We start from the raw sequence: 112,157 nt of genomic DNA, 5'->3' as shown, positions 1-112,157 counted from the left end.
CGAGCGCAGCCCCGCCTGAAAGACCGGCGGCACCGCGGCATTGGTGGTCTTGATCGCGACCTGTTGAAGTCCCCAGATTGCGCATAGGCCGATCATCAACAGGATCGCGAAGCTATCCGGCGCGCGGCGCGCGGGTAGGGCGGTGGTCGTGCTCATGTCGTGAATAGTCGGCTTTTTTTTGATAGTGCCGGCGCGAGACAGGATTGCCGGGCGAATACGCCCGGCAGCACATCCGCGGGTACAACGTGAAGCCGGTCTTTATGGTCGTTCTGGCGCCTCGCCCGAATCTGGATAGCGGGCGCATGCGTTTCCGAAAGTGTCCAGCGTGAACGGTTGAACTCGAGTCAGTCGACTCGTCCCTTCTTCTGGATCAGTTCGATCTTGTACCCGTCCGGATCGGCGACGAAGGCGATGACCGTCGTGCCGTGTTTCATGGGTCCCGCTTCGCGCGTCACGACGCCGCCACGTTTCTTCACCTGTTCGCACGCCGCATAGGCGTCGTCGACTTCGAGGGCGATGTGACCGTACCCGGTTCCGAGCTCGTACTTGCTCGTGTCCCAGTTGTAGGTCAGTTCGATTGCCGCGCCTTCGGATTCGTCCTCGTAACCGACGAATGCAAGAGTGAACTTCCCGTCCGGGTAGTCGTTCTTTCGAAGCAGGCGCATGCCGAGAACTTCGGTGTAAAAACGGATCGAGGCGTCCGGATCACCGACTCGAAGCATGGTATGCAGGATACGCATGAGTACTCCTTTGACAGTTTGTCGATAAATGCATTGACCTGCGTGAATTGTAAATGATTGCCTGATAGGTCGAGACGGCGCGGGCCAGCCCGGACAGGATGCGCCTCATGGAATCCGCTCGGACTTATTTCAACAAAAAGGTGTGGGCAATAAGGGTTTGTGTCCGGTTGCGGGTTCGATATTAGTGTCCAACACTCAGTATCAATCCGGTTCGTCAGATATCAGTCTGATATATCGGACAAACGATGCGTGACCCGGCGAATTTTCAGGCATGCCGAAAGGCGCTGAAGCCGATATGTCCGCCCCGGAACTCTCTTCTCCGCTTAGGACCCCCGCCCATGAAGCGAGGCGCCAAAACCGCCCTTCTGTTCGCTGTTGCTGGATTGCTCGCAATCACTGGCTGCACCAAGGTCGCCACGCCGGAGCAGAGCGCGGCGGCATCTCCGTCGACGCTTCAGGGCGTGTTGCAGCGAGGCACGCTGCGCGTCGGGGACTGCCTGACGTTCGCGCCGTTCGGGTTCTATAACAAGGACGGCCAGCCGGACGGCTATGACGTGGACCTCGCGAAGGAACTCGCGAAGCAGATGGGCGTGAAGCTCGAGGTCGTGAATACGACGAGCGCGAACCGGATTCCGAATCTGCAGACCAGCAAAGTGGACGTCGTGTTCTGCAACTTCACGCGTAATCTGGAGCGCGCGAAAGTGATCGAATTCACGACGCCCTACGTGGTTGCCAGCGAAGCACTGCTGGTCAAGAAAAGCAGCGGCATTCAGTCGATCAAGGACATGGGCGGTCGCACGATCGCGACGGTCAAGGGGTCGACCAATGGCGATGAAGTTCGCTCGCTGAATATCCCCGTCAAGATCCAGGAATACGACAGCTCGCAGGCCGCGATACTTGCCGTCAAGCAGGGGCAGGCCGACGCGATGATCGAGGACAACAACTTCCTCGCGTATCAGGCCAAGCTCGATCCTGAGCTTGCCGTCACGAACGAAGCGCTGGTCCCGCTCGAATACAACGCGTTCGGCGTCAAGGCTGGCGATCAGGAATGGCTCAACTATCTGAATCTGTTCCTCTTCAACGTCAATGCGTCGAAGCTCAACGCGCAGCTCTACAACAAGTGGTTCGGCACCGATCCGCGCTATCCGCTCAATCCGCAGTTTTGAAGCGCGGCAGTGAAACCCGCACGATGGGGAGCATGAGATGAGTTACGAGTGGCTGACTTTGTGGGGCTACGTGCCCGAGTTTTTGAGCGCGAGCTGGCTGACGTTGCAGGTGACCGTGCTGGCCTTCGTACTGGCGCTAGTCCTCGGGTTGTTGACCGCGCTCGCCGGCGCTTCTCCGCTCGCACTGCTTCGGTGGATCGCCCGTGGCTACGTTGAAATCATCCGCAATACGCCTGTCCTCCTGCAGATTTTCATCGTGTTCTTCGGTCTGCCGTCCGCGGGTATTTCGCTCGACGCATACTGGGCCGGCGTCATTGCGCTCGGCCTCAATGTCGGTGCTTACCTGTCGGAAGTGTTCCGCGCTGGCATACAGTCGGTGCCGCGCGGCCAGCTCGAGGCTGCCGGCATTCTCGGCCTCGAACGCGCGCAGATCTTCGTCGAGGTCGTGCTGCCGCAGGCGACGCGCGCGGTCTATCCGGCCATCGTCAACTACCTGATCCAGTTGCTGCTCGGCACGTCGCTTCTGTCCGCCATTGCATTGCCGGAGTTGACCGGCACCGCGACCGTGATCAACTCGCGAACGCTTCTCTACCTGCAGACGTTCAGCGTGACGCTCGTCGCGTATCTCGTGCTCAGTAACGTGCTGTCCTGGCTTGCGGGCCAGCTCGGCGCGCGGATCTTTCATCCTCCCCTCGCCCTGCCGGCGCGCACCGGCTTCGGGACAGGCTTTCTGCGCCGGACGAAGCGGGCCTGATTCCCGGATTGGAGTTGGATCATGTCAGTCGAATTGCTGAAAACCAGTCTATCGATCCTGCTGCAGGGTCTGGTGACGACGCTGTTGCTCTCCATCGCGTCCATCGTGGGCAGCACGCTCATTGGCCTGTTCGCCGCGGTGTTGCGATCGTTCGGACCGTGGGGCACGGACCGCATCGCCAGACTCTATACGGAGCTGTTTCGCGGCACGCCGGTGCTGATCACGCTGATGTTGATCTATTTCGGCGTGTCGTACTTCGGTTATGCGATCGATGTGTTCGCTGCCGGCGCGATTGGCTTGAGCGTCTATCAGGGTGCCTATATCGCCGAAATTTTCCGCTCGGGGATCGAGGCGGTACCCAAAGGTCAATGGGAGGTGTCGCAGATCCTCGGCCTCACGCGGGCTCAGGCGTTCTCGTTCGTCGTGCTGCCTCAGACCGGAAAGATCGTGTTGCCGCCTCTCATCGGTCAGTATCTGTCGCTCATCAAGGACACCTCGATCGTCAGCATGATCGGAATGTCCGAGCTGATGCACGGTGGCCAGGCGATCGTCGACCGGATCGGCAAGCCGGTGGAAATCTATGGACTCGTCGCACTGATTTACTTCGCCGTGTGCTTCCCGCTTTCGCAATGGGTGCGCCACCATGACCGCAGGAGATTGTCGTGAGTAACCAAAGCCAAACCAGGCCGATCATTTCACTGACGGGCGTCAGCAAAGCATTCGGTTCGACCAGGGTGTTGAACGAAATCAATCTCGAGGTCCGCTCGGGTGAAGTGCTGGTGCTGATCGGCGCGTCCGGCTCGGGCAAGAGCACGGTCCTGCGAATCATGGCGGGATTGGAGACCACCGATTCCGGCGAGGTCTGGGTCAACGAAGTGCCCTTGCATGATCCGCGTCGGGCACGGGAGATTCGTGGCCACGTCGGCATGGTCTTTCAGCAGTTCAATCTGTTTCCTCACAAGACCGCGCTCGGCAATGTCACGCTCGCGCTGATCAAGGCGCGCCGCATGAGTCCGGCCGACGCGCGCAAGCGCGCGATGGAGACACTCGATCGCGTCGGGCTCGCGGACCGCGCGGAACACTATCCCAGCCAGCTCTCGGGCGGTCAGCAGCAACGCGTGGCGATCGCGCGAGCGCTCGCGGTCGAGCCCGGCATCATGTTCTTCGACGAGGCGACGTCCGCGCTCGACCCGGAACTGGTCGGCGAGGTTACCGAGGTGATGCGCGGGCTCGCGCGCGACGGCATGACGATGGTCGTCGTCACGCATGAAATGGGCTTTGCCCGCAAGACCGCTGACCGCGTCGTCTTCATGGACAAGGGCGTCATCGCCGAGCAGGGGGATCCGGAGCAGATCTTCGTCAATCCGTCGAACGAACGCACCCGGCAGTTTCTGCATCGAGTTCTCGACCATTGACGGTCGGATCAACGCGGATCAACGCATTACGGAGTGAACGCATGGCTGTTACTGAATCGTCTCGGGCGAGAGGCGTGGACCGCGTAATCGCGATGTTCCGGCAATTGCATATCGCCCAACGCCCGCTGACGATGCGCGAACTGATCGAGGCAACCGGTGCGCCGCGATCGAGTATTTACGAGCTGGTCGCGATTCTCACGGAAGTGGGCTGGCTCGAGACCGCCACGGATGGCAGCGTGTTCTTTGGGCGCGAGATGCACTACTACGGGTCCGACTACGCAACGCACAACGATTTGATCAGCCGCGCGCATCAATCCATTCTGGGACTGGTGAGAAAGTACGACGAGACCACGCAGCTGTGCATGCTGGAAGGCAACAAGTACACGGTCGTGTTGTCCGAGCACAGTGCACGGCCATTCAACATCAGTTCGGACATCGGCGTGAGAGTGCCGATACCCTGGACCGCGACGGGACGTCTGCTGCTAGGTCACCTGAGCGCCGACGAGATCCGCGCGCTGATTCCGCCGGAAGACTTCGTCCTCGACAACGGGGCGAGCATCGAATTCGACGAATTCCTGAAGGACGTGCAGGCCGCGAAAGAACGAGGCTACTGCTGCACCGAAGGACTTTCGAACGCGTTCAGGCTTTGTATGGCAGCGCCGATTCGCGACCGTGCGGGACTGCCGATCGCAGCGCTATGTTTCATGACTGGCCGCGACACGAGCCCGGACAGGCGCGGCGTGATGCTCGACGATCTGTTGCAGTCCGCGAAAGCGCTCTCGCAGAGATAGCGCCCGGCCTTAAAGCGTCGGCAACAACTCCGGCGGATGCGACTTCAGTGTCTGCCGCGCCTCGCGGAATTCCGGAAAAATCGATTCGACCGTCTGCCAGAAGCGCGGACTGTGATTCATCTCGCGCAGGTGCGCCAACTCGTGCGCGACGACGTAATCGATGATCGATAGCGGAAAGTGAATGAGCCGCCAGTTCAGGCGGATCTTGCCGTCGCTCGAACAACTGCCCCAACGTGTCGCCGCCGAAGACAGCGCATACGAGCGATAGTTGACGCCGAGCTTCTGCGCGTAGATCGCGAGACGTTCGCCGAACAGCCGCTTCGCTTCGCCTTGCAGCCAGCCCTGCACGCGATCCTTGATCTGCTGCGGATCGGCTTGCAACGGCAGCGGCAATTGCAGCGCGCCGTGCTCGGCGCTGAACGCGAGCATGCCTTGCGGCGCGCCGAGCGTCACGCGCACCGGCTGACCGAGGTAAGGCACTTCCGCGCCATCTTTCCAATCGATCTTCGGCAACGCTCGCTGTTCGACGCGCGTTTGCCATTCGATCAGCTTCGTAAAAATCCAGCGCTGTTTTTCGGTGATCGCGGTTTCGATATCGGCGAGCGTGACCCAACGCGGCGCGGTGATGGTGAGGCCGGTGCTATCGATCGCAAAGCCGATCGAGCGGCGCGCGGAACGCTTGAGCGCGTAATGCAGCGTGCGTGAACCGATGGTGAGGCTGCGCAGCTTGCTGCCGTCCGGCGCGAGCGGCGCGACGGGCGGCCGGGCCGGCGCGGTGCCGGACGAGCCCGGCGTGGAAGGTGAAGGAGTCGACGACGTCGACCCCGGCTCGGCGAAGAGCGGGAGATCGAGCTGCCGGTTTTCGAGCGCCGCGGCGGGCTGCGGCGTGGGAGACTTCTGCATCGGCTTCGCTTCGCGCAAGACGCCCTCGGGCTTCGAGAGCGTGGCGCGTCAGATGGGAGCGGCGGCGGAGTCGTTAGCCGCCGCGCTGTAGGCAGTTGGATCGATGCGGCGCATTTCGGCTTCGATCCACTGTTCGACGCGCGTGTTCACTTCGTCGGGCGTGAGCCCCGTCGTTTCGATCGGCTTGCCAATCGACACCGTGACTATACCCGGATATTTCGTAAACGAGTTGCGCGGCCACACGCGACCCGCATTGTGCGCGATCGGTACGACCGGCGCGCCGGTTGCGATCGCAAAGCGCGCGCCGCCGGTCTTGTACTTGCCCTGCTTGCCGGTCGGCGTGCGCGTGCCTTCCGGAAACATGATGACCCATGCGCCTTCGGCCATGCGCGCCTTGCCCTGGTTCGTGACCGATTCGAACGCGTACTTGCCTTCCTTGCGGTTGATGTGGACCATCTTCAGCATGCCGAGCGCCCAGCCGAAGAACGGCACATACAACAGCTCGCGCTTGAACACGTAGCACAGCGGGCGCGGCATGATCGCCGGAAACGCGATCGTTTCCCACGCCGACTGATGCTTCGACAGCAGCACGGCCGGGCCGTTGGGCAGGTTCTCGAAACCTTCGATGCGGTAGCGGATGCCGTTCAGGAAGCGCACCGCCCACAGCGTCAGGCGACACCAGCCGGCCGCCATCCAGTAGCGGTTTTCCGCGCGCAGGAACGGAAACGCGATGATGCACGCGGTCGCGTACGGCACCGTGACCACAACGAAATAAATCAGCAGCAGCAGGGAACGGATAAAGCGCATCGGCGTGGTCGGTGAGGGTTGGGAGCGCGTGGTGCGCGTTTATTCCTGCGCGTCGGCGAGAAAGTCGAGCGCGAACGCGCGCAGGTCGTCGTGCACGATCGTGCCTTCGGGCAGGCCGCCCGCGGCGAGGGTCTTGCGGCCCTTGCCGGTCAGCACGAGGTGCGTCGGATGACCGAGCGCCGCGCCCGCTTGCAGATCGCGCAGCGAATCGCCGACGGTCGGCGTATGCGCCGGATCGACCTCGAAACGCTCGGCGATCATCTTCAGCATGCCGGGCTTCGGCTTGCGGCATTCGCAGTGATCTTCCGCCGTATGCGGGCAGAAGAACACCGCTTCGATGCGCGCGCCGACCGCTGCCGCCATCCGGTGCATCTTCAGATGCATCGCGTTCAACGCGTCCATGTCGAACAGGCCGCGGCCGATGCCCGACTGATTCGTCGCGATCGCGACGCGATAGCCCGCCTGGTTCAGGCGTGCGATCGCTTCCAGCGAGCCGGGCAGCGCAACCCATTCGTCCGGCGACTTGATGAACGCTTCGGAGTCGACGTTGATCACGCCGTCGCGGTCGAGGATCACCACTTTCTTGATCGGCATGGCGCGGTGCTCAGGCGGCGAGTCGGGAAATATCGGCGACGCAGTTCATCTGCTGATGCAGCGCGCCAAGCAGAGCCAGACGGTTCGCGCGCAACGCCGGGTCTTCCGCGTTGACCATCACGTCGTTGAAGAACGTGTCGACCGGCTCGCGCAGCGCGGCCAGTGCCGTCAGCGCGCCGGTGTAGTCGCGCACGGCCAGTTGCGATTGCACGCGCGGCGTCACCTGTTCGAGCTGCTCGTTGAGCGCCTTCTCCGCTGCTTCGGTGAGCAAGCCGGGCTGCACGCCGCCGTTCGTCACGCCTTCCGACTTCTTCAGGATGTTCGAGATCCGCTTGTTGGCCGCCGCCAGCGATGCCGCTTCGGCGAGCGACGCGAATTCGCGCACCGCGTCGAGGCGCGCGACGATGTCGTCGAGCCGCGTCGGGTTCAGCGCGAGCACCGCGTCGATTTCGCCGGTCGCGTAGCCGCGTTCGCGCAGCAGGCCGCGCAGGCGGTCCATGCTGAACTCGTAGATCGCTTCGGTGGAATCGGCGACGTTCGGCATGCCGGCGAATTGCGCATAAGCGATGCGCAGCAGATCGACGAAGTCGACGTTCAACTGCTTCTCGATCAGGATGCGCAGCACGCCGAGCGCATGACGGCGCAGCGCGAACGGGTCTTTTTCGCCGGTGGGCTGCAGACCGATGCCCCAGATGCCGACCAGCGTTTCGAGCTTGTCGGCGAGCGCGACGACGGTGCCGGTCTCGGTGGTGGGCAACGCGTCGCCCGAGAAGCGCGGCTGATAGTGTTCCGAGCACGCGAGCGCAACTTCTTCCGGCTCGCCGTCGTGGCGCGCGTAGTACGTGCCCATCGTGCCTTGCAGCTCGGGGAATTCGCCGACCATGTCGGTGATCAGGTCGGCCTTCGCGAGACGCGCGGCGCGCGTCGCGCGCGCGACGTCGGCGCCGGTCATTGCGGCAATCGCGCCGGCCAGCCCTTCGAGCCGCTCCACGCGTTGCAGCGCCGAGCCGAGCTTGTTGTGATAAACGACGTTCGCGAGCAGCGGCACGCGATCCGCGAGCGGCTTCTTCATGTCCTGCGTGAAGAAGAACTTCGCGTCGGCGAGACGCGGACGCACCACGCGCTCATTGCCTTCGACGATTTCGACCGGCGTCGCCGTCTCGATGTTCGACACGATCAGAAAGCGCGAGCGCAGCTTGCCATTCGCATCGGTCAGCGCGAAGTACTTCTGGTTGGTCTGCATCGTCAGGATCAGGCATTCCTGCGGCACCTGCAGGAATTCGTCCTCGAAGCGGCACTCATAGACGACCGGCCATTCGACCAGCGACGTCACTTCGTCGAGCAGCGCTTCGGGCATCACGACCTTGTCCTCGCCGGCATGCGCGAGCAGCTGCGAGCGGATCGCTTCCTTGCGCCTGGCGAAGCTCGCGATCACGCGGCCGCGGTGTTCGAGCGTTTCGGCATACGACTGCGCGTGCTGGATCTGCACGAAGCCTTCGGACAGGAAACGGTGGCCGAGCGTGGTGTCGTCGGCGTCGATGCCGAGCGCGCTCACCGGCACGATCTGTTCGCCGTGCAACGCAGTTAGACGATGCACCGGGCGCACGAACTGCACGCTCGAGCCGTCCGGGCGCTGATACGTCATCACCTTCGGAATCGGCAGTTTCCCGAGCGTTTCGTCGAGCGCGGCTTGCAGGCCGTCGGCGAGCGTCGCGCCCGGCGCCGCGTAGCGCAGGAAGAACGCTTCGGCTTTACCGTCCTGCGCGCGTTCGAGGTCGCTCACCGTGAAGTCGGGGAAGCCGAGCGCGGCGAGTTTCTTCGCGAGTGGCGCGGTGGGCTGGCCGTCTTTATCGAGCGCGACGGAAACCGGCAGCACTTTTTCGCGCACGTGTTTTTCGGGCGCGACCGCGCGCACGTTGTGAATCGTCACCGCGAGACGGCGCGGCGTGGCAAAGCGTTCGAACGACGGTTCGCCTTCGATCAGGTCGCGCGCCGCGAGGCGCTGCGCAATGCCTTCGGCGAAGGCGTCGCCGAGACGCGCGAGCGCCTTCGGCGGCAGTTCTTCGGTCAGCAGCTCGACGAGCAGGGTAGCGTGTTGAGATTGAGTCATTGGTTGAAGTTCTCGTCAGTCCTGGTCGATCTTGCGTTCGACTTTCAGCGGCGGCGCCCACGCGGGCATCGCGGCGTCCTGCTCGTCGGTGGTGAGGCCGGGCACGCCATGCACCGGATTGCCGAGCATCGGGAAGCCCAGCTTTTCGCGCGAGTCGTAGTAGGCCTGCGCGACCAGACGCGACAGCGCGCGAATCCGGCCGATGTACGCCGCGCGTTCCGTGACCGAAATCGCGCCGCGCGCGTCGAGCAGGTTGAACGTGTGGCCGGCCTTCAGCACGAGTTCATAGGCGGGCAGCGCGATCTGCGCATCGATCATGCGCTTCGCTTCCGCTTCGTAGCTGTTGAAGAACGTGAACAGCAGATCGACGTTCGCGTGCTCGAAGTTGTAGGTGGACTGCTCGACCTCGTTCTGGTGATACACGTCGCCATAGGTCAGGCGGCGCAGTTCGGGGCCGTTCGGGCCTTGCTCTTCCCACTCGGTCCAGACGAGGTCGTAGACGTTCTCGACCTTCTGCAGATACATCGCGAGGCGTTCGAGACCGTAGGTGATTTCGCCGAGCACCGGCTTGCAGTCGAGACCGCCGACCTGCTGGAAGTACGTGAACTGTGTCACTTCCATGCCGTTCAGCCACACTTCCCAGCCGAGACCCCACGCGCCGAGCGTCGGGTTTTCCCAGTCGTCCTCGACGAAACGCACGTCGTTCTGCTTCAGGTCGAAGCCGAGCGCTTCGAGCGAGCCGAGGTACAGGTCGAGAATGTTTTCCGGCGCGGGCTTGAGCACCACCTGGTACTGGTAGTAGTGCTGCAGACGGTTCGGGTTCTCGCCATAGCGGCCGTCTTTCGGGCGGCGCGACGGCTGCACGTAGGCGGCGCGCCACGGCTCGGGGCCGATTGCCCGCAGAAACGTATGGACGTGGGACGTGCCCGCGCCGACTTCCATGTCGATCGGCTGGAGCAACGCGCAGCCCTGCTTGTCCCAGTAGGACTGCAAGGTCAGGATGATTTGCTGAAACGTGAGCATGAAGTGCCTTTCGGGCATGGGGGGCCGTGCGGCGCGCGCCTAAGCGCGCGAGCGGGCCGTGGAGCGAAGTGCTAAACCCGAGATTTTAACGGAAAGGAAGGGGGGCGGCCCGTTTTGCGGGGGCGGACGGACCGCGATGCGGCTTTTGGGCGACAGGCGGCGCGGCGAGGCTCCGCGCGCACTCAGCTCGCCGCCAGCTCCGCCTTCGGCGAGAACGAATCGCTTTGCGCGATCGGCCAGTACTTCTCGAACAGCGTATAGCGAAAGTTGCCGTTCAGCAGGTCGTTCGGTTCGAGATACTTGAGCAGCTCCGACATCAGCCGCACCTCATGCGACGACACGCGCCGCACGATGTGATGCGCGCGCAGTTCCGCCGGATGCCGAAGCCCGGCGGCCTGGATGATCTCCTGCAACGCGTGCAGCGTGTTGTGGTGGAAGTTGAACACGCGATCGGCCTTGTCCGGCACTACCAGCGCGCGCTGGCGCACCGGGTCCTGAGTCGCGACGCCGGTTGGGCAACGGCCGGTATGGCAGGTCTGCGCCTGGATGCAGCCGACCGCGAACATGAAGCCGCGCGCCGCGTTGACCCAGTCGGCGCCGATTGCGAGCGTCTTGGCGATATCGAACGCGGTGATCATCTTGCCGCTCGCGCCGATGCGGATGTGCTGCCGCAAACCGATGCCGACCAGCGTGTTGTGCACGAGCAGCAGACCTTCCTGCAACGGCACGCCGACGTGATCGGTGAATTCGAGCGGCGCCGCGCCGGTGCCGCCTTCCGCGCCGTCCACGACGATGAAGTCCGGCAGGATGCCGGTTTCCAGCATCGCCTTCGCGATCCCGAAGAATTCCCACGGATGTCCGATGCACAGCTTGAAGCCGGTCGGCTTGCCGCCCGACAGCGTGCGCAGCCGTTCGACGAATTCGAGCAGCTCGCGCGGCGTCGAGAACTCGGAGTGCGTCGCGGGCGAGATGCAGTCGCGGCCCATCGGCACGCCGCGCGTCTCGGCGATTTCGGGCGTGATCTTCGCGGCCGGCAGCACGCCGCCATGACCCGGCTTCGCGCCTTGCGACAGCTTCACCTCGATCATCTTCACCTGCGGCTCGGCGGCCTGCTTCGCGAACTTTTCGGCGTTGAAGGTGCCGTCGTCGTTACGACATCCAAAATAACCGGACGCGATTTCCCAGATGATGTCGCCATCATGTTCGCGATGATATTTGGACATCGAGCCTTCGCCGGTGTCGTGCGCGAAGTTGCCTTTCTTCGCGCCGAGGTTCAGCGCCATGATCGCGTTGGCTGACAACGAGCCGAAGCTCATCGCCGATACGTTGAAGATCGACATCGAATACGGCTGCGCGCGATCGGGACCGACGACGATGCGAAAGTCGTGACCGTCGAGCCTGGTCGGCGCGAGCGAGTGGCTGATCCATTCGTGCGCGACCGCCTTCACGTCGAGCTCGGTGCCGTACGGGCGGCTATCCACATCGTTCTTCGCGCGCTGGTAGACGATGCTGCGTTGCGCGCGCGAGAACGGCTTTTCGTCGGTGTCGTCTTCGACGAAATACTGGCGGATCTCCGGCCGGATGAATTCGAAAATGAAACGCAGGTGGCCCCACAGCGGGTAGTTGCGCAGGATCGCGTGGCGCTGTTGCGTCAGGTCGAACACGCCGAGCGCGACGAGCGCGGCCGGCACGATGATCCAGAACCACGACAGGCGATGCGTCGTGGCGAGCGCGGCACATACCGCGGCGAGCGCGATTGCGCACCACATGGCCAGATAGCGTCGAGAAAACATGGGGACTCCAGTGCGGTGAAGATCATTGCGGCGGGATCGTCCGCGCGAGGGGCGCGGGCGGTATCCGCCGCGAAGGAAAACTGGCGGCTGCGGGTCACGGCGCGGCGTGGACCGGCGAAGCTCGAAGATGAGTCCTGCGAATGGAAGCCGAGCGTCGCACGCGAAGGTGAAGCGGGTGTGACCGCGCCAGGTGGGGAAAACAGGATGAACGGCGAGGATGAACGGCGCGCGCGTGTCGGAGTGGCGTGACCCGCCGCGCGCGCCGCTACGCATCGCTCAACGCGCGCCGAGCAGCGCCGCTTTTTGCCGCGGGGCTTGCGGCTCGTCCTGCGATGCGCGGTGCGGCTGCTTCGGCTTATGCGTCTGCTTGCGACGCTGCGCGCGAGTTTGCTTCGGCGCCTGATCCAGCGGCAGCTCGGCCGGTTGCCCAGTCATCGCGTGTTCGATGATGCCGCCGCCGAGGCATACGTCGCCGTCGTACAGCACCGCCGATTGTCCCGGCGTGACGGCCCATTGCGCGGCGTCGAAGGTCAGCTCGAACAGGCCATCGCCCGAACCGCCTGCCGCCGCGGCGTTGAACGTGCACGCCGCATCGGCCTGCCGGTAGCGCGTCTTCGCGCCGCACGCGAAGCCGTCGGCCGGCGGCTCGCCCGCGACCCAGCTCGTGTTGCCCGCCGACAGCGTATGGCACAGCAGCCACGGATGATCGTGCCCCTGCGCGACGTACAGCGTATTGGTCGGAATATCCTTGCCCGCGGCGAACCACGGCTCGCCGCTGCCGTCCTTGCTGCCGCCAAGACCGATGCCCTTGCGCTGGCCGAACGTGTAGAACGCGAGGCCGATGTGCTCGCCGACGGTCTTGCCGTCGGTAGTCTTCATCGGACCCGGCTTGGTCGGCAGGTAGCGGTTCAGGAAGTCGCGGAACGGCCGCTCGCCGATAAAGCAGATGCCGGTCGAATCCTTCTTCTTCGCGTTCGGCAAGCCGATCTGCGCAGCGATCTCGCGCACTTTGGTCTTGGGAATTTCGCCGAGCGGGAACAGCGTCTTCGACAACTGCGCCTGGTTCAGCCGATGCAGGAAGTACGACTGGTCTTTCGTATGATCGAGCGCCTTCAGCAACTCGAAGCGGCCGTCGCGCTCGTGGTTCTGGCGCACGCGCGCATAGTGGCCGGTCGCGATGGTTTCCGCGCCGAGCGACATCGCGTAATCGAGAAAGGCCTTGAACTTGATTTCGGCGTTGCACAGCACGTCCGGGTTCGGCGTGCGGCCGGCCGAATATTCGCGCAGGAACTCGGCGAACACGCGGTCTTTATATTCGGCCGCGAAGTTGACCGCCTCGACGTCGATGCCGATCAGGTCCGCGACCGACACCACGTCGATCCAGTCCTGGCGCGTCGAACAGTATTCGCTGTCGTCGTCGTCTTCCCAGTTCTTCATGAACAGGCCGACCACGTCGTAGCCCTGTTCCTTCAGCAGCCACGCGGTAACCGACGAATCGACGCCGCCCGACATGCCTACTACGACTTTACGCTTGCTCATAAGGTACTCACTGGGTGCTGCATGACTGCATGGATCTTGTGGGGGCCGCTCGTGACGGCCTTATCGCTTCGGCCCGACCGAATGGGTATGGACGAAGTCGAGCGGGAAACGCCGGCCGGCCAGGTAATCGTCGATGCACTGCATCACGAGCGGCGTGCGATGCCGCTCGGGGCACTCGCGCAATTCATCGGCGCTCATCCACAGCGTGCGGACGATGTCGGGATCGAGCGAACTCGCCGGGTCCGGCTCGCCACCCGCGCCGCAATAGGTGAAGCGCAGGTACGTGGTGCCCGGGCGGTCCGGCCGCTCGAAGTGGGTCATGTACATGCCGACGAGCGCTTCGGGCGCGAACGGATGGGCGGTTTCCTCGAACGTTTCGCGGACCACCGCTTCCAGCAGCGATTCGCCCGCCTCGAGATGGCCGGCGGGCTGGTTCAGGCGCAGGCCGGCGGCCGTGTGTTCCTCGACCAGCAGGAAGCGCCCGTCACGCTCGACGATCGCCGCGACGGTCACGTGCGGCAGCCAAGTTTCCGGTTTCATGGGTGCGCATTTTACCGGTTATGCGCGCCGGCTGCCGGGCGCCGCACCGACCCCTGCCGGGCAATGGCCGGCGTAAGCTCCCGGCCGGTTCGCGGCGGGTTCGCAGCACGTTCGCGACCGAATCGCAACAGTTTGGCGGTCTGCCGCGCATTCGCATCGACCCCGATATTGGCGGCGTGACGGTTTCGGTTAAAGTGGGGCCTGCGTTAGCCGTTGCATGTGCAAGCCGGCGAGCCTCGTCGGCAGATCTGTCGTCAAACAGGAAGTCGAGGAGGAACAACGATGCACATCGGAGTGCCAGCCGAAACGCGCGCGCATGAAACCCGCGTTGCCGCGACGCCCGAAACGGTCAAGAAATACGTGGCGCAAGGCCACCGGGTCACGCTTCAAAGCGGCGCCGGCGCCGGCGCGAGCTTTCCCGATGACGCCTATACGGCCGTGGGCGCGGAGATCGTCGACGCCGCCACCGCGTTCGGCGCCGATCTCGTCCTCAAAGTCCAATCCCCCACCGACTCCGAACTGCCGCTGCTCAAACGCGGCGCGACGCTCGTCGGCATGCTCGACCCGTTCAACGCCGAGAATGCGGGCAAACTCGCCGCGGCGGGCGTCACCGCATTCGCGCTCGAAGCCGCGCCGCGCACCACGCGCGCGCAGAGTCTCGACGTGCTGTCATCGCAAGCGAATATCGCCGGCTACAAGGCGGTGCTGCTCGCGGCGACGCTGTATCCGCGCTTCATGCCGATGCTGATGACCGCGGCCGGCACCGTGAAGGCCGCGCGCGTGCTGATTCTCGGCGCGGGCGTGGCCGGTCTGCAGGCGATCGCCACCGCGAAGCGCCTCGGCGCGGTGCTGGAGGCGTCCGACGTGCGCCCGGCCGTCAAGGAGCAGATCGAATCGCTCGGCGCAAAATTTCTCGACGTGCCCTACGAAACCGACGAGGAGCGCGACGCTGCGCAAGGCGTCGGCGGCTATGCGCGGCCGATGCCGCCGTCATGGCTCGCGCGCCAGTCGGCGCTCGTGCACGAGCGCGCGAAGCAGGCGGACGTGATCATCTCCACCGCGCTGATTCCGGGCCGCCCCGCGCCGACGCTGCTGTCGGTCGAAACCGTGCAGGCGATGAAACCGGGCTCGGTGCTCGTCGACCTCGCGGCCGGCCGCGGCCCCGAAGTCGACGGCCGGCGCGGCGGCAATTGTCCGCTGACCGAAGCGGACCAGGTGGTGGTGCGCTATGGCGTGCAGATCGTCGGCTATACGAATCTCGCCGCGATGGTGCCCGCCGACGCATCGTCGCTATACGCGCGCAACCTGCTTGACTTCCTGAAGCTGATCGTCACGAAGGAAGGCGTGCTGAATATCGATCTCGCGGACGACATCGTCGCGGCCACGCTGCTGGCCCGCGACGGCCAGGTCACGCGCAACGCATAAGGGGGCGAAGATGGACGTCATCAATCACACGGTAATCAACCTGATCATCTTCGTGCTGGCGATCTACGTCGGCTATCACGTGGTCTGGAACGTCACGCCCGCGCTGCATACGCCGCTGATGGCGGTGACCAATGCAATTTCGGCGATCGTGATCGTCGGCGCGATGCTCGCGGCCGGTCTCACGGTGGGCAGTGCGGGCAAGTTCTTCGGCACGATCGCCGTGGCGCTCGCGGCCGTCAACGTGTTCGGCGGCTTTCTCGTCACGCGGCGAATGCTGGAGATGTTCAAGAAAAAAGAGCCGAAGAAGCTTCCGGCTGGCGGCAAGGAGGGTGCGTAAATGAGCCTGAACGTCGTCACATTGCTGTATCTGGTCGCGTCGGTCTGCTTCATCCAGGCGCTCAAGGGGCTGTCGAATCCGAAGAGCGCGCGGGCTGGCAATACCTTCGGCATGGTCGGCATGGGGATCGCGATTCTGACCACCATCGCGCTGATCTCGCGGCAGGCCGAGGTACTCGGCTCCAATCTCGGTCTCGGGCTCGGCCTGCTGCTGTTCGGGCTCGTGATCGGCGGCGCGATCGGCGCGTTCGTCGCCGCGCGCGTCGAGATGACCAAGATGCCCGAGCTGGTCGCGGCGATGCACTCGCTGATCGGTCTCGCGGCCGTGTGCATTGCGTACGGGGTCGTGTCGGAGCCGGCCGCGTTCGGGCTCGTCGATCCCGAGGTGCCGATCGAGGGCTTCCTGCCGTACGGCAACCGCATCGAGCTGTTCATCGGCACCTTCGTCGGCGCGATCACTTTTAGCGGCTCGGTGATCGCGTTCGGCAAGCTGTCGGGCAAGTACAAGTTCCGGCTGTTTCAGGGCGCGCCGGTCGTCTACGGCGGCCAGCATCTGATCAACCTGATGCTGGCGCTCGCGATGCTCGGCTTCGGCGTGCTGTTCTTCCTCACGCAGTCGTGGCTGCCGTTCATCATCATGACGATCATCGCGTTCGTGCTCGGCGTGTTGATCATCATTCCGATCGGCGGCGCGGACATGCCGGTGGTCGTGTCGATGCTGAACTCGTACTCGGGCTGGGCGGCGGCGGGCATCGGCTTCTCGCTGAACAATCCGATGCTGATCATCGCCGGCTCGCTGGTCGGGTCGTCGGGTGCGATCCTGTCGTACATCATGTGCCGCGCGATGAACCGCTCGTTCTTCAACGTGATCCTCGGCGGCTTCGGCAACGAGCCGGGCGCGGCCGCGGGCGGCGCGGCGGAGCAGCGTCCGGTGAAATCGGGTTCAGCCGATGACGCGTCGTTCATGATGGGCAACGCCGAAACCGTCGTGATCGTGCCGGGCTATGGACTGGCCGTGGCGCGCGCGCAGCATGCGTTAAAGGAGTTGACCGACAAGCTGGTCGAGAAGGGCATCGAGGTGAAGTACGCGATCCACCCGGTGGCCGGCCGCATGCCGGGGCACATGAACGTGCTGCTCGCCGAGGCCGAAGTGCCGTACGACATGGTCTACGAGATGGAGGACATCAACGGCGAGTTCGGCCAGGTCGACGTGGTGCTGGTGCTCGGCGCGAACGACGTGGTGAATCCGGCCGCGAAGAACGATCCGAAGTCGCCGATCGCGGGCATGCCGATCATCGAGGCGTACAAGGCGCGCACCGTGATCGTCAACAAGCGCTCGATGGCCGCCGGTTATGCGGGCCTCGACAACGAGCTCTTCTACATGGACAAGACGATGATGGTGTTCGGCGACGCGAAGAAGGTGATCGAGGACATGGTGAAGGCGGTCGACTGATGCGGTCGCTGTGAACCGGTGTTGGGATCGCGGTGCATCACCGCGATCCCTTTTATCTTTTCGGCCTCGCGTTCAGATACCGCAGTAAATCCGCGAGCCGCCTGCCTTCCTGATCCGGATACGTCTCGAGCACCGTGAGATCGCGCATCTTCTCGAGCCCGAAGTTGCGGAAATCGCTGCGCAGCTCGCACCATGCGCCGAGCGTCCAGCGCGCGCCCCAGTACGCGAGCGCGAGCGGCCAGACGCGGCGCTCGGTGTCGGCGCCGTTCGCGTCCGTGTACGCGAAGCGCACCACCTGGCGCGTATCGATCGCGCGATGCAGCGTGTCGAGCTGTGTAGAAAAATCACTCTTGATGTGAAACGACGGCGCGAAGATCGCGAGCCGTTCGAGCGCCGCACGTTTGTCGGCGGGCATCGCCGATGCGATTTTGGCTAGCGCGCCGCGCGCGCCGCTCGCGAAGCCCGCGCCGCCCCACGATTCGAGCATGCGCGCGCCGGCGGCGAGCGCGGCGAGTTCGTCGGCGGTGAAGGTCAGCGGCGGCAGACTCGCCGAGCGCGACAGCCGATAGCCGATGCCCGCTTCGCCTTCGATCGGCACCCCCGACAACTGCAGATCGTGCACGTCGCGATAGACCGTGCGCAGCGAGATGTTCAGCCAGTCGGCCAGTTGCTTCGCGGTGGTCAAGCGGCGGCCGCGCAGCAGCTCGGCGATCTGGAACAGGCGGTCGGCGCGGCGCGTCATCGTGGGCGTCGGGTAGAGGAGGAGGGGGACGGTCCCGCGATGATAGCGCCGCATGGCGGCCTTCGGTTGGGGCGCGGTGGCTGCGGATGCGCCTAGCCGTTGGTGCGCGAATGCAGCCCGACGCGGTTGCCTTCTGTGTCGGTGAAGAACGCGATATAGCCGATGTCCTGCGGCAGCTTGATCACCGGGCCGTCGGTCTTGCCGCCTGCCCGTTCGATGCGCTCGAGCGCGGCGTCGACGGTGGGCTGCGCGTTCAGGTAGACGGTGACGCCGTCGGCGGCGGGCGTCATCGACGGACTATGGACGATCGCGCCGCCGGTCGCGGGCTCCTCGTAGCTGAACACGGCGATCGGCTGGCCGCCGATCTCCTGGCGATTCAGCGGGGCGTCGAGAGCGGCTTCGTAGAAGCGCACCGCGCGATCGAAATCGACGGACGGGATTTCGAACCAGGCAACCACTTTGGGCAATGCGGACATGACACTCTCCTTCGGTTGGCAGTAGGCCGTTCAAGCGCCGGGTGGCGTGAGGAGGAGTGTGCCGGGGTGCTGCTGACAGCGTGGTGGCAGTAGGGTGGGGAACGGGTAGCCGGCTCTTCGAGCGCGCTTTCGAAGGAAGGGAAACAGCGCGACGTGGCGCAATAAAAAACCGCGGCACGAGATCCGCGGTTTTGATGTCGACTTGCCCGACCGGCGTAGCGTCAATCGGCCTGCGTATCGCCCTGCGGACGCTGCCGCACGCTGCCCGCGATCAGATCGAAGCGGAACAGCCGGCATTCGAGCGCGCCGTTGAAAAGCGGCGTCTTCGTCGATTCGCGCAGCCGCAGCTGCCCAGGCAGCTTGCGATCCGACGTCAGGATGAACGCGTGCCATCCGGCAAAGCGCTGCTTCAACGCATTGCCGAGCAACTGGAAAAACTCGCTGTCCGGCGCTTCTTCCTGAATGCGGCGGAAGCCGTCGTCGTCGCGATTGCCGCGGCCTTCGCGAAGCTCGCCGCGCGCATTGCGGCCGCGCACTTCGATCCGCTCGCCATACGGCGGATTCGCGACGAGGATGCCCGGCGCCGAGGTGGGCGGCGTCATGTCGCGCGCGTCGAGCTGCTTGAGCGCAATGGCCGGCAGCCCCGCGCGCTCGAAGTTCGCGCGTGCTTTTTCGAGCATGTCGCCGGAGATGTCGCTGCCGAAGATCTGCAGATCGGCGCCGCGCGAGCCGCGCGCCGCGTTCTTCGCTTCGAGCGCGGCGCCCCGCAGCGTTTGCCAGGTCCGCGTATCGAACTGGATGAACTTTTCGAAGCCGAAGCGCCGCTGCACGCCCGGCGCGATGTCCAGCGCGACCTGCGCCGCTTCCGCGAGAAACGTGCCGCTGCCGCACATCGGATCGTAGAGCGGCGTGCCCGCCTGCCAACCGGTCAGACGCAGAATGCCCGCCGCAAGGTTCTCGCGCAGCGGCGCAGCGCCCTTGTCGAGACGCCAGCCGCGCTTGAACAGCGGATCGCCGGACGTGTCGAGGTACAGCGTGCAGTCGGTCGCGGTCAGGAACGCGAACACGCGCACGTCGGGCATCGCGGTATCGATGCTCGGCCGCGCGCCGCTTTTTTCGCGCAGACGATCGCAGATCGCGTCCTTCACGCGCAGCGTCGTGAACTCGAGACTGCGCAGCGGCGACTTGATCGCGGTGACGTCGACGCGCAGCGTCTCGTGCGCGGAGAACCACTGCTCCCAGCGCTGCTCGAGCGCGAGCGCGTAGATGTCCTGCTCGCTGCGATAGGGCCGCTGGGCGATTTTCAGCAGCACGCGGCTCGCCAGACGCGAGTGCAGATTGGCCGCCATGCCGGCGGCCCTGCCGCCGCGGAAATGCACGCCGCCCGGCACCTGCGCACCGGCCGTGAACGGGGCGCCGTTCAGATGTTTGGCGGCAATTTCGGCGAGTTCGGCCGCGAGCGGAGCTTCGAGCCCGCGCGGGCAAGGAAGGAAGAAATCGAAGGACATTGAGGTTGCCGCAAGGCGTTGGATAAGGCGCTATTGTACGCGGTCGGGGTTGGCGGGCCGGCGCGATTGGCGTGCCGGGACGTCGTTTTGCGTCGTTTGTCGTTGCGTGATCGCGCCTCGCACACCGCCTGGGCCGGCGGCGCCAGCAGGCATGCTGACGCCGTTGAGTCCGCCGCGTCGTCAGACCTGTCAGGCGCCGGCCCCCGCAGCCGGTCCCGCCGAAGGGCAGGGCGGCACGGCCGGCGCCGCAGCGGGCCTGGACGAAGCCGAACTCCGGCCGGTCGTGTTCGTGGTAGCGACGGCTGCTGCCGCCATCGCGCGCACGCCCGTCGCGATCTGCGTCGACACTTCCGCGAGCGCACGCCGATGTCCGTCGACGAGCGAGTCGTAGCCGCCTCCGACCGTCTCGCTGACCACGCTGCGACACGTCATCACCGCATTGCTGCGCACGGCCCGCACGCTCCACACCGCATCGATCAACGCATGCGAGCCGGGCCACGACTCGAAGCGCTGCACGTTCATCGCGATCCGGTAGACGGCCGCGTCGTCGGGGTGCGCGGTGCCGTACGTATCGATGGTGCCGAGCTGCTGCGTCAGGTTGGTCGACAGCGCGCGGCGGATTTCATCACCGGGCAGCGACGCCCAGCGCTCCTGTTCGAGCAGTTGCACCTGAGTCGGCCCGGTCTGCACGACCAGCTGGTTTCTCGCCACCTGCGGCGGCACGTTGACCGGCGCGACTTCGATCAGCCACGCGGGCGCGGCGGCCGTGCGCGCGGCGGCGGCTGCGCCGTCCGCGCCACCCAGCGTATAGAAACGGCTCGACGGCGACGAGCACGCCGCGATCGCGAGCGCCGCGGCCAGTGCGGCGCCATACACGACGCCGCGCACGGCACCGCGCACGAGCGCGCGCCGCGGACGAGGGAGCCGGGCAAACATCATGGTTTATCTCCTGATTTACCGCGCAACAACGATTCGGGATGACGCTCGAGGTAATCCGACAGCGCATTCAGCGACTGCAACGTGCGCGTCAGTTCCTGCAACGCCTGATGAACGTCGGACTGCATCGGCGAGTCCTGCTGCAAGGTTGCCTGGGCCGAATTGAAGGTCTGCTTCGCGGCGCTCAGCGTGTCGCGCGCCTGCGGCACGACTTCCTTGTCCAGACGCGAGAACAGCTGATCGGCGTTCTTCAGCGCGGTGTTCAGGTTCGCGCCGATCTGGTCGAACGGCACCTTGTCGAGCTTCTTCGCGATGTCGGCGACCTGCAGCTGCAATTCGTCGAGCGTGTTCGGAATGGTCGGCAGCTCGAGCGGATCCTTCGTGACGTCGACCTTCGCCGGCGCCGCTTTCGGGAAGATATCGAGCGCCACGTACAACTGGCTCGTGATCAGGTTGCCGGTGCGCAACTGGCCGCGCAGACCATGCTTGACGAGCTCCTGCAGCAGGTTCTCGCCGGCGAGCGAGCCCGGCTGCGGCGCGCTCTCGCGGAAGCGCTTGCCGAGGCGATCGGGGTACACGTTCAGCGTGACCGGCATCGTGAAGCTCCGCGTCGTCGGATCGTAGTCGATACCGATATTGGTCACCTGGCCGAGCACGATGCCGCGGAAGTCGACCGGCGCGCCGATCGACAGCCCGCGCAGCGACTGGTTGAAGTTCATCACTACACGCAACGGGACGCCGTCCGGTTCCCGCATCGCGTCCGCTTCGTCCGAAGCGAGGCGGAATGTCTGGTTGTTCGGCGCCTGCGGGCCCATGTTCTGGCCGGGCGGCGACTGGAACGACAGACCGCCGACGATCACCGTCGCGAGCGACTGCGTGTTCAGCTTGAAGCCGCTCGAATCGAGCCGCAGATCGACGCCGCTGGCATGCCACCAGCGCGTGTTGGTGCCGACGTACTGGTCGAACGGCGCCGACACGAACACCTGCATCGTCACGCCGGTGCCGCTCTTGTCGAGCGAGAAGCCGACCACCTGGCCGACCTGCACGCGCCGGTAGAAGATCGGCGAGCCGATGTCGATCGAGCCGAGCGACTCGCCGTGCAGCGTGTACTGGCGGCCTTTCTGGTCGCCGGTGACGGGCGGCGGCGTTTCGAGGCCGACGAAGTTGCTCTCGCTGTCGCTCGAGCGGCCCGCGTCGGCGCCGATGTACGCGCCCGACAGCAGCGTGGTCAGGCCCGATACGCCGCTCGCGCCGACACGCGGACGCACCACCCAGAAACGCGAGTCCTTGACCGCGAACTTGCCGCCTTCCTTGGTGAGCTGCACCTGCACGAGCACGTGCGACAGGTCCGGTGACAGCGTGATGGTCTTCACTGAACCGATGGCGACGTCCTTGTACTTGACCTGGGTCTTGCCCGGCTCGAGCCCTTCCGCGCTGATGAAGCTGATCGTGATCACGGGCCCGCGCTCGGTCACCGACCTGACCACGAGTGCGATGCCGATCAGCGCGGCGATCAGCGGAATCACCCAGACGAGCGACGGCAGCCAGCGGCTGCGTGGTTCGATGTCGGGGTCGGGCAGTTGGGGCGGCAGTTTTGGTCCGTTCGAATCGTTGCGCGGCGCGTCACCTGAAGCGGGCGTCGGTCCTTGCGGGCTAGTCATGGTCGAGATCCTGAGGTGTTGGGGTACTGCTTTCCACGGGGTCCCAGATGAGGCGTGGATCGAATTGCATGGAGGCCAGCATCGTCAGGATCACAACCGAGCCGAACGCGATCGCGCCGGGCCCGGCCGTGATCACGGCCAGCGATTTGAAACGCACGAGCGCCACGGTGAGCGTGACGACGAACACGTCGAGCATCGACCAGCGGCCGATGCGCTCGACCATCCGGTACAGCGTCGTGCGCTGTTGCGGACGCCAGCGCGAGCGGCGCTGCGCGGTGATGGTCAGCAGCACGAGCACCGAGAGCTTCAGCATCGGCACCATGATGCTGGCGATGAACACGATCACCGCGAGCGGCCAGTCGCCCGAGGTCCAGAAATAGACGACGCCGCTCATGATGGTGTCGTCCTCGGAGCCGAGCAGCGATGACGTATGCATCACCGGCAGCAGATTCGCCGGAATATACAGCAGCGCCGCGGCGATCAGCAGCGCCCACGTGCGCATCAGGCTGTCGGGGTTGCGCGAGTGCAGATGCGCGCCGCAGCGGCTGCAGTGCTGCGGCGCGATCGAGCGGATGCGCGGTTCGACGCGCCCGCACGCGTGACAGGACACGAGGCCCGCGCGTTTCGCGGTGACGTATTTCATCGCGGGCTCATCCTTCGCGCGGCGCGGGCGGCAAGCCGGGCGGAGGAGCGCTGCCGGCGGCACCGTCAGCGCTGCCACCCGTCGAGCCCGCGACGTGCGCGGACGGCGCCGGCGGACCGGCGAGCGAGCCGAGCGCGAGCGCCGCGCTGTCGGCCGACGTGCGCGGCAACGGCCGATCGCCGCTCGCGTCGATCTCGTCGGCGACATCCCACAGCACCCGCGGATCGAACGTCACGACGACCGCGAACATCAGCGTCAGCGCGCCGAACGCGAACAGCGCCGCCTCGGGGATCACGCGCGCGAGACTCACCATCTTCACGATCGTGATCAGCACGCCGAGCATGAACACTTCGATCATGCCCCACGGCCGCACGAACTGGATCGCGCGCAGCACGCGATGGAAATGCGGAGGCACATAGCCGGAGCGCAGCGGCACCAGCACGTACAGCAGGGCGACGAGTTCGGTGAGCGGAAAGAGGATCGTCGAGCAGAACACCATCACGGCGACGATCTCCATGTCCTCGCCCCACAGCGCGACGAGCGCGCCGAACAGCGTGGTCTGTGAGGTGATGCCGTTGGTTTCCAGTTCGACGATCGGAAAGCCCTGCGCGATCACGAACGTGATCAGCGCGGCGAGCGTCAGTGCGCAGATCGCGTCGAGCTTGCGCGATACGCCGCGAAAGAGCGTCGCGCGGCAGCGCGGACAACGCGCGGCGACGCGCCCGACAAGCCGTGGCTTGCGGAACAGCGTATCGCATTCATGGCATGCGATCAGGTTGTCATGTTCCATGCGGCAGATGGGCTAACGGCGTAGTGGCGGCGTGCAAGGCCTGCTCTTTACGAGGGAAGGGGCGGCAGCGAGCAGAATAGTACCAAACGCGGCCTTGCGACCGACGCGAAGCGCGCGCGGCGCGCTCCGGCGTGCTGCGCTGCAAAATTCGGGCCCGTTTCGCCGACGCGCTGCAGCCAGCTTTGCGCGCTTGGGGTAGCATGGCGCCCGTGGTACCCCCCGGCCGCCTTTTCTGGTGATGATGCCGGCCGCATCGGCCGAATCGGCCGCCGCGGGCGCGCGCGCCGTGCTGGTCCGCAGCAGTGATCGCGGAATAGCCGGCCGCGGCGCGCCGTTAACTTCTAACAGCCTGCGTTGATCTGTCATGACACTCAATCCATCGTTCGGTACCCGGGAGTCGTACACGCGGACCGCCATCGCGTTTCACTGGCTGATCGCATTGCTGATCGTCTGCGGCTTTGCACTCGGCTGGGTGATGACCGACATTCCCGGTTTCACGCCCACCAAGCTGCGCTATTTCTCGTGGCACAAATGGATCGGCGTGACCGTGTTCGCGCTCGCGATCGTGCGCATCCTGTGGCGCGCGACCCATGCCGGACCGCCGATGCCGCGCCGCATGCCGACCTGGCAGCGCGCCGCCGCGCATCTGACGCATCTGTTGCTGTACGCGCTGATGATTGTGATTCCCGTGTCCGGCTATCTGTATAGCTCGGCCGCGAACGTGCCGGTCGTCTATCTCGGGCTGATTCCGCTGCCGCGCATCATCGCGCCCGACCCGCACCTGAAAGAACTGCTGAAGACCCTGCATATCGCGTTGAATTACACGCTGCTCGTGCTGGTCGCGCTGCACGTCGCGGCGGCGCTCAAGCATCAATGGCTCGATCGCGACGGCCTGCTGTCGCGCATGATCCCCTTCCTCAAATAAGGACAACCATGAAGGTTTCGTTTTATCGCTACATGCTCGCCGCATTCGCGGCGGCGTCGCTGAGCGCCGCGGGCGCGGCGCTCGCGCAGGTCGACGTCGCGAAGAGCTCGGTAACGGCCACCTCGAAGCAGATGAACGTGCCGGTCGAAGGCAAGTTCAACAAGTTCACCGCGCAGGTCAGCTTCGATCCGGCCAAGCCGACGGCCGGCAGCGCGCAGATCGATATCGACGTCGCCAGTTACGATCTCGGCGACGAGAGCTACAACGAGCAGGTGCGCGGCAAGGAATGGTTCGACGCGAAGACTTTTCCGCGCGCGACGTTCGTGTCGAGCGCGATCGCGCCGGCCGGCGGCAATCAGTTCAAGGTGACCGGCAAGCTGACCATCAAGGGCAAGTCTGAGACGGTCGTCGTGCCGGTCACGGTGAGCCAGCAGGGCGCGACGCAGACCTTCGACGGCGCGCTGCCGATCAAGCGTTCGCAGTTCGACGTCGGCACCGGCGAATGGAAGGACACGTCGGTCGTCGCCGACGAGGTCGTGATCAAGTTTCATATCGTCGCCGCGCACAAGTAACGCGCGCGGCGTTCGCGATGTGCGCCGCGCCACGTGGGGCGCGGCCGTTTTCCCACCGCAGGTTGCACCGCGATTTTCAACGCAAAACAGGAGCACGAATTGAAAACGTCCATGTTGATCGCTGTTGGCGCGCTGGCTTCGTCGCTGTCGCTCGGCGCCTTCGCCGCCGATACCTATATGCTTGATCCGATGCATACGTTTCCGAGCTTCGAGGCCGACCACTTCGGCGGTCTGTCGATCTGGCGCGGCAAATTCACGAAGACTACGGGCACGGTCACGCTCGATCGCGCGGCGAAGACCGGCACTCTCGAGGTCAGCGTCGATCCCGCTTCGGTGCAGACCGGCAATCCCAAGCTCGACGATCATCTGAAATCTGGCGAGTTCTTCGACGTCGCGAAGTATCCGACCGTGACCTACAAGGGCACCGAGATCAAGTTCGACGGCGACAAGCCGGTCGAGGTGATCGGCAATCTGACGATTCGCGGCATCACGAAGCCGGTGAATCTGAAGGTCGATTCATTCAAGTGCATGCAGCATCCGGTGCTCAAACGCGAGGTGTGCGGCGTCGAGGCGAGCACCGAATTCAATCGCGCCGATTACGGCATGGACTTCGGCGCGAAGTACGGCTTCAGCATGCAGACGCGCTTGCATATCCAGTCGGAAGGCATCAAGCAGCAGTAAGCGCGAGCCGCTGTCGCGATTCGATTCGCGCTGCATCGCAACACGAAAACCGCTTCGGTCGTTCTCCGACGAAGCGGTTTTTTATCGCCGGTAGCGAACCACACGGCCATGCATGGCGCGCATTGACCCGCATCGGGCATTTGTCGCTCGCTTCACTTTTATTTTTTCAGTTAAATAGAGCGCACGAGTCATGCCGGGGGTGCGCGTTGCCGGGATGGCCAACGCGGACGTCACGCGTTGTTTCGAATAAATATTTCGCGCAGCACAGGAGATCTGGATGAATGCAACGACAGCAGCAAGCGTCGCGGGAAGCCGGCAGAATTCGTGGCGCGCGGTGGCGGCCGCCTCGATCGGCAACGCGCTCGAATGGTTCGACCTCGTGGTCTACGGCTTTTTCGCCGTGACCATCTCCCAACTGTTTTTTCCGGCCGGCAACGACACCGTGTCGCTGCTGCTGACGCTCGGCACCTTCGGCGTGTCGTTTTTCATGCGGCCGCTCGGCGCAATCGTGATCGGCGCGTACTCGGACCGCGCCGGGCGCAAGGCGGCGCTCACGCTTTCGATTCTGCTGATGATGAGCGGCACGCTGATCATCGCGATTCTGCCGACCTATCAGAGCATCGGTCTCGCCGCGCCGCTGATCCTCGTGCTCGCGCGGCTGATGCAAGGTTTCTCGGCGGGCGGCGAGTTCGGCAGCGCAACCGCGTTTCTCGCCGAGCACGTGCCGGGGCGGCGCGGCTTCTATGCGAGTTGGCAGATGGCGAGCCAAGGCCTGACGACGCTGCTCGCGGCCGGTTTCGGCGCGTTGCTGACCGGCGGGTTGTCGCCCGAGCAGATGACGTCGTGGGGCTGGCGCGTGCCGTTCTTTTTCGGTCTGCTGATCGGGCCGGTCGCGTTCTACATCCGCGCGAGGCTCGACGAGACGCCCGAATTCCTCGCCGCCGAAACGACGCAGACGCCGCTGCGCGACACGTTCGCAACGCAGAAACTGCGACTCGTGATCGCGATGGGCGTGGTGATCCTCGGAACGGTGTCCTCCTATCTGATGCTGTTCATGCCGACTTATGGCGTGCGGCAACTGGGGCTCGCGCCGTCGGTCGCGTTCGCGGCGATCGCGGTGACGGGTCTGATCCAGATGGTGTTCTCGCCGGTGGCCGGGCATTGGTCGGATCTGCGTGGACGCACGCGCATCATGCTGGGCGCGGCCGTGCTGCTGTTCGTGCTCGTCTATCCGGCGTTCGCGTTCCTGATCGCGCATCCGAGCTTCGGCACGCTGATCGTGTGGCAGATCGTGTTCGGCCTTCTCGTCAGCTGCTACTTCGGCGCGACGCCGGGCCTGCTGTCGGAGATCTTCCCGGTGCAGACGCGCACGACCGGCATGTCGCTCGCGTATAACATCGCGGTGACGATTTTCGGCGGCTTCGGGCCGTTCATCATCGCGTGGCTGATCAGCGTGACCGGATCGAAGGCAGCGCCGAGCTACTACATGATGTTCGCCGCGCTGCTGAGCATCGCGGCGCTGATTGGCGCGCGACGCAAGCTGGGGTTCCGCTAGGTTCGAGTCGGTAGCGGCCGCGCACGGCGTAAACGCAAAAGGCCGGTTCGACAGAACCGGCCTTTTTTATTCGCGCAATCCTCAGCGACTACGCGCGCATCAAACCTGCGCGCCCGCGTTCGGATCCTCCGGATTGTGGCTTTCTTTCTTTTCCTTGATCAGGTCTTCGCGCTTGACGCCGAACCACATCGCGAGCGCCGCGGCGACGAACACCGACGAGTAGATACCGAACAGAATACCGACCGTCAGCGCGAGCGCGAAGTAGTGCAGCGTCGGCCCGCCGAACAGGAACATCGACAGCACCATCATCTGCGTACAGCCGTGCGTGATGATGGTACGCGACATCGTGCTGGTGATTGCGTGGTTGATCACTTCCATCACGCTCATCTTGCGTTCGCGGCGGAAGGTTTCGCGAATCCGGTCGAAGATGACCACCGACTCGTTGACCGAATAGCCGAGCACCGCGAGCACCGCTGCCAGCACCGACAGCGAGAACTCCCACTGGAAGAACGCGAAGAAGCCGAGAATGATCACGACGTCGTGCAAGTTCGCGATCACGCCGGCGACCGCGTACTTCCATTCGAAGCGGAACGACAGATAGATGACGATACCAATCACCACACACGCGAGCGCGAGCAGACCGTCGGTGGCGAGTTCCTTGCCGACCTGGGGACCGACGAACTCGACGCGCTGCAACTGCACCTCGGGCGTATCGGCCTTCAGCGCGCTCATCACCTGCTCGCTCTGCTGTGCGGACGTGAGGCCCGGCTTCAGCGGCAGACGGATCAGCACGTCGCGCGCGGTGCCGAAGTTCTGCACCTGCGCGTCGGCATAGCCGAGCTTGCCGAGCGTGGCACGCACCGGGTCGAGCGGCACCGCGCCCGGATACTGAACCTCGATCACCGTACCGCCGGTGAATTCCACCGACAGATGCAGCCCGCGATGCACGAGGAAGAACACGGCGGCGAGAAAAGTGATCAGCGAGACCGCGTTGAAAATCAACGCGCGCTGCATGAACGGAATGTCTTTGCGGAAACGGAAAAATTCCATGGTCTTGTTCTCCGGGACTCAGCGGGATGAACCCGGTTTCTGCGGCGTCGAGCTATTCGACGTCGGCGTGCCCGGCGCATTGCGGCGGCGCACGGTCGGCTTCGTGCGACCCTGCGCGCCGGCTGCAGCCGGTGCCTTCGAGCTTGCCTTCGCGCTCGCCTTCGCCGTAGCGATGGCCTGCGCGGTGTCGGTCGCGGCGTCGCTGCTGCCGAGGCCGCCGGCATAAGCAGCGGAGCCGGCGGCTGCCGCTTGCGGACGCCAAACCTGGCCGATCGACAGCGACTTCAGCTTCTTCTTGCCGCCGTACCAGAAGTTGACGAGGCCGCGCGAGAAGAACACCGCCGAGAACATCGACGTCAGAATGCCGATACAGTGGACGATCGCGAAACCGCGCACCGGACCCGAGCCGAACGCGAGCAGAGCGAGGCCGGCGATCAGCGTGGTCACGTTCGAGTCGAGAATCGTCGCCCATGCGTGCGCGTAGCCGTTCTGGATGGCCAGTTGCGGCGGCGCGCCGTTGCGCAGTTCTTCACGCACACGCTCGTTGATCAGCACGTTCGCGTCGATCGCCATACCGAGCGCCAGCGCGATAGCGGCGATACCCGGCAGCGTGAGCGTGGCCTGCAGCATCGACAGCACCGCGACCAGCAACAGCAGGTTCACGGACAGGCCGATCATCGAGATCACGCCGAACAGCATGTAGTACGCGATCATGAACACGGCGATCGCCGCGAAGCCCCATACGACCGAGTGGAAGCCCTTCTTGATGTTGTCGGCGCCGAGGCTCGGGCCGATCGTGCGTTCCTCGATGATTTCCATCGGCGCGGCGAGCGAACCGGCGCGCAGCAGCAGCGCGAGGTCGGCGGCCGCTTGCGGGGTCGGCTGGCCGGTGATCTGGAAGCGGTCGCCCAGTTCCGACTGGATGGTCGCGACCGTCAGCACTTCGCCCTTGCCGCGCTCGAACAGCACCATCGCCATCGGCTTGCCGATGTTGTCGCGCGACACCGCGCGCACCGCGCGGCCGCCGGCCGAGTCGAGACGGATGTTGACCGACGGACGCTGATGTTCGTCGAAGCCCGCCGATGCGTCGATGATGCGGTCGCCGGTGAAGATCACCTGCTTGCGCAGCAGCACCGGCGCCTGGTTGCCTTGCGTGAAGAGTTCGTCGCCCGGCGGCACCGGGTCGTTCGGGTTCGGATGCGTGTTGACCGGGTCGGCGAGGCGCGCTTCGAGCGTCGCCGTGCGGCCGATGATGTCCTTCGCCTTCGCGGTGTCCTGCACGCCCGGCAGCTCGACCACGATGCGGTCCGCGCCCTGTTGCTGGATCACCGGCTCGGCCACGCCGAGTTCGTTCACGCGGTTATGCAGCGTCGTGATGTTCTGCTTGAGCGCGGCGTCCTGCACCGCGCGCTGCACGGCTGGCGTGAAAGTGCCGACCAGCTGCACGCCGCCGTCCGCGCCGGTGTTCGGCTGCGAGGTCCATTGGAGTTCGCTGACGCCGCGGCCCAGCAGCTTGAGGGCCGCGTCCGCCGTGGCCTGATCGGCCAGATTCACCACCACCGACTGGTTCACGCGATTCACGCCGCCGTCGCGGACGTTGTTGTCGCGCAGCAGCGTGCGCACGTCCGAGGCGTCTGAATCGAGCTTCTTGTTCAGTGCGCCGGCCATGTCGACCTGCAGCAGGAAGTGCACGCCGCCGCGCAGGTCCAGACCGAGGTACATCGGCAGTGCGCGCAGCGCGGTCATCCAGGTGGGCGACGCGGTTTGCAGGTTCAGTGCGACGATGTATTGCGGATCGTTCGGATCGCTATTGAGCGTCTTTTGCAGCAGGTCTTTCACGCGCAGCTGCGTGTCCGTGTCCGTCAGGCGCACGCGGATGTTCGCGTTGTTCTGCGAGTTGTCGAACGTGACCGCGGTCGGCTTGATCTGATTGCCCGCGAGCGCGGCTTCGACCGACGCCAGCGTGGTGGCGTCGAGCCTGACCGTGGCCTTGCCGCTCGACACCTGCACCGCCGGCGCTTCGCCGTACAGATTGGGCAGCGTGTACACGAGGCCGATGACCAGAGCCACCAGCATCACGGCGTATTTCCAGAGGGGGTAGCGATTCATGAGTGGTCCAACGGGAAGGTTGGCTTGGATGCGATGCGTCCGGCGATTAGCGCGGGCCGTTCAGCGAAGTGCCTGAACCGCCGGCGAGGCCGCGCCGGACGCGAGGAGTGCAGGCCTTACAGCGACTTGATCGTGCCCTTCGGGAGAATTGTCGTGACCGACGCCTTCTGCACAGTAATTTCCGTGCCTTCCGAGATTTCGATGCCGACGTAGGCTTCGCCCACCTTCGTCACCTTGCCGACGATACCGCCGTTCGTCACGACTTCATCGCCCTTGGCCATCGCTGCGAGCATGTTGCGATGTTCCTTCTGACGCTTCATTTGCGGGCGAATCATGATGAAGTACAGCACGCCGAACATCAGGATCAGCGGCAGGAAGCTCATCAGGTTCGATTCGACACCACCTGCTGCAGCGCCTTGGGCGAAGGCATTGGAAATGAACGACACGTTGGTCTCTCCGTTATTGGTCAAACAAACGAACAAAAAATCAGCCGATTATTCTACCACCGGCCACACGCACGCCGGCACGGCGAATCGGCTTTGCGATCAACCGTTTAAAGGTCCGATGCGGGGCAAATCCAGCGGCCAGCGAAAGCAAATTGTAAGTTGTCCGCGTGCGGCATGGGCAGTCTTCAGCGGCATTCGCGTACCGGGCGGTCAGGACGACGGTTCGACGCCGCGCGACCGATCTTCGTGAAAGCGCTTGCGGAACGCGTCGAACAGCTTCGCCTCGATCGCATCGCGCATTTCCTGCATCAGTTCGAGGTAGTAGTGCAGGTTGTGGATCGTGTTCAGCTGCGCGCCGAGGATTTCGCCAACGCGATGCAGGTGGTGCAGATAGCCGCGCGTGAAGTTGCGGCAGGTGTAGCAGCCGCATTGCTCGTCGAGCGGGCGCAGCGAGTTCTTGTGCGTCGCGTTGCGGATCTTGATGTCGCCGAAGCGCGTGAACAGCCAGCCGTTGCGCGCGTTGCGCGTCGGCATCACGCAGTCGAACATGTCGACGCCGGCCGCGACGCCGGCCACCAAGTCTTCCGGCGTGCCGACGCCCATCAGGTAGTGCGGCTTGTTGGCCGGCAGCTTCGGGCCGATGTGGTTCAGGATCCGCATCATGTCTTCCTTCGGCTCGCCGACCGACAGACCGCCGATCGCGAGGCCGTGGAAGTTCTTCTCGGCGAGGCCGGCGAGCGACTCGTCGCGCAAGTCCTCGAACATGCCGCCCTGCACGATGCCGAAGAGGGCATTCGGATTGCCGAGGCGCTGGAATTCGTCGATCGAGCGCTGGGCCCAGCGCATCGACATGCGCATCGATTCGGCCGCGTCCTTGTGGGAGGTCGGGATGTTGTTGGTCGCGTACGGCGTGCATTCGTCGAACTGCATCACGATGTCCGAGTTCAGCACCTTCTGGATCTGCATCGACACTTCCGGCGACAGGAACAGCCGGTCGCCGTTGATCGGCGACGCGAACGTGACGCCGTCCTCGGTGATCTTGCGCAGATCGCCAAGCGAGAACACCTGGAAACCGCCCGAGTCGGTCAGGATCGGCTTCTTCCAGCCCATGAAGCCGTGCAGGCCGCCGTGCGCTTCGATCGTTTCGAGGCCGGGCCGCAGCCACAGGTGAAACGTATTGCCGAGGATGATCTGCGCGTGCATTTCGTCGAGCTCGCGCGGCTGGACCGCCTTCACGGTGCCATAGGTGCCGACCGGCATGAAGATCGGCGTCTCCACCACGCCGTGATTGAGCGTGACGCGGCCGCGGCGCGCGAGGCCGTCGGTGCCGAGCAGTTCGAATTTGAGGCCATTCTCCGGGCGCTCGTGGGCAGGATGCTGCGAGAGATGACCAAGGGTCATGGGGATTACTCCTGTGCTACCGGAAAACAGTCCGGCGCAATCAATGAAAACCGCCACGAGGGATCGCGGCGGTTGGGAAAACAGCCAATACGCTGAAGCAGTGCTCGAACCGGCTTAGGCATCTCGCCGCGTCAGCAGCATCGCGTCACCGTAGCTGAAAAAGCGATAACGCTCGTCGATCGCGTGACGATACGCGGCGCGAATCGTCTCGACACCGGCGAACGCCGACACCAGCATCAGCAGCGTCGACTTCGGCAAATGGAAGTTCGTGACCAGCCGGTCGACCACGCGGAAGCGGTAGCCCGGCGTGATGAAGATGTCAGTTTCGGCGCTCGCCGCGGCGAGCGGATGGCCGGCCGCTTCGGCGTCGCGCGCGGCGGCTTCGAGCGCGCGCATCGAGGTCGTGCCGACCGCGATCACGCGGTTGCCGCGCGCTTTGGTCGCAGCAATCTTGTCCGCCAGCGCTTGCGGCAGGTGATACCACTCGCTGTGCATCTTGTGCTCGGCGATGTTCTCGACCCGCACCGGCTGGAACGTGCCCGCGCCAACGTGCAGCGTCAGCGTCGCGGGTTCGATGCCGAGGGCGTCGAGCCTCGCGAGCAGCGCGTCGTCGAAGTGTAGGCCGGCGGTCGGCGCGGCGACCGCGCCCGGGTTCTGCGCGTACACGGTCTGATAGCGGGTTTCGTCGGTCGCGTCGGGATCGTGCTCGATGTACGGCGGCAGCGGCAGACGGCCGTATTGCTCGATCAGCGTCAGGCAGTCGTCGGGGAAGTGCAGCGTGTAGAACTGGTCGACGCGCTCGCCGACGGTGACGTCGAACGCATCCGCGAGACGGATCGTCGTGCCCGCCTGCGGGCTCTTGCTCGCGCGGATCTGCGCAAGCGCGCTGCGCTCGCCGGTCAGCCGCTCGACCAGCACTTCGACCTTGCCGCCGCTCGCTTTCTGGCCGAAGAAGCGCGCCTTCAGCACTTTGGTGTCATTGAAGACCAGCAGATCGCCCGGCGCGAGGCACTCGGGCAAGTCGGTAAAGCGGCGGTCGATCAGGCGCGCGGCGCCGTCGGCGGCGCCCGCGGCGTCCACGTCGAGCAGACGGCTTGCGCTGCGCTCGGGCAGCGCGACTTGCGCGATCAGCTCGGGCGGCAGATCGAAATCGAAATCGGAAAGCGTAAACATGCGAACGACTGGAAGCGGATTGGTACTGATTTGGGACTGAATTGAGCCGAAGCCGGAGCCGGGCGGCTATGATGGCGGGACGCCGAAGCGGCCCGCGTGCGCGTTGAGCCGCATCTTGCCCACGCTGGATGCGCGCAGAGCGGCACGTTTTTTTTCGACAGCAGCCGATATTGTACTTGCGAAGCAGCTCATGCCTTTGTCCGACCGCCGATCGTCCGTTGCCACCCTCGAAGCGGGCGCCGAACCGCGGCGCCGTGGTGCGCGAGCGGAGGCGGGCGACCGAGACGCAGAAGGCGGCGCGCAAGGCGGCATGATCGCCGCGGGCCAGGATGCCGGGCGCGACGGCGACCCCGCGAGCGACGACAAACCCGCCGCCAAAACCAAAGCCGCGGCGAAGGCCGCCGCCAAACCCGCAGCCAAAGCCCCCGTCAAAACCGCCGACAAGCTCGCCAAACTCGGCCTCACACGAGACATCGACCTCGTGCTGCATCTGCCGATGCGCTACGAAGACGAAACCTCGCTGACGCCGATCGGTCATCTGCTGCCCGGCGGTATCGCGCAAACCGAAGGCGTGGTGTTCGACAACAAGATCGCCTATCGCCCACGCCGGCAGCTGCTCGTGAAGCTGCGCGACGCCGACGGCGACGAACTGGTGCTCCGTTTTCTGAATTTCTACGGCTCGCAGGTCAAGCAGATGGCGGTCGGCGCGCGCCTGCGCGTGCGCGGCGACGTGCGCGGCGGCTTTTTCGGCATGGAGATGGTGCATCCGGCCGTGCGCGTCGTCGATGAAGACACGCCGCTGCCGCAGGCGCTGACACCGGTCTATCCGAGCACCGCAGGCGTGTCGCAGGCGTACCTGCGCAAGGCGATCGACAACGCGCTCGCGCGCACGTCGCTGCCGGAGCTGCTGCCCGCGCCGGTCGCACGCGCGTTTCTCGAACCGCTCGGCGTGCCGGCGCTGATGGACGCGGTGCGCACGCTCCATCATCCGGGCGTGCAGTCTGACGAAACAGCGTTGATCGACGGCACGCATCCGGCCTGGGTGCGCATCAAGTTCGAGGAGCTGCTCGCGCAGCAGATGTCGCTGAAGCGCGCGCACGACGAGCGGCGCAACCGCGCCGCGCCAGCGATGCCGCGCCGCAAGCTCGGTGACGACTCGGCGCTGGTCGCGCGTCTGTTGAAGGCGCTGCCGTTTTCGCTGACGGCCGCGCAGCAGCGCGTCGGCGGCGAGATCGCGCTCGATCTGACACAGCCGCATCCGATGCAGCGGCTGTTGCAGGGCGACGTCGGCAGCGGCAAGACGATCGTCGCGGCGCTCGCGGCCGCGCAGGCGATCGACGCCGGCTACCAGGCCGCGCTGATGGCGCCGACCGAAATCCTCGCCGAGCAGCACGCGCGCAAGTTGCGCGGCTGGCTCGAGCCGCTCGGCGTGAACGTCGCGTGGCTCGCGGGCAGTCTTAAGACGAAGGAGAAGCGCGCCGCGATCGAAGCGGCCGCGCTCGGCACCGCGCAGCTGGTGATCGGCACGCACGCGATCATTCAGGACGCGGTCGAGTTCGCGCGCCTCGGGCTCGTGATCGTCGACGAACAGCATCGCTTCGGCGTCGCGCAACGGCTCGCGCTGCGCGCGAAGGCGCAGGGCGCCGCCGACGGCGCGTCCGACTTCCAGCCGCATCAGCTGATGATGTCCGCGACGCCGATTCCGCGCACGCTCGCGATGACCTACTACGCAGACCTCGACGTCTCCACGATCGACGAACTGCCGCCGGGCCGCACGCCGATTCTCACGAAGCTCGTGTCCGACGCGCGCCGCGAAGAGGTGATCGGCCGCGTGCGCGAGGCGGCGCTGACGGGGCGCCAGGTGTATTGGGTGTGTCCCCTGATCGAGGAAAGCGAGACGTTGCAGCTGCAAACCGCGGTCGAGACCTACGAGACGCTCGTGGCCGCGCTGCCCGAGCTCAAAGTCGGGCTCGTGCACGGGCGCCTCGCGCCCGCCGAAAAGGCCACGGTGATGGACGCGTTCTCGCGCAACGAGATCCAGCTGCTGGTGGCGACCACGGTGATCGAGGTGGGCGTCGACGTGCCGAACGCGTCGCTGATGGTGATCGAGCACGCGGAGCGCTTCGGTCTCGCGCAGCTGCACCAGTTGCGCGGACGGGTGGGGCGCGGCAGCGCCGCGTCGGTCTGCGTGTTGCTGTACACCGGACCGCTGTCGATGACCGCCCGCGCGCGCCTGCAAACGATGCGCCAAACCACCGACGGCTTCGAGATCGCCCGCCGCGACCTCGAAATCCGCGGGCCCGGCGAGTTCCTCGGCGCGCGGCAGTCGGGCGCGGCGATGCTGCGTTTCGCCGACCTGCAAAACGATCAGCACCTGATCGAGCCCGCGCGCGAAGCCGCCGCGATACTGCTGGACCAGTATCCGGACGTGGTCATCCAGCATCTGGCGCGCTGGCTCGGCGCCCGCGAGCAATATCTGAAAGCCTGAGTGCCAGCCCTCCGCCACGAACGGAACGGCTAAAAGGTTGGCGAACCGACCCTATAGGTGTATAACTAGAACCTATCGAATCTATCGCACTGATTGATCCCCGAATGACGCTCACCGAATTGAAATACATCGTGGCGGTTGCGCGCGAGCGGCACTTCGGCCGGGCCGCCGAAGCGTGTTTCGTCAGCCAGCCCACGCTGTCCGTCGCCATCAAGAAGCTCGAAGACGAGCTGAACGTGCAGATTTTCGAGCGCGGCACCAGCGAGGTCAGCGTCACGCCGATCGGCGAACAGATCGTCACACAGGCGCAACGCGTGCTGGAGCAGACGCTCGCGATCAAGGAAATCGCCAAGCAGGGCAAGGACCCGCTGGTCGGTCCGCTGCGCCTCGGCGTGATCTACACGATCGGACCGTACCTGCTGCCCACGCTCGTCAAGCAGATGATCCAGCGCGTGCCGCAGATGCCGCTGATGCTGCAGGAAAATTACACGCTGAAGCTGATCGAACTGCTCAAGCAGGGCGAAATCGACGTCGCGATCATGGCGTTGCCGTTTCCCGAAACCGGCTTGATGCTGCGTCCGCTGTACGACGAGCCGTTCGTCGTCGCGTTGCCGTCCGGTCACGCGTGGGAAGGCCGCTCGAAGATCGACCCCGATGATCTGAAGCAGGAAACCATGCTGCTGCTCGGCAGCGGCCACTGCTTCCGCGATCATGTGCTAGGCGTGTGCCCCGAGCTGATGCGCTTTTCGCAGAATGCGGACGGTATCCAGAAGACCTTCGAGGGCTCGTCGCTCGAGACGATTCGTCATATGGTCGCGAGCGGCGTCGGCATTACCGTGCTGCCGCGCATGTCGGTGCACGAGGTCAAGCCGCATGCGGGCGGTATCGACGCGGGCCTGCTCAGCTATGTCGCGTTCGACGAGCCGGTACCCGATCGCCGCGTCGTGCTGGCATGGCGCAAGAGCTTCACGCGGATGCCCGCGATCGATGCGATCTGCGAGGCAATCGCCGCGTGCGAACTGCCGGGCGTCAAAAAACTCGATCTGCCCGCTGCCGTCAACTGACGTGCCATCCCGCGCAGCCGCGCCGCACAACGGCGCGGCCTGCCGCGAAAAAGGGCGCGAGCTCTATCGAATAGATTAAATTAATCAAATACGAATATTCGATAGTTATTGCTATAGTTTCCTCCATGGATCGCCCGATCCCCTTATTCGATAAGGCTCAGGAGGAAAACATCATGCAAGCGGTTTCTCAGCCCATCCACGCTTTTCCCGCCCAACCGATCATCACGGCCGTCGCGCCGAGTATCCGCACGGTCGCGATGTCGTTGCTGGTCGACCGGGTGCTGGGCGCCTGACGTGCCTACCCATGACGGCGTCCGTCCCGCACGGATGCCGCGCGATTTCCTCTGATCCAATAAAACCACGCAGGAGTGCCCATGTCCGAACGTAAGCTCACCAATGCCGCCGGCGCGCCCGTCGCCGATAACCAGAACTCGATGACCGCCGGCCCGCGCGGCCCGGTCGTGCTTCAAGATGTCTGGCTGCTCGAAAAGCTCGCGCACTTCGATCGCGAAGTGATTCCCGAGCGTCGTGTTCACGCGAAGGGTTCGGGCGCGTTCGGCACACTGACGGTCACGCACGACATCTCGCGCTACACGAAGGCGAAGGTATTCGCGCAGGTCGGCAAGGAAACGCCGCTTTTCATGCGCTTTTCGACGGTGGCCGGCGAGCGTGGCGCGGCCGACGCCGAGCGCGACGTGCGCGGCTTCTCGATCAAGTTCTACACCGAGGAAGGCAACTGGGACGTGGTCGGCAACAACACGCCGGTGTTCTTCATCCGCGATCCGCTGAAGTTTCCGGACTTCATTCACACGCAGAAGCGTGATCCGTACACGAACCTGCGCAGCAACGTCGCCGCGTGGGATTTCTGGTCGCGTCATCCGGAGTCGCTGCATCAGGTGACGATTCTGATGAGCGATCGCGGCATCCCGAAGAACTACCGGCAGATGCACGGCTTCGGCTCGCACACGTACTCGTTCATCAACGCGCACAACGAGCGTTTCTGGGTCAAGTTCCACTTCAAGTCGCAGCAGGGCATCGAGAACTTCACCGACGCCGAAGCCGCGCAGGTGGTCGCCAATGACCGCGAAAGCGCGCAGCGCGATCTGGTGAACAGCATCGACGCGGGCAACTTCCCGAAGTGGCGCTTCGCGATTCAGGTGATGCCCGAAGCGGATGCGGCGAACTACCGCTTCAACCCGTTCGACATCACGAAGGTGTGGTCGCAGAAGGACTATCCGTTGATCGACGTCGGCACTATCGAGTTGAACCGCAACGCGGCGAACTATTTCGCGGACGTCGAGCAGGCGGCGTTCACGCCGGCGAACGTGGTGCCGGGCATCGGCTTTTCGCCTGACCGTCTGTTGCAGGGGCGTCTGTTCTCGTACGGCGATACGCAGCGTTACCGGCTCGGCATCAATCATCACCAGATTCCGGTGAATGCGCCGCGCGTGCCGAACCCACATTCGTTCCATCGCGACGGCGCGATGCGCACCGACGGCAATCTCGGCGGCAACGTGAATTACGAGCCGAATCGCTTCGGCGACTTCGCGCAGGACGCGAACGCATCGGAGCCACCGCTCGCGGCGGGCGCGGTCGCGCGTTACGAGCATCGCGAGGACGACGACTACTACACGCAGCCGCGCATGCTGTTCGCGCTGTTCGACGACGCGCAGCGTCAGCGTCTGTTCGGCAATATCGCGCGACATATCAACGGTGTGCCGCGGGAGATCATCGCGCGCCAGATCGAGCATTTCCGCCGCGCCGATCCGGCTTACGCGGAAGGTGTGATCGCGGCGCTCGCCGCGTTGCAGGAAGGCAGAAACCGCTAGGCGTCCAGTACGCGGCCCATGGCAACGCAGTAGCACAGTAATCGACGGCGCAGCGCGTCGCTGCGGCCGTCACGAGACGAACCGGGAGTACGATCATGATTCAGATGATGATGGCAAGCATCGGCGGTCCGACCGCCACGCCGAGCATGCAGGCGCAACGGCAGGTGTTGATGTTGCGCAAGGCGATGGGCGTTGCGATCGTCGCGAGCGGCTTTGCGGTAATCGCCGCGCAGGCGTTGCAACACGCGCTGCGCGGCTGAGCGCAGTACCGCCAGGATGGCGGCGCGGCAAGGCTCCCGAGCACGCCTTGAGCGAAGCTTGCGGCAATTCACGCTACACTGTCGAACGGTTTTATTCGTGTTTCCGCAGACCGTCATCTGCCGACCGGTTCGTATCACTCTTCAAAGGAGTCATCATGGCCAAGAAAGAAGCCGCAGCAGCCGTACAGCACGTCAACATCGGGATCAGCGACAAGGATCGCAAGAAGATCGCCGAAGGGTTGTCGCGTTTGCTCGCCGATACCTACACGCTGTACCTGAAGACCCACAACTTCCACTGGAACGTCACGGGTCCGATGTTCAACACGCTGCATCTGATGTTCGAAACGCAGTACAACGAACTCGCGCTCGCAGTCGACTCGATCGCCGAACGTATCCGCGCATTGGGCGTACATGCGCCGGGCACCTACAAGGATTTCGCGAAGCTGTCGTCGATTCCCGAAGCGGACGGCGTGCCGGCCGCGGAAGACATGATCCGCCAGCTGGTCGAAGGCCAGGAAGCGGTGGTGCGCACCGCGCGCGCGATCTTCCCGGCGACGGAAGCCGCCAACGACGAGCCGACCGCCGACCTGCTCACGCAACGCATGCAGACGCACGAAAAGACCGCGTGGATGCTGCGCTCGCTGCTCGCGTGAGTTGGCGCGGCTAAGCCGGCCGAGTCACGTTCGAATGCAGGTGCGGGCAACAGCCGCGCCGTGATGGAAACGCACAAGCCTCCCTGTACGGGAGGCTTTGTTTTTTGCGCCGCCGCCGCGTGATGCAGGAGTGCGAGCGCCAGCCTTTTCGATACCCGGCCAGATGAATTCAGAGCCGCCGTGCGCTTCCCGTAAAATAGGCGCACCGTGTTCGCACTTCACCGAATTCGTCCCATGTTCGCCCGACTTCCCCTGTATCTGCGCCTCGTGCGCATGGACAAGCCGATCGGCAGCCTGCTGCTGCTGTGGCCGACGCTCAACGCACTATGGATCGCTTCCGGCGGTCATCCGTCGTGGCAATTGCTGGTGATCTTCACGCTCGGCACGGTGCTGATGCGCTCAGCCGGCTGCGCGATCAACGACTACGCGGACCGCGATTTCGATCGCCACGTGAAGCGCACCGAAAACCGGCCGATCACGTCGGGCAAGATCAATGCGTGGGAAGCGGTCGTGCTGGCCACCGTGCTGTCGCTGATCGCGTTTCTGCTGATCCAGCCGCTCAATGCGTTGACCAAGCAGTTGTCGGTGGTCGCGCTGTTCGTCGCCGGCACGTATCCGTTCATGAAGCGCTTCTTCGCGATTCCGCAGGCGTATCTGGGCATCGCGTTCGGCTTCGGCATTCCGATGGCGTTCGCCGCGGTGCTGGATCACGTGCCGCTGCTCGCATGGGTGATGCTGGTCGCGAACATCTTCTGGGCCGTTGCGTACGACACCGAATACGCGATGGTCGATCGCGACGACGACATCAAGATCGGCATCCGCACGTCGGCGCTGACCTTCGGCCGCTTCGACGTGGCCGCGGTCATGCTGTGTTATGCGGTGACGCTGGGGATTTACGTCGGCATCGGCCTGACGCTCGGGTTTGGTTTGCTGTACTGGCTTGGCTGGGTGGTCGCGGTGGGTTGCGCGATCTATCACTACACGCTGATCCGCAATCGCGAGCGGATGCCGTGCTTTGCCGCGTTCCGTCACAACAACTGGCTCGGCGGCGCGTTGTTCGCGGGGATCGCCGCGCATTACGCGGTGACTTCGTTTTAATTCGCGCTAGCGAGTTTCTGGCCTCACGCCGCTGCTGCATCTGCACGCCGTAGGCGCCTGCCCTGAATGGAAAAGGGCAGACGCGCTACGGCGTTTCTGTTTCCGCTATTTCCTGGCGACGCCGGTTCGCATTACTGCTTGCCGAACTCGTCGCCCATCTCGCGCGCCCGCGCGTCGGCGGCCAGTGCGCCGCGCACGATCGCATCCTTGATGCCGCTCGCATCGAACGAGGCGAGCGCTGCCGCGGTCGTGCCGCCTTTCGATGTCACGCGTTCGCGCAGCACGCTCGGCGGCTCACCGGAATTGGCCGCGAGTTGCGCGGCGCCCGTGAAGGTCGCGACCGCAAGCGCGCGGCCCTGCGCTTCGTCCATACCGAGCTGGCGCGCGGCTTCCTGCAGCGCTTCGATGAAATAGAACACGTAGGCCGGCCCGCTGCCCGAGATCGCGGTCACAGCATCGATCTTCGCTTCATCGTCGAACCAGACGGTTTCGCCGACCGCGCCGAGCACCTGCGACGCGAGCGCGCGGCCCGCTTCGTCGACGCTGCCGCTGCCGACGAGACCCGTCACGCCCATGCCGATCAGCGCCGGCGTATTCGGCATCACGCGCACGATGCGGCTGTGGCCATTCAGCCAGCGCGACATGTCGCCGATGCGGATGCCCGCGACGATGCTGACGATCAGTTGCGACGCGTGCAGATGCGGCGCCAGCGTCTCGGCGACGCTCTTCAGGATCTGCGGCTTCACCGCGAGCACGACCGCGTCGTAGTCGGCGAGCGTGCCGTCGGCGGCCGCGCCGGTGCGAATGCCGAATTGCTGCTCGTTGCGCTTGCGCGCGTCTTCGTTCGGATCGATCGCGTACAGGTCCGCGGGCGCGGTGCCCCGCTTGATGAGGCCGCCGATCAACGCCGCGGCCATGTTGCCGCCGCCGATAAACGCAATTTTCATGATGGTCCGGATAGGTTCAGATGAGATGCGGTGGGGACTTCGCGCAGCCAGGTTCGCGCAAGGCCCATGGAAAAGCTCAGCGCGAATAGTCGCGCGCGCCGAAGATCGCGGTGCCGACGCGCACGATCGTCGCGCCTTCGAGCACGGCTGCTTCGAGATCGGCCGACATGCCCATCGACAGCGTATCGAGCTCGAGCCCGTCGTTACGCAAGCGCTCGAACAACTCGCGCAATTGGCGATGCGGCGCGCGTTGCGCGTCGAGATCGCCGGCCGGTTCCGGAATCGACATCAGCCCACGCAGCTTCAGCTTCGGCAGTGCGGCGATCTGGTGCGCGATGGCGGCCGCCTCATCGGGCGCGACGCCGCTCTTCGACGCCTCGCCGCTGACGTTGACCTGCAGGCAGACGTTGAGCGGCGGCAGGTTGTCGGGGCGCTGCTCCGACAGACGCTGCGCGATCTTCAGCCGATCGACCGAATGCACCCAGTCGAAATGCTCGGCAACGGGGCGCGTCTTGTTCGATTGCAGCGGCCCGATGAAATGCCATTCGAGCGACGCGCGCAGATCGGCGAGCGTCTGGATCTTGTCGAGCGCTTCCTGCACGTAGTTCTCGCCGAATGCGCGCTGACCGGCCGCATGCGCGGCGCGCACGGCATCGGCGGGAAACGTCTTCGAGACCGCGAGCAGCATCACGGACTGCGCATCGCGGCCGGCCGCTTGCGCGGCCCAGGCGATGCGCTCGTGCACGTCGGCGAGATTGTGAGCGAAGTGATCGGCGAAACGGTGAGGCAGATCGGACATGGAGCGAACCGGTGTTCAGCGAAGACGATGCCCCGATTATACGGACAGCATGTGCTCGACCAATTCGATCCAGTGCGCGACCGGCGTCGACGTGCCGCTTTGCAGATGCGCGATGCAACCGACGTTCGCCGACACGATCACCTGCGGCTCCTGCGCCTGCAAACGCTCGAGCTTCTGGTCGCGCAGCGCGTACGACAGGCGCGGCTGCAGCAGCGAGTAGGTGCCGGCCGAGCCGCAGCACAGATGGCTGTCGGCGGGCAGGCGCACTTCGAGGCCGAGCGCGCCGAGCAGTTGCTCGACCTTGCCGTGGATCTGCTGGCCATGCTGCAGCGTGCAGGGCGGATGGAACGCGACCGTGTGCACCGAGCGGCGGCGCGTGATCGCGACGAGCTGCTCTTCGAACTCGGGCAGGATTTCGGAGACGTCGCGCGTCAACTCGACGATGCGGCGCGCCTTCTCCGCATACTCTGGATCGAGGCGCAGCAGGTGCGCGTATTCCTTGACCGTCGCACCGCAGCCCGACGCGTTCATCACGATCGCTTCAACGCCCTGTTCGACGTAGGGCCACCATGCGTCGATGTTCGCGCGCACGTCGTCGAGTGCTTCGTCGTTGTAGCCGAGGTGCAGGCGGATCGCGCCGCAGCAGCCGGCTTCGGGCGCGATCAGCGTTTCGATACCGAGCGCGTCGAACACGCGCGCGGTCGCGATGTTGACGTTCGGCATCATCGACGGTTGCACGCAGCCCGCGAGCATCAGCACCTTGCGTTCGTGTGTCGCGCTCGGCCATTCGAGCGGGCGTTGACGCGCGGGCACCTTGTCGCGCAGCTTCTTCGGCAGCAGGCCTCGCACGTGCTGGCCCAGCCGCATCGCGGGCGTGAAGATCGCGCTGTTCGGCAGCACGCTCGCGAGCAGCCGCCGCATCAGCCGCTGATTGAGCGGACGCGTGACCTTCTCTTCGGTAAGCTTGCGGCCGATCTCGACGAGCCGCCCGTATTGCACGCCGGACGGGCAGGTCGTTTCGCAGTTGCGGCAGGTGAGGCAGCGGTCCAGGTGAACCTGGGTGCTGCGCGTGACCGGCGCGCCTTCGACCATCTGCTTGATCAGATAGATGCGCCCGCGCGGACCGTCGAGCTCGTCGCCGAGCAGTTGATAGGTCGGGCAGGTGGCCGTGCAGAAACCGCAATGCACGCATTTGCGCAGGATGGCGTCGGCTTCGTTGCCATCCGGGGTATTGCGAATGAAGTCCGCGAGATTGGTTTGCATCGCGTCACTCAGAAGTCGGGGTAGAGACGGCCGCGGTTGAAGATGCGGGCCGGGTCGAATGCATGTTTGAGGCCGCGATGGATTTTCATTAACGGCGCGGGCAGCGGTGTGAATACGCCGGCGCTGCGGTCGTAGCCGTGGCCGCTGCGGAAAATGGTTGCGTGGCCGCCGGCCTGCTTCGCGCTGATGCGCACGGTTTGCGCGTCGGTGTCGGTGATCCACCAGCGCTGGCCTCCGCCCCATTCCATCAGTTGCGCGCCGGGCAGTTGCAGCGGCTCGGTGATCGACGGCAACGCGAGACGCCACAGCGCGGCCTTCGGCGGAATGCTCGCAAAGAACGAGTCGGTCTGTTCGCGCAGGCCGCCCCAGAAGCGCTCGGCTTCGACCGCATCGACGACTTCGCCGCCGAGCCCGGTGCGCGCGGCCTTGACCGCGGCCTCCGCGCCGCCCAGGCGCACCGCGAGCGTGCCGTTGCGCCATGCGCTCGCGGTGATCGGCAGCGGCCGGCCGCCCCATTCGTTGAGCTTGCGTACCGCGTCGGTGCCATTCATGTCGAACTTCAGCGTGGCTTCGGCCTGCGCGCGCGGCAGCACTTTGACCGACAGCTCGAGGATCAGCCCGAGCGTGCCGAGCGAGCCCGCGAGCAGCCGCGACACGTCGTAACCGGCGACGTTCTTGACGACCTGGCCGCCGAAATGCAGCACCTGGCCCTGGCCGTTCATCACGACGGCGCCGAGCACGAAGTCGCGCGCGGCGCCGACGGCTGGCCGGCGCGGCCCCGAAATGCCCGCGGCGATGCAGCCGCCGAAGGTGGCCTGCGGTCCGAAGTGCGGCGGCTCGAACGCCAGCATCTGGTCGTGCTCGGCGAGCGCGGCTTCGATTTCCAGCAGCGGGGTTCCCGCGCGCGCGGTGATCACGAGCTCGGCCGGATCGTACGCGATGATGCCGCGATAAGCGCGCGTGTCGAGGATCTCACCTTCCAGCGTCTGGCCATACCAGTCCTTGGTGCCGCCGCCACGGATGCGCACCCCGCGTCCCTCGGCGCTGGCCGAGCGCACGCGTTCGGACCATACGGCGACGATGTCGTCCTCTTCCATGGTGTCCTGCTCGTTGTGTTTCGTTTGATTGTACCGGGCGGCGGCTCGCTGGCAAGCCGGAGCACACCCGCATGACGGGGTGCGGCATCGGTCTGAAGGGGACGGCGCAAAGCGCCGCGCACGCCGCGCCCGCACCGGCGCGGGCGCGGCGAACAGTGGCTGCGCGATGCAAACGCGAGCCGCTAGAAGCGCGGCAGCTCGGGATGCGGCAGCAGCCCGCCGCGCACGTGCATCTTGCCGTATTCGGCACAGCGCGCCCGGGTCGGAATGCCCTTGTCGGGATTCAACAGACCGGGCGCGTCGAATGCTCGCTTGACCGCGTGGAACGTGTCGCGCTCCTCGGGCGAGAACTGCACGCACATCGAATTGATCTTCTCGATGCCGACGCCATGCTCGCCCGTCACCGTGCCGCCCAACTCGACGCAGGCTTCGAGGATGTCGCTACCGAACAACTCGGCGCGATGCCACTCGTCCTGGTCGTTGCCGTTGAACAGTATCAGCGGATGCATATTGCCGTCGCCGGCATGGAACACGTTGATGCAGCGTAGCTGGTAGGTTTTCTCCATCTCCTCGATGCGCGCGAGCAGCGGACCGATACTGCGGCGCGGCACGGTGCCGTCCATGCAGTAGTAGTCCGGCGAGATGCGGCCTGCGGCCGGAAACGCGTTCTTGCGCCCGGACCAGAAGCGCAGGCGCTCGGCTTCCGTGCGCGAAATCTGGATACGCGTCGCACCGTGCTCGCGCAGCACCGCGGTCATGCGCACGATCTCGGCTGCGACTTCCTCGGGCGTGCCGTCCGATTCGCACAGCAGGATCGCCGCCGCGTCGAGATCGTAGCCCGCGTTGACGAACTCCTCGACCGCGCGCGTGGCGGGCTTGTCCATCATCTCTAGGCCGGCCGGGATGATGCCCGCCGCGATGATGCCGGCAACGGCGTCGCCGCCTTTGACCACATCGTCGAAGCTGGCCATGATGACCTGCGCCGTTTGCGGCTTCGGGATCAGCCTGACGGTGACCTCGGTGACGATCGCGAACATGCCCTCGCTGCCGATCAGCACCGCGAGCAGATCGAGCCCCGGCGCGTCAGGCGCGAGCGAGCCGAATTCGACGATCTCGCCGTCCATCGTCACCGCGCGCACGCGCAGCACGTTATGCACGGTGAGGCCGTACTTCAGGCAATGCACGCCGCCCGAATTCTCGGACACGTTGCCGCCGATCGTGCAGGCAATCTGCGACGACGGATCCGGCGCGTAGTAGAGGCCATACGGCGCCGCGGCCTCGGAGATCGCGAGGTTGCGCACGCCCGGCTGCACGGTCGCGATGCGCGCATACGGGTCGATCTCGACGATCTTGCGAAAGCGCGCGAGCGACACCACGACGCCGTGCCGAATCGGCATTGCGCCGCCGGACAGCCCGGTGCCCGCGCCGCGCGGCACGATGGGCACATCGAGGCGATGGCAGATCTGCACGATGCGCTGCACTTGCGATTCGGTTTCCGGCAACGCGACTGCGAGCGGCAGACGCCGGTACGCGGCGAGGCCGTCGCAGTCGTACGCGACGGTATCTTCCTCGCGATAGAGCAGACAGTGGCTCGGCAACACGGCCATCAGCGCCTGCACGACTTCGCGCTGACGCTGCGCGAGGACTTCGGCCGACAGTTCAGCGGGTGCGTTCATGTGAGTTGTCTCCTCGTGGCTTGCGCCGGTCCGGCTTCCAGGTTCGAGCCGGCTGTTTCGTGCGGCCTGCTTCGCGTCACTTGCGTGTTCGGGCCGGCGGCTTGTCGCTGCCGGCCTTCGCAATGTCGATCAGGCCGCCGCCCAGGCGAAAATCTTGCCCGGGTTCATCAGATTGCGCGGGTCGAGCGCGTGCTTGATGGAGCGCATCGTGTCGACCGCGACGTCGCCGTGCTCCTCGAGCAGAAAGCCCATCTTGTGCAGGCCGACGCCATGCTCGCCGGTGCAGGTGCCGTCCATGCGCAGCGCGCGCTGCACGATGCGATGGTTCAGGCGTTCGGCTTCTTCGAGCTCTTCGGGCTTGTCCGGATCGATCAGGATCGCGACGTGGAAATTGCCGTCGCCGACATGGCCGACGATCGGGCACGGCAGCGGCGACGCCAACAGATCCTGCTCCGTTTCAACCACGCACTCCGCCAGACGCGAGATCGGCACGCAGACGTCGGTGGTCACCGCGCGCGAGCCGGGCTTCAGTTGCAGCATCGCGAAATAGGCGTTGTGACGCGCGTTCCACAGGCGGCTGCGGTCTTCGGGGCGCGTTGCCCATTCGAAGCCTTCGCCGGCATTCTGCGCGGCGATTTCCTGCACGAGTTCGGCCTGTTCCTTGACGCCGGCCTCGGTGCCGTGAAATTCGAAGAACAAGGTGGGCGCTTCGCGCAGCGTCAGATTCGAGTGGCGATTGATCGAGCGGATCGCCAGCGAATCGACGAACTCGACACGCGCGATCGGCACACCGATCTGGATCGTCTCGATGACCGCGCGCACCGCATCGCCCATCGACGGGAACGTGCACACAGCGGCCGACACCGCCTCCGGCTGCGGATAGAGGCGCAGCGTGATTTCGGTGATCACGCCGAGCGTGCCTTCCGAGCCGACGAACAGTCGCGTGAGGTCGTACCCTGCCGACGATTTGCGCGCGCGCGAGCCGGTCTTGATCACGCGGCCATCGGCGAGCACGACCGTCAAGCCGAGCACGTTCTCGCGCATCGTGCCGTAGCGCACGGCGTTGGTACCCGACGCGCGGGTCGCCGACATGCCGCCGATGCTCGCGTCCGCGCCCGGGTCGATCGGGAAGAACAGGCCGGTGTCGCGCAGCGCTTCGTTCAGTTGCTTGCGCGAGATGCCGGGCTCGACGGTGACGGTCAGGTCTTCGGCGTTGATCGACAACACCCGGTTCATCTCCGACAGATCGATCGACACGCCGCCTTGCACGGCAAGCAGATGTCCTTCGAGCGACGAGCCATTGCCGTACGGAATGATCGGCACGTCGAACTCGCCGCACAGCTTGACGGCGGTTTGCACGTCTTCGGTCGTACGCGCGAAGACGACGGCGTCAGGCAGTTGCGGATCGAACGGCGATTCGTCGCGGCCGTGGTGCGCACGCACGGCTTCGGCAACGGAGACCCGATCGCCGAAAGCGGCTTTGAGCTGGTTCAGCAATTCGGCGGGAAACGGCCGGCGTAGCGGTGCCGGCGGTACGGGATGGTTCACGCATGTCTCCTATCGAGCGGAGTTGGCGCTTCAACGCTTACTCCGGTCCGATGAAAGTTTCTGTAGGTAACAGCCTGTTTGCAGCAGCTGTTTCATTTTACGCCGTTCGCTCCGCCAGGAGGCGCTGGGCCGGCTTGCGCTCATATAATGGCGGCGATTTCGCGATGCGTGCAATATGGGCAAACGTGGTGGCCGCATCGTCACTGAAAGCAAGGAGACATCATGGGCAATCGCCTCAGCAAGATCGCCACTCGCACCGGCGACGACGGCACCACCGGTCTCGGCGACGGCCGCCGTGTGCGCAAGGACAGCGCCCGAATTGCCGCGATCGGTGACGTCGACGAACTCAATTCGAACCTCGGCGTGCTGTTGTGCGAGAACCTGCCCGAGAACGTACGCGCGGCGCTGGTCGCAATCCAGCACGATCTGTTCGATCTGGGTGGCGAGCTGTGTATTCCCGGTCATACGATGATCACCGAGCGGCATCTCGCTCAGCTCGACGGCTGGCTCGCCGACTACAACGCCACGCTGCCGCCGTTGAAGGAATTCATTCTGCCGGGCGGTTCGCGCGCGGCTGCGCTCGCGCATGTGTGCCGTACCGTTTGCCGTCGAGCGGAGCGTGCGATCGTCGCGCTTGGCGAACACGAGACGCTGAACGCGGCGCCGCGTCAGTACGTGAACCGGCTGTCCGATCTGCTGTTCGTGCTGGCGCGCGTGCTCAATCGCGCGGACGGCGGCACCGACGTGCTGTGGCAGCACGATCGCGGCGCGCCTTGAGCGGCGACGCGCATGCGCGTATAGATAGTCACTGAGCTTTGCACGAGCCGACGCTCAACCGACCGCGAGCGTGACCGGCTTGCCGATGCGGCTCAGCATTTCAACGAGCGTGTCGATCGTGAACTTGGTGGTTTTCTTGTTGACCACGTCTGACACGCGCGGGCGCGACACCATCAGAATTTCGGCCGCTTCGGCCTGCTTCAGATGATGCTGTTCGATCCACGTGGACAGCTCGGTCATCAATTGTTCCTTGAGCAGCCGCGTGTCGTTGATCTGCTTTTGCGACGCCGCGTGAAGGCGCTTCGCTTCCTCGGCGGAAAAACCGAGTTCGAGGAACACGTTCGCGCCGGCTCGCGTTACGTGACGAATGTTGGTGTCGATCGTCATGGCTGGGTGGTCCTGTAATGAGTGATGGCGCGATAGCGCGTTTCGGCAATTTTTCTGTCGCGCGGCCCGAGCTTCTGCGTTTTCTTCTGAAAGCAATGCAGCACGTACAGCGCTTCGGCGTATTTGGTCACGCACATCACGCGAAAAATGCCGTCCTCGTCCTGATACGAATTTCGCGCGTTCCCGCGCCGATAGACTCGAACGGTTTCCAGTCGTCAGGGTCGAGTCCTGACTGAATCTTGTGAAGCTGAAACCCGGCGAGACGACGCGCTTCATTGGGAAAAGCAAGCAAATCACGGTAGCTGGAGCCTAACCAGCGAATTTCTTTTTCCTGCTCCATCGCCACCTCATGTATAAAATCTTATACGCCTTCTTCAACCCGGTCAAGTCGTGCAAGCGACAAGGCAACGAGCTATGACGATAGCGAGGCGTCCGGCTTCGCACCATTCGTCCGAATGGCCAATAAAAAACCCGGTTCGAAATCGAACCGGGTTTTGTACGGACTACCGACAAGCCCCCGCGGTGGCGGCGGGGCAGGCGTTCAGTTGCCGCTGCCGCGCGCGACGCGGCGTTGCTTGACCGCTTCGGCAAGGCCTTCGAGCACAGCGACGCTTTCGTCCCAGCCGATGCATGCATCGGTAATGCTCTGGCCGTACGTGAGCTGGCAGCCTTCCTGCAGATCCTGGCGACCCGCGACGAGGTGCGACTCCACCATCACGCCAACGATCCGCTCGTCGCCCGCGGCGATCTGACGGCCCACGTCCGCGCACACCGGAATCTGGTTTTCGTGCTTCTTCGAGCTGTTCGCATGGCTCGCGTCGATCATCAGACGCGCGGCGAGACCGGCCTTGCCGATGTCCGCACAGGCTGCGTTGACGCTGTCGGCGTCGTAGTTCGGCGTTTTGCCGCCGCGCAGAATGACGTGGCAGTCCTCATTACCCGCGGTCGATACGATCGCCGAGTGCCCGCCCTTGGTGACCGACAGGAAGTGGTGCGGCTGCGAGGCGGCCTTGATTGCGTCGACGGCGATTTTCACGTTGCCGTCCGTGCCGTTCTTGAAGCCGACCGGGCACGACAGTCCCGAAGCCAGCTCGCGGTGCACCTGCGATTCGGTCGTGCGCGCGCCGATCGCCCCCCACGAGATCAGATCCGCGATGTACTGCGGGCTGATCATGTCGAGGTACTCGGTGCCGGCCGGCAGGCCCAGTTCGTTGATACGCAGCAGCAGCTCGCGCGCGGTGCGCAGGCCTTCGTTGATCTTGAAGCTGTTGTCCATATGCGGGTCGTTGATGAGACCCTTCCAGCCCACCGTCGTGCGCGGCTTTTCGAAGTACACGCGCATCACGACTTCGAGCTCGCCGGCAAAGCGCTTGCGCTGCTCGATCAGACGCCCCGCATATTCGATCGCGGCCTTCGGATCGTGAATCGAGCACGGGCCGATCACGACGATCAGACGGTCGTCCATGCCGTGCAGAATGCGATGCATCGCGGTGCGCGATTCGTAGATCACGTTGGACACCGTCTCGTCGCAAGCAAACTCGCGGATCAGGTGAGCGGGCGGCGTGAGTTCCTTCAATTCGCGGATGCGGACATCATCGGTGTTGTGCGGGGGCATGTGGTTCTCCTGAATCGGTTCGTAGCGTGTTCGCGTGAGTCAAATAGGTATCGAAAAGCGTGAGGCGAAAAAAAACCGCCAGGCTAGCTGGCGGTTTTTCGGGAATTCTCGGTGTCCTGCGTGCACTAACACCCCTCTCGATCCGCCAGCGGTCTGAGATACCAAAAAAAGTAAAAATAAAACTTGGCGGACATGGCGAAGTGAATGCGTCGCTGGTCAGAAAAGGGTGAGTGACTTTATAACCCGGTACAGGCTCGGCTGACAAGCCGGGACGTCGAAAAATGCGGAAACACCGCACGCTTCGCGCTTTGTGTGCGCGAAGCGTGCATCCGCGCCGCAATCAGGCCGTGCCGCCGACCGTCATCTTCTCGATGCGCAGCGTCGGCTGACCAACGCCCACCGGCACGCTCTGGCCTTCCTTGCCGCACACGCCGACGCCCGAATCGAGCTTCATGTCGTTGCCGATCATCGTGATGTACTTCAGCGATTCCGGGCCGCTGCCGATTAGCGTCGCCCCCTTGACCGGATACGTGATCTTACCGTTCTCGATCATGTACGCCTCGGAGGCCGAGAACACGAACTTGCCGTTCGTGATGTCGACCTGACCGCCGCCGAAGTTCACCGCATACAGGCCGTTTTTCACGGACGCGAGGATTTCCTGCGGGTCCTGGTCGCCGTTAAGCATGTACGTGTTGGTCATGCGCGGCATCGGCAGCGCCGCGTACGATTCGCGCCGCGCGTTGCCGGTGACCGGCATCTTCATCAGACGCGCGTTCAGCGTGTCCTGGATGTAGCCCTTCAGGATGCCGTCCTCGATCAGCGTCGTGCACTGGGTCGGATTGCCTTCGTCGTCGATATTGAGCGAGCCGCGGCGGTTCGGCAGCGTGCCGTCGTCGACCACGGTGACGCCCTTCGCGGCGACCTGCTCGCCGATGCGTCCCGCGAATGCCGACGAGCCTTTGCGGTTGAAGTCGCCCTCGAGCCCGTGACCGATCGCTTCGTGCAGCAGCACGCCGGGCCAGCCCGGGCCGAGCACGACGGTCATTGCGCCGGCCGGCGCCGGACGCGCATCCAGATTGACGAGGGCCGCGTGCACCGCATCGTCGACATAGCGCGACAGCACTTCATCGGTGAAATAGCCGTAGTCGAAACGCCCGCCGCCGCCGCCGCTGCCGATTTCGCGGCGGCCGTTCTGCTCGGCGATCACGGTGACCGACACGCGCACGAGCGGCCGGATGTCGGCCGCGAAGCCGCCGTCGCTGCGCGCGACCAGCACCACGTCGTACTCGCCGGCCAAGCCCGCCATCACCTGCTGGATGCGCGGATCGCGGCCGCGCGCCATTTGCTCGATGCGCTCGAGCAGCTTGACCTTCGCGGTGGCGTCGAGCGAATGCAGCGGGTCGGACGGCAGGTACAGATCGCGTCCGGCGATGCCGGTCAGCGACGACGCCACCTTGATCTTCTGCTTGCCGCCGCCCGCCTTGGCGATTGCGCGCGTGGCGATGGCCGCCTGGCGGATCGCTTCGGGCGACAGGTCGTCCGAATAGGCGAACGCGGTACGGTCGCCCGACACGGCGCGCACGCCGACGCCCTGGTCGATGCTGAAGCTGCCCGATTTCACGATGCCTTCTTCGAGGCTCCACGCTTCGCTGCGGGTGGTCTGGAAGTACAGGTCCGCGTAGTCGACGCGGTGCGTGAAGATTTCGGCGAGCGTGCGCGTGAGCAGCGACTCGTCGAGACCGTAGGGCGTGAGGAGGATGTCCTTGGCGGCGGCGAGATTACGGATACCGGGTTCGATGATGTTCATGCGAAGTATGTTCTGCTCGATACGAAGGGGTCGGGGAGCGCCTGCGTCGGTATATGCGTGGCAGGCGCCGCAGTTTCAATGTCGGTTTCAGGTCAGCACGCGATGACGCCATGCCGGCAGGCTCTGCCGCACTTCGTCGATGCGCGCGCGTTCGAGGTTGCCCGCGACCACGCCGGCGCCCTCGTCGCGCACCGCGACGATCTCGCCCCACGGGTCGATCAGCATGCTGTGGCCCCAGGTGCGGCGGCCGTTTTCATGTTTGCCGCCTTGCGCCGCGGCGAGCACGTAGCACTGGTTTTCGATCGCGCGGGTGCGCAGCAGCAGCTCCCAATGCGCGCGGCCGGTCGTGTAGGTGAACGCGGACGGCACCACGATCAGCGCGCAGTCTCCCATGCGCCGGTACAGCTCGGGAAAGCGCAGATCGTAGCAGACCGACAGGCCGACCCGGCCGAAGGGCGCCTCGAAGCTTTGCACCGAGCTGCCGGGGCGGATGGTGCGAGCTTCGTCGAACGATTCATCGCCTTTTTCGAAGTTGAATAGATGGATCTTGTCGTAGCGCGCGGCCTCATTGCCGAGCGGGTCGAACACCAGCGTCGTGTTCAGCACGCGCGACGCCTCCGGCGCGTTCAGCGGCAGGGTGCCGCCGATCACCCAAAGCTGGTGGCGGCGCGCGGCGTCGGCGAGAAAGCGCTGGATCGGGCCATCCCGATGCGGCTCGCGCACGGCGAGCTTGTCGGTGTCCTTGAAGCCCATGAAACAGAAATACTCGGGGAGCAGCACGAGCTGCGCGCCGTCGGCGGCGGCTTCGGCGATCAGGCGCTCTGCGTCGGCGAGATTGCGATCGCGATCCGGCGTGCTGACCATCTGCAGCGCGGCGACCCGGAAGGGGCTGGCGAAAGGGCCGCTGGACGTTGCGGCGGATGCGGACGATGTGACGTGTGTTTCGCTCATGAGCGTGTCGAAAGACTCCCGGCGGGCGGCGGTATGAGGCGCGGGCACCGCATGGTTCTGGGCTGGCTCGGCCCCGTTGGCGCATCGAGTCGACCGAGCGGCACGAGCGGCCGCGTGGAACGAGACAGCGGCGCCAGGGAAAACCGAAGCTCAGTGCGCTTCCACGGTCGAAGCCGGAGCGTCAATCTTACCCCGTTCGCCCGTCACCCGCTGAACCTGCGGTTTCGACCACGAACCGGTGATCGCGTAGTCGCGCGCGAACACGTGCTGTATCCCCTGCGAGAACGCGACATCGGCGATCAGCGCGCCGAGGCCGATCAGCGGATTGATGATTGTCGCGGCGATCACCGCGGAGCCGGCGCTGACGGTCGGTATCACGTGCAGGTGCAGGTCCTGGGTTCTCTGCGCGATGTCGACCGAGCCCACCATCTCGGCGCGGGCCGGCGCGGTCACCATCCTGAAGTTTTCGGTGCGGGCAATGCCGTCATGAATCTGCGCGGTACCCGTCACGCTCGAGAACGGCAGGCCCTCGCCGATCACGTCGCGGAAATTGAGCGTGGCGATGCGCGCGAGGCTTTGCAGGCTCAGCACGCCGAGCAGCGTCGCGACGCCTGGGTCGACCTTCAGGATCTGGCCGTGACGCAGATCGAGCGCGAGGTTGCCGTTCAGCGTCGAATAGTCGATCGTGGTCGGGCCGCCCTGCCACACGGCCTTGCCCTGGATCGATCCGACGCCGCCCTTGAGCGTCCTCGGCAGACCGAAGCGCTCGAGCATCGCGCCAGCGTCCTTGATGTCGAGCTTGAAATCGAACACGGTGCGGCGCGGCGTGGCTTCGTCGGCCGAGATGGGCAATTCGGTCGAGGTGCGCCAGTTCGCGGTCGCGGTGAGCGTCGCGGTGGGGTTCGTCACGTCGAGCTTGTCGAGCTGCCACACCGGCACGCCGTTCTCGTCGTAGTTGTGCGCGTCGACCTCGAGCCGGCCGACGTTGCGGTCGTGCACGATCAGCTCGTTGACGACCAGATCGATCGACGGCATGTTCAGCGCGGGCGCCGACATCGCCGGGCCGAGCAGGTCCTTGTCCGCGACCGATGGAATCACGACGCGCGCGAAGCGCGCCTGCAGTTCGCCCGGCGATTCGCGAGTCACGCCCGGCAGCCACGACACGTGGCCGGACACCTGGTTCGACGCGATGTTCGCCTGCCACGTGCGATCCATGTGCGACGCGCCGACGATCACGTTGTCCCAGTGACGCTTGAGCAGCGTCAGCGTGTCGATGTGCAGCGCGAAGCGGTTCGGCAGGAATTGCGTGAGCATCGGATTCGGCGCGGCGGCGGGGGTGGCCGCGCTGCTGGCGTTGGTGGCGCTATTGCCGCCGTTCGCACCGCCGTTCGCGCCATTCGCGCCAGCCGCGCCCGCGCGCAACTGCGCGGCGAGCGCGCGCCAGGCGTCCGCATTGAACTCCTTGATGTCCACCGCGGCCACCACGCCCTCGGATGGCAGCTCGACCGGCCGGTTCACGCCGATCGCGCCGCGCACGACGGTCGGTGGCGTTCGCGGCTGCGCGTTCGGCCGATAACGCAGCAGATACGCAGCGGCGACCGGCCCCAACGTCAGGTCGGCGCGTTCGAGGCCGGCTTCGCCCGGCACCGTCGACGGATTGACCGAGAAGTGCAGCGGCATCGGCGTGCCGGCCTGCTTCTTGAACGGCGCTGGAAAATCGAGCGCGAGGCCGCTCAGGTCCGAGTTGGCGCTGACCTGCGGCAGGCGGCCCCTCGCGCCGGCGACGCGCAACGCATAAGGCGCGCTGCCGCTCATATGCGTGAGCATCTGCGCGGCCGCGCCAGGTGGATGCAGCTCGCGCGCGGCATCGACGGCGATGTGGCCGTCGAGCGCGAGCGCGTATGTGCCGTCTTGCCGCAAGCCGCCGTTCGCATGCACGTCGCCGCCGAGGAACTGTCCGGAGAGCCGCTCGACCTCGGCGGTGCGTTCGGTGAAGCGCACCCGGCCGTTCAGCCGCGACAGCGGCGGCGCATTGCTCACGCTTAGGCGATTGTTCAGGAAGCCGAGCGCGCCTTCGACGCCCACATGCGGCTTCGGCGTGCGCGGGATCGTCAGCTTCAGCGCGAGCGACGCGGGCCCTTCGGCGCGAATCTTTTCGGTCTGATGCCGCGCCATGATGCCGAGCGAGCTGCGGTTCACGTAGTCGAGCATGTCGGCGAGCGGGCCGCGGCCATTGCCCTGGATGGTGAGGTTCGAGCCTTTGGTGCCGAGGTCGTCGATGCGGCCGTTCACGCCGGTCAGCGCGACGCGCTTGTAACGGCCGCGGTCGATGTCGAAGCGCAGCACGTTCTGCTTGAGCTCGAACACTCCGTCGATGCCGTCGAGCGGCGGCCAAACGTTCGGCGTGCCGTTGCGCATGTTGCGCGGCGGGAACGGCGTCGGATCGAACTTGCCGCCGGTGAACGGCGCGACGATGTGGAAGAGGCCGGCGTCGGGGTCGCGCGCGTAGGGGAACTTGGTCAGGTCGCCGTGCACTTCGATCGTGCCGCCGCGCGACACGCCAGCCTGCAAGCCGTGGCCCAGGTAAATGCGCAGCTTTTCGCTGACTGCGGTCGGCAGATAGCGGGCGATGCGGGTCACCTGAGCCCGCTGGAAGTCGGCTTTCAGGTCGAGCGAGCCGCGGCCGTGGCCGGGATTGCTGTAGCTCGCGGTCGCGCTCGCCTCGACGTCCGGGTTCGATACGCTGAAATCGTTGAGCTTGACCGCGAACGCGGGACGCGTGTCGCCCGGTGCCTTCTTGCCCATCGTCCACTCGGCGCGGCCGCGCAGACGCGCGAGCGTGAGACGCGGATCGTCGAACACGCCCGGCAGCGTGATCGCCAAGCTGGACGTATCGAGGTTCGCGCGGCCGCCTTTTTCGTCGGCGTCGACGGTGCCCCACAGATTCTCGATGCCGGGAATGCCGGCGCGCGGGTGGCCGCGCGGGGTCAGGCCAGGCCCCGGCTCCTGGGCGGCGAAGCTGATGCCCTGCAGATCCCCCTTGAAGCGATAACGCTCGATCGGCTCCGCACCCGTCGGCCGATGGTCGCTGCCCACTTCTCCGGATTCCGGTTTGCCGCGCTCGACCTCGATCACGTAGTTCGCGACCAGCCCGCGCGGATCGATGCGCACGAGTTCGTTCAGAAAGTGCCGCGGCAACGGCAGCGCGCGGCTGAATTCGGCGAGGATGCCGAGATCGACGCGATCGCCGCTGATGCTCAAGAGCTGCCCGTGCTGCTGGGACGCTGTCCGGTAGCGGCTGTCGAGGGTCCGGAAGCGCAGGATGCGCGTGAGCGGCGTGCCGTCTTCGAGCGGCGGCTGGCCGAGCTCGGCGCGCAGATCCGACAACTGCAGCCGGTATTCGCCGTCGTCTGACTCGACGCGCCACAGGAAGTGGGCGATCGGCACCAGCAGCTTTGGCTGGGTCGGACGCACGCGCATCGCGACGTCGTTGCCGCTCAACTGGCCGGTCGCCTGGTTCATGCGGCCTTCGCTGAAGTCGATCCAGATCGCATTGTCGATGCGGCCGGCGAACGTCTCGATCGGGAATTCAATGTAGCGCGCGAGCGTCGGCAGATCGACCGGGCCCGTCGACATATACACCTGGCCGGTCCAGTTGATCGGCTTGCCTATCGCAGAGAGCGGCGCGTGGCGGAAGTGCGTGCGGAAGTCGAGCGGTCCTTTCAGCACGCGGCCGTCGGGCGGCGCCTGCAGCGCCATGCGGTGGTCGTGGCCGTCATTGAGGATCGCGATGCGGATATCGCGCAGCGCCAGTTCGGGTTCGTGGCGCGTCGCGTCGCGCCAGCGCAGCACGCCGCCGCGCACGACGATCGCCTGCTGACGCAACAACCAGGTGGACAGCGCGTCGTTGCCGCTGTGGCGCGTCGGCACCGGCACGCCTGCGACCGACAGCACGCCGTCGTCGCTGCGCGACACCAGCACGTCCGGCTGATCGACGATCAGGCTCGACAGCGCCGGATGAAATTCCCACAGCGAGCGCCAGGACACCGTCGCGGTGGCGTGCGGTATCGTTAGCGCGGGTTGGCCGTCGTGATCGCGGATGACGAGGTTGGTGACGTCGAGCCCAGGCTGGAAGCCGCTCCAGTGCGGTGCGAGCCGGCCGATCGTGAATTGGGTGCGCAGCTTGTCGGAGACCGCGGCTTCGATGCGCGGCCGGAACGTGTCGATACGCGGCAGCACCACATAGCGCAAGCCCAGAAACACTCCCCCCGCGATGAAATAGAGGACGAGTGCGAGCGTGGCGAGCACCCGCAAAGTCCGACGCAGCACGATGTGGTCGCTTCCGCTCACATGCCGGACCTGCGATGGGGCTTGCGGGTCGGCGGATTCGTTTCGCTCGGACATGCTGCGGCGGCTGGGCGTATGGTAGTTTTGCGTGTTAACGACGAAATGTAACACACGGGAAAGCGTCGGGCGGAGTTCCTGCAACCCCTGTCCGATAGCCCGTGACGGGGATTTGCGAGGCCGTCCGGCACGGGGTTCGGCATGCTTGCCGCCGCGTGCCGATCGCACAATAGAACGATATGACAGCGACCCCGAAACGACACCCCGACATCGTCAGAACACCGCCGGACAAATTCGATCAAGCAACGAGCGAGCCAGATTTTTGATGACTGACGCAACCCTCCTGAGTTCCAGCTATTCGGACTATGCCGCGCGCGCCGCCGCGGCCCGCCCGCAACTGGCCGCGCATGTCAGCGCGCTGGCCGACGAACCGTTGACGCGCGAGCGCATCGACGCGCGTCTCGACGCGCTGTGCGGCGAGGCGGCGGGCCCCGCCGGTGCGCCGCTCAACGAAGATGCGCTGAAGCGCGCGCTGCGCCAGTTGCGTACCGAAGTGTTCTGCGCGGTGATGGAGCGCGACCTGGCCGGCGAGGCGGATATCGCCGAAGTCACCGGCGCGATGACCGATCTCGCGGAAACGACGATCCAGCGTGCGCTGACGGTGCTGAGCGCCGAGCTCGAAGCGCTGTATGGCGAGCCGCGCGACCAGCAGGGCGAACGGCTCACGCTGGGTGTGGTCGGCATGGGCAAGCTCGGCGGGCGTGAGCTGAACGTGTCGTCTGATATCGATCTGATCTTCGTCTACGAGGACGACGGCGAGACTACCGGCGGCCAGCGCTCGCCGCTCGCGACCCAGGAGTTCTTCACCCGGCTCGGCAAGCGGCTGATCGGCGCGCTCGCCGAAGTCACCGCCGACGGCTACGTATTTCGCGTCGATATGCGTCTACGGCCGAACGGCGATTCGGGGCCGCTCGTGTGCAGCCTCGGCATGCTCGAAGAGTATTTCTACGTGCAGGGCCGCGAGTGGGAGCGCTATGCGTGGATCAAGGGCCGGCTCGTATCCGAGGGCGCGAGCGCCTCGGCACGGCGGCTGCAGAAGCAGCTCGACGCGATCGTCACGCCGTTCGTCTATCGACGCTATCTGGATTTCGGCGTGATCAGCGCGATCCGCGCGCTGCATCTGCAGATCCGCCAGGAGGCGCAGCGCCGCGCGTCGATGCGCCCCGACAAGGCCGACGACATCAAGCTCGGCCGTGGCGGCATCCGCGAAATCGAATTCAGCGCGCAGGTGTTCCAGCTGATCCGCGGCGGGCAGGACGCCGGCTTTCGCGTGCGGCCGACGCTCGCCGTGCTGCGCCACGCGGCTACGCATGGGTTGATGGACCCGTCGGTGTGCGTGAAGCTGTCGCAGGCGTATCGCTTTCTGCGGGAGCTCGAGCATCGTTTGCAATACCGCAACGACGCGCAGACTCACGCGATGCCCGTCGATCCCGAAGACCGCGCGGCGCTCGCGCGCGCGATGGGCTGCGACGACTACCAGGAGTTGATGACGAAGCTCGACGCGCATCGCGAGTTCGTCGAACTGCAATTCGATCAGATTTTCGCCGACAAGGTGGGCGGTCGCGACGGCTGCGGCGCGCCGGAAGACGGTGCCGCCGCGTGGGTGTGGAGCAGTGCGCTCGCCGACGATAGCGCGGACGAGGCGCTGCGCGCACGCCTGATCGAACTGGGCGTGGCCGAACCCGGCGAGTTGCTGGCACGGCTGCAGGCGGTGTGGCGCTCGTCGCGCTACACGGGGCTGAACGAGCGCAGCCGGCAGCGTTTCGACATCGTCGCGCAGCGCGCGCTCGAAGCCGCGCGCACGCTGGAGCCGGCCGAGCGGCGCGGCGACACGGTCGCGCGCCTGTTCGATCTGCTCGAAGCGGTGAGCCGGCGCGGCGCTTATCTGGCGCTCTTGACCGAGTATCCGCAGGCGCTGCACCAGGTGCTGTCGGTGCTGGGCGGCTCACGCTGGGCGGCCGGCTATCTGATCCGCCATCCGCAGCTGCTCGACGAACTGCTCGACGGCGAGGCGATCAACAGCCCGTTCGACTGGCCCGAATTCAAGCGTACGTTGCGTTTGCGGCTCGCCGCCGCCGATGGCGTCGAGCAGCAGATGGATCTGCTGCGGCACGCGCATCAGGCCGAGGTGTTCCGCATTCTGCTGATCGATCTTGCCGGCAAGCTGTCTGTCGAGCACGTCAGCGACCGGCTGTCCGAGCTCGCCGACGCGGTGCTGGACGTGACGATCGACGCCGTGTGGAATCAGTTGGCCAAACGCCACCGCGACACGCCGCGCTTCGCGGTGATCGCCTACGGCAAGCTCGGCGGCAAGGAGCTCGGCTACGCGTCGGACCTCGACCTGATCTTCCTGTACGACGATCCCGACGATGCCGCGGCCGACGTCTACGCCACCTTCACGCGGCGCCTGATCACATGGCTGACCACCGCGACCGGCGCCGGCACCTTGTTCGACATCGATCTGCGGCTGCGGCCCAACGGCGAATCGGGCCTGCTCGTCACCGATCTCGACGCGTTCCGCCGCTACCAGCTTCGCGAGGGCGACGCGGCGAACACCGCGTGGGTGTGGGAGCATCAGGCGCTGACGCGGGCACGCTACTGCGCGGGCGATCCGGAGATCGGCGCGAAATTCGAGGCGATCCGCGAACAGGTGCTGACGACGCCGCGCGAAGCGCCGCCGCTCGCGAAGGAAATCGTCGAGATGCGCGCGCGTGTCGAAGCGGGTCACCCGAACCAGACGCCGGCGCTGTTCGACCTGAAGCACGACCGCGGCGGCATGGTCGATATCGAGTTCACCGTGCAGTATTGGGTGCTGCTGCATGCGGCGCGCGATCCCGAGCTGATCCGCAATACCGGCAACATCGCGCTGCTGCGTAAAGTGTCGCGTTTCGGGCTGATGAGCGAAGCGGAAGCGGAGACGGTCGGCGCTGCCTATCGGCGCTATCGCAAGCTGCAGCACACGCTGCGGCTCGATGGTATGGAGAAGGCGCGGGTCGATCCGGCGCTGGTCGCAGCCGAGCGCGAGGCGGTGCTGGCGTTGTGGAAAAGGGTGTTTGGGTAATGGCGCTTACGCATTTCGCGTAGCGCTGGCGCATCATGCGCGGCCGGGATCGGTGTGACGTCCCGGCCAATCCGACTCACGCCGTGTGCGGTGAGCTGCGCACGGCGCAATCTCAGGCGGCCAGCATTTCCTTCGCGTGCTTGCGCGTGGTCGCGGTGATTTCGAGGCCGCCGAGCATGCGCGCGACTTCCTCGATGCGGCTCGCCTTGTCGAGCGAGGTCACGCTGCTGAGCGTGCCGCCGGTGCCGTTGCTCATCTTTGCGACCTGGAAGTGATGATCGCCGCGCGCGGCGACCTGCGGCAGATGGGTCACGCACAACACCTGACGCGCCTCGCCGAGCTGATGCAATAGCCGCCCGACCACTTCGGCCACGCCGCCGCCGATGCCGGTATCCACTTCGTCGAAGATCAGCGTCGGTGTCGGGCTGGCCGCGCTCGCGATCACTGCGAGCGCGAGACTGATACGCGCGAGTTCGCCGCCCGACGCGACCTTCGCGAGCGGCCGCAGCGGCACGCCGGCGTGACCGGCAACGCGGAACTCGATCTGCTCGAGCCCATGCGCGCCGCCTTCGGGCAACGGCACCAGCGCGACTTCGAAGCTGCCGCCTTTCATCGACAATTCCTGCATGCCGGTCGTGACCGCCTCGCCGAGCGCCTTGCCTGCTTTCGCGCGTGCCTTCGACAGCTTCTTCGCCTCGCCGATGAACACTTCCTTCGCTTGCGCCTCGGCGGCGCGCAGGCCGTCGAGGTCCGCGGCGGCATCGAGCGCGGCCAATTGCTTGCGGCGCGCTTCGTGTTCTTCCGGCAGCGTCTCGGGCTGCAGGCGGAATTTGCGCGCGGCCGAGTGCAGCGCGTCGAGGCGATTTTCAACCTGCGCGAGCCGCTCGGGATCGAGCTCGAGCTTCTGCGCGTAGTGGCTCAGCGAATACGCGGCTTCCTGCAACTGGATTTCGGCGGGTTCGAGCGCGGCGAGCACGTCGTTCAGCGCCGGGTCGATTTCCGCGAGGTCGCGCACCTTCGACACGATCGAGCCGAGATGCGTGATCATCGCGTCGTCCGATTCGGACAGCGCGCCGAGCGCACCCTGCACGCCGTCGATCAGATTCGCGGAATGCGACAGCCGCCGATGCTCGGTGTTGACCTCTTCCCATTCGCCCGGCTGCGGCGCGAGCTTGTCGAGCTCGGCGAGTTGCCACGCGAGTCGCTCGCGTTCGAGTTGCAGCTCGCGATCGCGCGTTTGCGCGTGCTCGACCGCCTGCGCCTTGTCGCGCCACGTGCGCCACGCGCGTGTCACGGCGGCGGCCAGGTCGGACAGGCCCGCGTGCGTGTCGAACAGCTCGCGCTGCGCGTCCGGGCGCATCAGCAACTGGTGCGCGTGCTGGCCGTGAATATCGACGAGCATTTCGCCGACCTCGCGCAGCTGCGCGAGCGTGGCCGCCGTGCCGTTGATGAACGCGCGCGAGCGGCCGTTCGCGTCGACCACCCGCCGTAGCATCACCGTGCCGCCGTGTTGGCCGTCGTCGGCCGCGCCGAGCGCCTGCGCATCGAGCCATTGATCGACCTGTGCGTGCGTTTCGAACTCCGCGGTGATGTCGGCGCGGCTCTCGCCGGTGCGCACGACGCTCGCATCGGCGCGCGCACCTAGCGCGAGCGCGAGCGCGTCGATCAGAATCGATTTGCCGGCGCCGGTTTCGCCCGAGAAAACGGTAAAGCCGCTGTCGAATTCGAGGTCGAGCGCGGCGACGATGACGAAGTCGCGTATCGAGAGGTGGCGAAGCATGGAGGTCGTCGGGTGAGCGTGGGATTCGGGTGGCGGCCGCTGCGGCGTTTGCGCTTCAAGGCGCCGCTTGCGGCCTCTGGTCTTCTTCGTGCGACGGGTACTCGTGCCAGTGCAGCTTCTTGCGCAGCGTCGCGTAATAGCTGTAGCCGACCGGATGCAGCATCGGCACCGTATGACGCGAACGGCGCACCTCGATCGTGTCGCCGAGCTCCAGCGACGTGAACGACTGCATGTCGAAATTCACGTTCACTTCGCGCCCGGAAACGATCTGGATGCTGACCTTCGAGTCGTCTGGCAGCACGATCGGCCGGTTCGACAGCGCGTGCGGCGCGATCGGCACGAGCACGAAGCCCTGCAATTGGGGGTGCAGGATCGGCCCCTGCGACGACAGCGCGTACGCGGTCGAGCCGGTCGGCGTTGCAACGATCAGGCCGTCCGAGCGCTGGTTGTACATGAAGCGGCCGTCGACCGACACGCGCAGCTCCGCCATGCCCGAAAAACCGCTACGGTTGACCACCACGTCGTTGAACGCGAGCGCGTGGTAGATCGGCGTGCCGTCGCGCACGATGCGCGCTTCGAGCAGCACGCGCTCCTCGCGCTCGAAATTGCCGGACAGCATTTGCGGCACGGTCTCGAGCATGTCGGAGATCGGGATGTCGGTGATGAAGCCGAGCCGCCCGTGGTTGATCCCGATCAAGGGTGTGCGATATGGCGCGAGCTGGCGGCCGATGCCGAGCATCGTGCCGTCGCCGCCGAGCACCACGGCAACGTCGGCGCGCGCGCCGATCTCAGCGGGACGCAGCGCCGGGTAGTCGGTTACGCCGATTTCGGCGGCGGTGTCGGCTTCGAACACGACTTCGAGGCCGAGCATGGCGAGGCACGCGGCGAGCGCGGTCAGCGGCTCGCCGATGCCTGGCGTATTGCTGCGCCCGACGAGCGCGACGGTCTTGAACTGGCTGGTCACTTGCATGCCGGCATTACACCATAGGTAGGGCCTGAAAAGAACCGCAGGCCAACCCGGTAGCGGGTCGGCGCACGCGGGGCGTCTGCGCATGTCGCGATTATCGTTAGAATGGTGAAGACCCGATGACATGCGCGCTCGCCGACGGCGGCGCATTTGCCGGGAGCGGGCGCCGCGGGCGCTCGCGGCTGCGATGCCATTGAGCTAAAATTTTTCGTCATGCTAGATCCTCGCGCACAAACCCTCCTCAAAACGCTGATCGAGCGCTACATCGCCGAAGGTCAGCCGGTCGGCTCGCGCACGCTGTCACGTTACTCGGGCCTCGAGCTGAGCCCGGCCACGATCCGCAACGTGATGTCGGACCTCGAGGATCTGGGGCTCGTGATCAGTCCGCATACGTCGGCGGGGCGCATTCCGACGCCACGCGGCTACCGTCTGTTCGTGGACACGATGCTGACGGTCGAGTCCGCCGCCGACGAAGAAGCGGTGATGCGCGCGGTCAAAACCACGCTGCAGGTGGGCGAGCCGCAGAAGATCGTCGCCGCGGCGGCGAGCGTGCTGTCCAACCTGTCGCAGTTCGCCGGCGTGGTGCTCACACCGCGCCGCAGCCACGTATTCAAGCAGATCGAATTCATGCGCCTGTCCGACAAGCGCATTCTGCTGATCATCGTGACGCCCGAAGGCGACGTGCAAAACCGCATTCTCGCCACCCAGCGCGACTTTTCGCCTTCGCAGCTGGTGGAAGCCTCCAATTACATCAACGCGCACTTCGCGGGCCTCTCGTTCGACGAAGTGCGCCGCCGCCTGCGCGAGGAAATCGACGAGCTGCGTGGCGACATGACTTCGCTGATGCACGCGGCCGTCACCGCGAGCACCGACGAATCCGATACCGGCGAGACCGTGCTGATCTCGGGCGAGCGCAATCTGCTCGAAGTCGCGGATCTTTCGTCGGACATGGCGCGCCTGCGCAAGCTGTTCGATGTGTTCGACCAGAAGACCAGCCTCCTTCAGTTGCTCGATGTGTCGAGTCATGCGGCGGGCGTGCAAATATTCATTGGCGGCGAATCGACGCTGGTGCCGATCGAGGAAATGAGCGTCGTCACCGCGCCGTACGAGGTGAACGGCAAGATCGTCGGCACGCTCGGTGTGATCGGACCGACCCGCATGGCCTACAACCGCGTGATTCCGATCGTGGACATCACCGCGCGGCTGTTGTCCATGACGCTCAGCCAGCAGTAGTCCTCGCGCTTTGCGGCGCTGCCGTCATCGCAGCCCGTGCCGGCCATGATGCGCGAACGGGCGGCGTCTGCCAATCGTCCGAATGGCCAGGGTCCGGCGGCGCCCGGCCGAACCCGCGCCGCTATAATGAATCTCCATTGAATCGACTCGCCGCGTGACGCGGCGATTTCTGCTGCCTATGCGCTTCGACCTCGAGCGGCCATCACAGAACGCCACATCGCATCGCGTCGCCGTGTTGCTGATCAACCTCGGCACGCCCGATGCGCCGACGCCGCGCGCGGTGCGCCGCTATCTCGCGCAGTTCCTGTCCGATCCTCGCGTGGTCGAAATTCCCGCGCTGCTGTGGCAGCTGATTCTGCGTCTGCTGATCCTGCCGTTTCGCGGCCGCAGCTCCGCCAGGAAGTACGCGGCGGTGTGGATGCCCGAGGGCTCGCCGCTGCGCGTGCACACCGAAAAGCAGGTCGAGGGCTTGCGCCATCTGCTGCAAGTCAACGACTACACGGTGCTGGTCGACTACGCGATGCGCTACGGCACGCCCGGCATTCCCGCAATGCTGAACCAGCTGAAGCTCGCTGGCGCCGAGCGCGTGCTGCTGATGCCGATGTATCCGCAGTATTCGGCGTCGACCACCGCGACCGCGTTCGACGAAGCCTTTTCCGCGCTCAAGCGCATGCGTAACCAGCCGGAAGTCCGCACGGTTCGCCAGTACGCCGATCACCCGGCGTATATCGCGGCGCTTGCCGCGCAGGTGCGTCACCACTGGCATCTGCACGGCCGCCCCGATTTCGCGGCGGGCGACAAGCTCGTGCTGAGTTTCCACGGCGTACCCAAGCGCACGCTCGACCTCGGCGACCCGTATCACGAGCAATGCCAGCAGACCGGCGCACTGCTGATGCAGGCGCTCGAGTTGACGCCGGTCGAATGCCGCATCACGTTCCAGTCGCGCTTTGGCAAGGCCGAATGGCTGCAGCCCTATACGGCGCCGACGTTGAAGGAACTCGGCGCGGCAGGCGTGCGGCGTGCTGATGTGTTTTGTCCGGGTTTCACCGCCGACTGCCTCGAAACGATCGAGGAAATCGGCATGGAAGTGCGCGACGAATTTCTACAGGCGGGTGGCAAGGAGTTTCACCGGATCGCCTGTCTGAACGCGTCTCAGCCGTGGGTTGCCGCGCTCGGCGAAATTGTCGCGCAACACCTGCAGGGCTGGCCGGTGCAAGCGGTGCCGGTGCCGCACACGACAGGAGCTTGAATACGCAAATGAACTACCGTATTTCAACCGAACCGGGCGCGAAACTGCGCATCGACAAATGGCTGTGGGCCGCGCGCTTCTTCAAGACGCGTTCGTTGGCCGCGGATGCGGTCGACAAGGGGCGGGTGCGCATCGGCGGCGCGGCCGTGAAGCCGGCCAAGGACGTGCGTGTCGGCGATCTGGTCGAAATCGAGATCGAGCGCTACGTGTGGCAGGTCGAGGTGCTGGGCGTATGCGACGTACGCGGCCCGGCGAGCGTGGCGCAGACGCTTTACGCGGAAACCTCGCAGAGCAAGGAGAAGCGGCAGGTCGAGCAGGAACGGCGCAAGGTATATCACGAGCCGGCCGCCGCGCTGCACGGGCGACCGACCAAGCGCGACCGGCGCACTATCGACAGATTTTCGGGTGGGAACTAAAAAACTGCTCGACCGTGGCATGTGCGCCACCGTACTCGGTGGTGTGGTCGTTGACCGCGCCGGACATGCAGATTGTCGTGGTGCCCGCGATCAGTACCAGTGCGACCACCCCGATTGCAACGGTCAGTTTCACGGTACTCCCCTCGATGGGCTGAAACGGGCTATCGGAACGACTGTCAGGTGTCGGTAAGGCTTACGTCAAATTAAGGGTTAACGTGCGTTGCCGCTCCATGACTGGAGAATAGGTCAGTTGCGGGCTGCACTCAATCCCTATCTGATTGCGCCACGTGAATGCTTGTTACGGCGCATTTCGCCTGCACGACGGTGGTGCGAAAAAACCTCGGAGCCGCTTGAAACGGCTATTTCAGACCCCATCTGGGGTCCGGTCTGGCGGATCGGCGCGAAGACACGTGCCGCGATTTTGCAAAGCACGAATCGTACGGTGTCGGAACGGCTTTTTCCGCCTTTGCTTTTACTTTTTAACGACTTTCAGCGACATGGAAAACACGCAAGAGAACCCGACGAGCCAGAATCCCACGCCCGCCGACGAAGCCGCGCGCCAGGCCGCCGAGACGGCTGAGGCCGCTACTCAACAGCAGAACACCGGCGCCACCACTGAATCCGCCCAGGCAGCCGCCGAGCAGGCGCTGGCCGACGCTCAGGCGAAGATCGCCGAGTTGCAGGAAGACTTCCTGCGCGCGAAGGCCGAAACCGAAAACGTGCGCCGTCGCGCTCAGGAAGACGTCGCCAAGGCGCACAAGTTTGCGATCGAGAACTTCGCCGAGCATCTGCTGCCGGTGGTCGACAGTCTCGAGGCGGCCGTCGCCCATTCGTCCGACGACCTGCAGAAGGTCCGCGAAGGCGTCGAACTCACGCTGCGCCAGTTGAGCGGCGCGCTGGAGAAGGGCCGCGTCGTGGCCATCAATCCGGTCGGCGAGAAGTTCGACCCGCATCGCCATCAAGCCATTTCGATGGTGCCGGCCGACCAGGAGCCGAACACCGTCGTCGCGGTGCTGCAAAAGGGCTTCGTGATCGCGGATCGGGTGCTGCGTCCCGCGCTCGTGACCGTCGCGGCGCCGAAGTAAGCACGTCGACGGGCATCTCGGCGTCAGCGCCGGCGGCGTCTGCCTCGTCGCTTCGCATCGGCGCGCGCCGCAAAACATCCAGTCGATTCAGGCACTTCCGGCGGACCGCGCCGGGGCGCCGTGCAAGCTGACGGAGCGGGCTCGCAGCAAGGATTCACGAGCCCGCCCCGTGATTGAAAAAAATTAAAGACCGCATCGCAATAGAGGTCTTGAAAACGATGTGGCCGCACTTATTTTGAGTGCAGGTAGGAATTGAGAGCGGATCGTCCCGCCGCCAGATGGGCCAACCGGGCGCTTTCCGCAGCGATCAAAGTCAGGAGATTTGTAAAAATGGGCAAAATCATCGGCATCGACCTCGGCACGACCAACTCGTGCGTGGCGATCATGGAAGGCAACTCGGTCAAGGTCATCGAGAACTCGGAAGGCGCGCGCACCACGCCGTCGATCATCGCTTACATGGAAGACAGCGAGATCCTGGTCGGCGCGCCGGCCAAGCGTCAGTCGGTCACGAACCCGAAGAACACGCTGTTCGCGGTCAAGCGTCTGATCGGCCGCCGCTTCGAAGAGAAGGAAGTGCAGAAGGACATCGGCCTGATGCCCTACAAGATCATCAAGGCCGACAACGGCGACGCATGGATCGAAGTGCGCGACCAGAAGCTCGCGCCGCCGCAAATTTCCGCCGAAGTGCTGCGCAAGATGAAGAAGACCGCTGAGGACTACCTCGGCGAGACCGTCACGGAAGCCGTGATCACGGTGCCGGCGTACTTCAACGACAGCCAGCGTCAGGCGACCAAAGATGCAGGCCGCATCGCCGGTCTGGAAGTGAAGCGGATCATCAACGAACCGACCGCAGCCGCATTGGCATTCGGCCTGGACAAGGCTGAAAAGGGCGACCGCAAGATCGCGGTGTTCGACCTCGGCGGCGGCACGTTCGACATCTCGATCATCGAAATCGCGGACGTCGACGGTGAAATGCAGTTCGAAGTGCTGTCCACGAACGGCGACACGTTCCTCGGCGGTGAAGACTTCGATCAGCGCATCATCGACTACATCATCGGCGAGTTCAAGAAGGAACAGGGCGTCGATCTGTCGAAAGACGTGCTCGCGCTGCAGCGCCTGAAGGAATCGGCTGAAAAGGCGAAGATCGAGCTGTCGTCGAGCCAGCAGACTGAAATCAACCTGCCGTACATCACGGCCGACGCGTCGGGTCCGAAGCACCTGAACCTGAAGATCACGCGTGCGAAGCTGGAAGCGCTGGTTGAAGAACTGATCGAACGCACGATCGAGCCGTGCCGCGTGGCCATCAAGGACGCAGGCGTGAAGGTCGGCGAAATCGACGACGTGATCCTGGTCGGCGGTATGACCCGTATGCCGAAGGTGCAGGAAAAGGTGAAGGAGTTCTTCGGCAAGGACCCGCGCCGTGACGTGAACCCGGACGAAGCCGTGGCCGTTGGTGCCGCGATCCAGGGCCAGGTTCTGTCGGGCGACCGCAAGGACGTGTTGCTGCTCGACGTGACCCCGTTGTCGCTCGGCATCGAAACGCTCGGCGGCGTGATGACGAAGATGATCAACAAGAACACCACGATCCCGACCAAGCACGCACAGGTCTACTCGACGGCTGACGACAACCAGAGCGCCGTGACGATCAAGGTGTTCCAGGGCGAACGCGAAATGGCAGCGGGCAACAAGCTGCTCGGCGAGTTCAACCTCGAAGGCATTCCGCCGGCACCGCGCGGCGTGCCGCAGATCGAAGTGAGCTTCGACATCGACGCGAACGGCATTCTGCACGTCGGCGCGAAAGATAAGGCGACCGGCAAGGAAAACCGCATCACGATCAAGGCGAACTCGGGTCTGTCCGAAGCCGAAATCGAGAAGATGGTGAAGGATGCGGAAGCGAACGCGGAAGAAGATCACAAGCTGCGTGAGCTGGCCGACGCCCGCAACCAGGGTGACGCACTCGTCCACAGCACGAAGAAGGCGCTGACCGAGTACGGCGACAAGCTCGAAGCGGGTGAGAAGGAGAAGATCGAGGCCGCGTTGAAGGAACTCGAAGACACGCTGAAGAGCAGCTCGAGCGACAAGGCCGCGATCGAAGCGAAGATCGAAGCGGTGGCCACGGCCTCGCAGAAGATGGGCGAGAAGATGTACGCCGACATGCAGGCTGCGCAAGGTGCCGAAGCGGCAGCGGGCGCGGCGGGCGGTGCGGGTGCCGGTGCATCGGCGGGCGCGAGCCAGCAGGCCGACGACGTGGTCGACGCTGAGTTCAAGGAAGTGAAGAAGGACTAAAGCCAGGTCGGCATCCGACCGTAAAGCCGTGCACAGCGATGTGCACGGCCCGGCTGCACGAGATCGGCGCCCTTGCGGCGCCTTGAGTGCAAGAGCGGTTTTTCGCGCCTGGCGAGCCTTTTGGGCTCTCCGGGCACGTTCGTTTTATGGAGGGCGTTGTTTTGAACCGTGTCGAGACGCGGCGCAGACAGCGGCCGGACGAGTCGTAAGACTCCACAGCATTCACAAGGAGCTACCGCGTCGCTTTGCGCGGCGGCGTTGAACCGATATGGCGAAACGGGATTACTACGAGGTTCTGGGCGTCGCAAAGAACGCGAGCGACGACGAAATCAAGAAGGCTTATCGCAAGCTTGCGATGAAGCACCACCCCGACCGCAATCCGGGCAACAAGGATGCGGAAGAGCATTTCAAGGAGGTGAAGGAAGCCTATGAAATGCTGTCGGATTCGCAAAAGCGCGCCGCGTACGATCAGTACGGTCACGCGGGCGTCGATCCGAACATGGGTGGGGCCGGTGCGCAAGGTTTCGGCGGCTTTGCCGACGCATTCGGCGACATCTTCGGCGACATCTTCGGCCAGGCGGCCGGCGCCGGCGCACGCGGAGGCGGCCGCGCGGGCCCGCAGGTCTATCGCGGCGCCGATCTGCGCTACAGCATGGAAATCACGCTCGAGCAGGCCGCGCACGGCTACGACACGCAGATCCGCGTGCCGAGCTGGGTTTCGTGCGAAGTCTGTCATGGCTCGGGCGCGAAGCCGGGCACCAAGCCGGAAACCTGCCCGACCTGTAGCGGCTCGGGTTCGGTGCGCATGTCGCAGGGCTTCTTCAGCATCCAGCAGACTTGCCCGAAGTGCCACGGCAGCGGCACCTACATCCCCGATCCGTGCAACCACTGCCACGGCGCGGGCAAGGTGAAGGAAACCAAGACGCTCGAAGTGAAGATTCCGGCCGGTATCGACGACGGCATGCGCATCCGCTCGGCCGGCAACGGCGAGCCGGGCATCAACGGCGGACCGTCGGGCGATCTGTACGTCGAGATTCACATCAAGCAGCACTCGGTGTTCGAGCGTGACGGCGACGATCTGCATTGCCAGATGCCGATCCCGTTCACCACCGCGGCGCTTGGCGGCGATATCGAAGTGCCGACGCTCGCCGGCCGCGCGACCTTCACGGTGCCGGAAGGCACGCAGTCGGGCAAGACGTTCCGTTTGCGCGGCAAGGGCATCAAGGGCCTGCGTTCGAGCATCGCCGGTGATCTGTACGTGCATGTGCAGGTCGAAACGCCGGTCAAGCTCACCGAGGCGCAGCGCGATCTGCTCAAGCAGTTCGAAAAGGCGCTCGTGGAAGGCGGGGCGCGGCATAGTCCGCAGAGCAAGAGCTGGTTCGATCGGGTGAAGAGCTTTTTCGATTGATCTGATTTGGCGGTCAGTATGACGGTGGACAGTCGCGGCGCGGTGTTCGCGCTGCTTGACGATTGCGGTGCAACGGCGGCGCGTCCGTCGAGCCGCTTGTACACGGGTTTCGTGCGCGAGCGGCTCTGCACGGAGGCCGCGCAGCTCGAAGCGGTGTGCGACAGCGTCGCGGCCGATACCCGCAACGGTCTGCACGCCGTCGTGCTGGCCGACTATGAATTTGGCCGTACGCTCGTCGGTATCGACAAGCTTCGGCCCACTGAAACGCAGCGTGGCAATGCCACGCTGCGTTTTTTATTGTTCGAACGCTGTGCGAAGCTTTCGCGCGACGAGGTCGACGCGTGGCTGATGACGCGGGACAACGGTGCGCCGGAGCCGTCGGTCGCGGGCACGGCGAACGTGCGCGAAAGCGTCGATCGCGCCGAGTTCGATGCGTCGATCGACGCGATTCACGCTGCGCTGCGCGCGGGCGATTCCTATCAGGTCAACTACACGTACCGCCTCGGTTTCGACGTGTTCGGCTCGCCGCTCGCGCTCTATCGGCGCTTACGCGCGCGCCAGCCGGTGTCGTTCGGCGCGCTGATCGCATTGCCCGACGATGCGTGGGTTCTGTCGTGTTCGCCCGAACTGTTCGTCGAGAAGCACGGCCCGACGTTGCGCGCGCGGCCGATGAAGGGCACGGCGCCGCGCTCGCAAGATCCCGCCATCGACCGGGGCAACGCCGAGTTCCTCGCCACCGATCTGAAGAACCGCGCCGAGAACGTGATGATCGTCGATCTGTTGCGCAACGATCTGTCGCGGGTCGCGCGGATCGGCTCGGTCAACGTGCCGGCGCTTTTTACGGTCGAACCGTATGCGTCGGTGTGGCAGATGACGTCGACCGTGGAGGCGACGTTGCTCGACGGCACCTCGTTCGCGACGATCCTGCGCGCGCTCTTTCCCTGCGGTTCGATTACCGGTGCGCCGAAGCATCGCACGATGCAGCTGATCGACGAACTGGAAAGCACGCCGCGTGGACTTTATACCGGCGCGATCGGCTGGCTCGATGCGCCGGGCGATGATCACGATTGCGGCGACTTCTGCATGTCGGTCGCGATCCGCACGCTGACATTGACTGGGTCGGCGGCGCAAGCGGGCGGCACCGACGGTCTGCGCGGCAGCATGGGCATCGGCGCGGGCATCGTGCTCGACAGCGTGGCCGCCGACGAGCATGAGGAGTGTCGATTGAAAGCACGTTTTCTGACCGGCGCCGAGCCCGGCTTCGAACTGTTTGAAACGATGTACGCGACGCGGGAAGACGGCGTGCGGCATCTGGAGCGGCATGTGCGGCGCTTGTCGTCGAGCGCCGCGACACTTGGCTTCGGGTTCGACGAAGCGCGCATTCGCGAGGAGATTTCCGCGCGATGCGCCGCGCTGCCGGCGCAGACGCCGCATCGTATGCGGCTTGCGTTGAGCAAGACCGGCGCGACGCAGATCACCGCCGCGATACTTACGCCGTTGGCGGACGCAATCGTTGGGGTTCTGCTGGGCCCAGAAGCGCAGTTCGCGCCGACCCAGGCCGCCGATCCGCTGCTGCGCCACAAGACCACCCGCCGCGCCGACTACGACCGCGGCTGGCGCGAAGCCGAGGCGAAGGGCGCCTTCGATATGCTGTTCTTCAACGAACGGGGCGAACTGACCGAGGGCGGCAGGTCGAACGTGTTCGTGAAGCTCGCGGGACGATGGTGGACCCCGCCGCTCGCGTCGGGCGTGCTGCCTGGCGTGATGCGAAGCGTATTGCTCGACGGGGCGTCGGACTTGCAGGCGGGTGAAAAAGTGCTGACGCAGGAGGATGTGCTGAACGCCGAAGCACTGCTGGTGTGCAACGCGTTGCGCGGCGCGATCCCCGCACGGGTTGTTGCTTAGAGCGCTGAGACAAACCGGAATGCCGCGCGTCCGCACGGCAAACATACATCAGAACGTGTGCTCGGCGCCCGGGAACGAGCCGTCCTTCACTGCCCGCACATAGGCCTCGACGGCCGCCTGAATGTTCGGCTGTCCCTGCATGAAATCTTTGACGAAGCGGGGACGCTTGCCGGGGAAAATCCCGAGCATGTCGTGCAGCACGAGCACCTGACCCGAGCAGTCGAGGCCCGCGCCGATCCCGATCGTCGGAATGCGCAATTGCCTCGTGACCTCGCCCGCGAGTTGAGCGGGGATTGCTTCCATCAACAATGTTTGCGCGCCGGCGGCCTGCATCGCGAGCGAATCGCGCAGCAGCTGGCTCGCACCCGCTTCAGTCTTGCCCTGCACCTTGAAGCCGCCGAACGCATGCACCGACTGCGGCGTCAGACCTACGTGCGCGCACACCGGAATCGAGCGCTCGACCAGGAACCGCACCGTATCCGCGAGCCATTCGCCGCCTTCGAGCTTGACCATCTGCGCGCCCGCGCGCATCAGTTCGACCGAACTCCTGAACGCGTCTTCGCGCGTGCCGTACGTGCCGAACGGCAGGTCCGCCATGATCAGCGCCGACGGCCGCGCGCGCGACACGCTCGCCGTGTGATACGCGATGTCCGCAAGCGTCACGGGCAGCGTAGTCGCCTGACCTTGCAGCACGTTGCCGAGCGAGTCGCCGATCAGAAGCACGTCGACGCCGGCGCGATCGAGCAGCGCGGCGAAGCTTGCGTCGTAGCAGGTGAGCATCGCGATCTTTTCGCCGGCGTCGCGCATTGCCTGCAGTTTCGGCACGGTGATCGCGCTCCGGCTCGCTTCCTGCAAATAAGTCATGGTCAATCCAGTGAGAAAAATGAACTAGCCGCGCCGCTTACAGCGACGTGGCTTTGACAAAGAATTCCTTGCGGCCGCGCATCGTCTCGATGCGTTCGGCGAGCAGCGCAAGGTCCGCGTCGGAGTCGAGCGGATTCAGGTGTTCGGCGTTAACCGTCAGCACGGGCGTGCGGTCGTAGTGGTAGAAGAATTCGTTGTATGCGTCGCAGAGCGCGCGCAGATACGCATCGGAAATCTGCAGCTCCATCGGCACCGCGCGCTTCTGGATGCGCGCGAACAGCACCTCGGGACTCGCCTGCAGATAAACGACGAAGTCCGGCTCCGGCGCCTTGACGTCGAGCCGCGCGGCAAGCGCGCGGTACAGTTGCCACTCGTCTTCCTGCAAGGTCAGACGCGCGAAGATGTCGTTTCGCTGCGTGATGAAGTCGGCGATCAGCGGCGTGCCACTCGCCTGCGCGGCGCTCACTTCCTGCGCCTGCTGCGCGCGTTGCAGCGCGAAGTGCAACTGCACCGGCAGCGCATAGCGCGCGGTGTCGCGGTAGAAGCGTTCAAGAAACGGATTGTCCTGCGAGCGCTCGAACAGTTCGTGCATCGACCAGCGTTGCGCGAGGCGCCGCGCGAGTGAGGTCTTGCCGACGCCGATCGGCCCCTCGATCGCGATATAGCCGAACGGCGGGCGCAGCTGCGGCGCGGTGACCGTGAGCGGCGGCGAACTCATTCGCAGCGGCCTTTCTCGGCGGAATTACCGGCGAGTGCATTGAGCATCGGACACTGGCAGGGCCCCTTCACCTTCTCGATGCGCTGATCGCTGACGCTATCGAGCAGCGCGGCGGCCCTGCCATGTTGCGGAATCACGATCGCCGCGTCGATCTCGACCAGCGGCACCAGCGCAAACGCGCGCTCGACGAGGCGTGGATGCGGCACGATCAGATCGGCTTCGTCGATCGATTGATCGCCATACAGCAGGATGTCGAGATCGAGCGTGCGCGGCGCATTGCGGAACGGCCGCTCACGGCCGAAATGATGCTCGATCTTGTGACACAGCGCGAGCAGATGCCGCACGGGGAGCGTCGTTTCCAGCTTCACGACGCAATTGAAATAGTCGTCGCCGCCCGCGTCGATCGGGGCGGTGCGATATAGGCTCGATTTGGCGAGCACGGTGATGGTGTGCTGTTGTGCGAGGCACACCACCGCGTCTTTCAGGGTCTGGCGCGCGTCCCCGAGATTCGCGCCGAGGCCAAGATAAGCAACCGTCATGGCATAACTTCCTGCAACTATCGTTTCGACGGCTCTTCCGCGAACGCCGCGTCAGTCTTCGTGCGAGCCTTCGCGGCCCGCGTCGTTGTCCGTGCGTTCGGCGGACGAGCCGCCCTCCACCCCGTCACCTGATTTGCGGTTTCTGGCGCCACCGCGCCGCCGTCGTTTTCTGGGGCTCCGGTCTTTCCCGCCTTGCGTGAGCAATGCCTCGCGCGCGGCAGCGTCTCCTTCGATGAACTCCGTCCACCACGCACCGACCGACTCGTCGAGTTCGCCCGATGCGCAGCGCAACAGGAGGAAATCATACCCCGCTCTAAATCTTTGGTGTTCCAGCAGCTTCAGCGCGCTGCGGCCCGAGCGCTTTTCGAGGCGCAGCTGCAGACCCCAGATCTCGCGCATGTCGGCCGAGAAGCGCTTGTGGATCGCGAGCTTTTCGGTCTGCATGTCGAGCACTTCGTCCATCGCGCGATGCAGCGCCGGCACCGGATACTCGCCTTCGGCCTCGAACTTCTGCCAGCGCTGCTGCACGTCGTGCCACAACAGCGTCGCGAACAGGAAGCCCGGCGACACCGGCTTGCCGGCCAGCACGCGTGCATCTGTATTAGAGAGTGCCAGAGAAATGAATTTCTCGCCGGTCGGCTGCTCGAGCACCACGTCGAGCAGCGGCAGCAGCCCGTGATGCAGGCCTTCCTGGCGCAGCCGCTTCAGGCACGCGAGCGCGTGACCCGACAGCATCAGCTTCAGCATTTCGTCGAACAGACGCGCGGCGGGCACGTTGTTGATCAGATCGGCCATCTTCTCGATCGGCGCGCGCGTGGCGTCGTCGATCTCGAAGTCGAGCTTGGCGGCGAAGCGCACGACGCGCAGCATGCGCACCGGGTCCTCACGATAACGCGTGGCCGGGTCGCCGATCATGCGCAGCAGGCGCGTGCGCATGTCGGCCATGCCGTTGTGGTAGTCCAGCACGGTCTGCGTTGCCGGATCGTAGTACATCGCGTTGATCGTGAAGTCGCGGCGCGTGGCGTCCTCGTGCTGTTCACCCCACACGTTGTCGCGCAGCACGCGGCCGCTCGCGTCGACCGCGTGAGTGCGGCGGTCGAGCTCGTCGCGCTTCAGACGCTTCGGCGGCGGCGCGTCGGCCGCGGGCGGATCGACCAGCGCGCGGAACGTCGAGGTCTCGATGATTTCCTGGCCGAACTGCACGTGCACGATCTGGAAGCGCCGGCCGATGATGCGTGCTCTGCGGAACAGCTTCTGCACCTGTTCGGGCGTCGCGTCGGTCGCGACGTCGAAGTCTTTCGGCTTCACGCCGAGCAGCAGGTCGCGCACCGCGCCGCCGACGATGAACGCGCGGAAGCCCGCCTGTTGCAGGCCCTCGGTCACGCGGATCGCATTGCGCGAGATCAGCGTGGGGTCGATGCCGTGCACGTCGTGCGGAATGATGACGGGGACGTCCGGTTCGCGCGGCGCCTGTGCGGCGGCAGCGGCGGTCGATTTGCGACGCGGCCGCGCGGCCGTGCCGGATACGGTCGCGCCGGAAGCGGACTTGCCGCGCGCCGGCGGCTTGTCGTTGGCGTGGTCGTCGACGCTGGCGGCGGACAGCGTGTCGTCAGCGCTCGCCGTGTCCTGGCCGAATAGCTTGCGGATGAGTTTCTTGATCACGAGGGTTGGAAGAGTTCGAGGATGCGCCAGCCTTTGGCCTGCGCATGGGCGCGCAACGTGTCGTCCGGATTGGTCGCGATGGGATCGGTGACTTTTTCGAGCAGCGGGATGTCGTTGTGCGAATCGCTATAGAAATAGCTGTGCTCGAAGTCGCTCCACGTCTTTCCGAGCGACGCGAGCCACATTTCGGTGCGCACGATCTTGCCTTCCTTGTAGCTCGGCGTGCCGGTCGGGCGGCCGGTATAAGCGCCGTGCGGATCGCCGCCGACGGTCTCCGCCTCGCACGCGATCAGCGTGTCGACGCCGAATGCCTGGGCGATCGGCCGCGTGATGAATTCGTTGGTCGCCGTGACGACGCAGCACAGGTCGCCCGCTTCGCGATGCTGTTTGACGAGCTCGATCGCCACCGGCTGGATGGCGGGCGTAATGACCTCGTGCATGTACTGCGCGTGAAAGTCCGCGAGCTGCGCGCGCGTGTACTTCGCGAGCGGCGTCAGCATGGCGATCAGATAAGCGTGAATGTCGAGCTTGCCGGCCTTGTAGTCGGCGTAGAAGCGGTCGTTTTCACGGGCGAAATTTTCGGCGTCGACCATACCTTTTTTCACCATGAAGCGGCCCCATTCGTGGTCGCTGTCCGTGGGAATGAGCGTGTGGTCGAGATCGAAGAGTGCAAGATTAGCCATGGGGGCCTATTTTACTTGAAGCCGGAAGAGCGGCGTGTGAACCCGGCGTGGTGGCGGGATCGGGCGAGGCGAGCATCGTGCGCAACAGCGGCAGCGTGACCGCGCGTTTCTGTTCGAGCGAGAAGCGGTCGAGCGCGTCGAGCAGCGCCATCAGGCTCGGCATGTCGCGGCGAAAATGCGTGAGCAGGTAGGCCGGCACGTCGTCGGCGAGCATGATGCCGCGCTCGCGCGCCGCGCGTTTCAGCACCGCGGCCTTCGCGTCGTCGGGCAGCGGCGCGAGATGAAACACCAGACCCCAGCCGAGGCGGGTGCGCAAATCCTCGCGCACCGTCATGGCGATCGGCGCCGCGTTGCCTGCGGCGACGAGCGCGCTGGTCGGATGCGCCCGCACCTCGTTGAACAGGTTGAACACGGCGATCTGCTGCGCGGCCGACAGCGCGTCGCAGTCGTCGATCGCATAGAGCGCGACGCGCGGATCGAAGCCGAAGGCGGCGAGGCTGCTTTGCGGACCGGCGAAGCGCGCATGTCCCGGCGGCGCTTCGTGCACGAGCGCCTGCAGCAGATGCGTGCGGCCGCTGCCGGCTTCGCCCCAGATGTAGAAGGTGCGATCGGCGACCGGTCCGGAGGCGAGCGCGTCGTCGAGCTCACGCAGGCGCGTGACCAGCTCGGCGTTCGCGCCGGCGAAGAAATTGTCGAATGTCGATGGCGGCGGGGTGCCGAGATCGAGCGTCAGTTGACGAAGCACAGTAGGTTAATGCCGAAAATGAGGCTCGCGCCGCGAGTGGCCCGGACCTCGGGGCCTGGAACGTTGCCAGGCGCTTAGTTGTCGTGAAGCGTGCTCGCCGGGTCGTGAGGCCGAGCGTCGCGATGGGCGGCGGACGGAATTGCGCGGGTCGGCGGCGCCGGAATCGGAGTGTCGTGTAGCAAAGTCGTTTCCAGGATTTCGTCGGAACGCGCGAATTCCAGCCGGGCGGCCAGCATCGGGTAAAATCGCATTTTACCGACCTTCGAGCTTTTCCCCATGAATCAACCGAAATCCGCTCCTGACGCCCAAGGTTTGTCGTATCGCGACGCCGGCGTGGACATCGATGCGGGCGACGCCCTCGTCGACGCCATCAAGCCCTTTGCCAAGAAGACCCTGCGCGACGGCGTGCTGGGCGGCATCGGCGGATTCGGCGCGCTGTTCGAAGTGCCGAAGAAGTACAAGGAGCCGGTGCTCGTGTCCGGCACCGACGGCGTCGGCACCAAGCTGCGTCTCGCGTTCCAGCTGAACAAGCACGACACGGTCGGCCAGGATCTCGTCGCGATGAGCGTCAACGACATCCTCGTGCAGGGCGCCGAGCCGCTGTTCTTCCTCGACTATTTCGCCTGCGGCAAGCTCGATGTCGGCACGGCGGCGACCGTCGTGAAGGGCATTGCGCAAGGCTGCGAGCTGTCGGGCTGCGCGCTGATCGGCGGCGAAACCGCGGAAATGCCGGGCATGTATCCGGACGGCGAATACGATCTGGCCGGTTTCGCGGTCGGCGCGGTGGAAAAGAGCAAGATCATCGACGGCAGCAAGATCGCTCCCGGCGACGTGGTGCTCGGGCTCGCTTCGAGCGGCATCCATTCGAACGGCTTTTCGCTGGTGCGCAAGATCATCGAGCGCGCCAATCCCGATCTGAACGCGGACTTCGACGGCCGCCCGCTCGCGGACGCGCTGATGGCGCCGACGCGCATCTACGTGAAGCCGTTGCTCGCGCTGATGCAGCAGCTCGAGGTGAAGGGTATGGCGCACATCACCGGCGGCGGCCTGGTCGAGAACATTCCGCGTGTGCTGCGCGAGGGTCTGACGGCCGAGCTCGATCATCGCGCGTGGCCGCTGCCGCCGCTGTTCTCGTGGCTGCAGAAGCACGGCGGCGTCGCCGATGCTGAAATGCACCGCGTGTTCAACTGCGGTATCGGTATGGCGGTGATCGTGTCGGCCGCGGATGCCCAGGCGGCAATCGGTCAGCTGTCCGCGGCGGGCGAGCAGGTCTGGAAGATCGGCACGGTCCGTGAGAGCGCGGCGGGTGAAGCGCAGACGGTCGTGGTCTAACGATTGACGAGGGTTCGCGTGGCGTGCAGCAACGGCGCGCCACGCGGGCTTCGAATCCTGTGCTTTACATTTCCCGCTTCAAATCCCCGCTTCAGATCCCTCCGATTCCCTCACTTCGATCGTCGTCTCGAACCAGCGTCTCGATCAACTCCACCACCCGCGCCGTCGCGTGCGGATCGCAGCAATCCACCACCTGTCTCTCCGGCATGCTGCGCAGCCACGTGAGCTGCCGCTTGCAGAGTTGCCGCGTCGCGAAGATGCCCTTGTCGCGCATGGTCCGATAATCGACCGCGCCATCGAGGTATTCCCACACCTGCCGATAGCCGACGCAGCGCATCGACGACATCTCTGGCAGCAGGTCGCCGCGCGCGCGCAGCTTCACCACTTCATCGATGAACCCATGTGCGAGCATCGCATCGAAGCGCTGCTCGATGCGCGAGTGCAGCACGCCACGCTCGGACGGCTCCAGCGCGACCGGCACGAAGCGCCATGCCGACGCGGCGTCGTCGGTGCGCGCGGGCGCGGCGAGCAGCGCCGACATCGGCTGGCCGGTCAGCATGAACACTTCCAGCGCGCGCTGGATGCGCTGCGAATCGTTCGGCGCGAGACGCGCGGCCGTGACCGGATCGAGCGCGGCGAGTCGTGCGTGAAGCGCCGGCCAGCCGTCGTGGGCGGCATCGGCGTCGAGCGTCGCGCGTAGTTCGGCATCGGCGCCGGGCAGATCGTTGAGTCCGTGCGTGAGCGCCTTGTAGTACAGCATCGTCCCGCCGACCAGCAGCGGCAGCCGCCCGCGCGCATGAATTTCATCGACGAGCCGCAGCGTATCGGCGCGAAACTGTGCGGCCGAGTACGAGTCGGCCGGATCGACGATATCGATCAGATGATGCGGCGCGACCGCGCGTTCTTCCGCGGTCGGCTTCGCGGTGCCGATGTCCATCTCGCGATAGACGAGCGCAGAGTCGACGCTGATGATTTCGACTGGCCGCCGCGCGGCGAGCGCGAGCGCGGCGGCGGTCTTGCCGGACGCGGTCGGGCCGAGCAGGCACGGGATCAGGGTAGGGCGTGACGTCATGGGCAAGCGGGCGCGCAGCGCGGGCGGTGTGATCGAACGCGGCGCGTTACTGGCCGCGCATGAACAGCCGATCGAGATCGGCCAGCGTCAGCTGATACCAGGTCGGACGCCCGTGGTTGCACTGGTCGGCGCGCTCGGTCGCTTCCATCTGGCGCAACAGCGCATTCATTTCGTCGAGCGTCAGACGCCGGTTCGCGCGCACCGCGTGATGGCACGCGAGCGTGCCGAGCAGTTCGTGCTGACGCTCGGTCAGCACCCGCGAGCCGCCGAACGCGTGCAGGTCGGACAGCACCGCGCGCGCGAGCGCTTGCAGATCCGCGTCCTTCAGCAACGCGGGGACTGCGCGGATCGCGAGCGTGGTCGGCGACAGCATCGCGAGGTCGAAGCCGAGCGCATCGAGCGTATCGCGCTCTTCCTCGACCGTGCCGATTTCGACCGGATCGGCCTGCATCGTCTGCGGAATCAACAGCGGCTGCACGGCGATCGCGCGGTCGGCAAGCGCGTTCTTGAACTGCTCGTACAGGATGCGCTCGTGCGCGGCATGCATGTCGACGATCACGAGCCCGTGGCGGTTCTGCGCGAGCACGTAGATGCCGTGGATCTGGCCGAGCGCGAAGCCGAGCGGCTGATCGTCGGTGGCATCGAATGCGGGGGAAGCCGAGCGCGACGCGAACGGTGGTGCGTCGTACGGCGACGTCGTTTCGCTCGCCGAGTCACGTGCTTCGAGCAGCGACGCGCCCTCGACCCGGCCCGCGAGCGGATCCTTGCGGCCGAACAGCGCGTCGTAACCGGCGAGCGGTTGCGCGACCGGCAGTGTGCCTTGCGTCATGCGCGCCTGGCGCATCCACGTGTTGCCGGGCTGCGAGGCGCCGAAGCTGCTGAACCCGTTGCCGCCGCCAAAGCTGCCACGGCTCCCGGCGTCGAAGCCCGCGCCGCTCGAAACACCGGCGCCCGCGACAATGCCGTCGCCTGCGCCGCTGCTGCCACCCAGCGGCGTCGAGCCAAACGAAGCCGGTCCACCGGCCGACGGCTCCAGGTGCGCCGCATGCCCGCCAGCCGTCGTTTCCGGCGACGCGCCCGCGTGCCGCGCGAGCGCGCGCTGCACCGCATGGAACACGAACTGGTGGATCGAGCGCGAATCGCGGAAACGCACCTCGATTTTCGACGGATGCACGTTCACGTCGACGCCCTCTGGCGGCAAATCGAGGAACAGCACGTACGACGGATAACGCTCACCGTGCAGCACGTCTTCATACGCGGCGCGTACCGCGTGCGTAAGCAGCTTATCCCGCACGAAGCGGCCGTTGACGAAGAAATACTGTTGATCGGCGCGGCCGCGGCTTGCGGTCGGCAGACCGGCGCAGCCGTAGATTGCGAGCGGGCCGGCGGATTCGTCGAGCGGTAAATGGGCGGTCGCGAACGTGTCGCCGAGAATCTTCGCGACGCGCGCGGGCGGCTCGCTCGCGTTCCAGTGTTCGACGGCCTTGCCGTTGTGCAGCACGGAGATCGCGACGTCCGGCCGCGCGAGAGCGGCGCGGCGGATCTGTTCGAGACAGTGGCCGAGTTCGGTCTGTTCGCTCTTCAGGAATTTGCGGCGCGCGGGCGTGTTGAAGTACAGCTCGCGGACTTCGATCGTCGTGCCTTGCGTACCGGCAGCGGGGCTCAGCACGCCGGTCTCCGCATCGATGCGTACCGCGTGCGGCACGTCGGCCGTGCGGCTCGTGATGCTCATCTGCGCGACCGACGCAATCGACGCCAGCGCTTCACCGCGAAACCCGAGCGTCGCGACCGCTTCGAGCTCGGCAAGCGAGCGGATCTTGCTGGTCGCATGGCGCGTCAGTGCGAGTACGAGTTCGTTCTCGGGGATGCCGCAGCCGTCGTCGGTGATCGAGATGCGTTTGACGCCGCCTTCGTCCAGCAGGATGCGCAGCGTCTGCGCGCCCGCGTCGAGCGCATTCTCGAGCAACTCCTTGACCACCGACGCCGGCCGCTCGACCACTTCGCCGGCGGCGATCTGGCTGATCAATTGATCGGGGAGCGGCTGGATCGCGCGCAGCGGACGCGGCGCGGGCGCCGCGCGGGAGCCGTCGGAGGGTGCGGCCGCGGCCGCGGTGCCCGCAGGCGTTTCGGAGAATTCGGACATGGCGAAATTATAGCGACTCGGCGCACGCCGCCCGTGCCGGCGCCCGACCCGCAGTTTTTTAATCGAACCGAGGCACTTTCTGTATCATGTCGCGGTCAATTCGCAGCGGTCGGCCCGCCGCTTGCTGCCCCTGTTATTGGGTCGCGCGACGGCCGTTTCTCCTCTACGCAAACACTGGTTTATAAGGACATTCCTTGGATACGTTGCTCCATTTCGCCAACCTTGTCCTACACATCGACAAGTTCCTCGGGGACTTCATCCAGGTGTATGGCACTTGGGTCTACGCGGTGCTATTCGCAATCGTGTTCGCAGAAACCGGACTCGTGGTTCTGCCATTTCTGCCAGGCGACTCGCTGCTGTTCATCGGCGGCGCGTTCTGCGCGGCCGGGCAGATGCATCTCGGGCTGCTGATCCTGCTGCTGCTGGTGGCGGCAATCGGCGGCAATACGACCAACTATCTGATCGGCCGTGCGATCGGACCGCGCGTGTTCAATTCGCATATTCCGGTGCTCGAGCGTTTTCTCGATCGTGCCGCGCTGCAAAAGACTCACGATTTCTATGAGAAACACGGCGGCAAGACGATCGTGCTCGCGCGTTTCATCCCGGTCGTGCGGACCTTTGCGCCGTTCGTCGCGGGTGCGTCGTCGATGACGTGGAGCCGCTTCCAGATGTTCAATGTCGTCGGCGCGCTGTCGTGGGTGCTGCTGCTCGTGCTGCTCGGCTATTTCTTCGGCAACATTCCGTTCATCCGTCAGTATCTGAACGTGATCGTGCTGGTCGGTATCGGCGCGGCAATCGTGCCGGTCGTGCTCGCCGCGTTGTGGAAGATGCTGCGCAAGAATGGCGCGAACGCGAGTACGCGTTGACGAGCTGTTGCCAGGTTTATTTCAGGCCTTGAAAACCGGAAGGCGTCGCGAATCTCGCGACGCCTTTTTTCATGCCGCGGTGCCGGCGACGCGTGCCGGCTTCGCGCGCATGTTAGATCACATCAATCGCGCGTGATCGCGCGCGGCGCGAGCGGCGTTTCCGGCGTCGGATAGCCGGCTTCCTTGAAGGTCTGCACGATCGCGCGATTGGTGTCGAAGTAGACCTGCCAGTAGTTCTGGTTGGACGAATAAGGACGCACGCACAGCAGCGGTCCTTCCGGCGTGAAGCTCAAGACCTCGATGTCCGGCGCGGGGTTTTCGGACACGTTCGGAATCTTCGCGACGGCGGCTTTCAGACGCGCGATCGCGTCGGTCGGATCGACGCCGTTTGCGATCTTCGCGGTCAGCTCGACGCGCCGGAACGGCAGCACGCTGTAGTTCGAGATGGTGTCGGAAAAGATCTTGTTGTTGCCGACGATGGTCATTACGTTGTCCGGCGTGACGATCGTCGTGCCGAACAGGCCCAACTCGGTGACGGTGCCGGTGACCCCCGCGGCCGTGACGAAATCGCCGACCTTGAACGGTCGCAGCACCTGCATGAACACGCCGGCCGCGAAGTGCGCGAGCAGGCCGCCCCATGCAGTACCGATCGCGAGGCCGAGACCGGCGAGCAATGCGGCGAACGACGTCGTCTGCACACCGAAGATTTGCAGGATTGCGAGGACGAGCAGCAGGTTCAGCAACGCGCCGAGAATCGACGCGAGGTAGTGAGCGAGCGTCGGATCGACCTTGCCATTGCGCGCGAGCACCTTGCGCAACAGGTTGGAGATCAGCCCGATGACCCAGCGGCCGACGATCCACAGCACGATGGCGCCGATCACCTTGGTGCCGATGTCGATGCCCCGGGTCATGATGAATGCACGTGCGGTTTCGATATCCAAGATGTTCCTCGTTATAAGTTGTCATCAACGGATTGAACGACGGTGGTGCCATGACCCACAACGCGCGGTCTTCGGGAGTTATAGCCGACGGCGCCCGCCTGCGCAAGGACCGTTCCTGCGCTGCTCGCGGGCGGCAATTGAGAGACGAAGAATGGCGGGAGTATGTGAGAAGCCGGTCGAGCGCGCCGCGCCTACATGCGCAGCCGCGATTCGGAATACGGTGACGTGCGGATGACAACTGCGTTGTCCTGGTCGCTTTTCACGGCTCGCTTGCGCGTCGACATGCGATGCCACGAGAAAGCGATCACGATTGCGAGCGCATATGCGCCAGCACGCTGAAGAAATAAAGTCGGCCGGACGAATTGTCCGTAGCGGCTCTGCGCGTCGGCGAACACGACAAAGGTCAACAAGCCGTCGAGCACGCACGCGACCAGCGCGAGCACGATGAAAATCACCGGGCCACTCAAGGTGGCACCCAACCCAAACCGGTTATACAGTCGACAGGCCATCGACACGATGGCGAGCAAGGCGAGGTTCGATAGCAGATCGAACAGAAAGTTGGTCATTATCGGTTCAATGAAAAAGCAATGCGCCGTGGGTTTGCCGGAACGTATGCTCACGCAAGGTTCAGACATGCTCCGCTGATTCGGCGGCGATCATTGCATATCTTTTCATCTCGATAAATAACCGGAAGAAGCGATAACCGTGTCACTCTTTCTTTCGAGCGCTTTTGTGTGCAATTGGAATGTGAAGAGTCGCAGGCCTCCGGTCACGCGGAAACCGCTGTCGGCCCAAGGAAAGAAATCGCCGTTGAGACCGCCCTGTCGTAGCCGCATGTCATCTTCGTAGCGATTGCCGCCGACTTCGAAGTTGTGCAACAGATTGCACTGTGGTGAAAACACCAAATCGACATTGTTTAAATTTTGACAAGTCGCGCCGAGCGTCTATCCGTGCGAGGATCAAATGTCGATGTTCCTGACATGAAGATCCAGTTACGGGGGCTCCATGAGTAGCATTCCGCTTATCTGGGCAGCGGTGCCGCATAACAGCGACGGTGTTGTCTTTCAGATCCAACTTGGCCGCGGGCTTCAGCGTTTTCACGTGTCGCGGCGCGTGCTCGAGGATGTGTTCGAGCTCGAACGGAAAGCGTCCGACGCACGCCAACTCGAATTCTTCTACGTGCACGAGCAGCGCATTCTCGCGCGCGCCAGCGCAAAGCGCGCGACACCCAGCTCGACCACCGTTTCATTACAGGCCGCCGATTTCGGCGTGTCGAACGACAGCGAGCGCTGGGCGAGGCCGAGCGGCATCGCGCACGGCCTAGTCTAGGCGAGAATGGGGGCGGTGACTGCTTTCGTCCGCGCCGAACTCGATGTCACCGGATAGACCCGATGCTGCCAGACCCGATGCTGCCAGACCCGATGCTGCCGCGCGTCGCGCGCCATCGTTTTCGACGTTTGCGGGTGCGGGCAACGGAAAAAGAAAAGGGCCGACATGCATTCGCATGTCGGCCCTCGAATCTTTTGGTAGGCCGTACGGGATTCGAACCTGTGACCAACGGATTAAAAGTCCGCTGCTCTACCAGCTGAGCTAACGACCCAAAAGAGAAGCGAAATTATATCGGCGAACCGATGGCCTGTCAACAGTACAAGGCCATCAGGCCAAAATGAAAAGCCCGGGCATCACTACCCGGGCTTCCCAGCGAGAGGCGCGCGTGGCTATCACTTCGGACACTGCGCGTTACTGCCGACAACTACGTCAAAACGTGATCAATCCGCCACCGCGAACTACTTGATCTGCGACAGCTTGCTCTGCGCCGACTGCGCGACGTCCGAGCCGGCGTATTGCGCGACGATCTGCTCGAGCGTCTTTTTCGCCGCGGCCTTCTGGCCTTGTTCGAGCTGATTGTTCGCGATCGCGAGCAGCGCTTCCGGCGCACGCGGATGCTGCGGGTACTTGGCCACGATACCTTGCCAGACCGCCGTCGAACCCTTGTAGTCGCGCAGTGCATACAGCGCGTTGCCGAGCCAGTATTGCGCGGTCGGCTGATAGGGGCTGCTCGGATATTTGGAGATGAAGCTGCGGAACGATGCCGCCGCGCTCTTGAAGTCCCCGCTGCGGAACTGCTGTGAAGCCGCGTTGAACGCATCGGTTTCACCCGGCTGCACCTCGCCCTGGACGCCATCCACCGTCTGCTGCTGCGGCTCGAATTTCTTCAGGCGCGTGTCGAGATCGGTGTAGTAGTCCTTCTGCTGCTTTTGCAGCGTCGTGAGCTGGTTCGCCATGTCCTCGTTCTGTCCGCGCAGCGTCGCGACCTGCTGGTTCAGCTGGTCGAGACGGTTGGACTGATCGAGGATCGTGCGCTGCGCCGCCGACAGCTGGCTCGACAGACTATCGGTCTTCGAGCGCAGATCGAGAATGGCCTGGCGGGCCTGATCGTCGTCGAACATGCCCGCATGGGCGGGCACGGCCACGAGGGCCGTGCCTGCGACGCAGGCCGCTGCGGCAACCCGCAGCCAGGAGAAACGATGCGTCATTCGGCTTATCACCCGTTGACTTACTGTTGATACACGAGGTCGGCGCGGCGGTTCTGTGCCCACGACGCTTCGTCATGACCCGTTGCCAGCGGCTTTTCCTTGCCGAGGCTCACGGCTTCCATCTGCGAATCCGACACGCCCATCAGCGACAGCGAACGACGCACGGCTTCAGCACGCTTCTGGCCGAGTGCCAGGTTGTATTCGCTGGTGCCGCGCTCGTCGGTGTTGCCCTGGATCAGCACGTGACGCTGCGGGTGACCCTTCAGATATTGCGCGTGTTGTTGCAGCAGCGCTTGATAGTCGTCCTTCACCGAGTAGCTGTCGAAGTCGAAGTAGATGCTGCGCTTTGCGAGCGGGCTGTTCGGATCGTTCAGCGGGTCGACGTTGACCGTCGCGACGTCGTTCGGATTCGGTTGACCCGAGCCTGCGCCCTTGCCGGCGTTTTCGTCGAGCTTGACGCCAGAGTGACATGCGGCCAATGCACCGACCATCACGACGGCGAATGCGAAACGAAGTTTGGACATCATTTGATTACTCTCCTTGTGTTATTGCATCAACGTTATTGCATAAACGGGCCCCAGGATGGCTCGCGTACGCTGCCCCCCTGAACGGACAGGACCTGCCGAGTGCGACCATCGGTCGATACTGCGGCCAACACGCCACGGCCGTTCACCTGAGTGGCGTAAAGAATGTACTGACCGTTCGCCGCGAAGCTCGGCGATTCGTCATGTGAAGTGTCCGTCAGGCCCGTAGCGGTTCCGCCTTGCAGGTCCTGGATGTACAGCTTGAATGCACCGCCGACGCGCGAGATGTAGGCAAGCTCCTTGCCGTCAGGACTCACACGCGGGCTGGTGTTGTAGCTGCCCGTAAACGTGACGCGTTGCGCGTTGCCCGCGCTTTCGCCTTGCGCCGGCATCTTGTAGATCTGCGGAGCGCCGCCGCGGTCGCTCGTGAAATAGATCCACTGACCGTCAGGAGAGTAGGTCGGCTCGGTGTCGATCGAGCTGCCCTGCGTGAGACGACGCAGACCGCTGCCGTCCGCGTTGACCGCGAAAATCTGCGTATTGCCGGTACGCGACAGCGCGACGGCGAGCGTGCGGCCATCCGGCGACCACGCCGGCGCGCTGTTGTTGCCCTTCTGGTCCGATACGACGATGCGCCGGCCCGTAGGCAGGTCGTGGATATAGACGATCGGCTTCTTCTTCTCGAACGACACGTACGCGACCTTGGTGCCGTCCGGCGACCAGGCCGGCGAGATGATCGGCTCGGGGCTCGACAGCGCGATATGCGCGTCCTGGCCGTCCGAATCCGAGATCTGCAGCTGGTAGCGGTTGCCCGACTTGATCACATACGAGAGGCGCGTCGCGAACACGCCGCGATTGCCCATCAGCTTGGCGTAAATGTAGTCCGCGACCTTGTGCGCGCTCATGCGCAGACCGCTTTCCGGGCTCACTAGCACGAGGCCGCCGAGGCTTTCGCCCTTGACCGTGTCGTACAGCTTGAAGCGCACTTCGTACTGGCCGTTCGGCAGGCGGTTCACGCTGCCCGCGACGAACGCATTGGCGCCCTTCGCCTTCCATGCGCCGAGGTCGACGGAGTCGGTCTCGGACACTGGCGCCGAGCCTGCGTCGATATTCGTGAATTTGCCGCTGCGTTGCAGATCCTGACGCACGATCGTGCTGACCTGCTGCGGGGAGTTCGCTTCATTGGCGAAATTCGCCGTTGCGATCGGAAACTGGGTGGATCCGACGCCCGTCACGAGGACGTTGAGTTGTGCGTTGGCGGCGCCGCCGACGGCGATCAGGCACGTTGCCACGAGTGTTCGCAGGCCTAGCTTGGTCATCAAACTCATGCTGTATGGGTTCCTCAAAACGGTTTTACTTAATACTCGAAGACAGCAGACAGACCGGTAAACGGTTATTTCGTTCCCGCGCAACGCCGGCCTGGTGGGGCGCGGCGTTGGATGTCAGTCGGCTGTCAGCCTGCACATCAAGCTGCCGGACGCAGCGTGATAGTGAAGTAGTCCGGCGTCTTGCCATTCACGTCCCGCGGCATCGGATCGGAGGCTTTCACCGCTCGCAACGCGGCGGCGTCCCACGCGGCGTTGCCGCTGCTGTGGGTAATGTTTGCGCTCAGCTGATTGCCGTCCGGCGAACAGCGCACGGCGATCACGGTCTCCAGTCCTTCCGTTTCGCCGCCCCAGTTCACATGCTGAAGCACCAGCCGGCGTACCTTGTCCGCGTAACCCGGCGATGCCGCCGTGCCCCCGGAGCCGCTACCCGTTCCGCTCTTGCCCAGTCCGTTGCTGCTAGAACTGCTGCCGCCGACGCCACCAGCCAGACCCTGCATTTGCGCCAGCCGCGCGCGACGGTCCGCATCGAGCTGCTTCTTCGCTTGTGCCGCCGCTTCGGCTTGCGCCTTCGCCTTCGCCGCCTTTTCGGCCTCGGCCTTCTTTTGCGCTTCCGCCTGAGCCTGCTTTTGCTGCTGCTCCTGCTGTTCCTTCAGTTGCTGCTGCTTCTGCTGCTCGGCGAGCTGCTGCTGCTTGAGCTTCTCGGCCTGCTGCTGTTGCTGTTGTTGCTGCTGCGCCTGTTGCTGCTTGAGCTTCGCGGCCTTCTGCGCCGCGAGCTGGGCCGCCTGTTCGGCCGCCAATTGCTGCTGGCGCTTCGCTTCCGCTTCCTGCTGCTCTTTCAGCTTCAACTGGCGCTGCTGTTCGGCCAATTGCGCGGCGCGAGCGGCTTCCTGCTGCTGGCGTTTCTTTTCCTGCAGCGCGATGTCGGCCTGCTCGTCGCGCACGGGCGGGGCAGGGGCGACCGGCGCGGGCGGCGGCGTGACGACGGGATGCGGGATCGCGGAATCCGGCACCTCGGTCCACAGTTCCGCCTGCTCGCCCTCCGGCGTGCTGTTTTGCCACTGGATGCCGTGATAAAGAAAGAATCCGAGCAGCGCATGCATCACCAGCGCGAACAGAAAAGCTCGCCCGGTGCCGCGTTCACGCGGTGGCTGAAGCGGATATTCGGTGTTCTTGCGGATCATTGCGATTTGACAAGCAATCCAACGCGCTTGACGCCCTGAGCCTTCAACTCGGACATCACATTCATCACGACTTCGTACTTCACGGTTTTGTCGGCGGCAATCACGACGGGCTGATCCGGGTGCGATTGTGCCCGATCGGCGATGAAACCTTTGAGGCCAGCTTTCGTCATGTCTTCCTGCTGCTGCGTGCCGGAGTCGTCCTTGTACTTGACGCTCATGTTGCCGTCCGCGCGGATGTTGACGATCACGGGCGGCGTCTGCTGCTGCGGCGCGGCACCACCGACGGTCGGCAGATTGACGATCGACGGTGCGACGAGCGGCGCCGTGACCATGAAGATCACGAGCAGCACGAGCATCACGTCGATGTACGGCACGACGTTGATGTCGGCCATCGCGCGACGCGAGCGCGAGCCACGCATGCTGGAGGAGCGGGAGCCTGCCATCGGAGCCTCCTTAGTGTGCCTGGCGCTGCAGGATGTTCGAGAACTCTTCGATGAAGGTTTCGAAACGGATCGCCAGACGGTCGATGTCGTGCGCGTAGCGGTTGTAGGCGACCACGGCCGGAATCGCGGCGAACAGGCCGATCGCGGTGGCGGTCAGCGCCTCGGCGATGCCCGGCGCGACGTTCGCGAGCGTGGCCTGCTGCACGTTTGCGAGGCCGCGGAACGCATTCATGATCCCCCACACCGTGCCGAACAGACCGATATACGGGCTGACCGAACCGACCGATGCGAGAAACGCGAGGTTCGCCTCGAGCACGTCCATTTCACGCTGGAATGCCGCGCGCATCGCGCGCCGGGCGCCGTCGAGAATCGCGCCGGGATCGTTCAGGCGTTTCTCTTTGCCTTTCAGGAATTCACGCATGCCGGACTCGAAAATCCGCTCGAGCGCGCCGATCGTGTGGCGGTTGTTCGCGGCGCTCTGATACAGCGCCTGCAGGTCGCCGCCCGACCAGAAATCGCGCTCGAAGCGTTCAGTTTGCGCGCGCGCCCGGCGAATCGCAAACCACTTGCGGAAGATGAAAGTCCATGAGAGTAGCGACAGCAACAGCAGCAGAGCCATGACGGCCTGGGCCAGCAGGCTCGCGTTGAGTACGAGTGAAACGATCGACAGATCTTGTGTAGTGTTCATAAAGGTTCGTTTTAACGTCCCGGGAAGGGGGCGTCCGGCTGCAAAGCCGCTTCAAGCTTGCCGTGGGCAAAACGGAAGCTTCGGCGATATCGAAGCCGAACCATGCTTTGTGCTACCTGACCGGTATGAGTTCACTGGCCCCGTAACAACGAGGCTCAGGTATCGTCCGTTGACATGCCGCCGTGGTTCAGTCCGCTCTCTCGCCGACGCCCGGTCCGTGCCGCAGCGCGGCGAGAACCGAAGGCGGGATCGCAACTGGTCGTAGCGTCGCGCGGTCCACACAGCCAACCCGGACCGACCCGCTAGCAAGTAACGTGCCTTCACGCCAGGCTTCCTGCGCGAAATCTACCGAAGCTCGGCCAAGACGCTCGATCCGGCTGATAATTTTCACGAGATCGTCGAGCCGGGCCGGAGCCCGGTAATCGACCGCGGTACTGCGCACGATGAAAATCGCGTCGTTTTCTTCCGCAAGCCGATGCTGGTCGACGCCACACGCGCGCAGCCATTCGGTGCGAGCCCGTTCGAAAAACTTCAGGTAATTGGCGTAAAACACGATGCCGCCGGCGTCGGTATCTTCGTAGTACACGCGGATGGACCACGTATAGCCGATTTCCGTGCCTGGCTGGCTGGTCGACATATTCATGCGGCGCATTCTACCGGAACGCAAACTCTGGGGTCTGTTTCGAAGTGTGAGTTGCGCTCGGTGGGTGCCCGCGGCGATGGTTGCCGGCTCTGCCGGCCGCGCCGGGACTGGAAGCGCGATATCGGCGCGCCGCGCGAAAAAAGTCAGCACGGGTGATAGGCGGCGGCGCGACCAATGGTAGCGGCGGCCGCCTCAGCCCGCCTTCAAGCTCAGCCGCGATGTACGGACAGACCCGCGAACGACTGTGCGACCGGCATCAGCTCGATCGTGTTGATGTTGACGTGGGCCGGGCGCGTGGCGATCCAGTAGATGGAATCGGCGATGTCTTCGGCCGTCAGCGGCTGCACGTTTTCGTAGACCTTGGCGGCCTTGTCGTCGTCGCCGCGATAGCGCACGTTCGAGAATTCGGTGCCGCCGCACAGGCCCGGCTCGATATCCGTCACGCGCAGCGCGCTGCCGGCGAGGTCGGCGCGCAGGTTCAGGCTGAACTGGCGCACGAACGCCTTGGTCGCACCATACACGTTACCGCCCGCGTACGGCCAGCGGCCCGCCACTGAACCCAGATTGAAGATATGTCCGCGATTGCGCTCGACCATGCCGGGCAGCAGCGCATGCGTGACCTGCACGAGGCCCGTGCAATTGGTCTCGATCATGGTGTTCCATTCGTCGAGGCTCGCCTTGTGTGCCGGCTCGGTGCCGAGCGCGAGGCCGGCGTTGTTGACGAGCACGTCGATCGCGGCGAAGTCGGCGGGCAACGAGGCGGGCACGGCTTCGACGGCGGCGCGGTCGCGCACGTCGAGTTCGTACGGCAGCAGCGCGTCGCCGAGTTCGTCGGCGAGTGCCTGGAGGCGGTCCTTGCGGCGAGCAGTGGCGACGACACGATGGCCGCCCTTGACGAACGAGCGGGCGATGGCGGCGCCGAAGCCGGCCGACGCTCCTGTGACAAACACGATCATTGCAGTTCCCTGGTCGGTAAGAGACAAAGGCCCCAAGCCTACTTCCAATGCCGCGCTGCGGCAAGGATGGACGAGCCGGATCGGCGGCTGCCGCGGCGGCGCGCAACGGGTGCGCGGCGCGGTCGGCGTGCTTTCGTCAGATGGCTGCCCAGCGGGGCCGCCAGACAGTCCGCAGGCCCCGCCAGCAGCCGCCGGAGCACCCGCAAGTCGGTTGCCTATTCGGGCCTCTTCCAATACACTAACGCGCTCGACCCTGCGTGACTGGCGATAGAACCGAGTCGTCTGACTCAGCCGATTCAACCAATCGGGTTCAAGGTGGAACAACCCACCGTGAAGCGCAGGGTGCCGTTTTGCCGTTCGCCTGGGCAGCCGTGAACCGCGCGCATTAATCTGCGCTGACGGTGGCTGGCCTGCCTCGCGTGTGCGGCGACTCTCCACTCGCCACGTCAGGGCAAGCCTCGCCGCCCACAGCGCTGCGTACCCCGCTGTGTACCCTCTACGCAGGATTCGGCGCACGATCCGGTCAACCTGAAAACACTCAACGGAACCCGTATGTTTGACAGAGCCCAAAGCACCATCGCCAACGTCGATCCTGAACTCTGGAAGGTCATCGAGCAGGAAAACCGCCGTCAGGAAGAGCACATCGAACTGATCGCGTCGGAAAACTACACGAGCCCGGCCGTGATGGCCGCGCAAGGCTCGCAACTCACGAATAAGTACGCCGAAGGCTATCCCGGCAAGCGCTACTACGGCGGCTGCGAGTATGTCGACGTCGCTGAGCAGCTGGCGATCGACCGCGTGAAGCAGCTGTTTGGCGCGGAAGCCGCGAACGTGCAGCCGAACTCGGGCTCGCAGGCCAACCAGGGCGTGTTCTTCGCAATGCTCAAGCCGGGCGACACGATCATGGGCATGAGCCTCGCGCACGGCGGCCACCTCACGCACGGCTCGCCGGTCAATATGTCGGGCAAGTGGTTCAACGTGGTCAGCTACGGTCTGAACGAAGCCGAAGACATCGACTACGACGCTGCTGAAAAGCTCGCGCAGGAACACAAGCCGAAGATGATCGTGGCGGGCGCATCCGCGTTTGCGCTGCGCATCGATTTCGAACGCATGTCGAAAATCGCGAAGTCGGTGGGAGCCTACTTCATGGTCGACATGGCGCACTACGCCGGTCTCGTCGCAGCGGGCGTTTATCCGAACCCGGTGCCGCACGCCGACTTCGTCACCACCACCACGCACAAGAGCCTGCGCGGCCCGCGCGGCGGCGTGATCCTGATGAAGGCCGAGTATGAGAAGCCGATCAATTCGGCGATTTTCCCGGGCATCCAGGGCGGTCCGCTGATGCACGTGATCGCCGCTAAGGCCGTCGCGTTCAAGGAAGCGCTGTCGCCGGAATTCAAGGCGTATCAGCAGCAGGTCGTCGAGAACGCGCGGGTGCTCGCTGAAACGCTGGTCAAGCGCGGGCTGCGCATCGTGTCGGGCCGCACGGAGAGCCACGTGATGCTGGTCGACCTGCGTGCGAAGAAGATCACCGGCAAGGCTGCGGAGGCGGCACTCGGCGCGGCGCACATCACGGTCAACAAGAACGCGATCCCGAACGATCCGGAAAAGCCGTTCGTGACCTCGGGCATCCGCCTGGGTTCGCCGGCCATGACCACGCGCGGCTTCGGCGTGAAGGAAGCCGAGCAGGTCGGCAACCTGATCGCCGACGTGCTGGACAACCCGGAAGACGCCGCGACGATCGAGCGCGTGCGCGCGCAAGTCGCCGAGCTGACCCAGCGCTTCCCGGTTTACGGCTAAGCCGTCATGCATTGCCCCTTCTGCCGCCACGCCGATACGCAGGTCGTCGACTCGCGCGTATCCGAAGACGGCGCGACGATTCGCCGGCGCCGCCGCTGCCCGGCCTGCGACAAACGTTTCACGACGTATGAGCGGGTCGAGCTGGCGTTGCCGTCGGTCGTCAAGAAGGACGGCACGCGCACGGAATTCGATCGCCGCAAGATCGTCGCGAGCATGCAACTGGCGCTGCGCAAGCGCCCGGTTGCGGTGGACGCGATCGAAGCGGCGGTCGCCCGCATCGAGTATCAGCTGCTCGGCAGCGGCGAGCGCGAAGTGCGCAGCGAGCGCCTCGGCGAACTCGTGATGAACGAGTTGCGCGCGCTCGACACGATCGCCTATGTCCGTTTCGCTTCCGTGTACAGGCGCTTCGAAGACGTCTCCGAATTCGAGGACGTGATCGAGGAATTCCGCCGCGCCTCTTCCCCGCCCAAGCCTCCCCGCAAGCGCTGAGCGCACGCGTGCCGCAGCTGAGCCGCGGTCATTCGTATCCATCGCCTCGCGCATTTCGCGCTTTTCTTCACGCATCGCTTCTCCCGCCTCCGTGATCGATCGTCACGTGCATTGTTGCGTGCGCTAACGTCTGAATGCCACCTGGCCATTCGGACGATGGTCGGCGCACTCGCAAATCGCTAGATTGGCTGCATCCGTTCGAAACGCTCAGGGATGCAGATGAAAATCAATGGAACTCGCCGGCCGTCCCGCGCCGGTTTCACGCTCGTCGAGACGCTGGCGGTGATAGCGCTCGTGATGCTGATGGCGGTGATGGCGATGCCGTCGTTCGCCGCATGGCAGATGCGAGATCAGGTCGACGCGCGCTCGAAGGCGCTGCTGTCCACCTTCGCCTACGCGCGCAGCGAGGCGCTGCGGCGCGGCGCGCGTATCACGGTGTGTCGCGTCGATGCGGCGCACGTCTGTCTCGCGTCGGGCCAACCTTGCGCCGACGGCGTCGCCGACTGGGCCTGCGGATGGGCTGTATTCGCCGAACGCGGCGGCAAGCCGTCGTTGTTGCGCGCGCAGCCGGCGCTTGCGGCGGTGAGCATCGCCGGCGTGCAGACGGATATGACGTTCACGCCGCCCGCCGGCCAACTGATCGGCGCGTTTCGAAGTTTCGATATCGCGCCGCGGAGCCCATCGAAGTCGATGCAGGGCAACCCGTGGCGGCGCTGCATCAGTGTCGCGGCAGGAGGTCGCGCGCGGATCTCGGAAGGCGCGTGTGGAGCGACGTCATGAGACGGCCCGCATTCCACACCCGGTTGCGTGCGCATGCGTCGGCATGTGGCGGCAGTTCGTTGATCGAGGTGATGCTGGCGGTCGCGTTGGTCGCGGTGAGCGCGCTGGGGTTGATCGCGGCTCAGGTGTGGACCGCACGTGAAGCGCGCGCGATGTCGCTGCGCGAGAGCGCCACGTGGATAGCCGACTCGATCGCCGAAGCGACGCGCACGCCTTCCGTGGGCAATGCCGCACTCAATCAATGGAGCGCTTGGGCGAGTGTTCTGCTGCCGCACGGCGACGCATCGGTCGGCGAGAGCGGCGCAGTCGCTGCGGCGCGCGTGACGTGGGCTTCCGTGCGGGACCGGCCCACTGCGGGCGATGGGATCGGCCCGTCGGCGGAGCCTTGCGGCGGCGTCGATGCACCGGCCGGATCGTCGTGTGTCGCGTTGGCGTTCGCGCAATGAAGCGGCTGCATTGCCCACGCGGTCACACGCTGGTCGAATTCCTGATCGCGATGGCGCTCGGGCTGATCGTGACCGCGGGGGCCGTGTCCCTTTACACGACGCAGCGCAACGCGTTCGTGCAGGCGAGCAACGCGGCCCGGATTCGCGAAGCCGGCTTGACCGCGCTGATGCTGATCGGCCAGCAATTGCAGATGGCCGGCTTCGTTCCTGCCGATGTCGTTGGTTATAACGCGGCGCCTGCGCTGTTCGGCTGCTCGGGCGGTCGCCCGACCGGCGCCGACGACAACCTCACTTGCACCGCGTTGAGTACCGGCTCCGATGGCGTCGCGATCCGCTACGTCGCAGACGTCGTATCGACGTGGCCATCGTCGAGCGGGCAGGTCACCGACTGTGTCGGCCAGGCCGTCAGGAGCAGCGACGCAGTTCCTGGCGATCACGGCGCGCCGGTGGTCAATCGGTACTTCGCCAACCTCAGCGGCTCGACCGGCGAGCCGGAGCTTTACTGCGTCGGCAGCGGCAATGCGGGGTCCGCGCAGCCGCTGGTCGAAGGCGTCGAGCGCGTGCGGTTGCGCTACTGGCTGAGCGGTGCGGCCAATGCTGTGAACGCGTCGGCCGTCGCGGCGGATCAATGGACGAACATCGTCGCGGTAGATGTCTGCGTGCTGGTGCGCGGCGCGCCGCAAGGACGGCGCTCAAAGTACATCGATTGCGATGGCGTGAGTACGCTCGGCACCGACTTGCGGCCTCGACAGGCGTTTTCGCGCAGGGTGGCGCTGCGCAATCGCGCGGAGGTATCGTCGTGATGGACCGTGACGCAGCAACGCAACGCTGCCGCGCGTACGACATATGCGGCGGGGCAGGTGGAAAAGCGAAACACTTAGGCAGGCGAAGTTGTCGGGACGGTGCCCGACGCGCACATCAACGCGGGGTCGTGCTTGCTATCGTGCTGCTGATCTCGGCCATGATGCTCGCCACGTCCGCGATCTGGTTCGAAACATCGCTCGCGGCCGCACGCGCGGCGACCAATACGCGCGACTTTCTGCAGGCTTTCCACGCGGCGGATTCGGCGCTGAGCTTGTGCGAGCGCAACGTGCTATCGGCACCTGGCGACGCGCCCAATGCGCCGCTCACATCCGGCGAGCCGGTTCAATGGAGGCTTGAAACCGCGTTCGACGCAGGCGCCATCACGCCTGTGTCGCAGTGGCCGGGATCATCGCGTGCGCCGCAATGCCTGATCGAGCCTTGGCGTCTCGCGAGTCGACCCAACGCCAGCGCTTATCTGCTGACCGCGCGCGGCTTCGGGCAGAGCAGCGAGTCACAGGTCTGGTTGCAGATGGAACTGGTGACCGAGGATGGCGCGATCGAGCGTCATTGGCGGCGCGTTGCCGCGAGACCATTCTGAAGAACGCACCGACTGGACACGTATGAAAAGCCCGAACACATCCGCATTCACGCTGCTCGAACTCGTGATCGCGCTCGCGATTGCCGCCACGCTCGCCGCCTTTGCGATCCCTTCGTATCGCAGCCACATCGCGCGCACCCATCATATCGACGCGGCGTCGGCGTTATATCGGGCTGCGCAATTCGTCGAGGCCGCGGCGAGCGATGGCGTGCCGGCCTTGCCACCGGGCATCGATCAGGCGCCGCAGTTCGGCGCGCCGGTGTATCGCGTGCGCGTGCTGCCCGCGGACGACACGAACGGCGGCTATTCGGTCGAAGCGGTGCCAGCGGAAGCGGGCCCGATGCGCGATGACCCGTGTGGCACGTTCACGCTAGATGCGACAGGTCAGCGAGGCAATAGAAACGACACGAGCGGCGCGACGCCCACGAGCAGCGAATGCTGGAATACGGGTTAGCAGGTGATTGAAAGCCGACGCGCGCGGCCGTGCGAGCGGACATCCGATATAGCGCAGATCGCAGCCCCTCGTAGCGGCCACGACCTCAATAGCCGCTTCTCGTCGAATCGACCTGCTCAGCCGCCGCCTGCGCGGTAGCGGAAACCGCCGCCGCCGACTCGTTCTTCATCTGTTGCCAGATCCGGAACGCTTCCCACGCGCCGAGCGCAAGGCTGCCCCACTTGAGCGCGGGCCTTGCGCTCCTGACGACAGTCGCGCGCAGCGGTTTGGCGAGCAACAGCGAAACGACCGAACTGATGAACGGGTACTGCTTGAGCAATGCGCCGATCGTGCCCGCGTTGAGCACGCTTGCCTTGGCCCCTTTGCCGACGCGCACGCCGCCGAAGCCGGGGATCACGAACTTGAGCCAGCTGAAATGCGTGACGGCCTGGCGCAGTTCGAAGACGGCCTGCGCGAGCTCGACGCGCTCCACGTCCGCGCGCACGAGCAGCAATTCCTTGCGTAGCGCCCGCAGATGCGGGGCGCTCAGATCCTTCGACGGATGGCGCTTGTTACGAAAGGCTGTATCGGGACGGGATGGGCTCATGGCGTGTCGGCGGGAGTGGAGATGAGGCGGTGGATCGGATGCAGACAAACTTGCCCATCAGTCGCGGCTGCGAAACGCTTGGCGATCTTTTTCGAACTCGGCGATGGTCGCTTCGAACACCAGCGGCGCGTTGCGCAGACCGCTGCGCGCCTTCAGCGCACAGGCGAGCCCGGCAATCGCGTAGACCGCGGTGATGCCGGCAAGCGCCTGCCATCGGTAGGTGTCCCAGAAGGCAATGGCGACGAGTGCGGTCAACGCGATCAAGGCCATCGTGGCGAGCATCATTGCGGCAAGACCGAGAAACAGCACGCCGAGCAGGCGGTCTTTTTCCTCGGCGAGTTCGATGCCCACCAGTTCGAGCCGCGTCTGCAGAATCGCAAACACGGAACTGAGAATACGGCGCAACGGGCTGTGTTCTGCGCGCTGCGAGTGTGTTTCGGTCGTCATGGCTGTGGGCGTTGCGCGTGAGGGCCTGGCCAGCGCGCACGCGCGCCAGCAGAAGGGGACCGGCGAGGCTCGCGCCGGTCCGCCTGTATCGCCGGTGCGCCGGACATGCCTGCTCCGGCGGACTCACCGACCTTTACTTGCGATTGATCAGCAGACCGACCACCATGCCGATGCCGGCGGCGATGCCGATGGACGCCCACGGATGTTCGTGCACGTAGTCGTCGGTAGCGCGGGCAGCCTTCTTGCCTTTTTCGACGACCACGACCTGAACGTCGGCTGCTTTTTCTTTCGCCTGCTTCAGGCGCGTCAGCGCGGTCTCGCGCAGTTCGGACGCGCGTTCGCCGGTAGCGCTCGCGGCCTGTTTCAGCAGGTCTTCAGCGTCCGCGAGGACGGTTTTGATATCCGACATCAATCTCTCCTTGTTGACTTCCGACATTGACAGCTCCCTTTGTCTCACGCTACGCGTAAATCGTAACCAAAGAAACGGTCGCTGGCGAGCCTAGTGCCGGTTGCATGGCGCCGACGCACGATCCGTTCCCGGCAGCGCATGGCAACACCCGTTTGAGGGCACTTTGCTCCAGACCGGTATCGGATTGAGTTGATCTGTCCCGCAAAGTTTCCATCAAACGGGAGAAAATTACAAAAACGCATAAAGTACTGACGCGATGTTGGTTCGCCATGTACCACCACGGCCTTATGCTTTATCGTCTGGCCGTCGCGGGCACACGCCCGCGACCTTATCTGGATACGTTCCGAATACCTACAGGAGATGCACTATGAGTCTACGTCTTGGCGACATTGCGCCGGATTTCGAACAGGAGTCGAGCATTGGCCGCATCAGTTTTCACGACTGGCTCGGCAATAGCTGGGGCGTGCTGTTTTCGCATCCCGCCGACTTCACGCCGGTCTGCACGACCGAGCTGGGCCTGACCGCGAAGCTTGCAAGCGAGTTCGAAAAGCGCAACGTGAAGACGATCGCGTTGTCGGTCGACAGCGCGGAGTCGCACAAGGAATGGATCAAGGACATCAACGAGACGCAGGCCGCCAGCGTCGGTTTTCCGATTCTCGCGGACGGCGATCGCAAGGTTTCCCAGCTTTACGACATGATTCATCCGAACGCGAACGAAACGTTCACCGTGCGTTCGCTGTTCATCATCGATCCAAACAAGAAGGTGCGTCTGATCATCACCTATCCGGCGAGCACCGGCCGCAACTTCGACGAAGTGCTGCGCGTGATCGATTCGCTGCAGCTGACCGACAGTCACTCGGTCGCGACGCCGGGCAACTGGAAGCAGGGCGATGACGTCGTGATCGTGCCGTCGCTGAAGGACGAGGAAGTGATCAGGCAGAAATTCCCGAAAGGCTACAAGGCGCTGCGCCCGTACCTGCGCATGACGCCGCAGCCGAACCAGTAAGCTGCGCGGCATCAAACAGAAAAGCCGGTTCGAATGAACCGGCTTTTTTTGCACTTAGCGGAACGCCAGCGGCATCAGAAGAACGCCTGAATACCGGTCTGCGCACGGCCGAGGATCAGCGCATGAACATCGTGGGTGCCTTCGTAGGTGTTGACGACCTCGAGGTTCACCAGATGGCGGGCAACTCCGAACTCGTCCGAGATGCCGTTGCCGCCGAGCATGTCCCGCGCGAGGCGGGCGATGTCGAGCGCTTTGCCGCACGAATTGCGCTTCATGATCGACGTGATTTCGGTGGCGGCCGTGCCTTCGTCCTTCATGCGGCCGAGGCGCAGTACGCCTTGCAGCCCGAGCGTGATTTCAGTTTGCATGTCGGCGAGCTTCTTCTGGATCAGCTGGTTCGCGGCGAGCGGCCGGCCGAACTGCTTGCGATCGAGCACGTACTGACGCGCGATGTGCCAGCATGCTTCCGCCGCGCCGAGCGCGCCCCAGGCGATGCCGTAGCGCGCCGAGTTCAGGCAAGTGAACGGACCGCGCAGGCCGCTGACGCCAGGCATGATGTTCTCTTCCGGCACGAACACATCGTCGAGCACGATTTCACCGGTGATCGACGCGCGCAGCCCGATCTTGCCGTGGATCGCCGGCGCGGACAGACCCTTCCAGCCCTTCTCGAGAATGAAGCCGCGGATGTTGTCCTTGCCGTTTTCCTCGAGCTTCGCCCACACGACGAACACGTCGGCGATCGGCGAATTGGTGATCCACATCTTCGAGCCCGACAGCGAATAGCCGCCATCGACCTTCTTCGCGCGCGTGACCATGCTGCCCGGATCGGAGCCGTGGTTCGGCTCAGTCAGACCGAAGCAGCCGATCCACTCGCCGCGCGCGAGCTTCGGCAGATATTTTTCCTTCTGCGCGTCCGAGCCGAATTCGTAGATCGGCACCATTACCAGTGACGACTGCACCGACATCATCGAGCGATAGCCGGAGTCGACACGTTCGACTTCACGCGCGATCAGCCCGTACGCGACATAGTTCAGACCGGGGCCGCCGTACTGTTCGGGAATCGTCGGGCCGAGCAGGCCGAGTTCGCCCATTTCGCGAAAAATCCCGACATCGGTCTTTTCATGGCGGAACGCTTCCAACACGCGCGGCAGCAGCTTGTCCTGCGAGTAAGCCGCGGCGGCATCGCGCACCATGCGTTCGTCTTCGGTCAACTGCTGATCCAGCAGCAACGGGTCTTCCCAGTGAAACTGCGCGGCTACGGCCATGACGTATCTCCTGATTTCACGCTCAGAACAAGCTTGACTTGAGTTCCGCCTTGCGAAACAATGTTTTGCAAACGACGCCCGAGTGTAGCACCCTATGACGCTGCCATCCACTTTCTCCGCTCCGCTCGACGAACGCAAATTCGTCGTCGCCCTTGCCCGCGGGCTGGACCTGTTGCGCGCTTTCCAGCCGGGCGACACGATGCTCGGCAATCGCGATTTCGTCGAACGCACGGGTTTGCCGAAGGCAACCGTGAACCGGCTCGCCTACACGCTGACCGTGCTCGGCTATCTGCGGCTCGACGAAAGGCACGGCAAATATGCGCTCGACGCGGGCGTGCTGTCGCTCGGCTTCGCGCTGCTATCGGGCAGCGACATACTCGAACTCGCGCGCCCGCACCTGCGCAGCCTCGCGCGCGAGGTCGGCGCGGCGGTTTCGCTCGGGTGCCGGGATGGGCTCGACATGGTGTATCTGGAGACGATCCGCAGCGAAACCGCGTTGACGCTCGGCCTCGCATCCGGCTCGAAACTGTCGATGCTGACGAGCTCGATGGGCCGCGCATATCTCGCCGTGCAGCCGCTCGACGCGCGTACCGCGTTACTCGCGGAACTGAAAAAAGCGGCAGGCAGGGCGGGCGCGATGCTGGTCGCCGAAGCCGAACAGGAGATCGCCGCGTTCGCGACCGAACGCTGCTGCTACTCGTTTCGTGCGTGGCATGACGACGTGAACGCGGTCGCGGTGCCGTTTCGCGAGCCGCGCGAAAACCGCTGGCTCGTGCTCAGCTGTAGCGGGCCGGCGTCGTCGATGGGGGAGGAAGTGTTTCGCGAGAACGTCGCGCCGCGTCTGAAGGCGCTCGCGGCGCGGCTGGGGGAGCCGGGCTGAGCGAAGGCCGGGGCGCCCGCGCCAACCGGGCCCACGCCGTGTTACGCCGCCCGGTCGTGATAATGCGCGTTGAACAATGGACCTTGCACGAACCGCACGTCGTACTGCTGTAGCGCGGAGAACTGCGTCTCGTCCATCACGCGATTGAAAATCAGCGGCACCCGCAGCCGGCCCGCGTAGCCGACGAGCGGCTTCACGGTCGCGTCGCGCAATGCGGCCGTCGCATCCATCTTGATGAAATCGAGCCGCGCGGTTTCCGATACCGACAGGATCTGCCCCGCGTTCGACAGATTGCCCGCCACCTTGAAGCCGTAGTGCTGATAGCTGCGCGTCAGATAACCCAGAAACGTCTTGTGCGCGACCGCCGCCGCCGGCAGTTCGATGACGATGCGCGTCGGACTCAGATTGAACGACGTCAGCACGCTCGAAAAATGCCGGCCGTGATCGTACTTCACACTCTTCAACAGCCTCTCGTGCACGCGTAGAAACAGCAGCCCATGCCGCTGCGGGCCAAAGAAGTTGATTGCGTGCAGCGCGCGCGACATGCGATCAAGCGCGACCAGCTGCTGATCGTCGGCGATGTTGTCGAACGGATCGAACACGTCGAACGGCGGTGCGCCGAGCCGGTGCGTGACCGCCTGAAAGCCGAGCTCATCGCCGAAACGGTCGACTCCTTCCGCGCCGCATGATAGCGACTGCGCGAGCCCATGCACGCTGATGTCGAAGATCGGCTCGTAGGCGCTCGTGAGCTCGATGCCGTCGAAATGCGCGAGCGCGATGCCTGCGTGCGTGCCTTGTCCCATGGCCAGATGCTCGCCGAGAAACGGGTGATGAGCGGCGCGGGCGATCAGATCGGGGATGGTCGGCGAAATCATGAAGGCGAGTGAAAGGCGACGATGAACGCGCACGGGGCGCGTGGCTGCGCGACGCGATGGCCGCATCCATTGATGGTAGCAGTACGGGCCCTGCGCAGATTAACAAAATGTTCATAACGTTATTGGCCTGACGCTTATGGGCCGGGGCTCAGCGCGCAATCACGAGGTTGGCATGCCCGCTTCCAAGGGTATACGTGAGTTTCACTATACGTAATTAGTTTTACTATACGTAAAACGTGATTTCACCAGCTCGCGCGTCCGAAGCCGAGCCGGCCTGAGCGTGACTGCAAAGATCACGTAATCGGGAAAGAATCGAGCAACTCGCGGAGAACCTTGTATGGATACCTCAACACGTACGCCGGCCGACCAACGCCTGCGACCTGAAATCGAGCCCGGCTATCAGTCGGGTTTCGCGAATGAATTCGCAACCGAGGCGTTGCCTGGCGCGCTGCCGACCGGCCGCAACTCGCCGCAGCGCGCGGCCTATGGTTTGTATGCCGAGCAGATTTCGGGCACCGCGTTTACGGCGCCACGCGGTCACAACCGTCGCTCGTGGCTGTACCGGATTCGTCCCGCGGCGATGCACAAGCCGTTCACGATGATGCCGTCGGAGCGGCTCGTCGCGAACTTCGCCGAGGTGCCGCCGACGCCGCCGAACCAGCTGCGCTGGGACCCGCTGCCGCTGCCGTCCGAACCGACCGATTTCATCGACGGCTGGGTGACCATGGCAGGCAACGGCTCGGCCGAAGCGATGAACGGTTGCGCGATCCATCTGTACGCAGCGAACCGTTCGATGCAGGACCGCTTCTTCTACAACGCCGACGGCGAACTGCTGATCGTGCCGCAACAGGGCCGCCTGCATATCGCGACCGAAATGGGCCGCGTCGATATCGAACCGTTCGAGATCGCGGTAATTCCGCGCGGCGTGCGCTTCGCGGTGAGCCTGCCGGACGGCAGCGCGCGCGGCTATATCTGCGAGAACTTCGGTGCGTTGCTGCGTCTGCCGGAACTGGGGCCTATCGGCTCCAACGGTCTCGCGAATCCGCGCGATTTCCTGACGCCGCACGCCGCGTACGAAGACCGCGAGGGCGCGTTCGAACTCGTCGCGAAGATGAACGGCAATCTGTGGCGCGCGGACATCGGCCATTCGCCGCTCGACGTCGTGGCATGGCACGGCAACTACGCGCCGTACAAATACGACCTGCGCCGCTTCAACACGATCGGCTCGATCAGCTTCGACCATCCGGACCCGTCGATCTTTCTCGTGCTGCAGTCGCAAAGCGACACGCCGGGCGTCGATACGATCGACTTCGTGATCTTCCCGCCGCGCTGGCTCGCCGCCGAAGATACGTTCCGCCCGCCATGGTTCCATCGCAACGTCGCGAGCGAGTTCATGGGTCTCGTGCATGGCGTCTACGACGCGAAGGCCGAGGGCTTCGTGCCCGGCGGCGCGAGCCTGCACAACTGCATGACGGGCCACGGTCCGGACGCGGACACGTTCGAGAAAGCGTCGCATATCGATACCTCGGTGCCGAAGAAGGTCGACGACACCATGGCCTTCATGTTCGAGACGCGCACGCTGATCAAGCCGACGCGCTTCGCGCTCGAAACCGCGCAACTGCAGGCGCATTACTACGAGTGCTGGCAAGGCCTCACGAAACACTTCAATCCGGAGCAACGATGAACGCGGTGAACGACCTCCAGGCGACGCTCGATGCGTCGCGCAAGAGCTGGATCGAGTCGGCCAACGAGCCGGCGAGCGACTTCCCGATCCAGAACCTGCCGTTCGGCATTTTCAGCGATCGTGGCAACGACGCGCGGCGCGCGGGCGTCGCGATCGGCGACCAGATCGTCGATCTCGGCGCGTTGCAGGCAGCGGGTCTGCTGAACGTGCCGGCGCAGAACGTGTTCGCGCGCGATGCGCTGAACGATTTCATCGCGCTCGGCCGCGACGCATGGCGCAGCGTTCGAATCCAGCTGAGCCAACTGCTCGCGCGCGACACCGCGACGCTGCGCGACGATGCCGTGTTGCGCGCGAAGGTGCTGGTGAATCAGGCCGATGCGCGTCTGCATCTGCCGGTGCAGATTCCGGGCTACACGGATTTCTATTCGTCGAAGGAGCATGCGACCAATGTCGGCTCGATGTTCCGCGATCCGAAGAATGCGCTGCTGCCGAACTGGTCGGAGATGCCGATCGGCTACAACGGACGGGCGTCGTCGGTGGTCGTGAGCGGCACGCCGGTGCGTCGCCCCAATGGCCAACTCAAGCTGCCCGATCAGGAGCGCCCGGTGTTCGGCGCGTGCCGCAAGCTCGATATCGAACTGGAGACGGGTTTCATTATCGGCGGCGGCAATGCGCTGGGCGAGCCGATCGCATGCGAGGACGCGGAGGCGCACATCTTCGGCATGGTGCTGCTGAATGACTGGAGCGCGCGCGACATCCAGCAATGGGAATACGTGCCGCTCGGTCCGTTCAACGCGAAGACCTTCGCGACGACGATCTCGCCGTGGGTCGTCACGCTCGATGCGCTCGAACCATTCCGCGTCGCGCAGCCGGTGCAGGAGCCGGAGCCGCTCGCGTATCTGCGGCATCGAGGAAAGCATGCGTTCGACATTCATCTCGAAGTGAGCTTGCGCGCGCCACACGCGCGGCAAGCGAGCACGATCGCGCGGACCAACTTCAAATACATGTACTGGACGATGGCGCAGCAGCTCGCGCATCACACGGTGTCGGGTTGCAATACGCGGGTGGGCGACCTGATGGGCTCGGGGACGATCAGCGGACCGACCGAGGATTCGTACGGCAGCCTGCTCGAACTGACGTGGAACGGCACGAAGCCGCTGGAGCTGCACGAGGGCGGTACGCGCACGTTCATCGAGGACGGCGATGTGCTGACGCTGGTGGGCTGGTGCCAGGGCGACGGGTATCGCGTCGGGTTCGGCGCGTGTGCCGGAGAGATTCTGCCGGCGCGAGAGTGAGCGCGCGGCAGTCACGATGAACGAGGGCCGGCAACGAATGCCGGCCCTCGTCGTTTGTGCGAGACCTTGGCCGTGCCGTGTCGCAATGACTCGGCGCGTCGTCCGCTTCATCTACCGAGCAACCCGAACACCGCCACGCCATTCGTCGTGCCGACATACACCTTGCCGTTCGCGATCATCGGTGTGATGAACTTGTTGCCGGTGCCGAACTGATCGCGCGTGCCCATCTGGTTGCTGTTGTACAGCTCGTTGAGCGTGACCGGGTCGAACGCATGGAGTGCCGCGACGTTGCCGTTTTCGGCGGCCCATACGATGCCATTCGACGTGCCATTCGCCGAGACGCTCGGCGTCGTGCCGGGATAGGCGAACGTCATCGCGCTTTGCGCGGTGGGTGTGATGGACAGCTTCGCATTGGTCACGGTGAATGCCTTCAGATGATCGCCGACCGAGCCGAAATACACGCGCCCGTTGAAATAGGCGGGCATGCCGAACTCGCCGCCCGCCAGCTGCGCGGTAATCTCCTGATAGATGTTGTCGGTCGTCGGGTTGAACTTGCCCATCGAATCGCGATTCAGCACGTAGATGGTGCTGTCCTTGCCCGCGCCGAGCGTCAGATGCTGCACGACGCCGTTCGCGTCGGTCAGGTCCGGCAGCACCAGTGCGCCGCCGGAGCCGAGGTCGATGTCGTCGTTGGCCTCCTGCACGACGTTCGTCATCGCGAAGTAGTCCGTGACCGACAGGCCGCCCGACGTGCCGAGCTTCAGGAACGTATTGCCGAAATCGTTGTTGGCCGGAAAGCCGCTCGAGGTCATCGTCGTTTCGAAGGTGCCGTTGGCATCGAGCAGATAGATCGACGAGCCGTCCGACGCCGGCCCCGCGCCGCTCATCCAGATCGCGCCGCCGATGCCGTTAGGCGTCACGTTGAGCACCGTGGTCTGCTGCAACGTGTCGGCGGCGTAGCCCATGATCCACCCCGTATAGCCGCCGTCGTCGCAGTGCGAGGTCCATGTCGTGTAGACCGTGTTGCCGAGCAATAGCAGCCCCGCGCGCTCCGCGTACAACGACGGGGTGAACGGCAGGACGCCGTTCGTATTGCCCGCGCCGGTGCCCGGGTAAGAGGCGACGGCGACTTCGGTGGGACCGTTCAGCAGTTCGGCGCCGGTCGCGAGGTCGAGCGCGTGAACGCGATGATGGTAGCCGCCGGCCGGGTCCTTCGACATCGCGACGACATAGATCGTGCCGTGCGTGCCGCGCGAACGGTCGATCACCGGTGTCGAGGTGATGCCGATCGTGTTCACGATCTGGCTGCAGCCGCGGTCGTCGCTCGGGGTTTCGCCGCTGCCGAGTGTGCGCACTTGCCACAGGGTCGCGCCGGTGTCGGCATCGAATGCGTACACGGTGTCGTTCTCGGTCGCGACGTACAGCACGTTGTGCGTGCCACCCGCGATCGCCAGCGAAGCGACGAATAGCGGCTGCGCGTCGACCTTGCCGTCGACGCTAAAGAAGCCGACCTTGCCGAATGTCGCGGCTGTCACGTTGGCGGGCGCCAGCGTGGTTTCGCCGAGGTTCTGGCCGGTGCGCGCGATGTCGTTGTGATAGGTGAGCACGTCCTGCACGGCTGCCGTTGACGTGCCACCCATCGACGTGGCCGAGCCGCTGCCCGCGGTGCCGGTGCTACCGGTGCCGCCGCTCGTGGTGCCACCAGTGGTGGTGCTGCCGCCGCTTGCCGCGGCTGGGGTCGATGCGCCCGATGAGGCGCTGCCGCCGGCGCTCGTGCCCGTCGGGGCACTGCTGTTTCCGCCTCCGCCGCCACCGCAGTTTGCGGCGACGATCGCGGCTACCGCTATCGCCGTGCCCAACAGGCTGGCACGGAGCAACAAGCGCATCGAGACCATGGCGGACTCCCCGTTGCTTGCGGTGGCACCACAAAATATGGGCCGTGTCGAGTGCCCGCGCAACGTGGGTTGAAGATTATCACCCGGCGTATAGATCGTAAAAGCCAGCAACTAGCGTCTAATCGTCAACTCGCCGTCCGCAGCGTGATCCGCCGACGCTCCCACCACACCGCCACCAGAAACGCGAGCGCCGCGCACAACAGCACGCCGACCACCGCATCGTGGCCGACCGATTTCATTTGCATCAACGCAGTCGCGCAGGCCACCACCAGCACCGCGCCGACGATCACCTGACGGCCGCTCGTCGTCATCGACGCCGATCGCGAGCGTTGGCGCAATACCGTACCAGTGAGAGACGTTACCCCACGACAGATAAAGGGTGCCGTCGCGAGGCTCGCAAAAGACCTCCGGCGCGCCCATGTCTTCTGCATGTCCGTGCGCGTCGAATTCTGACTCGATGTGCGGAGTTTCGTCGCTTGGATCTGCCAGTTCGGACGTGCGGACGGCCCATCGCTCAGGATTCGTGTAAAAGTCCAATCCGGTCAACCGGTGATGCCGGTCGACAAGCATCGATAAGGTGCCCGCCGTGAGGACATAAGGGGGGGCGCCAATGCCGAAGCGTGCATCCAGCAAGTCGCTGAGATTGTTTTGTGGGTCCGCCGGCGCAGCCAAAGGCGGATATGTGACCTCACAGGTCCGCGTAGAGCTTTGTTCATCCCACCACCGCACGACGGCGGAAACGCCGGTGGCAGGGGTAGTCGCGTAGACGGTGGGATGCCTCTTCAAAGAGGTTTATAGGCAAAGTGCAGAACGGTGTGATCGCTCTCGCGAACCGCGACTTCGGTCGGCAAGCTCACCCCGCCACCACCAGCCGCCGTTCGATCGACACCGACCACAACGTCAGCAGCAGCGCACCCAGCGCGGTCGCGACGCCGACCCACGGCAGCGTCGTCAGCGGCGCGCCTGCGCCGATCGCCATGCCGCCGAGCCACGCGCCGGTTGCGTTGCCGAGGTTGAAAGCGCCCTGATTGAGCGTCGAGGCAAGATTCGGCGCATGGCTTGCGCGATCGACGATCAGCATCTGCAGCGGCGGCACGATCGCGAATGCGAGCACACCCCACACGAACACGGTCAGCATCGCCGGAATGCGCGCGTGCATAGTGCCCGCGAACACGCACAGAATCACGACGATCGCCATCAGGAACGCGACTAGCGACGGCATCAGCCGCCAGTCCGCGAGCTTGCCGCCGAGCGTGCTGCCGACCGTCAGCCCGAGGCCGAACAACAGCAGCACCAGCGTGACCGCGTGCGGCGTGAAGCCGGTCACGTCTTCGAGAATCGGCGTGATGTAGGTGAAGGTCGAAAACAGGCTCGCCGACGCGAGCACGCTGATGCCGAGCACCATTAGCACCTGCGGGTTCTTCAGCACGCTGAATTCGCGCACGAGGCTCGCCTTTTGCATCTCGATCTTCGCGGGCAGGCACACCGCGAGCGCGGCCGCCGCCAGCACGCCGATGCCGGTCACGGCCCAAAAGGTGGCGCGCCAGCCGACCGCCTGGCCGAGCGCGGTGCCGAGCGGCACGCCGAGCACGTTGGCGAGCGTGAGGCCGGTGAACATCAGCGCGATTGCCTGCGCGCGGCGATTGGGCGCGACGAGGCCTGCCGCGACCACCGAGCCGATGCCGAAAAACGCGCCGTGGCAGAACGCGGTGACGATGCGCGCGGCCATCAGCACCGCGTAACCCGGCGCGATCGCGCACAGCAGATTGCCGACGATGAACACGCCGATCAGGCTCATCAGCGCCTTCTTGCGCGGCATGTTGGCGACCGCGATCGCGACGATCGGCGCGCCGATCGTCACACCGAGCGCATAAGCGGACACCAGCATGCCAGCCGCCGGAATCGACACGGACAGATCGCGCGCGACGTCGGGCAACAGCCCCATGATGACGAACTCTGTGGTACCGATTCCAAACGCGGCAACGGCAAGGGCAAGCAGAGGCAAAGGCATGGCGATGATGGGGTGTGACGCGTGAAGCGGCGCGAAAAACGGGCGCCGGGCGGGCGTTTCTGAAGGCGGAAACGCTGTCGCCGGATAGGGGAAAACAGTAGGGGATTCTACCTAAGGCTACGCTGAACAAGCAGCTGAATTTGCGACGTGTCGGCGATGTAGAGGTGTTCAGGTCGTGAAGCCGACCGTCATCCTTTGGTTTTTGGCCCTTGCGGGCATTGCACGCGGGCGTTTTGCCCGCTTTTTGCCCATTACGGGCGCACCTGTGTCATCAATCGCGTGCGCGACAGGTAGACGTTGGCGAGCGCCAAAGCTACAAAGGCCCGATTCGCATTCTTCGCCAACCCGCGGTAGCGCACCTTCGTGAAGCCCCACAGTCGTTTGACCACCGCGAAGACATGCTCTACGCGTGCGCGGATCCTCGACTTGTTGCGGTTCTTGCCGCGCTGCACCTCATC

General features: G+C 64.8%; 107 protein-coding genes, 1 tRNA gene, 1 pseudogene and 1 riboswitch (1 of these 110 running past the window's edge). Of the genes and pseudogenes, 44 read left to right on the top strand and 65 right to left on the bottom strand.

Annotated elements, in window-relative coordinates; all coding sequences use genetic code 11:
• Positions 1-156 carry the 5' end (the start) of a DMT family transporter gene (locus tag ACLFKU_RS03150; protein ID WP_410848141.1) on the bottom strand. It extends 792 nt beyond the left edge of the window, so only the first 156 of its 948 coding nucleotides appear in the window; its start codon is at positions 154-156; its stop codon lies beyond the left edge, outside the window.
• A gap of 188 nt (positions 157-344) precedes the next feature.
• A complete protein-coding gene (gloA, locus tag ACLFKU_RS03145; RefSeq protein ID WP_410848140.1) occupies positions 345-740 on the bottom strand; it encodes a lactoylglutathione lyase in 396 nt (131 codons plus the stop codon).
• A gap of 338 nt (positions 741-1,078) precedes the next feature.
• Between gloA and ACLFKU_RS03140 the strand changes: the two genes are divergently transcribed.
• From ACLFKU_RS03140 to ACLFKU_RS03120, 5 genes are read left to right on the top strand one after another with little or no spacing between them, the layout of a single operon-like run.
• Positions 1,079-1,906 (top strand): transporter substrate-binding domain-containing protein, encoded by an 828-nt coding sequence (locus ACLFKU_RS03140; protein WP_410848139.1) that lies wholly within the window; start codon positions 1,079-1,081, stop codon positions 1,904-1,906.
• Positions 1,907-1,943: 37 nt separating this feature from the next.
• Positions 1,944-2,660 (top strand): amino acid ABC transporter permease, encoded by a 717-nt coding sequence (locus ACLFKU_RS03135; protein ID WP_368584501.1) that lies wholly within the window; start codon positions 1,944-1,946, stop codon positions 2,658-2,660.
• Between the two features lie 21 nt (positions 2,661-2,681).
• Entirely contained in the window at positions 2,682-3,326 is a 645-nt protein-coding gene (locus ACLFKU_RS03130) for an amino acid ABC transporter permease (RefSeq protein ID WP_368584502.1), read from the top strand.
• A complete protein-coding gene (locus ACLFKU_RS03125; RefSeq protein WP_309235086.1) occupies positions 3,323-4,075 on the top strand; it encodes an amino acid ABC transporter ATP-binding protein in 753 nt (250 codons plus the stop codon). The genes ACLFKU_RS03130 and ACLFKU_RS03125 overlap by 4 nt, the downstream gene beginning before the upstream one ends.
• Positions 4,076-4,116: 41 nt before the next feature.
• The gene (locus tag ACLFKU_RS03120) at positions 4,117-4,866 is read left to right on the top strand and encodes an IclR family transcriptional regulator (RefSeq protein ID WP_410848138.1); all 750 of its coding nucleotides are present in this window, start codon (positions 4,117-4,119) and stop codon (positions 4,864-4,866) included.
• 9 nt (positions 4,867-4,875) lie between these two features.
• Here the strand turns inward: ACLFKU_RS03120 and ACLFKU_RS03115 are convergent, their stop codons facing one another.
• The 6 genes from ACLFKU_RS03115 to ACLFKU_RS03090 all read right to left on the bottom strand — a co-directional run bounded on the left by ACLFKU_RS03115 (position 4,876) and on the right by ACLFKU_RS03090 (position 12,096).
• Positions 4,876-5,769: a M48 family metallopeptidase gene (locus ACLFKU_RS03115; protein WP_368584504.1), complete on the bottom strand. Its 894-nt coding sequence runs from the start codon at positions 5,767-5,769 to the stop codon at positions 4,876-4,878.
• A gap of 48 nt (positions 5,770-5,817) precedes the next feature.
• Complete coding sequence (locus ACLFKU_RS03110) at positions 5,818-6,576, bottom strand: lysophospholipid acyltransferase family protein (RefSeq protein ID WP_368584505.1); 759 nt, start codon at positions 6,574-6,576, stop codon at positions 5,818-5,820.
• Between the two features lie 39 nt (positions 6,577-6,615).
• Positions 6,616-7,170, bottom strand: coding sequence for a D-glycero-beta-D-manno-heptose 1,7-bisphosphate 7-phosphatase (gene gmhB / locus ACLFKU_RS03105; protein WP_368584506.1), 555 nt, complete (start codon positions 7,168-7,170; stop codon positions 6,616-6,618).
• 10 nt (positions 7,171-7,180) lie between these two features.
• Positions 7,181-9,280 carry a glycine--tRNA ligase subunit beta gene (glyS, locus tag ACLFKU_RS03100; RefSeq protein ID WP_410848137.1) on the bottom strand — a complete coding sequence of 700 codons (2,100 nt, stop codon included), beginning with the start codon at positions 9,278-9,280 and terminating at the stop codon, positions 7,181-7,183.
• 15 nt (positions 9,281-9,295) lie between these two features.
• Positions 9,296-10,303 (bottom strand): glycine--tRNA ligase subunit alpha, encoded by a 1,008-nt coding sequence (glyQ, locus tag ACLFKU_RS03095; RefSeq protein ID WP_013088411.1) that lies wholly within the window; start codon positions 10,301-10,303, stop codon positions 9,296-9,298.
• Positions 10,304-10,485: 182 nt separating this feature from the next.
• Positions 10,486-12,096, bottom strand: coding sequence for an FMN-binding glutamate synthase family protein (locus ACLFKU_RS03090; RefSeq protein WP_410848136.1), 1,611 nt, complete (start codon positions 12,094-12,096; stop codon positions 10,486-10,488).
• 15 nt (positions 12,097-12,111) lie between these two features.
• On the opposite strand from ACLFKU_RS03090, the gene ACLFKU_RS03085 reads away from it, so the two are divergent.
• Complete coding sequence (locus ACLFKU_RS03085; RefSeq protein WP_410848135.1) at positions 12,112-12,345, top strand: hypothetical protein; 234 nt, start codon at positions 12,112-12,114, stop codon at positions 12,343-12,345.
• Positions 12,346-12,372: 27 nt separating this feature from the next.
• On the opposite strand, the gene mnmA is transcribed toward ACLFKU_RS03085, so the two are convergent.
• Positions 12,373-13,635 carry a tRNA 2-thiouridine(34) synthase MnmA gene (gene mnmA, locus ACLFKU_RS03080; protein WP_410848134.1) on the bottom strand — a complete coding sequence of 421 codons (1,263 nt, stop codon included), beginning with the start codon at positions 13,633-13,635 and terminating at the stop codon, positions 12,373-12,375.
• A 60-nt stretch (positions 13,636-13,695) separates the two neighbouring features.
• The gene (locus tag ACLFKU_RS03075; RefSeq protein ID WP_410848133.1) at positions 13,696-14,175 is read right to left on the bottom strand and encodes an NUDIX hydrolase; all 480 of its coding nucleotides are present in this window, start codon (positions 14,173-14,175) and stop codon (positions 13,696-13,698) included.
• Between the two features lie 282 nt (positions 14,176-14,457).
• Between ACLFKU_RS03075 and ACLFKU_RS03070 the strand changes: the two genes are divergently transcribed.
• The 3 genes from ACLFKU_RS03070 to ACLFKU_RS03060 are packed head-to-tail and all read left to right on the top strand — an operon-like array spanning position 14,458 to position 17,389.
• Positions 14,458-15,600 (top strand): Re/Si-specific NAD(P)(+) transhydrogenase subunit alpha, encoded by a 1,143-nt coding sequence (locus tag ACLFKU_RS03070; protein ID WP_410848132.1) that lies wholly within the window; start codon positions 14,458-14,460, stop codon positions 15,598-15,600.
• 10 nt (positions 15,601-15,610) lie between these two features.
• A complete protein-coding gene (locus tag ACLFKU_RS03065) occupies positions 15,611-15,937 on the top strand; it encodes an NAD(P) transhydrogenase subunit alpha (protein WP_013088458.1) in 327 nt (108 codons plus the stop codon).
• Positions 15,938-17,389, top strand: coding sequence for an NAD(P)(+) transhydrogenase (Re/Si-specific) subunit beta (locus ACLFKU_RS03060; RefSeq protein ID WP_410848131.1), 1,452 nt, complete (start codon positions 15,938-15,940; stop codon positions 17,387-17,389).
• 52 nt (positions 17,390-17,441) lie between these two features.
• On the opposite strand, the gene ACLFKU_RS03055 is transcribed toward ACLFKU_RS03060, so the two are convergent.
• From ACLFKU_RS03055 to ACLFKU_RS03025, 7 genes are all read right to left on the bottom strand, one after another.
• Complete coding sequence (locus ACLFKU_RS03055; RefSeq protein ID WP_410848130.1) at positions 17,442-18,185, bottom strand: helix-turn-helix transcriptional regulator; 744 nt, start codon at positions 18,183-18,185, stop codon at positions 17,442-17,444.
• A 38-nt stretch (positions 18,186-18,223) separates the two neighbouring features.
• Positions 18,224-18,607 (bottom strand): VOC family protein, encoded by a 384-nt coding sequence (locus ACLFKU_RS03050; RefSeq protein ID WP_368587607.1) that lies wholly within the window; start codon positions 18,605-18,607, stop codon positions 18,224-18,226.
• A gap of 221 nt (positions 18,608-18,828) precedes the next feature.
• Entirely contained in the window at positions 18,829-20,115 is a 1,287-nt protein-coding gene (locus tag ACLFKU_RS03045) for a class I SAM-dependent RNA methyltransferase (protein ID WP_410848129.1), read from the bottom strand.
• A gap of 189 nt (positions 20,116-20,304) precedes the next feature.
• Complete coding sequence (locus ACLFKU_RS03040; protein ID WP_410848128.1) at positions 20,305-21,054, bottom strand: membrane integrity-associated transporter subunit PqiC; 750 nt, start codon at positions 21,052-21,054, stop codon at positions 20,305-20,307.
• Complete coding sequence (locus ACLFKU_RS03035; protein WP_368587610.1) at positions 21,051-22,712, bottom strand: intermembrane transport protein PqiB; 1,662 nt, start codon at positions 22,710-22,712, stop codon at positions 21,051-21,053. Before ACLFKU_RS03035 ends, ACLFKU_RS03040 begins: the two co-directional genes overlap by 4 nt.
• The gene (locus ACLFKU_RS03030; RefSeq protein ID WP_368587611.1) at positions 22,705-23,355 is read right to left on the bottom strand and encodes a paraquat-inducible protein A; all 651 of its coding nucleotides are present in this window, start codon (positions 23,353-23,355) and stop codon (positions 22,705-22,707) included. Before ACLFKU_RS03030 ends, ACLFKU_RS03035 begins: the two co-directional genes overlap by 8 nt.
• A 7-nt stretch (positions 23,356-23,362) precedes the next feature.
• Positions 23,363-24,145, bottom strand: a complete 783-nt coding sequence (locus ACLFKU_RS03025; RefSeq protein WP_368587612.1) for a paraquat-inducible protein A — start codon at positions 24,143-24,145, stop codon at positions 23,363-23,365.
• A 364-nt stretch (positions 24,146-24,509) separates the two neighbouring features.
• Between ACLFKU_RS03025 and ACLFKU_RS03020 the strand changes: the two genes are divergently transcribed.
• From ACLFKU_RS03020 to ACLFKU_RS03005, 4 genes are all read left to right on the top strand, one after another.
• A complete protein-coding gene (locus ACLFKU_RS03020; protein WP_368587613.1) occupies positions 24,510-25,070 on the top strand; it encodes a cytochrome b in 561 nt (186 codons plus the stop codon).
• 8 nt (positions 25,071-25,078) lie between these two features.
• On the top strand, positions 25,079-25,642 hold the full coding sequence (locus ACLFKU_RS03015; protein ID WP_368587614.1) for a YceI family protein: 564 nt from the start codon (positions 25,079-25,081) through the stop codon (positions 25,640-25,642).
• A gap of 111 nt (positions 25,643-25,753) precedes the next feature.
• Positions 25,754-26,323, top strand: coding sequence for a YceI family protein (locus ACLFKU_RS03010; RefSeq protein ID WP_368587615.1), 570 nt, complete (start codon positions 25,754-25,756; stop codon positions 26,321-26,323).
• A gap of 277 nt (positions 26,324-26,600) precedes the next feature.
• Positions 26,601-27,878: an MFS transporter gene (locus ACLFKU_RS03005; RefSeq protein WP_410848127.1), complete on the top strand. Its 1,278-nt coding sequence runs from the start codon at positions 26,601-26,603 to the stop codon at positions 27,876-27,878.
• Between the two features lie 99 nt (positions 27,879-27,977).
• Here ACLFKU_RS03005 and secF read toward each other — a convergent pair whose 3' ends face one another.
• From secF to queA, 5 genes are all read right to left on the bottom strand, one after another.
• Complete coding sequence (gene secF / locus ACLFKU_RS03000) at positions 27,978-28,928, bottom strand: protein translocase subunit SecF (RefSeq protein WP_368587617.1); 951 nt, start codon at positions 28,926-28,928, stop codon at positions 27,978-27,980.
• A gap of 18 nt (positions 28,929-28,946) precedes the next feature.
• The gene (secD, locus tag ACLFKU_RS02995; RefSeq protein WP_410848126.1) at positions 28,947-31,037 is read right to left on the bottom strand and encodes a protein translocase subunit SecD; all 2,091 of its coding nucleotides are present in this window, start codon (positions 31,035-31,037) and stop codon (positions 28,947-28,949) included.
• A 116-nt stretch (positions 31,038-31,153) separates the two neighbouring features.
• Positions 31,154-31,483: a preprotein translocase subunit YajC gene (gene yajC / locus ACLFKU_RS02990; RefSeq protein WP_176109522.1), complete on the bottom strand. Its 330-nt coding sequence runs from the start codon at positions 31,481-31,483 to the stop codon at positions 31,154-31,156.
• Positions 31,484-31,693: 210 nt separating this feature from the next.
• Positions 31,694-32,884, bottom strand: a complete 1,191-nt coding sequence (gene tgt / locus ACLFKU_RS02985) for a tRNA guanosine(34) transglycosylase Tgt (RefSeq protein ID WP_368587619.1) — start codon at positions 32,882-32,884, stop codon at positions 31,694-31,696.
• Between the two features lie 114 nt (positions 32,885-32,998).
• Positions 32,999-34,057, bottom strand: a complete 1,059-nt coding sequence (gene queA / locus ACLFKU_RS02980) for a tRNA preQ1(34) S-adenosylmethionine ribosyltransferase-isomerase QueA (protein ID WP_410848125.1) — start codon at positions 34,055-34,057, stop codon at positions 32,999-33,001.
• Between the two features lie 190 nt (positions 34,058-34,247).
• Between queA and recG the strand changes: the two genes are divergently transcribed.
• The 7 genes from recG to ubiA all read left to right on the top strand — a co-directional run bounded on the left by recG (position 34,248) and on the right by ubiA (position 41,449).
• Positions 34,248-36,545 carry an ATP-dependent DNA helicase RecG gene (gene recG, locus ACLFKU_RS02975; protein ID WP_410848124.1) on the top strand — a complete coding sequence of 766 codons (2,298 nt, stop codon included), beginning with the start codon at positions 34,248-34,250 and terminating at the stop codon, positions 36,543-36,545.
• A gap of 104 nt (positions 36,546-36,649) precedes the next feature.
• A complete protein-coding gene (locus ACLFKU_RS02970) occupies positions 36,650-37,609 on the top strand; it encodes a LysR substrate-binding domain-containing protein (RefSeq protein ID WP_013088477.1) in 960 nt (319 codons plus the stop codon).
• 125 nt (positions 37,610-37,734) lie between these two features.
• Positions 37,735-37,902: a hypothetical protein gene (locus tag ACLFKU_RS02965; RefSeq protein WP_410848123.1), complete on the top strand. Its 168-nt coding sequence runs from the start codon at positions 37,735-37,737 to the stop codon at positions 37,900-37,902.
• 81 nt (positions 37,903-37,983) lie between these two features.
• Positions 37,984-39,438: a catalase gene (locus ACLFKU_RS02960; RefSeq protein WP_368585447.1), complete on the top strand. Its 1,455-nt coding sequence runs from the start codon at positions 37,984-37,986 to the stop codon at positions 39,436-39,438.
• Positions 39,439-39,533: 95 nt separating this feature from the next.
• Complete coding sequence (locus ACLFKU_RS02955) at positions 39,534-39,698, top strand: hypothetical protein (RefSeq protein ID WP_410848122.1); 165 nt, start codon at positions 39,534-39,536, stop codon at positions 39,696-39,698.
• A 155-nt stretch (positions 39,699-39,853) separates the two neighbouring features.
• Positions 39,854-40,351 carry a Dps family protein gene (locus tag ACLFKU_RS02950; protein WP_018431894.1) on the top strand — a complete coding sequence of 166 codons (498 nt, stop codon included), beginning with the start codon at positions 39,854-39,856 and terminating at the stop codon, positions 40,349-40,351.
• Between the two features lie 234 nt (positions 40,352-40,585).
• Entirely contained in the window at positions 40,586-41,449 is an 864-nt protein-coding gene (ubiA, locus tag ACLFKU_RS02945; RefSeq protein ID WP_410848121.1) for a 4-hydroxybenzoate octaprenyltransferase, read from the top strand.
• A 131-nt stretch (positions 41,450-41,580) separates the two neighbouring features.
• Here the strand turns inward: ubiA and proC are convergent, their stop codons facing one another.
• From proC to ACLFKU_RS02915, 6 genes are all read right to left on the bottom strand, one after another.
• Positions 41,581-42,396, bottom strand: coding sequence for a pyrroline-5-carboxylate reductase (gene proC, locus ACLFKU_RS02940; protein WP_410848120.1), 816 nt, complete (start codon positions 42,394-42,396; stop codon positions 41,581-41,583).
• 76 nt (positions 42,397-42,472) lie between these two features.
• On the bottom strand, positions 42,473-43,195 hold the full coding sequence (locus tag ACLFKU_RS02935) for a YggS family pyridoxal phosphate-dependent enzyme (RefSeq protein ID WP_410848119.1): 723 nt from the start codon (positions 43,193-43,195) through the stop codon (positions 42,473-42,475).
• Between the two features lie 36 nt (positions 43,196-43,231).
• On the bottom strand, positions 43,232-44,458 hold the full coding sequence (gene glcF, locus ACLFKU_RS02930; RefSeq protein ID WP_368585442.1) for a glycolate oxidase subunit GlcF: 1,227 nt from the start codon (positions 44,456-44,458) through the stop codon (positions 43,232-43,234).
• An 8-nt stretch (positions 44,459-44,466) separates the two neighbouring features.
• Complete coding sequence (gene glcE, locus ACLFKU_RS02925) at positions 44,467-45,555, bottom strand: glycolate oxidase subunit GlcE (protein ID WP_410848118.1); 1,089 nt, start codon at positions 45,553-45,555, stop codon at positions 44,467-44,469.
• A 182-nt stretch (positions 45,556-45,737) separates the two neighbouring features.
• Positions 45,738-47,231: an FAD-linked oxidase C-terminal domain-containing protein gene (locus ACLFKU_RS02920; protein ID WP_410848117.1), complete on the bottom strand. Its 1,494-nt coding sequence runs from the start codon at positions 47,229-47,231 to the stop codon at positions 45,738-45,740.
• Between the two features lie 129 nt (positions 47,232-47,360).
• Positions 47,361-48,779 (bottom strand): FAD-linked oxidase C-terminal domain-containing protein, encoded by a 1,419-nt coding sequence (locus tag ACLFKU_RS02915; protein WP_410848116.1) that lies wholly within the window; start codon positions 48,777-48,779, stop codon positions 47,361-47,363.
• 222 nt (positions 48,780-49,001) lie between these two features.
• On the opposite strand from ACLFKU_RS02915, the gene ACLFKU_RS02910 reads away from it, so the two are divergent.
• On the top strand, positions 49,002-49,556 hold the full coding sequence (locus ACLFKU_RS02910; protein WP_368585438.1) for a cob(I)yrinic acid a,c-diamide adenosyltransferase: 555 nt from the start codon (positions 49,002-49,004) through the stop codon (positions 49,554-49,556).
• Positions 49,557-49,610: 54 nt separating this feature from the next.
• On the opposite strand, the gene ACLFKU_RS02905 is transcribed toward ACLFKU_RS02910, so the two are convergent.
• From ACLFKU_RS02905 to ACLFKU_RS02880, 6 genes and pseudogenes are all read right to left on the bottom strand, one after another.
• Complete coding sequence (locus tag ACLFKU_RS02905; protein ID WP_008923434.1) at positions 49,611-49,943, bottom strand: helix-turn-helix domain-containing protein; 333 nt, start codon at positions 49,941-49,943, stop codon at positions 49,611-49,613.
• A pseudogene (locus ACLFKU_RS02900) lies at positions 49,940-50,283 on the bottom strand (type II toxin-antitoxin system RelE/ParE family toxin). Before ACLFKU_RS02900 ends, ACLFKU_RS02905 begins: the two are co-directional and overlap by 4 nt.
• A 201-nt stretch (positions 50,284-50,484) precedes the next feature.
• On the bottom strand, positions 50,485-51,558 hold the full coding sequence (gene aroG / locus ACLFKU_RS02895; protein WP_368585436.1) for a 3-deoxy-7-phosphoheptulonate synthase AroG: 1,074 nt from the start codon (positions 51,556-51,558) through the stop codon (positions 50,485-50,487).
• Positions 51,559-51,898: 340 nt separating this feature from the next.
• The gene (gene tldD, locus ACLFKU_RS02890) at positions 51,899-53,365 is read right to left on the bottom strand and encodes a metalloprotease TldD (RefSeq protein WP_410848115.1); all 1,467 of its coding nucleotides are present in this window, start codon (positions 53,363-53,365) and stop codon (positions 51,899-51,901) included.
• A gap of 87 nt (positions 53,366-53,452) precedes the next feature.
• Positions 53,453-54,316, bottom strand: coding sequence for a carbon-nitrogen hydrolase family protein (locus tag ACLFKU_RS02885; RefSeq protein ID WP_410848114.1), 864 nt, complete (start codon positions 54,314-54,316; stop codon positions 53,453-53,455).
• A gap of 150 nt (positions 54,317-54,466) precedes the next feature.
• Complete coding sequence (locus ACLFKU_RS02880) at positions 54,467-58,720, bottom strand: YhdP family protein (RefSeq protein WP_410848113.1); 4,254 nt, start codon at positions 58,718-58,720, stop codon at positions 54,467-54,469.
• 262 nt (positions 58,721-58,982) lie between these two features.
• Here ACLFKU_RS02880 and glnE point away from each other — a divergent pair, with 262 nt between their 5' ends.
• Complete coding sequence (glnE, locus tag ACLFKU_RS02875) at positions 58,983-61,781, top strand: bifunctional [glutamate--ammonia ligase]-adenylyl-L-tyrosine phosphorylase/[glutamate--ammonia-ligase] adenylyltransferase (RefSeq protein WP_410848112.1); 2,799 nt, start codon at positions 58,983-58,985, stop codon at positions 61,779-61,781.
• 112 nt (positions 61,782-61,893) lie between these two features.
• On the opposite strand, the gene recN is transcribed toward glnE, so the two are convergent.
• On the bottom strand, positions 61,894-63,561 hold the full coding sequence (gene recN / locus ACLFKU_RS02870) for a DNA repair protein RecN (RefSeq protein ID WP_410848111.1): 1,668 nt from the start codon (positions 63,559-63,561) through the stop codon (positions 61,894-61,896).
• A 55-nt stretch (positions 63,562-63,616) separates the two neighbouring features.
• Positions 63,617-64,531, bottom strand: coding sequence for an NAD kinase (locus ACLFKU_RS02865; protein ID WP_410848110.1), 915 nt, complete (start codon positions 64,529-64,531; stop codon positions 63,617-63,619).
• 210 nt (positions 64,532-64,741) lie between these two features.
• Between ACLFKU_RS02865 and hrcA the strand changes: the two genes are divergently transcribed.
• From hrcA to ACLFKU_RS02850, 3 genes are all read left to right on the top strand, one after another.
• Positions 64,742-65,761 carry a heat-inducible transcriptional repressor HrcA gene (gene hrcA / locus ACLFKU_RS02860; protein ID WP_026227992.1) on the top strand — a complete coding sequence of 340 codons (1,020 nt, stop codon included), beginning with the start codon at positions 64,742-64,744 and terminating at the stop codon, positions 65,759-65,761.
• A 178-nt stretch (positions 65,762-65,939) separates the two neighbouring features.
• Complete coding sequence (gene hemH / locus ACLFKU_RS02855) at positions 65,940-67,010, top strand: ferrochelatase (RefSeq protein ID WP_410848264.1); 1,071 nt, start codon at positions 65,940-65,942, stop codon at positions 67,008-67,010.
• 8 nt (positions 67,011-67,018) lie between these two features.
• Positions 67,019-67,426 carry an RNA-binding S4 domain-containing protein gene (locus tag ACLFKU_RS02850; protein WP_368585449.1) on the top strand — a complete coding sequence of 136 codons (408 nt, stop codon included), beginning with the start codon at positions 67,019-67,021 and terminating at the stop codon, positions 67,424-67,426.
• Here ACLFKU_RS02850 and ACLFKU_RS02845 read toward each other — a convergent pair.
• Complete coding sequence (locus ACLFKU_RS02845) at positions 67,398-67,559, bottom strand: hypothetical protein (protein WP_176109498.1); 162 nt, start codon at positions 67,557-67,559, stop codon at positions 67,398-67,400. The two genes, ACLFKU_RS02850 and ACLFKU_RS02845, sit on opposite strands and share 29 nt — an antisense overlap.
• Positions 67,560-67,923: 364 nt before the next feature.
• Here ACLFKU_RS02845 and grpE point away from each other — a divergent pair, with 364 nt between their 5' ends.
• The 4 genes from grpE to pabB all read left to right on the top strand — a co-directional run bounded on the left by grpE (position 67,924) and on the right by pabB (position 74,110).
• Entirely contained in the window at positions 67,924-68,511 is a 588-nt protein-coding gene (gene grpE, locus ACLFKU_RS02840) for a nucleotide exchange factor GrpE (RefSeq protein ID WP_368585430.1), read from the top strand.
• 330 nt (positions 68,512-68,841) lie between these two features.
• The gene (gene dnaK / locus ACLFKU_RS02835) at positions 68,842-70,797 is read left to right on the top strand and encodes a molecular chaperone DnaK (RefSeq protein WP_176109496.1); all 1,956 of its coding nucleotides are present in this window, start codon (positions 68,842-68,844) and stop codon (positions 70,795-70,797) included.
• 268 nt (positions 70,798-71,065) lie between these two features.
• Positions 71,066-72,205 (top strand): molecular chaperone DnaJ, encoded by a 1,140-nt coding sequence (gene dnaJ / locus ACLFKU_RS02830; RefSeq protein WP_018431876.1) that lies wholly within the window; start codon positions 71,066-71,068, stop codon positions 72,203-72,205.
• A gap of 18 nt (positions 72,206-72,223) precedes the next feature.
• Positions 72,224-74,110, top strand: a complete 1,887-nt coding sequence (gene pabB, locus ACLFKU_RS02825) for an aminodeoxychorismate synthase component I (protein WP_410848109.1) — start codon at positions 72,224-72,226, stop codon at positions 74,108-74,110.
• A gap of 48 nt (positions 74,111-74,158) precedes the next feature.
• Here the strand turns inward: pabB and panB are convergent, their stop codons facing one another.
• Genes panB through hda form a run of 6 tightly spaced genes read right to left on the bottom strand, consistent with a single transcriptional unit; the run spans position 74,159 to position 79,321 of the window.
• Positions 74,159-74,974: a 3-methyl-2-oxobutanoate hydroxymethyltransferase gene (gene panB / locus ACLFKU_RS02820; RefSeq protein WP_410848108.1), complete on the bottom strand. Its 816-nt coding sequence runs from the start codon at positions 74,972-74,974 to the stop codon at positions 74,159-74,161.
• A gap of 37 nt (positions 74,975-75,011) precedes the next feature.
• Positions 75,012-75,692, bottom strand: a complete 681-nt coding sequence (locus ACLFKU_RS02815) for a deoxynucleoside kinase (RefSeq protein ID WP_410848107.1) — start codon at positions 75,690-75,692, stop codon at positions 75,012-75,014.
• Positions 75,689-76,231 carry a 2-amino-4-hydroxy-6-hydroxymethyldihydropteridine diphosphokinase gene (gene folK / locus ACLFKU_RS02810; RefSeq protein ID WP_410848106.1) on the bottom strand — a complete coding sequence of 181 codons (543 nt, stop codon included), beginning with the start codon at positions 76,229-76,231 and terminating at the stop codon, positions 75,689-75,691. Before folK ends, ACLFKU_RS02815 begins: the two co-directional genes overlap by 4 nt.
• 51 nt (positions 76,232-76,282) lie before the next feature.
• Positions 76,283-77,893, bottom strand: coding sequence for a polynucleotide adenylyltransferase PcnB (gene pcnB, locus ACLFKU_RS02805; RefSeq protein WP_410848105.1), 1,611 nt, complete (start codon positions 77,891-77,893; stop codon positions 76,283-76,285).
• A complete protein-coding gene (locus tag ACLFKU_RS02800; RefSeq protein WP_013088509.1) occupies positions 77,890-78,576 on the bottom strand; it encodes an HAD family hydrolase in 687 nt (228 codons plus the stop codon). The genes pcnB and ACLFKU_RS02800 overlap by 4 nt, the downstream gene beginning before the upstream one ends.
• Complete coding sequence (hda, locus tag ACLFKU_RS02795; RefSeq protein ID WP_368585424.1) at positions 78,569-79,321, bottom strand: DnaA regulatory inactivator Hda; 753 nt, start codon at positions 79,319-79,321, stop codon at positions 78,569-78,571. Before hda ends, ACLFKU_RS02800 begins: the two co-directional genes overlap by 8 nt.
• Before the next feature lie 276 nt (positions 79,322-79,597).
• Here hda and purM point away from each other — a divergent pair, with 276 nt between their 5' ends.
• Complete coding sequence (gene purM, locus ACLFKU_RS02790) at positions 79,598-80,653, top strand: phosphoribosylformylglycinamidine cyclo-ligase (RefSeq protein ID WP_410848104.1); 1,056 nt, start codon at positions 79,598-79,600, stop codon at positions 80,651-80,653.
• A 91-nt stretch (positions 80,654-80,744) separates the two neighbouring features.
• Here the strand turns inward: purM and miaA are convergent, their stop codons facing one another.
• Positions 80,745-81,725: a tRNA (adenosine(37)-N6)-dimethylallyltransferase MiaA gene (miaA, locus tag ACLFKU_RS02785; RefSeq protein ID WP_410848103.1), complete on the bottom strand. Its 981-nt coding sequence runs from the start codon at positions 81,723-81,725 to the stop codon at positions 80,745-80,747.
• Between the two features lie 46 nt (positions 81,726-81,771).
• Positions 81,772-83,868: a DNA mismatch repair endonuclease MutL gene (mutL, locus tag ACLFKU_RS02780; RefSeq protein ID WP_410848102.1), complete on the bottom strand. Its 2,097-nt coding sequence runs from the start codon at positions 83,866-83,868 to the stop codon at positions 81,772-81,774.
• A 194-nt stretch (positions 83,869-84,062) separates the two neighbouring features.
• Between mutL and ACLFKU_RS02775 the strand changes: the two genes are divergently transcribed.
• Positions 84,063-84,734, top strand: coding sequence for a VTT domain-containing protein (locus tag ACLFKU_RS02775; RefSeq protein ID WP_176109485.1), 672 nt, complete (start codon positions 84,063-84,065; stop codon positions 84,732-84,734).
• Positions 84,735-84,856: 122 nt separating this feature from the next.
• Here the strand turns inward: ACLFKU_RS02775 and ACLFKU_RS02770 are convergent, their stop codons facing one another.
• Entirely contained in the window at positions 84,857-85,675 is an 819-nt protein-coding gene (locus ACLFKU_RS02770) for a mechanosensitive ion channel family protein (protein WP_018431865.1), read from the bottom strand.
• Between the two features lie 191 nt (positions 85,676-85,866).
• Positions 85,867-86,241, bottom strand: coding sequence for a hypothetical protein (locus tag ACLFKU_RS02765; RefSeq protein WP_410848101.1), 375 nt, complete (start codon positions 86,239-86,241; stop codon positions 85,867-85,869).
• A gap of 439 nt (positions 86,242-86,680) precedes the next feature.
• Here ACLFKU_RS02765 and ACLFKU_RS02760 point away from each other — a divergent pair, with 439 nt between their 5' ends.
• Positions 86,681-87,004, top strand: a complete 324-nt coding sequence (locus ACLFKU_RS02760; protein WP_410848100.1) for a hypothetical protein — start codon at positions 86,681-86,683, stop codon at positions 87,002-87,004.
• Positions 87,005-87,199: 195 nt separating this feature from the next.
• On the opposite strand, the gene ACLFKU_RS02755 is transcribed toward ACLFKU_RS02760, so the two are convergent.
• The 9 genes from ACLFKU_RS02755 to ydfG all read right to left on the bottom strand — a co-directional run bounded on the left by ACLFKU_RS02755 (position 87,200) and on the right by ydfG (position 93,975).
• A tRNA-Lys gene (locus ACLFKU_RS02755) sits at positions 87,200-87,275 on the bottom strand.
• Between the two features lie 187 nt (positions 87,276-87,462).
• On the bottom strand, positions 87,463-88,212 hold the full coding sequence (ybgF, locus tag ACLFKU_RS02750; protein WP_410848099.1) for a tol-pal system protein YbgF: 750 nt from the start codon (positions 88,210-88,212) through the stop codon (positions 87,463-87,465).
• Between the two features lie 20 nt (positions 88,213-88,232).
• Positions 88,233-88,739 (bottom strand): peptidoglycan-associated lipoprotein Pal, encoded by a 507-nt coding sequence (gene pal, locus ACLFKU_RS02745; protein ID WP_368585417.1) that lies wholly within the window; start codon positions 88,737-88,739, stop codon positions 88,233-88,235.
• A 32-nt stretch (positions 88,740-88,771) separates the two neighbouring features.
• Positions 88,772-90,064 (bottom strand): Tol-Pal system beta propeller repeat protein TolB, encoded by a 1,293-nt coding sequence (gene tolB, locus ACLFKU_RS02740; protein ID WP_410848098.1) that lies wholly within the window; start codon positions 90,062-90,064, stop codon positions 88,772-88,774.
• A gap of 137 nt (positions 90,065-90,201) precedes the next feature.
• Entirely contained in the window at positions 90,202-91,245 is a 1,044-nt protein-coding gene (tolA, locus tag ACLFKU_RS02735; protein WP_176367635.1) for a cell envelope integrity protein TolA, read from the bottom strand.
• Positions 91,242-91,688 (bottom strand): protein TolR, encoded by a 447-nt coding sequence (gene tolR, locus ACLFKU_RS02730; protein WP_013088523.1) that lies wholly within the window; start codon positions 91,686-91,688, stop codon positions 91,242-91,244. Before tolR ends, tolA begins: the two co-directional genes overlap by 4 nt.
• 10 nt (positions 91,689-91,698) lie before the next feature.
• Complete coding sequence (gene tolQ, locus ACLFKU_RS02725) at positions 91,699-92,376, bottom strand: protein TolQ (protein WP_006047860.1); 678 nt, start codon at positions 92,374-92,376, stop codon at positions 91,699-91,701.
• Positions 92,377-92,563: 187 nt separating this feature from the next.
• Positions 92,564-93,028 carry a tol-pal system-associated acyl-CoA thioesterase gene (gene ybgC / locus ACLFKU_RS02720; RefSeq protein WP_410848097.1) on the bottom strand — a complete coding sequence of 155 codons (465 nt, stop codon included), beginning with the start codon at positions 93,026-93,028 and terminating at the stop codon, positions 92,564-92,566.
• Between the two features lie 200 nt (positions 93,029-93,228).
• Positions 93,229-93,975 (bottom strand): bifunctional NADP-dependent 3-hydroxy acid dehydrogenase/3-hydroxypropionate dehydrogenase YdfG, encoded by a 747-nt coding sequence (ydfG, locus tag ACLFKU_RS02715; protein WP_410848096.1) that lies wholly within the window; start codon positions 93,973-93,975, stop codon positions 93,229-93,231.
• A 247-nt stretch (positions 93,976-94,222) separates the two neighbouring features.
• A riboswitch (ZMP/ZTP riboswitch) is annotated at positions 94,223-94,349 on the top strand.
• 178 nt (positions 94,350-94,527) lie between these two features.
• Here ydfG and glyA point away from each other — a divergent pair.
• The 7 genes from glyA to ACLFKU_RS02680 all read left to right on the top strand — a co-directional run bounded on the left by glyA (position 94,528) and on the right by ACLFKU_RS02680 (position 99,346).
• Positions 94,528-95,775 (top strand): serine hydroxymethyltransferase, encoded by a 1,248-nt coding sequence (glyA, locus tag ACLFKU_RS02710; protein ID WP_368585413.1) that lies wholly within the window; start codon positions 94,528-94,530, stop codon positions 95,773-95,775.
• A 6-nt stretch (positions 95,776-95,781) separates the two neighbouring features.
• Positions 95,782-96,264: a transcriptional regulator NrdR gene (nrdR, locus tag ACLFKU_RS02705; protein ID WP_410848095.1), complete on the top strand. Its 483-nt coding sequence runs from the start codon at positions 95,782-95,784 to the stop codon at positions 96,262-96,264.
• Positions 96,265-96,477: 213 nt separating this feature from the next.
• Positions 96,478-97,044: a GspH/FimT family pseudopilin gene (locus tag ACLFKU_RS02700; protein ID WP_410848094.1), complete on the top strand. Its 567-nt coding sequence runs from the start codon at positions 96,478-96,480 to the stop codon at positions 97,042-97,044.
• Positions 97,041-97,490 carry a hypothetical protein gene (locus ACLFKU_RS02695; protein ID WP_410848093.1) on the top strand — a complete coding sequence of 150 codons (450 nt, stop codon included), beginning with the start codon at positions 97,041-97,043 and terminating at the stop codon, positions 97,488-97,490. The genes ACLFKU_RS02700 and ACLFKU_RS02695 overlap by 4 nt, the downstream gene beginning before the upstream one ends.
• Positions 97,487-98,293, top strand: a complete 807-nt coding sequence (locus ACLFKU_RS02690) for a PilW family protein (RefSeq protein WP_410848092.1) — start codon at positions 97,487-97,489, stop codon at positions 98,291-98,293. Before ACLFKU_RS02695 ends, ACLFKU_RS02690 begins: the two co-directional genes overlap by 4 nt.
• A 128-nt stretch (positions 98,294-98,421) precedes the next feature.
• Positions 98,422-98,892: a hypothetical protein gene (locus ACLFKU_RS02685; protein WP_410848091.1), complete on the top strand. Its 471-nt coding sequence runs from the start codon at positions 98,422-98,424 to the stop codon at positions 98,890-98,892.
• Between the two features lie 22 nt (positions 98,893-98,914).
• Entirely contained in the window at positions 98,915-99,346 is a 432-nt protein-coding gene (locus ACLFKU_RS02680) for a type IV pilin protein (protein WP_410848090.1), read from the top strand.
• An 85-nt stretch (positions 99,347-99,431) separates the two neighbouring features.
• On the opposite strand, the gene ACLFKU_RS02675 is transcribed toward ACLFKU_RS02680, so the two are convergent.
• The 3 genes from ACLFKU_RS02675 to ACLFKU_RS02665 form a co-directional block, all read right to left on the bottom strand.
• Positions 99,432-99,932, bottom strand: a complete 501-nt coding sequence (locus tag ACLFKU_RS02675; RefSeq protein ID WP_410848089.1) for a DUF3318 domain-containing protein — start codon at positions 99,930-99,932, stop codon at positions 99,432-99,434.
• 57 nt (positions 99,933-99,989) lie between these two features.
• A complete protein-coding gene (locus tag ACLFKU_RS02670) occupies positions 99,990-100,379 on the bottom strand; it encodes a phage holin family protein (protein ID WP_410848088.1) in 390 nt (129 codons plus the stop codon).
• Positions 100,380-100,512: 133 nt separating this feature from the next.
• Positions 100,513-100,815: a YqjD family protein gene (locus ACLFKU_RS02665; RefSeq protein ID WP_026227987.1), complete on the bottom strand. Its 303-nt coding sequence runs from the start codon at positions 100,813-100,815 to the stop codon at positions 100,513-100,515.
• 340 nt (positions 100,816-101,155) lie between these two features.
• Here ACLFKU_RS02665 and ACLFKU_RS02660 point away from each other — a divergent pair, with 340 nt between their 5' ends.
• Complete coding sequence (locus ACLFKU_RS02660) at positions 101,156-101,794, top strand: peroxiredoxin (RefSeq protein WP_368585404.1); 639 nt, start codon at positions 101,156-101,158, stop codon at positions 101,792-101,794.
• 74 nt (positions 101,795-101,868) lie between these two features.
• Here ACLFKU_RS02660 and ACLFKU_RS02655 read toward each other — a convergent pair whose 3' ends face one another.
• A complete protein-coding gene (locus ACLFKU_RS02655; protein ID WP_368585403.1) occupies positions 101,869-103,059 on the bottom strand; it encodes an acyl-CoA dehydrogenase in 1,191 nt (396 codons plus the stop codon).
• Between the two features lie 94 nt (positions 103,060-103,153).
• Between ACLFKU_RS02655 and ACLFKU_RS02650 the strand changes: the two genes are divergently transcribed.
• The gene (locus ACLFKU_RS02650) at positions 103,154-103,939 is read left to right on the top strand and encodes an IclR family transcriptional regulator (RefSeq protein WP_368585402.1); all 786 of its coding nucleotides are present in this window, start codon (positions 103,154-103,156) and stop codon (positions 103,937-103,939) included.
• 41 nt (positions 103,940-103,980) lie between these two features.
• On the opposite strand, the gene ACLFKU_RS02645 is transcribed toward ACLFKU_RS02650, so the two are convergent.
• On the bottom strand, positions 103,981-104,814 hold the full coding sequence (locus ACLFKU_RS02645) for a diguanylate phosphodiesterase (RefSeq protein ID WP_410848087.1): 834 nt from the start codon (positions 104,812-104,814) through the stop codon (positions 103,981-103,983).
• Positions 104,815-105,151: 337 nt separating this feature from the next.
• Here ACLFKU_RS02645 and hmgA point away from each other — a divergent pair, with 337 nt between their 5' ends.
• A complete protein-coding gene (gene hmgA, locus ACLFKU_RS02640; protein WP_410848086.1) occupies positions 105,152-106,498 on the top strand; it encodes a homogentisate 1,2-dioxygenase in 1,347 nt (448 codons plus the stop codon).
• Positions 106,495-107,793, top strand: a complete 1,299-nt coding sequence (gene fahA / locus ACLFKU_RS02635) for a fumarylacetoacetase (RefSeq protein WP_410848085.1) — start codon at positions 106,495-106,497, stop codon at positions 107,791-107,793. The genes hmgA and fahA overlap by 4 nt, the downstream gene beginning before the upstream one ends.
• Before the next feature lie 107 nt (positions 107,794-107,900).
• On the opposite strand, the gene ACLFKU_RS02630 is transcribed toward fahA, so the two are convergent.
• Positions 107,901-109,433, bottom strand: coding sequence for a PQQ-binding-like beta-propeller repeat protein (locus ACLFKU_RS02630; RefSeq protein ID WP_410848084.1), 1,533 nt, complete (start codon positions 109,431-109,433; stop codon positions 107,901-107,903).
• Here ACLFKU_RS02630 and ACLFKU_RS02625 point away from each other — a divergent pair.
• Positions 109,423-109,761, top strand: coding sequence for a hypothetical protein (locus tag ACLFKU_RS02625; RefSeq protein ID WP_410848083.1), 339 nt, complete (start codon positions 109,423-109,425; stop codon positions 109,759-109,761). The genes ACLFKU_RS02630 and ACLFKU_RS02625 overlap by 11 nt on opposite strands.
• Positions 109,762-109,813: 52 nt before the next feature.
• On the opposite strand, the gene ACLFKU_RS02620 is transcribed toward ACLFKU_RS02625, so the two are convergent.
• The 3 genes from ACLFKU_RS02620 to ACLFKU_RS02610 form a co-directional block, all read right to left on the bottom strand.
• Positions 109,814-109,999: a hypothetical protein gene (locus ACLFKU_RS02620; RefSeq protein WP_410848082.1), complete on the bottom strand. Its 186-nt coding sequence runs from the start codon at positions 109,997-109,999 to the stop codon at positions 109,814-109,816.
• A gap of 542 nt (positions 110,000-110,541) precedes the next feature.
• Positions 110,542-111,699 carry an MFS transporter gene (locus ACLFKU_RS02615; RefSeq protein WP_410848081.1) on the bottom strand — a complete coding sequence of 386 codons (1,158 nt, stop codon included), beginning with the start codon at positions 111,697-111,699 and terminating at the stop codon, positions 110,542-110,544.
• Between the two features lie 251 nt (positions 111,700-111,950).
• Positions 111,951-112,157 (bottom strand): transposase (locus tag ACLFKU_RS02610; protein ID WP_410848080.1); only part of this gene is annotated, 207 nt, incomplete at its 5' end.

Origin of the sequence: Paraburkholderia sp. EG304, from assembly GCF_046543485.1 — a bacterium.
Classification (GTDB): domain Bacteria; phylum Pseudomonadota; class Gammaproteobacteria; order Burkholderiales; family Burkholderiaceae; genus Paraburkholderia; species Paraburkholderia youngii.
This window is presented reverse-complemented; position numbering and strand designations above follow the sequence as displayed.

Coding starts and splice junctions, on each gene's coding strand:
- gloA (WP_410848140.1), bottom strand. CDS start 740: ATGCGTATCCTGCATACCATGCTTCGAGTCGGTGATCCGGACGCCTCG.
- ACLFKU_RS03140 (WP_410848139.1), top strand. CDS start 1,079: ATGAAGCGAGGCGCCAAAACCGCCCTTCTGTTCGCTGTTGCTGGATTG.
- ACLFKU_RS03135 (WP_368584501.1), top strand. CDS start 1,944: ATGAGTTACGAGTGGCTGACTTTGTGGGGCTACGTGCCCGAGTTTTTG.
- ACLFKU_RS03130 (WP_368584502.1), top strand. CDS start 2,682: ATGTCAGTCGAATTGCTGAAAACCAGTCTATCGATCCTGCTGCAGGGT.
- ACLFKU_RS03120 (WP_410848138.1), top strand. CDS start 4,117: ATGGCTGTTACTGAATCGTCTCGGGCGAGAGGCGTGGACCGCGTAATC.
- ACLFKU_RS03115 (WP_368584504.1), bottom strand. CDS start 5,769: ATGCAGAAGTCTCCCACGCCGCAGCCCGCCGCGGCGCTCGAAAACCGG.
- ACLFKU_RS03110 (WP_368584505.1), bottom strand. CDS start 6,576: ATGCGCTTTATCCGTTCCCTGCTGCTGCTGATTTATTTCGTTGTGGTC.
- gmhB (WP_368584506.1), bottom strand. CDS start 7,170: ATGCCGATCAAGAAAGTGGTGATCCTCGACCGCGACGGCGTGATCAAC.
- glyS (WP_410848137.1), bottom strand. CDS start 9,280: ATGACTCAATCTCAACACGCTACCCTGCTCGTCGAGCTGCTGACCGAA.
- glyQ (WP_013088411.1), bottom strand. CDS start 10,303: ATGCTCACGTTTCAGCAAATCATCCTGACCTTGCAGTCCTACTGGGAC.
- ACLFKU_RS03090 (WP_410848136.1), bottom strand. CDS start 12,096: ATGTTTTCTCGACGCTATCTGGCCATGTGGTGCGCAATCGCGCTCGCC.
- mnmA (WP_410848134.1), bottom strand. CDS start 13,635: ATGAGCAAGCGTAAAGTCGTAGTAGGCATGTCGGGCGGCGTCGATTCG.
- ACLFKU_RS03075 (WP_410848133.1), bottom strand. CDS start 14,175: ATGAAACCGGAAACTTGGCTGCCGCACGTGACCGTCGCGGCGATCGTC.
- ACLFKU_RS03070 (WP_410848132.1), top strand. CDS start 14,458: ATGCACATCGGAGTGCCAGCCGAAACGCGCGCGCATGAAACCCGCGTT.
- ACLFKU_RS03065 (WP_013088458.1), top strand. CDS start 15,611: ATGGACGTCATCAATCACACGGTAATCAACCTGATCATCTTCGTGCTG.
- ACLFKU_RS03060 (WP_410848131.1), top strand. CDS start 15,938: ATGAGCCTGAACGTCGTCACATTGCTGTATCTGGTCGCGTCGGTCTGC.
- ACLFKU_RS03055 (WP_410848130.1), bottom strand. CDS start 18,185: ATGCGGCGCTATCATCGCGGGACCGTCCCCCTCCTCCTCTACCCGACG.
- ACLFKU_RS03050 (WP_368587607.1), bottom strand. CDS start 18,607: ATGTCCGCATTGCCCAAAGTGGTTGCCTGGTTCGAAATCCCGTCCGTC.
- ACLFKU_RS03045 (WP_410848129.1), bottom strand. CDS start 20,115: ATGTCCTTCGATTTCTTCCTTCCTTGCCCGCGCGGGCTCGAAGCTCCG.
- ACLFKU_RS03040 (WP_410848128.1), bottom strand. CDS start 21,054: ATGATGTTTGCCCGGCTCCCTCGTCCGCGGCGCGCGCTCGTGCGCGGT.
- ACLFKU_RS03035 (WP_368587610.1), bottom strand. CDS start 22,712: ATGACTAGCCCGCAAGGACCGACGCCCGCTTCAGGTGACGCGCCGCGC.
- ACLFKU_RS03030 (WP_368587611.1), bottom strand. CDS start 23,355: ATGAAATACGTCACCGCGAAACGCGCGGGCCTCGTGTCCTGTCACGCG.
- ACLFKU_RS03025 (WP_368587612.1), bottom strand. CDS start 24,145: ATGGAACATGACAACCTGATCGCATGCCATGAATGCGATACGCTGTTC.
- ACLFKU_RS03020 (WP_368587613.1), top strand. CDS start 24,510: ATGACACTCAATCCATCGTTCGGTACCCGGGAGTCGTACACGCGGACC.
- ACLFKU_RS03015 (WP_368587614.1), top strand. CDS start 25,079: ATGAAGGTTTCGTTTTATCGCTACATGCTCGCCGCATTCGCGGCGGCG.
- ACLFKU_RS03010 (WP_368587615.1), top strand. CDS start 25,754: ATGTTGATCGCTGTTGGCGCGCTGGCTTCGTCGCTGTCGCTCGGCGCC.
- ACLFKU_RS03005 (WP_410848127.1), top strand. CDS start 26,601: ATGAATGCAACGACAGCAGCAAGCGTCGCGGGAAGCCGGCAGAATTCG.
- secF (WP_368587617.1), bottom strand. CDS start 28,928: ATGGAATTTTTCCGTTTCCGCAAAGACATTCCGTTCATGCAGCGCGCG.
- secD (WP_410848126.1), bottom strand. CDS start 31,037: ATGAATCGCTACCCCCTCTGGAAATACGCCGTGATGCTGGTGGCTCTG.
- tgt (WP_368587619.1), bottom strand. CDS start 32,884: ATGACCCTTGGTCATCTCTCGCAGCATCCTGCCCACGAGCGCCCGGAG.
- queA (WP_410848125.1), bottom strand. CDS start 34,057: ATGTTTACGCTTTCCGATTTCGATTTCGATCTGCCGCCCGAGCTGATC.
- recG (WP_410848124.1), top strand. CDS start 34,248: ATGCCTTTGTCCGACCGCCGATCGTCCGTTGCCACCCTCGAAGCGGGC.
- ACLFKU_RS02970 (WP_013088477.1), top strand. CDS start 36,650: ATGACGCTCACCGAATTGAAATACATCGTGGCGGTTGCGCGCGAGCGG.
- ACLFKU_RS02965 (WP_410848123.1), top strand. CDS start 37,735: ATGGATCGCCCGATCCCCTTATTCGATAAGGCTCAGGAGGAAAACATC.
- ACLFKU_RS02960 (WP_368585447.1), top strand. CDS start 37,984: ATGTCCGAACGTAAGCTCACCAATGCCGCCGGCGCGCCCGTCGCCGAT.
- ACLFKU_RS02955 (WP_410848122.1), top strand. CDS start 39,534: ATGATTCAGATGATGATGGCAAGCATCGGCGGTCCGACCGCCACGCCG.
- ACLFKU_RS02950 (WP_018431894.1), top strand. CDS start 39,854: ATGGCCAAGAAAGAAGCCGCAGCAGCCGTACAGCACGTCAACATCGGG.
- ubiA (WP_410848121.1), top strand. CDS start 40,586: ATGTTCGCCCGACTTCCCCTGTATCTGCGCCTCGTGCGCATGGACAAG.
- proC (WP_410848120.1), bottom strand. CDS start 42,396: ATGAAAATTGCGTTTATCGGCGGCGGCAACATGGCCGCGGCGTTGATC.
- ACLFKU_RS02935 (WP_410848119.1), bottom strand. CDS start 43,195: ATGTCCGATCTGCCTCACCGTTTCGCCGATCACTTCGCTCACAATCTC.
- glcF (WP_368585442.1), bottom strand. CDS start 44,458: ATGCAAACCAATCTCGCGGACTTCATTCGCAATACCCCGGATGGCAAC.
- glcE (WP_410848118.1), bottom strand. CDS start 45,555: ATGGAAGAGGACGACATCGTCGCCGTATGGTCCGAACGCGTGCGCTCG.
- ACLFKU_RS02920 (WP_410848117.1), bottom strand. CDS start 47,231: ATGAACGCACCCGCTGAACTGTCGGCCGAAGTCCTCGCGCAGCGTCAG.
- ACLFKU_RS02910 (WP_368585438.1), top strand. CDS start 49,002: ATGGGCAATCGCCTCAGCAAGATCGCCACTCGCACCGGCGACGACGGC.
- ACLFKU_RS02905 (WP_008923434.1), bottom strand. CDS start 49,943: ATGACGATCGACACCAACATTCGTCACGTAACGCGAGCCGGCGCGAAC.
- aroG (WP_368585436.1), bottom strand. CDS start 51,558: ATGCCCCCGCACAACACCGATGATGTCCGCATCCGCGAATTGAAGGAA.
- tldD (WP_410848115.1), bottom strand. CDS start 53,365: ATGAACATCATCGAACCCGGTATCCGTAATCTCGCCGCCGCCAAGGAC.
- ACLFKU_RS02885 (WP_410848114.1), bottom strand. CDS start 54,316: ATGAGCGAAACACACGTCACATCGTCCGCATCCGCCGCAACGTCCAGC.
- ACLFKU_RS02880 (WP_410848113.1), bottom strand. CDS start 58,720: ATGTCCGAGCGAAACGAATCCGCCGACCCGCAAGCCCCATCGCAGGTC.
- recN (WP_410848111.1), bottom strand. CDS start 63,561: ATGCTTCGCCACCTCTCGATACGCGACTTCGTCATCGTCGCCGCGCTC.
- ACLFKU_RS02865 (WP_410848110.1), bottom strand. CDS start 64,531: ATGCAAGTGACCAGCCAGTTCAAGACCGTCGCGCTCGTCGGGCGCAGC.
- hrcA (WP_026227992.1), top strand. CDS start 64,742: ATGCTAGATCCTCGCGCACAAACCCTCCTCAAAACGCTGATCGAGCGC.
- hemH (WP_410848264.1), top strand. CDS start 65,940: ATGCGCTTCGACCTCGAGCGGCCATCACAGAACGCCACATCGCATCGC.
- ACLFKU_RS02850 (WP_368585449.1), top strand. CDS start 67,019: ATGAACTACCGTATTTCAACCGAACCGGGCGCGAAACTGCGCATCGAC.
- grpE (WP_368585430.1), top strand. CDS start 67,924: ATGGAAAACACGCAAGAGAACCCGACGAGCCAGAATCCCACGCCCGCC.
- dnaK (WP_176109496.1), top strand. CDS start 68,842: ATGGGCAAAATCATCGGCATCGACCTCGGCACGACCAACTCGTGCGTG.
- dnaJ (WP_018431876.1), top strand. CDS start 71,066: ATGGCGAAACGGGATTACTACGAGGTTCTGGGCGTCGCAAAGAACGCG.
- pabB (WP_410848109.1), top strand. CDS start 72,224: ATGACGGTGGACAGTCGCGGCGCGGTGTTCGCGCTGCTTGACGATTGC.
- panB (WP_410848108.1), bottom strand. CDS start 74,974: ATGACTTATTTGCAGGAAGCGAGCCGGAGCGCGATCACCGTGCCGAAA.
- ACLFKU_RS02815 (WP_410848107.1), bottom strand. CDS start 75,692: ATGAGTTCGCCGCCGCTCACGGTCACCGCGCCGCAGCTGCGCCCGCCG.
- folK (WP_410848106.1), bottom strand. CDS start 76,231: ATGACGGTTGCTTATCTTGGCCTCGGCGCGAATCTCGGGGACGCGCGC.
- ACLFKU_RS02800 (WP_013088509.1), bottom strand. CDS start 78,576: ATGGCTAATCTTGCACTCTTCGATCTCGACCACACGCTCATTCCCACG.
- purM (WP_410848104.1), top strand. CDS start 79,598: ATGAATCAACCGAAATCCGCTCCTGACGCCCAAGGTTTGTCGTATCGC.
- miaA (WP_410848103.1), bottom strand. CDS start 81,725: ATGACGTCACGCCCTACCCTGATCCCGTGCCTGCTCGGCCCGACCGCG.
- mutL (WP_410848102.1), bottom strand. CDS start 83,868: ATGTCCGAATTCTCCGAAACGCCTGCGGGCACCGCGGCCGCGGCCGCA.
- ACLFKU_RS02765 (WP_410848101.1), bottom strand. CDS start 86,241: ATGACCAACTTTCTGTTCGATCTGCTATCGAACCTCGCCTTGCTCGCC.
- ACLFKU_RS02760 (WP_410848100.1), top strand. CDS start 86,681: ATGAGTAGCATTCCGCTTATCTGGGCAGCGGTGCCGCATAACAGCGAC.
- ybgF (WP_410848099.1), bottom strand. CDS start 88,212: ATGACGCATCGTTTCTCCTGGCTGCGGGTTGCCGCAGCGGCCTGCGTC.
- pal (WP_368585417.1), bottom strand. CDS start 88,739: ATGATGTCCAAACTTCGTTTCGCATTCGCCGTCGTGATGGTCGGTGCA.
- tolB (WP_410848098.1), bottom strand. CDS start 90,064: ATGAGTTTGATGACCAAGCTAGGCCTGCGAACACTCGTGGCAACGTGC.
- tolA (WP_176367635.1), bottom strand. CDS start 91,245: ATGATCCGCAAGAACACCGAATATCCGCTTCAGCCACCGCGTGAACGC.
- tolR (WP_013088523.1), bottom strand. CDS start 91,688: ATGGCAGGCTCCCGCTCCTCCAGCATGCGTGGCTCGCGCTCGCGTCGC.
- tolQ (WP_006047860.1), bottom strand. CDS start 92,376: ATGAACACTACACAAGATCTGTCGATCGTTTCACTCGTACTCAACGCG.
- ybgC (WP_410848097.1), bottom strand. CDS start 93,028: ATGCGCCGCATGAATATGTCGACCAGCCAGCCAGGCACGGAAATCGGC.
- ydfG (WP_410848096.1), bottom strand. CDS start 93,975: ATGATCGTGTTTGTCACAGGAGCGTCGGCCGGCTTCGGCGCCGCCATC.
- glyA (WP_368585413.1), top strand. CDS start 94,528: ATGTTTGACAGAGCCCAAAGCACCATCGCCAACGTCGATCCTGAACTC.
- nrdR (WP_410848095.1), top strand. CDS start 95,782: ATGCATTGCCCCTTCTGCCGCCACGCCGATACGCAGGTCGTCGACTCG.
- ACLFKU_RS02700 (WP_410848094.1), top strand. CDS start 96,478: ATGCAGATGAAAATCAATGGAACTCGCCGGCCGTCCCGCGCCGGTTTC.
- ACLFKU_RS02695 (WP_410848093.1), top strand. CDS start 97,041: ATGAGACGGCCCGCATTCCACACCCGGTTGCGTGCGCATGCGTCGGCA.
- ACLFKU_RS02690 (WP_410848092.1), top strand. CDS start 97,487: ATGAAGCGGCTGCATTGCCCACGCGGTCACACGCTGGTCGAATTCCTG.
- ACLFKU_RS02680 (WP_410848090.1), top strand. CDS start 98,915: ATGAAAAGCCCGAACACATCCGCATTCACGCTGCTCGAACTCGTGATC.
- ACLFKU_RS02675 (WP_410848089.1), bottom strand. CDS start 99,932: ATGAGCCCATCCCGTCCCGATACAGCCTTTCGTAACAAGCGCCATCCG.
- ACLFKU_RS02670 (WP_410848088.1), bottom strand. CDS start 100,379: ATGACGACCGAAACACACTCGCAGCGCGCAGAACACAGCCCGTTGCGC.
- ACLFKU_RS02665 (WP_026227987.1), bottom strand. CDS start 100,815: ATGTCGGAAGTCAACAAGGAGAGATTGATGTCGGATATCAAAACCGTC.
- ACLFKU_RS02660 (WP_368585404.1), top strand. CDS start 101,156: ATGAGTCTACGTCTTGGCGACATTGCGCCGGATTTCGAACAGGAGTCG.
- ACLFKU_RS02655 (WP_368585403.1), bottom strand. CDS start 103,059: ATGGCCGTAGCCGCGCAGTTTCACTGGGAAGACCCGTTGCTGCTGGAT.
- ACLFKU_RS02650 (WP_368585402.1), top strand. CDS start 103,154: ATGACGCTGCCATCCACTTTCTCCGCTCCGCTCGACGAACGCAAATTC.
- ACLFKU_RS02645 (WP_410848087.1), bottom strand. CDS start 104,814: ATGATTTCGCCGACCATCCCCGATCTGATCGCCCGCGCCGCTCATCAC.
- hmgA (WP_410848086.1), top strand. CDS start 105,152: ATGGATACCTCAACACGTACGCCGGCCGACCAACGCCTGCGACCTGAA.
- fahA (WP_410848085.1), top strand. CDS start 106,495: ATGAACGCGGTGAACGACCTCCAGGCGACGCTCGATGCGTCGCGCAAG.
- ACLFKU_RS02630 (WP_410848084.1), bottom strand. CDS start 109,433: ATGGGTGGCACGTCAACGGCAGCCGTGCAGGACGTGCTCACCTATCAC.
- ACLFKU_RS02620 (WP_410848082.1), bottom strand. CDS start 109,999: ATGACGACGAGCGGCCGTCAGGTGATCGTCGGCGCGGTGCTGGTGGTG.
- ACLFKU_RS02615 (WP_410848081.1), bottom strand. CDS start 111,699: ATGCCTTTGCCTCTGCTTGCCCTTGCCGTTGCCGCGTTTGGAATCGGT.